Consider the following 112,117-nt stretch of genomic DNA (forward strand, 5'->3'; position numbering starts at 1 on the left):
CGCGGGGTATGGCAGGAACCGCAGTGGCCCAGGCCCTGGACCAGGTAGGCGCCGCGATTGAGCTGTTCGTCCTTGGCCGGGTCAGGCTTGAAGGGCTGCTTGTCGACGAACACCAGATTCCAGAACCACAGGCCCCAGCGCTGGTTGAAGGGGAACCCCATGTCGGCTTCCAGGTTGCCCTGGGCTACGGGTTCCACCCCGTGCATCAGGTAGGCGTAGAGGGCGCGCATGTCCTCTTCGGTCATCTTGGCGTAGGACGGATAGGGCATGGCCGGGTACAAATGACTGCCGTCAGGGGTTACGCCTTCGCGCATGGCGCGGTCGAATGCTTCGAAGCTGTAGCTGCCGATACCGGTGTCTTTATCCGGGGTGATGTTGCTGGAGTAGATGGTGCCCATGGGCGTCTTCAGCTCCAGGCCACCGGCCATGGTGGCCCCGCCCTTGGCGGTGTGGCAGGCAATGCAGTCGCCGAGCTGGGCCACGTACTGGCCACGCTGGATCAGTTCGGAATCTGGGGAGGAAGCGGCGGCTGCCGGGGTCGGCTCGCTGCCTTGAACGGAGTGTACGCAGAGCAACGCAGCGCCCAGAAGGCACAGGCGTGACAGAGAAAAAGCCATCAGGTTATTCCTTTAAAATCCGCCTGGGGTGGTCCCCTCGGCCGATATCCACAAAGGTTTTTATTGGTTATCCCGGCCTTCACGGTACAGGCCCGGGGCTCGATACCTTGTGGGTCCGAGCCTGATGTCCTTGTAGCGGATTTTTCTGAAAACCCTGTTGATATGGATCATGGCCCTATAGGCAATGTCCTGTATGGCCGACTCTGCGACACTTTTACCGGGTGGTTTCCACCCCTAGGCCGGCGGCCTGCCAATCGACGAAACCGTCGTCCAGGCGCCGCACCCTGAAACCCTTGGCGCGAAGCAAGGCCGCGGCATTGTGTGACAGCACGCAGTAGGGCCCGCGGCAGTAAGCCACCAACTCCTGGCCCGCGGGCAACTCGGCCAGACGCTGCTCCAACTCTTCCACCGGGATATTGATTGCCCCCGGCAAATGCCCAAGGGCGAACTCCTGCGGCGAGCGCACGTCCAGCAGGGTCATGCCGCCCTCCTGCAGGCGTTGGCGCAGCTCTTCCCGGGAGATGCCTTCCAGGCGCCCCGGCTGCTGCTCGCTGTCGGCCAGCAGCTCACGGATCTGCCCGTGGTTGTAATCGACGTATTGGCGCAAGCCCCCCAGAAGTGCGGCCAACGGCCCCTGGCTGAGGCTGTAGAGCACTCGCTTGCCGTCGCGCCGGGTCTGCACGAAACCGCCCCGGCGCAGCTGTTGCAAATGTTGCGAGGTGTTGGCCACCGAGAGTCCGGAGGCTTCCACCAGGCGCTCCACCGGCTGCTCGCCACGAGCAATGTGCTCCAGCAGGATCAGGCGGTGGTGATGGCCGAGAATACGTGCCAGCTCGGCCATGTCCGCCAGAGGCTGTTGAGGGGAAATCGAATCGGTCATTGACAGCTCCTGCTGCTTTATTGATCATTCAATCACTTAATTGAATGAAACATTATCACACCCATAGCCGAGGCTGAAGTGCAGCCATCCATACCCAGGAGTCTTTATGCATGAGTTCATGGCGTTGATTTTACCGGCACTGCTGATCGGTGTCGGCGCTACCTTGGTCCTTGATTTGTGGACGCTGTTTCTGGCGCGAGTGTTGAACATTCCTGGCCCCAACTGGGCCATGGTCGGACGCTGGATCGGGCATTTTCCTCGTGGGAAGTTTGTGCACCAAAGCATCGCCCAGGCCGATGCAGTACCCGGGGAGCGGGCACTGGGCTGGCTGGCTCACTACCTGATCGGCGTCGTCTTTGCTGCCCTGTTGCTGCTGATCTGCGGCCTGGAGTGGGCGCGGCAACCGACCCTGGCACCGGCCCTGATCATCGGCGTATTGACGGTGGCTGCGCCGTTCCTGCTGATGCAACCGGGCATGGGCGCCGGGATCGCGGCGAGCAAGATGCCCAAACCGAATGTGGCCCGGCTGCGCAGCCTGATCGCGCATTCGGTGTTCGGGCTGGGGTTGTATGGCGCGGGGATGTTCTGGGCGTGGGTGTTGGGGCAGACTGCGTGATCGGCGCCTCAAGCAGTGCCCACTAGACCCGATTCTCGACTCGCAAGCCGGGAACCCGTTCAAACTCCCGCAGATGCGCAGCCTGGACGTTACACCGCAGGCAAGAAAAAAGGCACTCAAAGCCAGGATGACGACTCGAAGTCAGGGCGGACTTCAAATACGGAACTGGATAACCATGCTCGAACACCTCGACCTTAACGCGCTGATCGCCGCCTACGGCTATTGGGTGATCTTCATCGGCTGCCTGCTGGAAGGCGAAACCGTGTTGATTCTCGGCGGCATGGCGGCGCATCAGGGTAGCCTGCAATGGCCGCAAGTGATCGGCTGGGCCACCCTGGGGGGCATCCTCGGCGATCAGTTGCTGTTCTGGACCGGGCGCTATGGCGGGGCGCGCCTGCTGCCCAAGCTCAAGCGCCATCAGGCGGCCATCGAACGGGTCCAGGGCCTGATCCAGCGTTACCCCTCGACTTCGGTGTTCGCCGTGCGTTTTCTCTACGGCATGCGCCTGGTCGGCCCGATGGTGATCGGCGCCAGTGGCCTGGCACCCTGGCGTTTCGCCCTGCTCAATGTGCTGGGCGCGGCGGTCTGGGCCATCTTGTTCGTCAGCGCCGGTTACTGGGCCGGCGAAGCCTTGCAGCATTTTCTTGGCGACCTGAAACCCTATCGCCTGCCGATCTTCCTCGGGGTGATAGCGCTGGTGGTCCTTGCGGCACTGGTGCGGCATTTGCGTAATAGGCACAAGGCCCAGCAGCACTGAGACAAGGGCTTTGGCACATCGGGAATTTTCATACTGACCCGGCGACTTTATTTCGTTTGTCCAGGCCCCCCGGCCCCGGCTTAGATAACGGCTTGTTTCCGGCACCCAGAGCCCGCATCCATGAGCCACGAGAACATCAGCCGTTCGATCTCCACCGTCCACCCGATCCGCCTCAGCCACGGACGCAACGCCGAGGTCTGGGACATCGATGGCAAGCGCTACATCGACTTTGTCGGCGGTATCGGCGTGCTCAACCTCGGGCACTGCCACCCACGCATAGTCTCAGCCATCCAGCAGCAGGCCACCCGGCTCACCCACTACGCCTTCAATGCCGCGCCTCACGGGCCCTACATCGAGTTCATGCAGCGCCTGGCAAACTTCATCCCGGTGAGTTACCCGGTCAGCGGCATGCTCACCAACAGCGGCGCCGAGGCCGCGGAAAACGCCCTGAAGATCGTGCGCGGAGCTACCGGGCGCAGCGCGGTGATCGCCTTTGACGGAGGCTTCCATGGGCGCACCCTGGCCACCCTCAACCTCAACGGCAAGGTGGCGCCCTACAAGCAGAAGGTCGGTGTACTACCCGGGCCTGTGTACCACCTGCCCTACCCCAGCGCCGACAACGACGTCAGTTGCGAAGAAGCGCTGAAAGCATTGCGTCGGCTGTTCAGCGTGGAGATCGATGTACAGGAAGTGGCCTGCTTCATCCTTGAGCCGGTGCAGGGCGAAGGCGGCTTCCTGGCCCTGGACGCCCCGTTCGCCCGGGCCTTGCGCAGCTTCTGCGATGAACATGGCATTTTGCTGATCGCCGACGAGATCCAGTCCGGCTTCGGCCGCACCGGGCAGCGTTTTGCCTTCTCGCGCCTGGGCATCGAGCCGGACCTGATCCTGCTGGGCAAGAGCATTGGCGGCGGGGTTCCACTGGGCGCCGTGGTGGGTCGCAAAGCATTGCTGGACGTGCTGCCCAAGGGCGGCCTGGGGGGCACCTACTCGGGCAACCCGATTGCCTGCGCGGCGGCGATCGCGACCCTGGATGAAATGACCGACGAGCACCTGCAGGCCTGGGGCGAGCGCCAGGAGCGGGCGATCGTGCAACGCTATGAGCATTGGAAAAGCAGTGGGCTCTGCCCCTTCCTGGGCCGTCTGACGGGGGTGGGAGCCATGCGCGGCATCGAGTTGGTCAATGCCCGGGGCGAACCGGCGCCAGAGCAACTGAGCACGCTGCTAGGCAGCGCCCGGGATGCGGGCCTGCTGCTGATGCCCAGCGGCAAGTCGCGGCACATCATTCGCCTGCTGGCGCCCTTGACCACCGAGCCTGAAATCTTCGAGGAGGGCCTGGATATTCTCCAGGAATGCCTGGCGCGCCTGTGATTCCCGGCGCGCCTCAGGGCGAGGCTAGAACAGGTAGCCCATGTAGGTGGCAATGCCGCCACCGGCCTGTGGTCCGACGTTCATGCCAGCCATGACCACTGCGCCCTTGGCCGAACGCAGCAGCTGCTCGTTGACCTTGATCGAAGCCATCATGGTCGCCGGGTTGCTTCCCAAAACGACGGCCAGGGCCAGTAGCTTGGGGTCCAGGCCGAACAGCAGGGCCGTGGCCGAACCGCCCACCACCAGTCCGCCACCGACCTCGGTATAGAAGCAAGGCCCGGTGATGTCGTCCTCGGTCAGGTCCCGGCTGCGAAGGGCATCGCTGACAAAGACCTTGCCGGTGCTGGGAAAAGCCTCCGCCGCACCGGCACCACTGACGCTCTTGCCCTTGACCTGGATATTGACCTTGCCGAAACGCGGCAGGCGCCCACCAAAGCCGGCGCCCACCCCCAGGCCGCCGTAGCGATAGCTGACGTCCTTGCCCTGAGGCGAACGCAGGGTGATCGAACCACCACCGCCGGCCACGAGGGCTACGGTCAGGCCGCCGCCGCTGGCGGTCTGGTACAGCCATTTACTTTCGTTGACCGGAATCGGAATGCTGAGGTTCATGGGGTCAAAGTCCTTTTGCTCGTTGTGTGGCTCGTCCGCGCTGGCTGATGACACCCACCAGGCCGGCCAGGGTAAATACCAGACCGATCAGGCCGAGCACACCCGGGGTGGCCCAGAGTGCTGCCGGGTCGTCGATGATTGCGCTGTTGGCCGGCCGCTCGGGCTGGTAATACACCCGCACCGGCTGGTCCTTCTGGTAGCCGAAGATAAAGCCACCCTGGGGGTAGGAAATCTTCTCACCGGTACTGCTGGTGAAGGCGATCTCGGGGTGCGACCCCCCGGCATTCAAATCGCTGACGATACCGTCGGCGGTCTGGGCGCTGGCGAGGAACTCGCGGCGATCAAGGGTGAGATTGACGGCGATGACCAACAGGCCGATGCCGATCAGGGCAAACAGCAGACCCTGGAGGATCTTGCCAAAGCGTGACGGGGTGGAGTTAGCCATGGGCTGTCTCGATATTCGTCCGTGAAAGAGGGAGGCCACGATAACAAGAAACCTGCCTCCAGAAAAACCACTGCCGCGGCGCAAGCGCATTCCGGCAACGGCGTTCAGGCGCCCTGGAAAGCGGCCTGAGCGCCTGTCGCCAGCGCTTGCAAACCGAATTTCCGACGGGCATTGCCCTGGAGGAATTTGTCCGCAAATACCGGCGGAAGTTCCAGGCCCCGGACCTGCTCCCGGCGTTTTTTTTTCAACACACCAGGAGGAACTGGCCGGCGAGCAGCACGTTGCCCTGGCCACAAATCCGTGGCCAATGCCTGAACGCCGCGAACAGCCGTACGAGTTTCGAAGAGCTCCCTTGGCCGGTTGCGTTCAGGCTCCGAGGGCTGCCAGTTTCCGAGGCAGGCTTGTATCCTCCAGGTCGCCCACGGTCGAGCCGGCACGCCGCTGCGACAACGATGCCCACTGGGCCGAAGCACTCAACTACATGGGTCGGCCCCGAGCACAGTCGGGGCGCGATCTGCCCGTACTTGCCCATTGGAGAGTTCACCATGCTGATCCGCGACGCACACGCCGCTGAAAGCGAAGCACTGCGGCAGTTTCTCGGCGATAACGGCTGGGGCCATCGGGTGGGCAGCAGCGAATACTTCGCCCAGTTGCTGGCAAACTCCCAGCGCACGGCGGTCGCCCTTCTGCAGGGGCAGATCGTCGGCTTCGCCCGAGGCATCAGCGACGGTCTGTCCAACGGTTACCTGTCCATGGTGGTCGTTGCCGAGCAGCACCAGCGGCGCGGTATCGGCCGCGCCCTGGTGCATTGGGTGATGGGCGACAACCCCGAGATCACCTGGGTCCTGCGGGCCGGGCGCCCCGGGGCAGCGGAATTTTTCAGCTCGCTGGGCTTCGAACCCTCGATCATCACTCTGGAACGCACGCGCCATCGCGCATAATCACTCCCCCGCCTCCAGCGCATCCAAGGAAGCCCCATGTCCGAACAGCACGACTCCAACGCCGACTGGCCCCCCGCCGGCTGCCCGCCCCTGGCCTGGCCGGACCTGCCTGACCAGGCTGCACGGCTGAACTGGTACCTGGCCGCGATTGGCGCCTACGGCGCGCTATGGGAAGGGCACGTCAACGAACCGGAATTGACGCCTGTCAGCGAGGACGCCCTGCAGGCGCTGGAGCAACGCCTGGGCTGCCCGTTGCCTCGATCGCTGCGCGACTACCATCGGCAATTGGGGGTGCTGTCCCTGGCGGAGGTCCTGTGCAGCGTCGGGCCCGGGCACACGCCGATCCAGCCGTTGCTGGAGGCTTATCCCGGTATCGTCGAGATCGGCGATGTCGATCTGGTACTGGCAGGCAAGCTGGTGGCCTTCGGCGACTACCTGGGCAATGGCAACCTGTTCTGCTTTCACCGCGAATCCGGCGCGGTCTACTACTTCGATCACGACACAGGCGCGGCGCTGACACGCTTTTTCGACTCCCCCGAGGAGTACCTGGATGCGCTGATGCTGCTCGGCCTGGCGGAGGTGTATGACGACGATGATGCTGCCGAAGCATTGATCAGCCAGCGCTACGGCGAGGACCTGGTACGCAAGTGGCGCTATTGAGCCCTGCACCTCATTTGCCGGCACCTGCGCGCTGCCGGGCGCAGTAGCCGTCACCATCGGGTTGGGACTGCAAGTCGGTGCAACCGCCCCCCATGAACGCGGCCAGCGCGGCAAAGGGCAGCAGAACAATCACCTGCGCAATGTCTCGGGCCTGGGCATGCGGGTCCTCGACCTTGCGCAGAAAGCCCTGATCGTGGGCCGCTGTCTCGGTTTGCAGCGTGGCCCAGAGGGTATAGCGAAAAGCGTCAGCTCCAGGCCCCTGGCCGCCGACACGCTGACAGGCGTCCAGCGCCTGGACGGCGTAGACATCCCCCACCTGACGTGGCACTCCCGTCGGGCGGGCCTGACGGGCATTGAAGTCATCGATCAGGGTGGTGAGTTGCAACTGGTCCGCCTGCTGGGCCACCAGGCAATCGCTCTCGGCAGGAAACTCTCGACTGGTACGGGCCAGGGTATTCAGCCAGTTCCGGTAGTTGGTGTAGAAACCGAACTGGCTGCCGTCCGGCAGTTCCTGCCGATACAGCTTGAGGGCCCCGACAAAGTGCTTGCCGGTGTCGGTCAGCCGCTGCACCTGCTCGCGGCTCAGTGGCTGATTGAGGGTGTAGCCATACACCTGCGGCCCCTCGACTGCCGGCCCGACCGGAGCCGTAGTGCAAGCTCCCAGCGATGACAGGATGATCGTCAGGCTTAAAACGCTGCACAGCATCCGTTGCATGACATGCCTCAGGGCGGGTGGACGGCTCGTTGACCAGGCGCGAGATTACGCCATTTCCCAACCGCTGTTTCGGCCGGACCTGCCAAACCCTTAACCCTGCCCAGCCATGGGCCTACTGCCGCGAGGCTGGTGACAGACTGGTGCAGATGCGCCGCTATCGCGACGGCCCCCATGCCCGGCTTGACGTGCCCGAAGCAGCGCTCCATTGTCCCCGGCCCGCCCCTCGAACAAGGATGCTCCATGCTTCAGCGCGTCATGCTCTGCACCCTCTTGACGGTTATCGCCCTGCCCGCGTTCGCCGCGCCAGCCAAAGTCGAACGCCGGTGCGGCTGGTTCGAGAATCCGACGCCAGCCAACGCCACCCTGACCGACCGCGATGGCGTCTGGGAGATCGCCAGCCAGGGCGGCTATCAGGCCGAGGGCGAGTGGCCCACTTTCAACGACCAGCAATGGGTGCGCACCAACAATCACTACGGCTACGGCTGCGCTTGTGTCAGCGCCAGCGCGGATCCCCGGACTCATCGCCTCGACCAATTGCACAAGGCCAAGGCCCGCCCGCTGTCAGCCTGTCGCAACGATCCCAGCCTGTACGAACCCTTGCGCGAGGAAGCCGGAGTTCCGGTATTGCCCATGGATTCACCACGCTTCAAGGGTCAGGGCTTCAGCCTGCAATACCCCAAAGGTTGGAAGCTTGGCCAGGCGCAGAACTGCCTCACCCTGGACCACCCGAAAAAACGCCCCCAGGAGGAGTACACCCTGCACCTGTGCCTGCAGCAGGGCAGCCTGGAACAGGCCGCCGAAGGTTTGTTTTTCTATCAGGAAAGCGGCGTGTGGATGCGCAGCGCCGGAAGGGATGAACCCAGCCCGGTGCAAGAGATTTCAGGCCCCGGCTGGAAAGGCCTGCTGGCCTATCAGACCTGCGGCATCAGCGATGGGGACACCGGCTTTCACGCCTATGGCGGCACCTGCCTGATGGCGCTGATCGACAGCGGCCAGCGTCAGGTGGTGGCTGACAGCGTCGGGTTCTTTCAGGACTTCGCCACCCTGAGGGCGATTCTGTACTCGATCCGCTTCGACCCAGCGCCGACAACGCCACCCCACTAGCCCTGTGACTCGGCCCGATACAGGGTTTGCAGGTGGGACAGGCGCAAGCCGCAGTGCTCCAGGTTGCGCCGGCTTTGCGAGTTCACCAGAGCGGTGGCTGCCACGCTCCGGGCCCCCAAAGCAGCAGCCTGCTGCAAGCGATGGGCGATCAGGGCCCGGTGATAACCCAGGCCCCGCGCGGCCCGGGTGGTAAAGGCGGTGCCCAGGTACGCCACGCCGTTGTCGGCGATGAACAGCGCCGCGCCGGCCACCGCAACGCCCTGCTCCCGCAACAGGTACAAATGCCCGCGCCCATCGTTGAGCAAGCCACCAAAGGCCGCCTGGGTGGCCGGCCGAGCGGCCGCGGGGGTATTGAAGCCTTCGCGGTGCAGCGTGCAGAACACTTCCAGCGTCGAGGCGGTCACCGGCTCGATATCCAGCACTGAAGGCGGCGCCACAATCTCGCCCACAGGAGCGAACAGCTGCCCATGAGTCCAGCCCTTCAGGCGCTGCAACGGCAGCCCTTGCAGCTCCAGGGTGGGCACAACCTTGGCTGACTCGGCGATCAAGGCGATCGCCGGGGCGTAAGCCACGCAGCTCTGCAGCAGATCGACCAGGCGCCGGGCATCCTGCGCCCTGTCGCCATGTACCCGGTTCATCATCGGGCTGGGGTTGCCGCCGACGACGAAGGCACCACAACCCGGCTCACCATACAGGCAGGCCCGATAAGGGTTGCCCGGCAGGCTCGCCAGCCCCTGGACCCGGGCCCGCAGGTATTGGGTTTCGGCATATTCAAGCGCCAGCGCGCGGCTCAGGTGCATATCAGCGGTTACCCACCGGGGTTTCACTGACCCAGGGCACCCGCACCTGCTCGGCGATGCTCGTGGCCTGCTGCTGCAACACCTCCAGTTGGGTCCGGCGGCCGAACAAGCCAGTGAAATGCAGCAGCAAGCGCCCGGCAAACCCCAGGCCATCGCCGCGTTTGCGCGGGATCAAGTGCAGGTGCGCATGGGGAATGTGCTGGTTGGTGGCGCGGCCGTCATTGACCAGCAGGTGGGTGCCTTCGACGCCGTAGCCGGCACGCCGTTGCGCCGCCAGCAGGCCATCGAAGACCTGGTACAGGTGCTGGCGGATGAAACCGGGCAATTGCTCGAGCTTCTCTACGTGCTGCTGGGGGATCAGCAGCAGGTGCCCTTCACCCAGCGGATGCACGTCCATGAAGGCCATGCAGTGCTCATCGCGGTACACCAGTGCGGCGGGCAAGGTGCCGGCGGCAATCTGGCAGAAAATGCAATTCATCCCTGAATCCTCAAGTGGCAAGGCGCGCCCGGGCGGGCGCCGCCAATGTAACCCACCTGCATCCTGTAAAGCGCGCTCCTTGTGCCCGGCTTGGGTTCAGCCCAGCGCCAGGTAGGCGCCGGCATCGACCTCGATCATCACCGGTTGGCGGGTGTCCTTGAGGGTGTGCAACAGGTCTTGCAGCTGCGCGGGGGAGTCGGCGCGGTGGTGCGCCACATGGAAGCTTCGGGCCATGGCCTGAAAGTCCGGGGTGAGGATGTCCACCCCCAGCGGCACGATATCCCGCGCCTGCATGTAGTCGCGGATCTCGCCGTAGCACTGGTTGTTCCACACCAGCAGGATCACGCCGATCTGTGCTTCCTTGGCCGCGATCAGCTCGCCGCTGGCGAACTGCAAGCCACCGTCCCCCACCAGCGCCACCACTGGCCGCTCGGGGCGCGCCAGCTTGGCGCCCATGGCCGCCGGCAAGCCGTAGCCCAGGGTGCCGTAACCACTGCCGGCGTTGAACCAGCTGGCCGGAGCCGGGGCCTGGTAGCCACAGGCGCCCTGGTACACCGGCTGGGTCGAGTCGCCCACCAGGATCGGTGCATCCAGATTGTCCCGCAGCAGGTCCAGCAGGCCCTGCAAGCCTTGCTGCTTGGGCGTCCAGCCGGCGCGCTCGGCCTGGTTCACCCGTTGCACGCTGTCCAGTGCCCAGCGCCCGCGGGAATTGGCAGGCGCCACCTTGCCCAGCAGTGCCTGCAAACCTTCCAGGGCATCCCCCACCAGGCCGACATGGGCCCGCTGCACGCCCATGACCTGCATCGGGTCGATGTCCAGGCGAATCAGCGAACCCTTGAAGCGCAGCGGCCCGAGGCCAAAGAAGTCGTAGTCGGTTTCCCCAAGCTCGGTGCCCACGGCGAGCACCACATCCGCTTCGTCGATCAATGCCCGGCCATGGGCCGAGGACTGCACGCCATCGAGCAACAGCGGGTGGCCGCAAGGCAGCAGGCCGCGGGCGTTGGTGGTCAGGGCCACCGGCGCCTGCAGGCGCTCGGCCAATTGCCGCAGGACCTCGGCGCAACCCCGGGCTCCACCGCCGGCCAGGATCAATGGGCGGTGGGCACTGTTGAGCAAGGCCAGCGCCGCCTCGATCGAAGCCCCGGCCGGCGCCGGCGCGCCAGGCAGGCTGCGGGGCATCAGGTTGAGGTTATCGGCGGGCATCTCCAGCACGTCCAGGGGAATCTCGATGTGCACCGGCCGCGGCCGTGCACACTTGAATACGGCAAAGGCCCGCGCCAGCAGTTCCGGCAACTCCGAAGGCGCTTGCAGGGTGTGGCTGAAGGCGCAGACCCCGGCCACCATTGCTCGCTGGTCCGGCAGTTCGTGCAGGTGGCCGTGGCCCAGGCGCAGGTGCTCGCGACGGTTGACGGTAGAGATCACCAGCATCGGCACCGAATCGGCATAGGCCTGGCCCATGGCCGTGAGGATATTGGTCATGCCAGGGCCAGTGATGATGAAGCACACCCCAGGCTTGCCGCTGGCCCGGGCGTAGCCGTCGGCCATGAACCCGGCCCCCTGTTCGTGCCGCGGGCTGACATGCCGCAGGCGGCTGCCGTGCAGGCCGCGATAGAGCTCGACGGTGTGCACGCCGGGAATCCCGAATACCGTGTCCACGCCATAACCTTCCAGCAAACGAACCAGGGACTGCGCACAGGTGGTCATCGACTACTTCCTCTTGTTCTTATGTGCGGGCGACACCCTGCGCCCGGCTGATGTCGAGGGACATTAGTCGCTGCACCCAAGGGGCAACAATCGAAAAAAATCGCGGCGATTGCTCAATAAAATTCACGCTTTGCCGTTGCGACGGGGTTCCGGGTGCAAGCGGGTGATGCCCTGCAGCTGGGACTTGACCCACTCGCTGAACGCCAGCACCACCGGCCGCTCGGACTTGAGCAGGTCGGCCACCAGGTAGTAGCCGCGATTGGACTCGATCTCGGTGCCGAAGGGCTGCACCAGTTGGCCCCGGGCCAGGGCTTCGCCGCTGATCAGGTTGTCGCCCATGGCAATGCCCTGGCCGGCGATGCAGGCCGACTGTACGAAGTGCGCGTCGGCAAACACGATGCCCCGGCGCACGTCGACATTCGGCGCCCCGGCGGCCGCCAGCCAGACCCGCCAGTCGGAGTAGTCGATCATGTGCAGGAGCAAGGCGTGATCCAGGCCATCAAGGGTTTTCAGGCCACCCATGGCATTCACCAGGCTCGGGCTGCACACCGGGAAATAGCGCAGGGAGACGATCTTCTGCACGTGCTGGTTGGGCCAGTCGCCCATGCCATAGGCCACGAACAGATCGACGCTGCTGTCGCTGGTGTCCCCCGGAGTGCGGGGCGACACCAACTGCAGTTCAACCTGAGGATACAGCGCCTGGAATTCGGCGATATGGGTGCACAGCCAATAGGTGGCGAACCCCGGCGGGCTGCTGATGCACAGCCGGCCGCTGACCTGCTGGCCATCGGAGCGCTGGCCGGCCTCGAGGATATTGGCCAGCAGCAGGTGGATGTCCCGGGCATAGCGCTCCCCCTGGTAGGTGATGCGAATGCTGCGGCCCTGGCGCTCGGTCAGGGCAAACCCCAGGGTCTGCTCCAGGCTCTTGATCTGGTGGCTGATGGCGCTGGGCGTCAGGTTCAGCTCATTGGCGGCCTCGGCGACACTGCCCAGGCGGGCCACCGCGTCCAGAGCGCGCAACGCGGTCATGGAGGGATAACGCATACCGATCATGCCTCGACTACAAAAAAACGAGTGGCAGCACCATAGCTGCAATCGGCGTCCGGCAATAGCCTTGCTCGTCGCCGAAAAAAAAGCCAATTACTGAAAAAAATTACCGTGTCCCACTAAAAATGCTCGATTGACCCGCCGCCGTCGATGGCTAATTCTCAAGCCCTACCCTGTGCCGGGTACTGCCCGGCCATCGCACAATAACAAGAGGGTCGACCCTTGCAATCGCAGCCCAACTCCGTCAATCCCGTGGTGGCGATCGATGATCTGCACAAGAGCTACGCCGATCACCACGTGCTCAAGGGCATCGCCCTGCGCGCCAATGAAGGCGAAGTGGTGTCGTTGATCGGCTCCAGCGGCTCGGGCAAAAGCACCCTGCTGCGCTGCATCAACCTGCTGGAGATTCCCTGCAGCGGCAGCCTGCGCATCAATGGCGAAGAAGTGCGCATCAGGACCGACCGTGCCGGCAACCCGCAGGTCGCCGACCCGGCCCAGGTGGCGCGCCTGCGCACCCAGTTGAGCATGGTGTTCCAGAGCTTCAACCTGTGGCCTCACCGCACCGTCCTGGAAAACGTCATCGAAGCGCCGGTGTATGTCCTCGGTGAAGACCGCAAGGACGCCATCGCCCATGCCGAGCACCTGCTGGAAAAGGTCGGCCTGGCCAACAAGCGCGACGCTTTCCCTTCCTTTCTCTCCGGCGGCCAGCAACAGCGGGTGGCCATCGCCCGGGCCCTGGCCATGCGCCCCCAGGTGCTGTTGATGGACGAACCGACCTCGGCCCTGGACCCGGAACTGGTGGGCGAGGTGCTCAAGGTCATCCAGGGCATCGCCGAGGAAGGCCGTACCATGATCCTGGTGACCCACGAAATGGCCTTTGCCCGGGATGTGTCGAGCAAGGTGATGTTCCTTCACCAGGGGCTGGTGGAAGAAGAAGGGCCCCCCCAGCAAGTGTTCCTCAACCCGGTCAGCGAGCGCTGCCGGCAATTCGTCATGGCTCAGGAAAACCGCGTCTGACGTTTCGCTTCAATCCTTGAAAACAACAACTTCGATAAAGGGTAAAGCCATGAAAAACCTGCTCAAGGTGCTCGCCACCGGTTGCCTGTTCAGTGCACTGGCCAGCCACGCCGTGGCCGCCGACAAGATCGTCTTCGGCATCGCCCTGGAACCCTACCCGCCGTTCTCGATGAAAAGCGGCAACGGCGACTGGAGCGGCTTCGAACCGGAGCTGATCAAGGCTCTGTGCGACCGCATGCAGGCCCAGTGCCCACTCAAGGAAGTGGCCTGGGACGGCCTGATCCCGGCCCTGCAATCGAGCCAGATCGACGCCATCCTCAACTCCCTGAGCATCACCGACGAACGGGAAAAGGTCATCGATTTCTCTGCGCCCTACTACCAGACCCCGGCCATGTGGGTCGCCGACCAGAGCCTGGAGCTGGTCACCACCCCCGAAGGCCTCAAGGGCAAGCTGATCGGCGTACAGGGTTCGACCTCCAACGCGACCTTCGCCAAGACCTACTACGGCAAGACCTCGACCCTGCGCTACTACACCACCCAGGACGACATGATCGCCGACCTGCAGAGCGGGCGGATCGACGTGATGCTGGCCGACGCCCTGACCATCGAGCCGATCCTCAAGACCGCGGCCGGTGCCGGCCTGGCGGACAAGGGCCTGGCGCCCAAGGACCCGCTGTTCGGTTCCGGCATCGGGGTCGGCCTGCGCAAGGGTGACAGCGCCCTGCAGCAGCGGATCAACACCGCCCTGGCCTCGCTCAAGGCCGATGGCACCTACGACAAGATCCGCAGCCGCTACTTCAGCGTCGACATTTCTGCCAACTAAGCCGTCCGGCCGGCCCGTTTGCGCGGGCCGCCGGCGTTGACTGGATACGTCATGATTTCTCTGTCCGACCTTTCCCAACTGTTCGTCGCCGACGGCTGGCTCGGCGCCCTGGCCCAGGGCGCGCTGGTGTCCCTGCAGATTTCCGCCGGGGCCTTTGTGCTCGGCCTGGGCATCGGCCTGCTGGTGGCGATGATCAAGCTCAAGGGCCCGCGCTGGCTGGTAAAGCTGGCCAACGCCTACACCACCCTGTACCGGGCCATGCCCGAGCTGCTGCTGATTCTGCTGCTCTACTACGCCGGCACCGACCTGCTGAACATGGCCATGGCCGCCATGGACCGGCCGAGCGTCACGGTCAACGGTTTCATCGCCGCGGTGCTGGTGCTGGGCATCGTCCAGGGCGCCTATTCGGCGGAGATCATCCGGGGCGCGATCCAGGCCATTCCCTACGGCCAGATCGAAGCGGCCCGGGCCTACGGCATCGAACGCTGGCTGCTGGTGCGGCGCATCCTGCTGCCGAGCATGCTGCCCTATGCCATGGCCGGGCTATCGAACCTGTGGCTGGTATTGGTCAAGGACAGCGCGCTGATCAGCATCGTCGGCTACAGCGAACTGCTCTCGGTGGGCAAGCAGGCAGCCGGTTCCACCAAGCACTACCTGGTGTTCTACCTGGCGGTCGCGGCCTTCTATTTCGTCATCACCCTGGTGTCCGGCAGCGTGTTCCGCGTGCTCGAACGACGCACCAACCGCTGGCTGCCCCAGCACTAGGAGGCTCGGATGGACTTTTCCTGGATCAACGGTTTTTCCAGCGAGCTGCTGCGCGGCCTGGGCATCACCCTCAAGCTCCTGCTGCTGAGCGGAATCTGCGGCTTTGCCCTGGCAGTAGTGGTGGGCCTGGGCCGGGTGTCGCGCAACCCTCTGATTCGTGCGCCGATGCAGTTCTACATCAGTGTGTTTCGCGGCACGCCGCTGCTGGTGCAGATCTACATCCTCTATTACGGGGTCGGCAGCCTGTTCGCCGCCTACCCGCCGATTCGCGGCAGCTTTCTCTGGCCCTACCTGCGCGAAGGTTTCTGGTATGTGGCCTTGGCCCTGACCCTGAGTGTCGGCGCCTACGTCGGCGAAGTGCTGCGTGGCGGCCTGCGGGCCGTGCCCCGAGGCGAGCTGGAAGCCGCCCGCGCCTATGGCATGGGCCACTGGCTGACCCTGCGCCGGGTGTGGCTGCCCCGGGCCCTGGAACTGGTGCGCCCGACCCTGGTGGGGGAATGCGTGCTGCTGCTCAAGGCCACTGCACTGGCGTCCACCGTGGCGGTCACCGACCTGCTGGGCGCGGCCAACCTGGTACGGGCCCAGACCCTGAAAGTCTACGAGCCGCTGCTGGCCGTGGCACTGATCTACATCGTCCTGGCCTTTGTCATCGAACATCTGTGCGCACGCCTGGGCAAGGTCCCCCAGCGTCAGGCCTGAACCCATTCATTGCGCGGGCAGCGAGGCCCGTGAGGAGAACAACATGCGTTACTCACCTTTCGTACAGCGCATCAGCGGCGAATCCGTCAGCGCCTGGGACATCCACTACGCGGCCATCGAGGCCCGTGGGCGCGGAGAAGACGTGATCGTGCTCAGCGTCGGTGACCCGGACTTCGCCACCGACGAGCGCATCAGCGCCGCCGCCAGTGCCGCCCTGGAGCAAGGCGACACCCACTACACCCACGTCCTCGGCCGCCCGGCCCTGCGTGAGGCCATCGCCGCCAAGCAGCGCCGCCTGCTGGGCATCGAGGTCAGCGCCGACAACGTGGCGCTGGTGGCGGGTGCGCAGAACGGCTTGTTCGCCACATCGCTGTGCCTGTTCAGCAGCGGCGACGAAGTGCTGGTGCCAGAACCCATGTACCTGACCTACGAGGCCTGCATCCACGCCTCGGGGGCGCAGATCGCCTGCGTCCAGCAGCCGGCGGCCAATGGCTTTCGCCTGACCGCCGCGGCCCTGGAAGCGGCGCTCACCGACAAGACTCGCGGCATTGCCCTGGCCACCCCGTGCAACCCCACCGGCAACGTCTACAGCCGTGAGGAGCTGGAAGCCGTGGCCGAAGTGGCGCGCAAGCATGACCTGTGGGTGATCTCCGACGAGGTCTACGGGCAACTGACCTACGACCGCGAACACCTGAGCATCGCTTCGCTGCCGGGCATGGCCGAGCGCACGGTAATCCTCAACAGCCTGTCGAAAACCCATGCCATGACCGGTTGGCGCGTGGGCTGGGTGATCGCCCCGCCGGCCCTGGTCGGGCATCTGGACAACCTCTTGCTGTGCATGCTCTACGGCCTGCCGGGGTTTATCCAGGAAGCCGCGCTCAAGGCCCTGGAGCTCGATGAAGAAGTGATCGGCAGCGCCCGCGAGGTCTATCGCCGGCGCCGCGACCTGGTGGTGGCGGGCCTCAAGCAGGTGCAACTGCTGGACTGCCGCGAGCCGGAAGCCGGGATGTTCATGCTGGTGGACGTACGCCGCACCGGCCTGTCGAGCATGGATTTCGCCTGGCAGCTGTTCCGCGCCACCGGGGTCTCGGTGCTCGACGCCCAGGCTTTCGGCGCCAGTGCCGAGGGCTTCGTGCGGATCTCCTTCACCGTCGCCGACGAGGTGCTCAAGGACGCCTGCCAGCGCATTGCCGGCTTTGTCGAAACCCTGGGCGCACAACGCTGAATGCATGACCCGGGCCGCCCAGCGGCCCTGGTACCTCCGACAAGAACACTGCTGCGCCTTACTTTTTTGCCCACCTTTGAAGGGCCCCCTGCTTGAGAGGTTGACCCCGTGACCGCTTCCGACCAATTCAACTCCACCCATAGCGCCGTCGATCAATACGCTGAACTGGTGCTGCACAACGGCCGGATGTACACCCTCGATCCGGCCCAGCCCTGGGCCGACGCCGTGGCCATCCGCCAGGGCAAGCTGATCGCGGTGGGCAGCCTCGCTTCCCTGGCCTCGCTGATCGGGCCCAATACCCGCCAGCACGATCTGGACGGGGCCTTCTGCATGCCCGGCCTGCATGACATGCACACCCACCCGGACCTGGCCCTGGCCCCGCGCTACGCCGACGACCTGGACGTGGGCATCGAAGACCCGACCCCGGAGCAACTGGCAGCAGCGATCCACGCCTATGCCGACAGCCATCCCGGCGACGGCTGGATCTACGGCCAGTACTGGGTGCGCTACACCTTCCGCGAAGCCGGGCTGACCCCGGGCCGCGAATGGCTCGACAGCGTCATGCCGGACCGCCCGGTGGCCCTGCTGGACCGCATGTGGGGGACCATGATGGTCAACTCCAAGGCCCTGGAACTGGCCGGCATCGACCGCCACACCAGCGACCCGCGCAACGGCTACCTGGAGCGCGACGAGCTGACCGGCGAACCCAATGGCTTGTTGATCGACGGGGCCTACGCCCTGATCCATGCCGCCATGCCGCCGACTCCGGTGTCGGTGCTGCGCCGTGCCTATCGCGATGGCGTGCACTTCCAGACCTCTCGCGGGGTCACCGCCACCAAGTACGTGCACGTCTGCGAAAACCGCCTGCAGGCCCTCAAGGAACTGGACGATGCCGGCGAGCTGACCCTGCGGGTGGAAGCAGCCATCAGTTGGCAGGACGACATCTTCCCGGTGCGCCGGCGCTGGGAACTGCTCAGTGGCGAGCGGCATTTCTATCGCAGCGCGCGCCTGAGTGCCAACGCGGTGAAGTTCCACTTCGATGGCACCGTGGAGCCCAAGTCTTCCTACCTGCTGACCCCCTGGCCGGAAGAGTCGAGCTGGCGCGGCAAGCTCAACCTTACCCCGGAACACATCACCGACATGGTGGTGGACATGGACAAGCGCGGCCTGCGGGTGATCGCCCACTGCACCGGCGACGGCGCCTCCGACGTGTTCCTCGATGCCGTGGCCGAGGCCCGGCGGCGCAACGGCAATAGTGGCATCCGTCACCAATGTGCCCACAGCACCCTGCTGCACCCGGGCAACCTCAAGCGTTTCCAGGCCCTGGACGTGATCGCCGAGTTCTCTCCGGCGGCCTGGTACCCGACACCGTTCGCCAGCGGCGCGCGCTCCGGCTACGGCCAGGAACGCCTCAAGCGCATCTATGACTTCAAGGGCGTGCTGGCAGCCGGTGGCATCGCGGTGTTCGGCACCGACTGGCCGGTGGCGTCCATCGATCCATGGCTGGCCCTGGAAACCATGGTCACCCGGCAGAACCCGTGGAACCAGGAACCCGACACCTTCGGTGACCCCATCAGCCTGGAACAGGCCCTGCAAGTAGCGACCCTCAACGGCGCCCACGCCATGGGCCTGGAACACCTGACCGGCAGCCTGGAGGCCGGCAAGTCGGCGGACCTGATCGTCCTCGACCGCGACCTGTTCGCCCAGGGCGCACGCAACTACATCCACCACACCCAGGTGCAACTGACCTTCGTCGAGGGGCAACTGGTCTACGACCGCCAGGGCACCTTCAGCGACACCCCGCTGCAAGCGGTGTGGGAAGGCCTGCCACCGGTGATCGAGGGCAAGGAATAATGAACAGCACCCCGAGCATCCCGGTAACCGTGGTTGCAGGCTTTCTCGGCGCCGGCAAGACCACCCTGCTCAACCGCATGGTGCAACGCGCCGACAGCGGCCGGCTGGCGGTGATCGTCAACGATTTCGGCGAGCTGAACATCGATGCGGCGATCATCGCCGAGGTCACCGACGCGGTGTACAGCCTGCAGAACGGCTGCATCTGCTGCACCGTGCAGGAGGACCTGCTGGCGCAACTGGTGAGCCTGTCCAAGCTGCGCCCGGCCCTGGAGCGAATTGTCATCGAGTGCAGCGGCGTCTCCGACCCGCAGCGCATCGTGCAGACCATCGGCTACCCGCAACTGCGCAACCGCCTGCACCTGGACGCGGTGATCACCCTGGTGGATGCCAGCGGCTACCAGGACCTGGAAGGGGAAATGGCCCGCCTGTCCCGAGCCCAGGTGGCCTGCGCCGACTGGGTGCTGCTGAACAAGGCCGACCTGGTGAGCGCCGAGCAATTGCAGAGCATCCGCGCCAGCCTCGGCAATCGCGCCCCGGTATTCGACACGGTGCAGGCCGAGCTGCCCCCCGAGCTGCTGCTGGCGCCGCCGGTGCGCTCCACCGAAGTGCTGTTCAAGGCCCTGCCCCAGGCCCACGACCAGTTGTTCGAAAGCTGGGTGTGGAAAAGCTCGCGACCGCTGCAGCCCAAGGCTTTGCGGGACTGGCTGGCGCGCCTGCCAACCGACCTGCTGCGCCTCAAGGGCCTGGTGCGCCTTGAAGGCAATGAACAACCTTATTGGTTGCAGCATGTGGGCAACCGCAGCCAGTTCACCCTGGCCGCCGATCAGCCCACCGAGCATGCCGCGCAATTGGTATTCATCGCCCGCCGAGGCAGCGATCTGCGCCAGGAACTGGAGGCTGGGGTCAGCGATACACAAGTGCTTTGAACGACAGGGAATCTGTGGCGCGAAGGCCGGTCTGAAAGAGGCGCGGCTGCCGGGCCGTCGCTTGGTCCGTGACAATAGGGCCCGGGTCCAATAGATTAGGCGCCCCCGAAAATCCCCCTGGGCCTTTCGCGCCTCAAACCTGTTAAACCAAGTAGTGGATGTTCAATGCCTGATTCCAACACCGAAGAATCCGTAGTCGCCCTGTCCAACAAGGCCGAATACGAAAACGCCATTCATCTTTCACAACACGTGTCCCAGGCCAAGACCATCAGCGAGATGGTGCTCGACGCCTTCCACACCTCGAAAGAAAGTGACCAGATTCGCGAACTGCGCGCAGCGATTCGCCAGGCCCACGACCGCTTTGACGACGACACCGCCTATGAACTCATGGGCCAGCTCAAGCAGCTCAAAGACGCCGAGGCCGCCGACCTCGCCGCCCTGGAAGACCTGAGCAAGAAATTCCCCATCAGCCGGATTCTCTCCAGCTACAAGGACGATCCGGACTTCCAGGAGCTGGTCTACGGCCTGGCCCTGAAGGTGCTGAACCAGACCCACCAGGCCATCAGCAACCCCAGCGGCGGCAAGAGCAAGGCGCGTCCGAAGAAGGAAATGGAAGTGTTCGCCATCAGCAAGGACGGCGTCAGCGTCACCCTGCCGATGCGCCCGCGCTCCAAGGCCAACGTCGACCGTGAAGCCTTCGAATTCCTCGGCTTCAGCTTTGTCGGCGAAGGCGACGAGGCGGAACTGGAAAGCGAGATGTTCCTCGACAAGGATGGCAACGAACAGCAGGCCACCCGCAAGAACATCGTCACCGCGATCCAGCAGCAGACCGCGTTCGAAGGCTACAGCGCGCAACAACAGCTGTAACCCGCCGCTGCAGGAGCGAGCTTGCTCGCGAAGCGCCAGCACAGCCTTCTGCAGACCTGAAAAGCCCCGTATTCCAGCGTGAAGACGGGGCTTTTTTTTCTTCAGCGATCCCCGTACTCAAGGATGGGGTACATCGCACACAACGCCTCGGTCTCCAGCCGGAAGCGCTCCTGCTGCGCGGGCTCCAGAACGTATGGCTGCTCGCCCCGCGGCTCCAGCTGATCCAGTATCCGGCACACCAGGTCGACGATCTGCCGACAGCCCTGGGGGTCCACATAGCGCTGTGCGATGGAGCCCGTGCCGATACACAAGCCATTGGCGGCAAATGACGATCGAGTCTCCCCCGGTGCCCGTTTTTTGCTGACGATGATTCCGCACTTTTCCAATGCCGATTCGGCGAGGGAGCCGCTGATGCCCTTAGGCAAGCGCAACAGGATCGTGTGGTTTTCCGTCCCGCCGCCCATTACCTCGTAGTCCCGCGCCATGAACGCGCAGGCCATTTCATCCGCCGTGGCACGAATCCGCCCCATGTAGGCATCGAACTGTGCAGACATGGCATAGCCCAGCGCGGCCGCCTTGGCGGCGATCATGTTGACTGCAGGCGCCCCCTGCATCCCGGGGAAAACTGCCTGGTCGAGCACCCGACGAAAGCTCGACCTCAGGCCGGGCACCTTGGTGTCCGCGTCCCGCCCGGAAAGAATCAGGCCGCCGCGTGGCCCGGCGAGCTGTTTGTGGGTGCAAGTGGTGGTGACGTGCGCCACATCGATCGGGCTCGGATGACGCCCCGTGGCAACCAGGCCGGCGATATGGGAGATGTCGGCAAGGACGATGGCCCCGGCTTCATCGGCAATGTCGCGAAAACGCTGGAAGTCCACTACCCGCGAATAAGCCGTTGCCCCACAGATGATGATGCGCGGGCGGTGGGCCATCGCCAGCTGACGTACCTCCTGGTAGTCGATGGTGCCCTGGGCCGTGGTGCCGTAGTGGATCGCCTTGTAGTGGGCACCGGTAAAAGCGAGGGAGCTGCCGTGGGTCAGGTCGCCGCCATGATCCAGGGCCATCCCGAGCAGGGTGTCCCCCGGCTCAAGCAGCGCGGACAACACCTGGTAGTTGGCGTTCGAGGCCGAGTGCGATTGCACCGCGGCGTACTGCGCGGCAAACAGCTCCCGTGCCCTGCGGATCGCCAGGGATTCCACCAGATCGACGTTTTCGCACCCGGCGTGATGGCGTTTGCCCGCAACCCCCTGCGCCGTCACGTTGACCAGCGCCGAGGCCGAGGCGGCAAGGCTTCTGGGAGTGGCTGCACAGGAGGATGAAACCAGGGAAAGCGTGCGTTGTTGCCGGCTTACTTCAGCGTCCAGGATCCTGGCCAGCTCGGCGTCTTCTGTTCGCAGGTCCGTCAAGCCACATCGCAGCAAGTCGGCCTGGTTCCTCAGTGGTTCGGTATCGGCTGCCATAAATCTGTGCCCCTTCCTTGAGTGCTGCGCGCCACGAACGAGGGCGTGCTTCCTGGGTTTTACGTTCGTTGGTTTGAATCGGGCTGATCCGGGCCCTGGGTCAAGACTGTATAAGGCGTAACAGAATTAATCAAAAAATTAAACATCTTCAAAGTTAAATGCTTCTTTTTTGAGGTGAAAAGACATCGGCGCAACCTTGCCGGTGCAAGCCTCAGGGCGAGAGTGATAATGCCCAACCCCTGGGGCTTTATTGTCATGGCTGACGCATGCAACACTTGTCCGTTGCGGCCCTGTGCAAACCGGCCCCTCTCAGCGACTTGATCGCCCACAGTCCCCGTAGCGAAGTATCCCAGGACGGATACAGGCTGGCTAAAGGAGCACTAGCGAATTACCAGACAACACACAAGCAACTGACAGGCTTCTGCCACAGTGATCCCGCTATTGGCACCAGGCAATCGATGTCATGCGCGATGTGAACGCTAAAAAATTCGATGCATTACGACTATAAGGAAATGGTGAGGCATTTGATGCACAGAAGAGAAAGAACAGAGTATTTAAAAAGCAATATCAAATACCTGATTAAAAGTCGCGGAGAGACACAACTGTCTTTATGCAACGCCAGTGGCCTGACCAGAACAACCATATACAACATCCTGGAAGGCAAGGTCAGCAACGTCCAGCAGTCCACCATTCGAAAAATCTCCGACTTCTTCGGTATTTCCTATGAGGAAATAGAAACCGTCGACTTTGAAGAGAAGGAGATCATCGAAAGCAGCATTTCCCCGCAAGGGAACATGAACCCGGCTGCTGTTCCGATCCTCAAGGAAAGCCAGTTGATGGCCAACATGGATAAACGTATTGGCGAACTCGCCACTTGTTTCCCATTGACCTACTACTTCGGTACATCCTCTAACTTGATAGCCGTGCGCCTGGAAAACGATATCAAGGGCATGTATGAGGTCGGCGACCTGCTGATCGTGCAAAAGGGGACGATCACCGATGAAAAGGAAAAACTGGCTTACGACAAACAGACCAGGAAACTGCTGATCATGAACGAGGTCGTCTTCGACCCAGATCGTATATCTGTCGTCGGCGATATCATTGAGGAACGCTTCAATGACTGCCTATGAAGGTGATATCGAGAACAGCAAGTACAAGCTTCTGGGGTTTGAGAACAATAAAAACCTGGCCGTGATCATGATCATCGACACCGGCAAGGTCATAAAAATAAAGCTGAGCGAAGTAGTGAACAGCGAAATAATGGATAACTTAAACAAAATGGAAGTTAAAAACCTGTATAAAAAGTTCTACTCCCAAGGAGGAACACTTACTGCATACGACTTGAACGACCGCAATGAAAACTCATGGATGATCTACATCATCCTCAACCTGCTGCTCTTTACCTTTTATATTTTCACCAGCATCGCTGCAACAAAGCCGATCTACCTTGAATCCCTCGACATCATTATTACCCCCGGCACCTTTCTGTACCCTCTGACATTCCTGATCGTTGACCTGCTGAACGAGAACTTCGGACTCAGGCTCGCCAGAAGAGCCATTCTGTTTGCATTTGCAAGCAACGCCATGATCATCATCCTGCTCTACGCGTCCACTTTTCTCCCCGGACTGCCAGGCTGGAAACTCGATACACCTTATAACGACGTTATTATCCAGGTGTCGTCTGTACTCGTAGCGTCTTCCGTTTCCTTCCTTGTTTCTGAAAACATAAACTCATATTTGCTGTGCAAGATAAAGGAACTCACAAATTCTAGATTCCTATTTCTGCGGATATTCCTCAGCACCTTGTTTGCGGTCATCATCGACAGCTTCGTGTTTTGCTACATCGCATTCTATGGATCCATGCAAAACAACGACATCCTGAACATGATTTATGTTCAGATCGCAATCAAGGTCTGTTTTGCATTCTTCAATATATTGCCCGCCTATGGCGCACGATCACTGTTCAAGAGATACATAACGGATAGCCAGGCAAAATGATCGATCGCTGTTTGTAGAGCGACGCCGGAGCTCAACACCTATCTGCCAGGCAGGTTCAGTGTTGGGCTCCAAGGGCAGCAAGCGGCTCAAATCCTCACTTCAGACCCATCTTGCTCTTCAGGCTATCCATGACTTGCGTCTTGTTCTCCAGATAAGCGTTCAAGCCTTTTGCCCGCAGATTGCAGGCGTCGCAGTTGGCGCAGCCACTGCCCATGATGCCGTTGTAGCAAGTCAGGGTTTGCTCGCGAACCAGCTCCAGTTGATTGTGGTAGTCCGCCAGAGCCCAGGTTTCTGCCTTGTTCAGCCACATCAGTGGAGTCTCGAGGCGCAACTTGTACTCCATGCCCAGTTCAAGGGCCTTGTTCAATGCCTTTACAAATTCATCGCGGCAATCGGGGTAACCCGAGAAATCGGTCTCGCACACTCCGGTAATCACGGTCTCCGCTTTTACCTGATAGGCGTAGATAGAGGCCAGGGTAAGGAACAGGATATTTCTTCCGGGTACAAAGGTGCTGGGCAAGCTCTCGCCTGAACTGTTCACCGTGGGCACCGGAATGTTGTCCCGAGTGAGGCTGCTGATCGCCAGTTCGTTGAGCAACGAAGCGTCCAGCACTTTGTGCACGGTCGCCCCCAACTGCTTGGATAGCCGCTGCGCGGTCTCGATTTCCGCGTGGTGCCGCTGGCCATAGTCGAACGTAATGCAGTGCACTTCGTCATAGAGCGGCAAGGCGTGGATCAGACAGGTTGTCGAATCCTGTCCGCCGCTGAACACGATAACCGCTGTTTTCTTCATCATTCTGCTTCCTGCATGAGTTGGGTCATTTGAATAGTTGGGCAGCCCACGCAAGGGCTCTCAATAAAATACCCCGCGCGTCTCTCGAAGGCGGGGCTTTTCCGTGTTCGGGTGCGCGGCTCACGCCGAGCGTGCACTGCCGGCCATGCGCCGCAGAATATGCCCCTGGCCCTTGATGCAGTGCAGGATCAGCGCCGCCACATGGCCGACGATCAGCACCAGCAGGGTCCAGCCCAGGAGGCTGTGGAAATTGTTGCCCAGCTCGGTCATCCACTGGATCTTTGGCCCGTCGAAGCCGTTCATTACCGGCAGACCGAAGGCGGAAAAGGCGCGACCCGAGCCGTACTGACGCAACAGGCCGAGAAACGGAATGGCAAACATTCCGGCATACAGCAGCCCATGCCCCAGGGTTGCTGCAAGGTTGAGGCTCGGCGGCCGGCGATGACGGTTCAACAGGCTCCAGACCACACGCACCAGCAGCAGGGCCATCAACAGCAGGCCGACTTGCTTGTGGGTCGGCCAGAGGAACTTGTCCAGGGCCGAATCGGCCAGCAGGTAATGCGCACTGGTGGTGCTGTAGATCCAGGCAAAGGCCAGGGCCATGGCCCAGTGCAGTCCGCGACTGATGACGCCATAGCGCGCCTTCGAGTCGTACAGTTCAATACGGTTTTCCATTGCATCCACTCAGGTTCTATCCACGAACGGCGCATTTTACCCGGCCAGGCCAGGCCTTCGGGCCGAAAAACTTTAAATGATGTGACCATCAACCCAGCGCAATGAAAAAAGCCCCGCGCTTCTTGCGAAGGCGGGGCTTTTCCTGTGGCCTGGACAGCTTAGTGTGCGTAGGTCAGCAGGAGCTCGGTCGGGGCCTTGAAATCCACCGACATCATCACGCTCAGCGCGGTGATGGTGAAGATCGAGAACACGAAGAGCTTGCGCGCCCACACGGTGTCATCCACTGCCTTGTAGCCGGTCCAGGCCATGTACAACCAGTACATGCCCATGGCCGCCGCTACCGCCAGGTAGCTCATGCCGGCGTAACCGCTGAAGGTCAGCATCAGGGTCGCCACCAGGAATGCCAGGATGTAGAGCAGGATGTGCTTCTTGGCCACGCGGATGCCACGCTTCACTGGCAGCACCGGAATCGATGCGGCCAGGTAATCGTTGAAGCGGAAGATCGCGATAGCGTAGGAATGCGGCATCTGCCACAGGCTGAACATCACCAGCAGGGTCAGCGCAGCCATGTCGAAGCTGTTGCTGACCGCGACATAGCCGATCACTGGCGGCATGGCCCCGGACAGACTGCCCACCAGCGTGCCGTGAACCGACTTGCGCTTGAGGTACAGGCTGTAGAAGCCGACGTAGATGACAAAGCCGATTACCGCGAACAACGCGGCCAACGGGTTGGCCACGTAGTACAGCAGGGCGACGCCGGCGACACCGAGGATAGAGGCGTAGACCAGTGCCACTTCCAGGGAAATCAGGCCCTGGACCAGCACGCGGTTCTTGGTGCGCTCCATCTTCAGGTCGATGTCACGGTCGATGCAGTTGTTGAACACGCAACCGGACGCTACCACCAGCGAGGTGCCGATCATGGCGGCCAGGAAAATGGCCAGATCGACATGCCCTTTCGAGGCCAGGAAGAACCCGCCTGCCACAGAAAGCACGTTACCGAAAATGATCCCCGGTTTGGTGATTTGGATAAAGTGCTTGAGCGACATCGGGTTTACCTCACTTCGCCATCATGACGGTGTGGATGCTGAACATGATCCACAACGACAGACCAACCAGCAGAACAATGACCAACGCGGCGAAGATGAACGCCACCACGTTGTTGCGCTGTGCTTCGGAACGGTCCAGGTGCAGGAAGTACACCAGGTGCACCAGCACCTGGATGACTGCGAACGCCAGGACGATCCACAGGGTCACGTCTTTGGGCAGCGATGGGTACATCACCAGGCCGAACGGGATCAGTGTCAGGATGACCGACAGGATGAAGCCGATGGCGTAGGACTTGACGCTGCCGTGACCGGCTTCGTCGTGGGAGTGTGTGTTGGCCATTTACATAGTCCCCATCAGGTAAACAACGGTGAATACGCAGATCCACACCACGTCCAGGAAGTGCCAGAACAGGCTCAGGCAGCTCAGACGGGTCTTGTTGGTCGCCGTCAGGCCGTTTTTCTGCACCTGGTACATCATGATCGCCATCCAGATCAGACCGCTGGTCACGTGCAGACCGTGGGTACCGACCAGGGTGAAGAACCCGGACAGGAAGCCGGAACGGCTAGGGCCATAGCCTTCGGAGATCAGCAGGTGGAACTCGTTGATCTCCATGCCGATGAAGCCCAGGCCAAACAGGAAGGTCATGGCCAGCCAGCCCAGTACCTGCTTCTTGTTGCCCCGGAAGAACGCCAGCATGGCGAAGCCGTAGGTGATCGAACTGAACAGCAGCAGGGCGGTTTCACCCAGTACGTATGGCAGTTCGAAGATGTCGTGGCCCGACGGGCCACCCGCTACGTTGTTAACCAGTACCGCGTATACCGCGAAGATCGACGCAAACAGAATGCAGTCGGTCATCAGGTAGAGCCAGAAACCGAATACGGTCATCTCGCCCGAGTCGTGGTGATGGTCATCGTGCCCATGGTCATCGACATGGGCGTGTCCAGCATTGGTCACTAAGTTCGACATGGATTAAGCCTGTTCCAACGAGGTTTCAACACGGGTAGCCGGGATCTTGTTCTCCGATACCAGACGCTTGTGCTGTTCGGCTTCGATGCGCTCGATCGTTTCGACCGGCACCATGTAGCCTTGATCATCACGGGCAGCGTGGATCGCGAAATAGATCACGGTGCCGGCCAGGCTTGCGATGGCCAGCCACCAGATGTGCCAGATCATGGCGAAACCGAACACGGTCAGCAGAGCACCCATGACCAGACCGGTAGCGGTGTTGTTGGGCATGTGGATCGGCTGGTAGCGGCCAGGCTGCGCGTAGGCAGTGCCGTTTTCCTTGGCTTCGGTGAACGGATCGATGCCTTCGGCTTTCGGCAGTACCGCGAAGTTGTAGAACGGAGGTGGCGACGAGGTCGACCATTCCAGGGTGTGGGCGTTCCAAGGGTCGCCGGATACACACATGTTCTGCTTGCGGTCACGCACGCTGACGTACAGCTGGATCAGCTGGCAGGCGATACCCACGGCGATCATCACCGCACCTACCATGGCGACGTACAGGTACGGCACCCACTCAGGGTTGGTGGTGGCGTTCAGACGACGGGTCATGCCCATGAAGCCCAGTGCATAGAGCGGCATGAACGCGACGAAGAAGCCGGAGATCCAGAACCAGAACGCAGCCTTGCCCCAACCTTCATGCAGCTTGAAGCCGAAGGCTTTCGGGAAGTAGAAGCTGAAGCCGGCGATGTAGCCGAATACCGCGCCGCCGATGATCACGTTGTGGAAGTGAGCGATCACGAACAGGCTGTTGTGCAGAACGAAGTCGGCACCCGGAATGGCCAGCAGTACGCCAGTCATGCCGCCGATGGCGAAGGTCACCATGAAGCCCAGGGTCCACAGAACCTGGCTGGTGATGCGCAGACGGCCGTGGTAGATGGTGAACAGCCAGTTGAACAGCTTCACCCCCGTCGGAATCGAGATCAGCATCGTCGCCAGGCCGAAGAAGGCGTTGACGCTGGCCCCCGAACCCATGGTGAAGAAGTGGTGCAGCCAAACCATGAAGCCCAGTACCGAGATCGCGCCGGAAGCGTAGATCATCGAATGGTGGCCGAACAGGCGCTTGCCGGAGAAGGTCGAGATCACTTCGGAGAAGATACCGAACGCCGGCAGGATCAGGATGTACACCTCGGGGTGACCCCAGGCCCAGAACAGGTTCACGTACATCATTGGATTGCCACCAAGTTCATTGGTGAAAATGTGGAAATCCATGTAACGGTCAAGCGTCAGCAGTGCCAGGGTAGCGGTGAGGATCGGGAACGAAGCCACGATCAGCACGTTGGCCCAGGTGCAGGTCCAGGTGAAGATCGGCATGTCCATCATCTTCATGCCCGGGGTACGCATTTTCAGCACGGTGGCCAGGAAGTTGACCCCCGTCAGCGTTGTCCCCAGCCCTGATAGCTGTAGCGCCCAGATGTAGTAGTCCACACCCACGCCCGGACTGTATTGCAGGCCCGACAGCGGCGGATAGGCAACCCAGCCGGTCTTGGCGAATTCGCCAACGCCCAGGGACAGGTTGATCAGCACCACGCCCGATACCAGCAGCCAGAAGCTCAGGGAGTTGAGGAACGGATAGGCCACGTCACGCGCGCCGATCTGCAGCGGCACGACAAGGTTCATCAGGCCGGTGAAGAATGGCATCGCCATGAAGATGATCATGATCACACCGTGAGCGGTGAAGATCTGGTCATAGTGTTCAGGTGGCAGGTAGCCAGGCGAACCCTCGGTGGCCATGGCCAGCTGGGTACGCATCATGATGGCGTCGGCAAAACCACGCAGCAGCATGACCATGGCGACGATGATGTACATCACACCGATTTTCTTGTGGTCGACGGACGTCAGCCACTCGGTCCACAGATAGGTCCACTTCTTGAAGTAGGTGATTGCCGCGAACAGCGCCACGCCACCGAGCAGAATCATGGCAACGGTGACCATGACAATCGGCTCGTGGAACGGAATCGCTTCCAGACTTAATTTACCAAACATCGTTTACTCCTCTGCCCCGGCAGCTGAATGCGAACTCACGTCCATCCCTTCCGTTGCGGCCACTTCCTTTTCTTTCTTCTCGTGCTTGAGCGGCTTACCCGGTTTCATGCCTTCATACTTGTCGATGACGGTCTGGAACAGGTTTGGCGCGTAGGCGGAGTAGAGCTCTACAGGATTGTTCTGGCTTGGCTTGGAAAGAGCTTCGTATTCAGCGGTGTCCAGCTGTTTAGGTGCCTTCTTGACTTCGTTTACCCAGGCGTCGAAATCTTCCTGACTGGTAGCGATTGCTTTGAACTTCATGCCGGTGAAACCCGCGCCGCTGTAGTTGGCGGAGATACCTTCAAGTTCGGTGTTCTGGTTGGCAATCAGGTGCAGCTTGGTGGTCATGCCCGCCATCGCGTAGATCTGGCCGCCCAGGCCCGGGATGAAGAACGAGTTCATCACGGTGTCGGAGGTCACGCGGAAGTTCACCGGGGTATGGGCCGGGAAAACGATCTTGTTGACGGTGGCGATCCCTTGGTCGGGATAGATGAACAGCCACTTCCAGTCCATGGCGACCACTTCGATGGTCACTGGCTTGACGTCGGAATCCAGCGGACGGTACGGGTCCAGGGCGTGGGTCGACTTGTAGGTGACATAACCCAGGGCAATGATGATGAGCACCGGAACCAGCCACACCGCGATCTCGATCTTGGTGGAGTGGGACCACTTCGGCGCGTAGGTCGCGTCCTTGTTGGAGGCGCGGTATTTCCAGGCGAAGGCGAAGGTCATGATGATGACCGGCACAACCACCAGCAGCATCAGGATGGTTGCCGTGATGATCAGGTTTCGTTCATCCAGACCGACCTGACCCTTGGGATCGAGCAAGGTCCACTTGCAGCCTCCCAGCATTAACATGCCGAGCAGCGGCAATAAGCCTAGTAATCTGGGGTACCTGTTTTTACTCATCTCACGACCTCTAAAGCAGCTTGCGCAATGCAGTTGGGTTTTGATCGCCAACACTTCACCCTGCCAAGGGTTGGCATTTTTCTTCAATTGAATAAGGGCCTGCCCGTTGCGTTAAGCGCTCAACGACACATCCCGGGCTAGCAGTGGTTCTTATTCGATCTCGTGGTCAAAGGCCTTGTTACAGACCAATTCCATTTGGTGCGGAAGTTTGGAAGGCGCCGACACCCGCAGTCGCATGGAGCGCTCTATCCGCCCCTCGACCGTCCTCGTGTGCTCAGGGTTGAGCAGCGTCGGAAATTCAGTGCGGGCGATTGTAGATATGTCGCGTTTTATAAACCATGTCTTATCCCGAAATAATTTTTATCCCATGGCGCAACAATCCCTCATGATTGTTGCGAAGGATCGCAATCATAGCGATTTTCATTTGCAACAAAAAGCCCCAAAAAGGACCTGAAACACCCCCCTTCCAGGACTCTCGATCCCCCCTGAGGGCCGCCTTCCATCAGGCTTCACCCCTTGTAAAACGGGCGCTGTGAAGATTTGTATCGATAGCAGGCTATGGTTCTCGGCCGACAGGCTCGCGTACACAAACTGACAGGCTCTCATTGAACCAGCGCGCCAGAATGCAGTCTGTTGCAGCGACTCAACCGCCCCTCTGCGACCGCGGCACTGTGACAACATGTCGCACTTTTGCCGCACCTGCGCTTGCCGCAAATCACGGACTTTTCAGGTGCCGAATGAACGGCACAAAAAAGCCCCGGCCCTCCCATGGGGAGCCGGGGCTTTTACGGGCGAATCAGTAGGTTTTCTTGCGATTGCGCACCACACCCAGAGGCACCAGGATCACCGTCAGCACGAACGCCACCAGCGCCCACTGGGCCAGGGACAGACCCAGGATCGGCGGGTACGGCGTGGAGCAGAAACCGTCCACCTGAAAGCCCAGGGGGAAGATCTTGGCCAACGGCAGGCTGTCGACAATCGGCTGCAGTACATCGATGCCACAGCTCACCGAGGGGTAGAACTGGGTGTACACATGGTGCCCCGCCACGCCCGCGCCGGCGAGGGCGCAGATGACGACCAGGGTTTCCATGACCGTGACCCCACGTCGCGAACTCATGGCCGCGCCGATGAAGGCAAACAGTGCAATCAGCAGCAAGGCATAACGCTGCAGGATGCACAGCGGGCACGGCGCCTCGCCCAGCACCACCTGCATGTACAGGGCTCCGCCGATCAGTGCCAGGCAGATAATCCCCAGCAGCACCAGGAAACGCCGCTCGCGTCCCAAACCCAGTCTGTCGTCACTCATCCCTATTCCTTTTTCTGTTGTGTTCAGCCTGCCCCCGAGACCCGAGGCGGCAGACCGAGATTGTCTTCGATGAACCCGTCGATCGCGTGCAGGCCAATGCTCGCAGAGGCACACCCGGCTGCCGGGAAGTCTACACGTTGAACATGACCTTTGAATGCAGGGACGTACAGCGCCACTGCAACGCGGCTTCGGGCGCTTTGCCAGTTGCGGACAATAGCGACAAGCAGGTTAAGAGTGGATTAACCGCCATACCAAATACGCCGAGAATAAAGGCGGTTTCGGGAAAATCAGCGAATACCGGAGCAACATGAAACGAAGGGGAGAGAGAAAAGGCCGGCGCCCGAGGGGAGCCGGCCGGGGTGGTTATTCCAGGGCCGCTGCCGGACCGAAGAACTCATAGCGGCTCTGCTGCTCGGGAATGCCCAGGGCCTGCAGGTGGCGCTTGATCGCGGCCATGAAGCCCTTGGGCCCGAGGAAGTAGGCGTCCAGGTCGCGTTGCTCCGGCAGCCACTCGGCCAGTTGCTCGCGGGTCAGCATGCCCAGCTTGTCCGCCGCCGGGCTGACACCGTCATCCTCGGCGTAGCAATAGAAGCGCTTGAGCTGTGGATACCGTTGGGCCAGTTCATCGACCCAGTTGCGAAAGGCATGCACCTGGCCATTGCGGGCGCAGTGGATGAAATGCACCGGACGCTCGGTGGCCAGCGCCGCCTCCAGCATCGGCAGGGTTGGAGTGATGCCCACCCCGCCGCTGATCAGTACCAGCGGTTTGTCGCTGGCCGCCAGGGTGAACTCCCCCGCAGGAGGGAACAGCATGACGCTGGTGCCCACCGGGCATTGGTCATGCAGGTAGTTGGAGGCCACGCCGCCGGTTTCGCGCTTGACGCTGATGCGGTACTGGCCCTGGTTGGAAAGTGCCGAGAGGGAGTAGTTACGACGGATTTCCTCGCCCCCTATAAAGAGCTGCAAACCGATGTACTGCCCCGGTTCAGCGGCGAGGATCGGCCCCTGGTCCAGCGGTTCGAAATAAAAGGAGGTGATTTCCGCGCTTTCTTCCACCTTCTGCACCAGCCGGAACTCACGGGCACCGCGCCAGCCGCCGGGCGCCTGGGCTTTCTCGTCGTAGATCGCCGCCTCGGCGCCGATCAGGATATCCGCCAGCTGGTTATAGGCGGCGGCCCAGGCATCGATCACTTCCTGGGTGGCGATCTCGCTGCCCAGCACTTCGGAAATGGCCCGCAGCAGGCAACTGCCGACGATGGGGTAGTGTTCCGGAAGGATCTGCAAGGCGACGTGCTTGTTGATGATCTTGGCCACCAGGTCCCCCAACTGGTCCAGTTGGTCGATGTGCCGGGCATACATCAGAACACCATTGGCCAAGGCCCGGGGCTGATCGCCGCTGGCCTGATGCGCCTGGTTGAACAGTGGCCGCACTTGCGGGTACTCGGAGAGCATCATCCGGTAGAAGTGGGTAATCAGGGCTTCGCCGCCGCTTTCGAGCAGGGGCACAGTGGCTTTGATAATGGCACGATCTTGAACGCTTAGCATAAGGACAACTCCTGGACTTTATGACTGCTTGCAGGTTTCCTATGCCTAATCAGTTTTCGTGCCAAAAATAAATACGTTAAATATCAACAATTTAAAATAAATATAGTCATAAAGACACTCTGTCTTTTATAGTCATTAAGACACCACGGAGTCATTATGACTGCAAAATCTCTGCTCACCGCCCTGCTTCCCCTGGTCACCGACCTGTCCCGCGAGCTGCCCGAAGGCGAGCGCTATCGCCGCCTGCTGGAAGCTCTGCGCGCCCTGCTGCCCTGCGATGCCACCGCACTGCTGCGTCTGGATGGCGAGTGGCTGGTGCCCCTGGCGGTCAACGGCTTGAGCACCGACACCCTGGGCCGCCGTTTCAAGGTCAGCGAGCATCCGCGCTTCGCCGCCCTGCTCGGCAGCCCGGGCCCGACCCGCTTTGCCAGCGACAGCGACTTGCCCGACCCCTACGACGGGCTGGTGGAAGGGCTCGATGATCACCTGGAAGTGCATGACTGCATGGGCTGCCCGCTGTTCGTCGACGAGCGCCCCTGGGGCCTGCTGACCCTCGATGCCCTGGACCCGCAGCGCTTCGAACCCATCGAGCTGGATGCCCTGCAAGCCTTCGCCAGCCTCGCCGCCGCAACGGTCAGCGCCGCCCAGCGCATCGAACGCCTGGCCCAGCGCGCCGAAAACGAGCACCAGCGGGCCGAGGTCTATCGCCAGGCCAGTGGGCAGAACCGCGAGATGATCGGCCAGAGCAAGGCCCACAAACGCTTGCTGGAGGAAATCAAGCTGGTGGGCGGCAGCGACCTGACGGTGCTGATCACCGGAGAAACCGGCGTCGGCAAGGAACTGGTCGCCCAGGCTATCCACGCGGCTTCGCCCCGGGCCGAGCAGCCGATCATAAGCCTCAACTGCGCGGCCCTGCCCGACACCCTGGTGGAGAGCGAGCTGTTCGGCCACGTGCGCGGCGCCTTCACCGGGGCCACCCAGGATCGCCGGGGAAAATTCGAACTGGCCAATGGCGGCACGCTGTTTCTCGATGAAGTGGGCGAGTTGTCGCTGACAGTACAGGCCAAACTGCTGCGGGTGCTGCAAAGCGGCCAACTGCAACGCCTGGGGTCGGACCAGGAGCATCGGGTCGACGTGCGCCTGATTGCCGCCACCAACCGCGATCTGGCGGAAGAAGTGCGCAACGGCCGCTATCGTGCCGACTTCTACCACCGTCTCAGCGTCTACCCCCTACGGGTGCCGGCACTGCGCGAGCGCGGCCGCGATGTGCTGCTGCTCAGTGGCTACTTCCTGGAACAGAACCGCTCGCGCATGGGCCTGGGCAGCCTGCGCCTGAGCGCTGAGGCGCAACAGGCGCTGCTGGCCTACCACTGGCCGGGCAACGTTCGCGAGCTGGAGCACTTGATCGGGCGCAGCGCTCTGAAAGCGCTGGGCAACCACCCCGAGCGACCGAAGATCCTCAGCCTGGATGCCGGCGATCTGGACCTGCCCCGGGCCAGCGAAAGAACCAGCGCCCCCGTCGAGCCTGCTGGTGCAACCCAGGCCATGCCTGCCGTAGCCGGCGACCTGCGCCAGGCCACCGACCACTACCAGCGCCAACTGATCAGCAGTTGCCTGGAGCGGCACCAGCACAACTGGGCCAGCGCCGCCCGTGAGCTAGGCTTGGACAGGGCCAACCTGAGCCGCCTGGCCAAGCGCCTGGGCCTGCGGTAAACGCCAGCGCCGACAAAGCGCCCCGCCCCTCTGCAGGAGCCGGCTTGCCGGCCAGGGTCGCGCCGCCGACGGAAAGCGGGAACACCGCTAAAGCCAGCCCTGAACACGTCGATAACCCGTTATCAATGGTTGTCCGTGGCCCGTGCCACGAGCCAATTTTCTCCAGAGAAGGTTTTTATGTCCTCCAACAAAGCCCGCGCAGATTCGCTATCGCTTCTGCTGTTTACCTTGCGCAGCGGCAAGCTGATGGCAATCAACCTGCTTAAAGTCAGTGAGATCATTCCCTGCCCGCCGCTGACCAAGCTGCCCGAATCCCACCCCCACGTGAAAGGCATCGCCACCCTGCGGGGCAACTCGCTGTCGGTGATCGACCTCAGCCGGGCCATCGGCGAGCGGCCCCTGGCCGACCCCGACAGCGGCTGCCTGATCGTCACTGACGTCAGCCGCTCCAAACAGGGCCTGCACGTGCAGGCCGTGAGCAAGATCGTGCATTGCCTGACCACCGATATCCGTCCACCGCCCTTCGGTTCCGGCGGCCTCAAGTCCTACATCACCGGGGTGACCCAAGTGGACGGCACCCTGGTGCAGGTACTGGATATCGAGAAAGTGATCCATGGCATCGCCCCGGCCCAGATCGAGATGGCGCCCACCGAGCTGAGCATGGAAGACGCCGAAGCCCTGGGCAACGCGCGGATCCTGGTGGTGGACGACAGCCAGGTGGCACTGCAGCAATCGGTACACACCTTGCGCAACCTCGGCCTGCAATGCCACACCGCCCGCAGCGCCAAGGAAGCCATCGACTGCCTGCTGGAACTGCAAGGCACGGCCAACGAGATCAACCTGATCGTCTCGGACATCGAGATGTCGGAGATGGACGGCTACGCCCTGACCCGCACCCTGCGGGAAACCCCGGACTTCGCCCATCTCTACGTGCTGCTGCACACCTCCCTGGACAGCGCCATGAACAGCGAGAAAGCCCGTGTGGCCGGTGCCAACGCCGTGCTCACCAAGTTTTCCTCGCCAGAACTGACCCGCTGCCTGATCGACGCAGCCAAGACCATTGCCACCCAGGGCGCCTGAAGCATGAGCCAGATCCACTGTTTGTTGATGCGCCGCGATCTCACTGCCCCTTTGGCAGCGCCGCAGTGGCCTGCCGGCATCACTGTGCACAACTACAGCCCCGAGCATGCGCAGGCTGTGCATCAGTTGATGCATCTGGGCTACCAGGACGGTGGCGGCGACGTCCCGGTGCTGGACAGCTGGCGCCAGGCCTTCGAGAGCGATGCCGAATACGACCCCGAACTGTGCCTGGTGGCCCGGGATGCCGAAGGTGTGATCGGCGTCGCCCAGTGCTGGACCAGCGCCTACATCAAGGACCTGGTGGTACACCCCCGAGCGCGCGGCCAGGGCCTGGGGCGCGCCTTGCTGCAGCAAGCCTTCATCCTGTTCGCCGAACGCCGGGAAGGCTGCGTCGATCTGCGGGTACTGGAAGGCAACCTGGGGGCCCGGCGCCTCTACGAAAGCGTCGGCATGTACATCGTGCGTCACGAAACCCTCGACTGATCCGCCGGTCACTATCCTGTAGCTGCCGCCGAAGGCTGCGAACGGCCGGATCAGCCCCGGCGATCCCAAAGCCCCTGCGCCCCAAGGAGCCGCCCCCATGAACGCCAAGACTCTGTGCCTGCTCTGCCTGGCCACCCTCACCGGCCAGGCCAGCGCCTCCAGCGACGATGCCTGGGCCGCCCTGGAGCAGGCCATCCGAATCAGCTGTACCCAGGCCAGCGGCCTGCAAAACCCCAAACCCGTGGGAACCATCGCGCAATTTCCCGACCAGGTCGGCGTCAGCGCCCTGTTGCTGCAAGGCCGCTACCCGCAGAAACACATGCGCGCCCAATCGGGCATCGAACTGTGCCTGTACAACAGGCAGACCGGCCAGGCTGCGGTCAGCGAGTGGGACTCGATCCGGCCGGCCCTCAAGGCCCGGTGAATGGCGCATAACTTGCTTCGGCATAGCCCCGGGTAGCGTCCATGACGGTTTTCCCACCTGACCCCTGCTGATCCACAAGGCGCTTCGTGCAATGAACACTCAGTTTTCCTGCGTCGGCTGCGGCAAATGCTGCAACGATCACCACGTGCCCCTGACCCTGCTGGAAGCCCGCGACTGGGCGGCCGACGGCGGCCAGGTGATCATTCTGGTGGAAGCCTTCCTCGGCAATGGCCTGGGGCTGCCGATGCAGCAGCGCGAGCACGCCGAACGCCGTTCCTGCCGGGTCCGCAGTGGCGCCACCGAAGCCTATGTGGCGATCACCTTCGCCGCCTACAACGTCGGCCCCTGCCGGAATCTTGACGAAGACCAGCTGTGCCGCATCTACCAGCGCCGGCCACTGGTGTGCCGCATCTACCCCATGGAAATCAATCCGCACATTCCCCTCAACCCGCAGGCCAAGGAATGCCCGCCGGAATCCTGGGAACAGGGCCCGCAACTGATTCTGGGGAATGAACTGGTGGATCAGGAGCTGGCCGAGCTGATCCGCCGCTCGCGCCAGGCCGACCGTGACGACATCCACACCAAGGAAGCCATTTGCGCCTTGCTGGGCATTCGCACCACAGCGCTCAAGGGCGACGGTTTCACCGCTTACCTGCCGGACATGGGCGCCCTGGCTAACGCCATCGACCAGGTCCAGGCTGCACCACCCGGAGCACCGGGCCAGCCCTGGCGCTTTCACCTGTCCGGAGACGATATCGCCGGTCAGGTCCAGGCCGCCGGTGCCCAGGTGGTCAGTGAAACGCCTCTGGACTACGCCTTCATTTCCCTGCGCGCCGCCTGAGCCGCGGACAATGGCGGGTCGGCGAACAGCCCTAGCCGCGCTTGTGCCAGAACTCCAGGGCCAGTTGCCGCAAGTCCCCCGCCAGCCCGGCCACGTCGCCTGAGTTGACGTGGCTGAGCTGGCCGGCACTGACGGTCGCCTCACAGGCATTGCGAATGCCGATGATGTTGCGGTTGATGTCCTCGCTGACTGCGCTCTGCTCTTCCACCGCTGCGGCAATCTGCAAGCTCATCTCGGTAATCTGGTTGACCCGCTGGCTGATGCCGTCCAGGGCCACCGCCGCGCGCTTGGCCTGGTCGACACTGCTCTCCAGGTGCTGGCTGCTGTGCTGCATGGCCTCCACCGCATTGCGCGCGCCCATTTGCAGGGTGCTGATCATGCGCTGGATCTCGTTGGTGGAATCCTGGGTACGCTGGGCCAGCCCGCGCACTTCATCGGCGACCACGGCAAAACCCCGGCCCTGCTCCCCGGCCCGCGCCGCCTCGATTGCCGCATTCAGGGCCAGCAGGTTGGTCTGCTCGGCGATGCTGCGGATCACCTCCAGCACCCCGGAAATGTCGGTGCTATGGCTTTCCAGTTGATGGATGACCTCGGTGGCCCGCTCCAGCTCGCTGGCCAGGCGCAGCACCGCACTGCGGCTTTCGCCCACCAGCAGGTGGCCCTCACGGGTTTCGCTTTCCGCCTGGTCTGCCGCCACCGAGGCCTGCTGGGCATGGGTGGCGACCTCGGCGACGCTGGCCGCCATCTGGTGAATGGCCGCCGCCACCTGATCGGTTTCCGCCTGCTGTTCCAGGGTGCTGTTGTGGCTGCTGTGCAGATGCTCCACCAGTTCCGCGGCATGCCCCTCCAGGCGCTGGGACGCATCGCCGATGCGCCCCACTACCGCGCCCACCTGGGCTTCGAGCATCTGCAGGGCGAACTCGATGCGCCCAAACTCGTCGGTACGGCCGGTGTAGATGCCCTGGCTCAAGGGGTTGTCACCGATCTGCCGGGCGCGCTCGGCCAATCGATCCAGTGGCCGCGCTTGCACGCCGACCGCCGTCAGGCTCAGGCACCACCCCATGGCCATCACGGCCCCCTGGACCATCCAGGATTCGGGCAGCAGCCACACTGAAACGCCGTAGCTGCCGATGAAGCCGGCGCTGATGGAGGCCCAGAGACGCAACCGCAGGCTGATCACCGGCAACAGGCTCCACCACGAGGGGCCGGCACCGTTGAGCTGGGCATAGGCCCGCTCCGCCGCCTCGATCTGACGGACGCTGGGTTTGGTGCGCACCGACTGGTATTCCACCGCCTGGCCATCGCGGGTCACGGGCGTGACATAAGCACTGACCCAATAGTGATCGCCGTTCTTGCAACGGTTCTTCACCATGCCCATCCACGAACGGCCGCGCTTGAGGGTGCGCCACATGTGGGCGAAGGCCGCGGAGGGCATGTCCGGGTGGCGCAACAGGTTATGCGGCGAGCCCAGCAACTCCTCACGGCTGTAGCCACTGATCTTGATGAAATCAGGGTTGGCGTAGGTGATCGCGCTAGTCAGATCAGTGGTCGAAAGGATATTCGCATCAGGGGCAAAGTCCACGTTTCGCCCAGTAACCGGAAGGTTGATCTTCATGGATAGCGCGCTCGTATGTGTTGGGTGGAGTCGGCAGGGCTGCTGACTCTAAGCGCACTGATGCCACAAATACTGATCCAGCTCAGGTTTAAAGCAATTAGCCATCATTGCGATTAAAAAAGCGCAAATCGGGATTTTTTCTGCGAATGTCGGCGATATCAGCGTTTGCCCATGGAGCGACGAGTGCCGGGAGGCGCTGCGCCGGGGGTCTTGGTGTGTCCGTTGCTGGCACCATTTTTGTACCAGGGCTGCTGGGCATTCTTGGCAGGAGCAAACTCGGAAGGCTTGAAGGGAAACTTGAACGCCGGGATCGCCGCTGTGCTCGGGGTGTCGGTAGCGGTTGCTTCAGCGGCCGGGTCGACGTTCAGGGCGTCATCCGCAGCGGGTTGTGCAGGGGAAGTCATGGAAACTCCAGGAGAGAAAGGAAATCCGCGCCGGGGTGCAGGCCGCAGTGGGCGCCAGTATACCTGTGCGCCAGCCATCTTTGATCGGGGCCCACCGGGAGTTTTCTGACAGCGCTGACAGCTGGCCGTCACGGTGCTGACCGGGTTGTCGGGCTATAACTGTGCCCAGATCATGGCCATCCTTCCGACATCATTGCCCGGCGCTCTCTCCCCATGCCCATTGCCAAGAAAACAGTCGTGACCGCAGCGGTACTCGTGGTGCTCATCGCCGGCCTCGCGTGGTTCCTGAACAAGCCCGCCACCGCCAGGCTGGCCGCGCCCACGGCCATTCCGGTACGGGTGGTCAGCGTGCACCAGCAGGATGTACCGCGTTACACCAGCGGCATCGGCACGGTGCTGTCGCTGCACAGCGTGGTGATTCGCCCACAGGTGGATGGCATCCTGACCCGGCTGCTGGTCAAGGAGGGGCAACTGGTCAAGACCGGCGACCTGCTGGCGACCATCGATGATCGTTCGATACGCGCCAACCTCGATCAGGCCCGGGCCCAGCTGGCGCAGAACCAGGCCCAGTTGCAGGTGGCCCAGATCAACCTCAAGCGCTACAAGCTGCTGTCGGTGGATGACGGCATCTCGAAGCAGACCTATGACCAGCAAGTGGCCCTGGTCAATCAGCTCAACGCCACGGCCCAGGGTAACCAGGCTGCCATTGATGCCGCTCAAGTACAGCTTTCCTACACTCAGATCCGCTCTCCCGTCAGCGGCCGGGTGGGGATTCGTACCGTTGATGAAGGCAACTTCCTGCGCATGAGCGATACCCAGGGCCTGTTCTCGGTAACCCAGATCGACCCGATTGCCGTGGAGTTTTCCCTGCCCCAGCAAATGCTGCCAACCCTGCAGCAACTGATCCGCGCCCAGGACCCGGCGGCGGTCAAGGCCTTCCTCGGCGCTGACAGCAACAGCGCCGGGGCCCTGCTGGGCAACGGCCACCTGACCCTGATCGACAATCAGATCAACGCCGGGACCGGCACCATCCGCGCCAAGGCGGAGTTCAGCAACGCCCAGCAGCAGCTGTGGCCCGGGCAACTGGTGACGGTGAAAATCCAGACCGCCCTGGACCAGAACGCCCTCACCGTACCGCCGACAGTGGTCCAGCGCGGCCTGGACCAGCACTTCGTGTACCGGGTCAAGGGCCAGCAGGTGGAAGTCGTGCCGGTGCAGGTGGTGTATCAGGACAGCGGGTTGAACATCATCTCCGGGGTCCAGGCTGGCGATGTGCTGGTCAGTGACGGCCAGTCGCGGCTCAAGCCCGGCTCCCAGGTCCAGGTACTGAGCGATCCACCCCAGGTGGTACAGGCGACGGAGCCCCAGCCATGAAGGGCCATGGCTCGGTGTCCGCCTGGTGCGTCGACCATCCGGTTGCCACCGTCCTGCTGACCTTCGCCCTGGTACTGTTGGGCGCCATTGCCTTCCCGCGCCTGCCGGTGGCTCCGCTGCCAGAGGCCGAGTTCCCGACCATCCAGGTGTCCGCCGCCCTGCCCGGTGCCAGCCCGGACACCATGGCCTCTTCCGTGGCCACGCCCCTGGAGGTGCAATTCAGCGCCATTCCCGGCATGACCCAGATGACCTCCAGCAGCGCCCTGGGCTCGTCCTTGCTGACCCTGCAATTCACCTTGAACAAAAGCATCGACACCGCCGCCCAGGAAGTGCAGGCGGCGATCAACACCGCCGCTGGCAAGTTGCCCAAGGACATGCCCACCCTGCCCACCTGGAAGAAGGTCAACCCGGCGGACAGCCCGGTGCTGATCCTCAGCATCAGTTCGACGCAGATGCCCGGCACCGAGCTCAGTGACTACGCGGAAACCCTGCTGGCCCGACAGATCAGCCAGATCGACGGGGTCGGCCAGATCAACATCACCGGCCAGCAGCGCCCGGCGATCCGGGTCCAGGCTTCGGCGGACAAACTGGCGGCCATCGGCCTGACCCTGGCCGACATCCGCCTGGCGATCCAGCAGACCAGCCTCAACCTGGCCAAGGGTGCACTGTACGGCGAGTCGAGCATCTCCACCCTGTCCACCAACGACCAGTTGTTCCACCCCGAGGAATACGGCCAGTTGATCGTTTCCTACAAGGACGGTGCCCCCGTGCACCTGCAGGATGTGGCGCGGGTAGTCAACGGTTCGGAAGATGCCTACGTCCAGGCCTGGTCCGGCGACCAACCGGGGGTCAACCTGGTGATCTCGCGCCAGCCCGGCGCCAATATCGTCGAGACCGTGGACCGCATCCAGGCTGCCCTGCCAGGCCTGGAGGCCATGCTCCCGGCCTCGGTGCAGGTCAAGGTGCTGGTGGACCGGACCCAGACCATCCGCGCCTCATTGCACGAAGTGGAGATCACCCTGCTGATCGCCGTGCTGCTGGTGGTGGCAGTGATGGCGCTGTTCCTGCGCCAGTGGTCCGCGACCCTGATCGTCTCCGCGGTGCTGGGCGTATCCCTGACCGCCAGTTTCGCCTTGATGTACGTGCTGGGCTTCAGCCTGAACAACCTGACCCTGGTGGCCATTGTCGTGGCCGTGGGCTTTGTGGTGGATGACGCCATCGTCGTGGTGGAGAACATCCACCGCCACCTGGAAGCCGGCGACGGCATGCGCGAGGCGGCAATCAAGGGCGCCGGCGAGATCGGCTTCACCGTGGTCTCCATCAGCTTCTCCCTGGTGGCGGCGTTCATTCCCCTGCTGTTCATGGGCGGCGTGGTGGGCCGGCTGTTCAAGGAGTTCGCCCTGACCGCCACTTCCACCATCATGATTTCGGTGGTGGTCTCGCTGACCCTGGCCCCCACCCTGGCGGCCCTGTTCATGCGCGCGCCGGTGCACCCGGCCCATGCCAAGCCGGGCTTCGGCGAGCGCCTGCTGGCGGTCTACGAGCGCGGCCTGCGCAAGGCTCTGGCCCACCAGAAACTGATGCTGGGGATCTTCGGCCTGACCCTGAGCATGGCCATTGCCGGCTATATCCTGATCCCCAAGGGCTTCTTCCCCGTGCAGGACACCGGCTTCGTGCTCGGTACTACCGAGGCTGCGGCGGACATTTCCTACCCGGACATGGTGAAAAAGCACCAGGCGCTGGCCGAGATCGTCGCCGCCGACCCGGCAGTGCAGGCCTTCTCCCACTCCGTGGGGGTCTCGGGCAGCAACCAGACCATCGCCAACGGCCGCTTCTGGATTTCCCTCAAGAACCGTGGCGACCGGGACGTGTCTGCCAGTGCCTTCATCGACCGCATCCGCCCGCAACTGATGAAGGTGCCCGGCATTGTCCTGTACCTGCGGGCCGGCCAGGACATCAACCTCAGCTCTGGTCCCAGCCGCGCCCAGTACCAGTACGTACTGAAAAGCAACGACGGCCCGACCCTGAGCACCTGGACCCAGCGCCTGACGGAAAAGCTGCGCAGCAACCCGGCCTTCCGCGACATCTCCAACGACCTGCAACTGGGCGGCAGCATCACCCACATCCATATCGATCGCACGGCTGCCGCGCGTTTCGGCCTGACCGCCAGCGATGTCGACGAGGCACTGTACGACGCCTTCGGCCAGCGCCAGATCAACGAGTTCCAGACCGAGATCAACCAGTACAACGTGATCCTTGAACTCGACACCCAGCAACGGGGCAAGGCCGAGAGCCTCAACTACTTCTACCTGCGCTCGCCGCTGACCGGAGAAATGGTCCCGCTCTCTGCCCTGGCGCGCTTCGATGCGCCCACCATCGGCCCGCTGTCGATTGCCCACGACGGCATGTTCCCGGCGGCCAACCTGTCCTTCAACCTGGCCCCCGGCGTGGCCCTGGGCGATGCGGTCATCCTGCTCAACCAGGCCAAGAGCGAGATCGGCATGCCAACGGCCATCAGCGGCAATTTCCAGGGCGCGGCCCAGGCCTTCCAGAGCTCGCTGGCCAGCCAGCCGTACCTGATCCTGGCGGCGCTGGTGGCGGTGTACATCATTCTCGGGGTGCTGTACGAAAGCTTCGTGCATCCCTTGACCATCATTTCCACCCTGCCCTCGGCCGGGCTGGGCGCCTTGCTGATGCTCTGGCTGTGCGGCCAGGACTTTTCCATCATGGCGCTGATCGGCCTGGTGCTGCTGATCGGCATCGTCAAGAAGAACGGCATCCTGATGATCGACTTTGCCCTGGAAGCCCAGCGCCACGGCGGCCTGCCTCCCGAGGAGGCGATCTACCAGGCCTGCATCACCCGCTTCCGGCCGATCATCATGACCACCCTGGCCGCCCTGCTCGGTGCCCTGCCGCTGATGCTCGGCTACGGCGCTGGCGCCGAACTGCGCCAGCCCCTGGGGATTGCCGTGGTGGGCGGCCTGCTGGTCAGCCAGGCCCTGACGCTGTTCACCACGCCGGTCATATACTTGTGGCTTGAGCGGCTGTTCCACCGGCCCCAGCCGGCCCTGTTGCCGGCCACCACTACCTGAGGCGGGTCATGCGCGTTCTGATTATCGAAGACGAAGAAAAAACGGCCGATTACCTGCACCGCGGGTTGACCGAGCAAGGCTACACCGTCGACCTGGCCCGGGACGGCGTCGAAGGCCTGCACATGGCTCTGGAGGGCGACTATGCCGTGATAGTGCTGGATGTGATGCTGCCCGGCCTGGATGGCTTTGGCGTATTGCGAGCACTGCGTGCGCGCAAGCAGACCCCGGTGATCATGCTCACCGCCCGCGAACGCGTGGAAGACCGCATCAAGGGCCTGCGCGATGGCGCCGACGACTACCTGGGCAAGCCCTTCTCCTTCCTTGAACTGGTGGCCCGCCTGCAGGCCCTGACCCGTCGCAGCGGTGGGCATGAGCCGGTGCAGATCAGCATCGCCGACCTGTGGATCGACCTGATCAGCCGCAAGGCCAGCCGTGCCGGCAGCCGCCTGGACCTGACCGCCAAGGAGTTTTCCCTGCTCAGCGTACTGGCCCGGCGCCAGGGCGAGATCCTGTCCAAGACCGCCATCGCTGAAATGGTCTGGGACATCAATTTCGACAGCGACGCGAATGTCGTCGAAGTGGCGATCAAGCGCCTGCGGGCCAAACTCGACGGCCCCTTCGAACAGAAACTGCTGCACACCATCCGTGGCATGGGCTATGTGCTGGAGAGCCGCGGTGCCGAGTAACTCCATCGCCCTGCGCCTGAGCGGGCTGTTCACTCTGGTGGCGCTGCTGATCTTCCTGCTGATTGGCGGGGCCCTCTACCAGCAGGTGGACAAGGGCCTGGGGCTGCTCCCGGAAGCCGAACTGGATGCGCGCTACAGCGTGCTGGAGTCGGCCCTGACCCGCTACGGCAACCCCGAGCACTGGGCCAAGATCAACGCCAAGCTCAAGCTGCTGAGCGAGGAAGACAAGCGCATCCGCTTCTGGGCCATCAGCGGCGACCCCGGCTATGAATACGGCAGCCCCGACGCGCAGATCCGCGAATTCGCCCAAGGCCCCCTGGGCATGCGTGACCTGAACCTGAACGATCACCCCTATCCGCTGAAAGTCCTGGTCAGCCAGTTGCCGGCCAAGGAACAGCGCCCGGCCCTGCGCTTTCTGATCGCCATCGACACCGACACCTTCCACCAGACCCAGCATCAGTTGCTGATGGCCCTGATCGGCCTGGCCATTGTCGGCGTGCTGCTGGCCTCGGCCCTGGGCTACTGGGTGGCGCGGATCGGCCTCAAGCCGCTGATCAAGCTCTCCCAGGAAGCCCAGCGCCTGGCACCGCCACGACTGTCCGGGCGCCTGCAATTGTCGCCACTGCCGCCGGAACTGAAGCAGTTCGTCAATTCCTTCAACTCCACGTTGGAACGGGTCGAACACGCCTACTCGCGCCTGGAGTCGTTCAACGCCGATGTGGCCCACGAACTGCGCTCGCCCCTGACCAACCTGATCGGCCAGACCCAGGTCGCCCTGACCCGGGGGCGCTCGGCGGAGCATTACTTCGAGGTACTGCAATCGAACCTCGAAGAGCTGGAGCGGCTGCGTTCGATCATCAACGACATGCTGTTCCTGGCCAGTGCCGACCAGGGCAGCAAGGCCACCAAGCTCACCACCAGTTCCCTGGCGGCGGAAGTGGCAACGACCCTGGACTACCTGGACTTCATCCTCGAAGACGCCCAGGTCAGGGTCGAGGTCCAGGGCGATGCCCAGGTGCGGATCGAGGTTGCCCACCTGCGCCGGGCCCTGATCAACCTGCTGAGCAACGCGGTGCAGCACACCGCAGCCGGGGAAGTGATCCAGGTGCGGATCGAGATCCAGGAACACCAGGTGGCGATCGCCGTCAGCAACCCGGGGCAGGACATTGCCAGTGAACACCTGCCACGGCTGTTCGAGCGCTTCTACCGGGTGGATGCCTCGCGCAGCAACAGCGGTGCCAATCACGGCCTGGGGCTGGCCATCGTCAAGGCCATCGCCCTGATGCATGGCGGTGATGTGTTCGTGCGCAGTGACCGGGGCATCAATACCTTCGGCCTGTACCTGCCTCTCTGACTCGGGATTCTCGGATTCTCGGATTCTCGGATTCTGTAGGAGCCGGCTTGCCGGCGAAGGCGTCAACACATCCGGCGCAAGGCGATAGGGCGCGTTCGCTGGCAAGCCAGCTCCTACTATTGTTTTTTTTGTAACAGTCCTTATCCTGTTCGGCTCTTTTTCCAACAGCCACGTGGTTATATTTTTGTCGCACCGAATTGAACTTGCTCTGCAAGAAGGTCTTCAGAAATGTCCAACAGTATGGGTATCGCCAGCGCGTTCGTTTTGTCTTCCCTGTTCGTGGCACCAATGGCCATGGCCGAAGAATCCCAGGGATTCGTGGCAAGAAATGCCGCACGCGCCGCCGCTTTCGAACAAGCCCAGATCGCCCAGGCAGCCCAGCAGCAAAACACTCAGCAAGCCCAGAAGATCACTGCCGAGCAAAGCAAGAGCGACACTCAGAAAGACAGTTGATCCTAGCTTCCGACTTGTTTCCCTCGACAACTTCTCTGCTTTCAACCCGGGAGTAAGTTGTCTTAAAGCCGCTGAGTTCAGCGGCTTTTTTTTGCCGTATAGAAACCCTCGGCACACTCGTCATACCCAGAACAAGAAACACCCGAATTCACAATAAGAAGCCATTGTCGTTCACCAAAGGAGCTAAACGTTGTTCAAGACCTCACTGAAGATCAGCCCCCTGTTCATTGCAATCGCCGCAACGATCCCGACACTCGGGCAAGCCGCCGAAGAAACCAAGACCGAGGGTTTTGTCGAGGGTTCGAGCCTCAAGCTCAACGCCCGCAACTACTACATGAACCGCAACCGCCTGCAGCAGAACAAAGACAACATCGAATGGGGCCAGGGTTTTCTCGGCGTCTTCGAGTCGGGCTACACCCAGGGCACCGTGGGTTTCGGCCTTGATGCCAACGCCATGCTCGGCCTCAAGCTGGACGGTGGTGGCGGCACCACCAAGTCAAGCATCCTGCCTATCAGCGACGATGGCCGGCACAAGGCGCCCGGCTCGTTCTCCACCGCCGGCGCCACCTTGAAAATGCGGGCCTTCGATACCGAGCTCAAGGCTGGCGACCTGTTCCTCAACAACCCGGTGATCGCCGGCGGCATGAGCCGCATGCTGCCCCAGACCTTCCGCGGCGTGAGCCTGACCAACCACAGCTTCGACGGCTGGTTGATCGAGGGCGGCCAGGCCAGCTTCACCAAGCCGTACAACCAGAGTGGACACAAACGCATCGGTACTTCCTACGGCAGCCTGCGCGAGGGCGACGAGAGCCTGCACCTGAACTGGGCCGGCGTGGCCTGGAGCGGCGTGCCAGGGCTGACCAGCAGCCTCTACGCGTCCGAACTCAAGGACATCTGGAACCAGTACTACTACGACCTGGACTACACCTACGCGGTCAACGAACTGGTCAGCCTCAACCCGGGCCTGCACTTCTATCACACTCAGGACACCGGCCAGGCGCTGCTGGGCAACATCGACAACAACACCTACAGCCTGCACTTCACCGTCGGCGTGGGTAACCACAGCGTCACCGCGGCCTATCAGCGGGTCAACGGCAACACACCGTTCGACTACATCGCCCAGGGCGACAGCATCTACCTGGACAACTCCCAGCAGTATTCGGACTTCAACGGCCCCAACGAGCGTTCGTGGAAGCTCAAGTACGCCTATGACTTTGCCGGTCTCGGCCTGCCGGGCCTGACTTCGGCGCTCTCCTACTCGCGCGGCGAGCTGGACCTGACCAAGGTCGATCCGGCCAGCCGCGGCTATGCCAGCTGGTACAGCGCCGACGGCAAGAACGCCAAGCACTGGGAGCGCGACCTGGACCTCAAGTACGTGGTGCAGGGCGGCAGCGCCAAGGACCTCGCCGTACGCCTGCAGTGGGCCACCAACCGTGGCGGCAACGGCTACGGCGCGCTGGACAACGACACCGACGAATACCGGGTGATCGTCGACTACCCGATCAACGTCTTCTAAGCCACCCAAACAAAAAGACCAGCATGTTTTGCTGGTCTTTTTTTTATCGGAGATTTATACAAGCGCGCAGGCGTGACCGATTTCTGTAGCCCACGTCCACACTAGACTCAAAACTGTCGACGCAGCAGAAATCAAAATCATGAACGTGAGTAGTGCGACACCCCGCACAGGGAAGATCGCGTCAAATACCGAGCGCCTGCTGATCCTTTCCAGCTCGCTGATCGTTGTTGCCATTCTCGGCATCGTCACCTACCTGTTGATCCGCGAACACGCCGCTGCCGAACAGGCTGCCACACGTGCCGCCAACAACATCGTGCAACTGATCGACGCCGATGTATTGCGCAACGTCGAGCTCTACGACCTGTCTCTCAAGGGACTGATCAGTGCCGCGCAACGTGACGATCTGAAGGATGTTTCGGCGTCCATACGTCACCTGGCGCTGTTCGACCGGGCCACCGCAGCGCCCTACAAGGGCGACATCCTGCTGCTGGACAGGCACGGCGACGTGCTGGCCGACTCGGCCTCGGTCGTGCCGCGCACGGGCAACTACGCCGATCGCGAGTACTTTCGATCGCACATCGACAATCCGGACCCGAGGATGATGATCAGCCCGCCGTTCCGCGCGCGCACCGCCGATCACGACTGGCGGATCAGCTTCAGCCGCCGGCTCAGCGACGAGCATGGCCAGTTCATCGGGGTGGCCGAAGCGGCCATGCGCCTGAGCTACTTCAACGAGCTGTTCAGAAATCTGGATATCGGTCGCAACGGTACGATCAACCTGGTGAGCCGCGACGGCGTTCTGCTGGCCCAGCAACCGCCGCTGGCAGACGACCTGATAGGCAAGAACTTCAGCAGCCGCCCCAACTTCGTCCGCATTCTGCGTGAAGGCAACGGCAGCTTCAGCAGCGTCTCCAGCGTTGATCAGAAGCAGCGGCTGTACACCTTTTCCCAGGTCGGCGATCTGCCCCTGATCGTGATTGTCGCGCTGTCCATCGACGAGGTCTTCGGAGCCTGGCAACGCACCGCGGTGCTGATCAGCGGTGCCACTGGCGCCCTCTGCATCGCCCTGTTCTGGCTGACCTGGCAGTTGTGCCGCGAACTGCGGCGCCGGCAGAGCGCCGAGCAGGAACTGGCGCGCCTGGCAGCCGTCGATGCCCTCACCGGCCTGGCCAATCGCCGTACCCTGGACCAGGTGCTGGGCAACGAATGGTCGCGGGCCCGGCGCGCCAACCTGCCGTTGTCGCTATTGATGGTCGATGTCGATCACTTCAAATCCTTCAACGACCGCTTCGGCCATCCGCTGGGGGACCAGGCCTTGCGTGCGGTGGCACAGAGCATTGGCGCCTGCGTCGGGCGCCCCTCGGACCTGGCGGCGCGCTATGGCGGCGAGGAGTTTGCGGTCATCCTGCCAGGAACCGACAGTGCCGGCGCCGCCGTACTCGCCGAGAAGATCCGCACCAGCATCGCCGCCTTGCCGGCCATCAGCGAACACGCCGCGCCGCTGACCGTGAGCATTGGCATCAACACCTGGTCGGGTAACGCCGATATCGGTCTTGAACAATGGGTGAGCGACGCCGACAAGGCGCTGTATCAGGCCAAGTACAGCGGGCGCAACCGGGTTGTTTCCAACATGTCCCAGGGCGGCTCCAAGCGCGGCGCTTGAAACCGCAGGCATAAAAAAAGGCCATCCGGGGGGATGGCCTTCAAAAACAAAAGGAAAGAGAGAGTGACTTACACGGCCGCAACCGGACGCATGTAAGAGATCGGTGCAGTGCTGGCATCTTCGAAGGTCACGACTTCCCAGGCATCTTTCTGCTCAATCAACTTGCGCAGTAGCTGGTTGTTCAGTGCATGGCCCGACTTGAAGCCTTTGAACTCACCTATCAGGCTGTTGCCCAGCAGGTAGAGGTCGCCAATTGCATCCAGGATCTTGTGCTTGACGAATTCGTCTTCGTAGCGAAGACCGTCTTCATTCAGTACGCCATCCGAATCGACCACAATTGCGTTTTCCACGCTGCCGCCGAGTGCGAGGTTGTGCTTGCGCAGGTACTCGATATCACTCATGAAACCAAAGGTACGGGCGCGGCTGACTTCTTTTACAAACGAAGTACTGGAGAAGTCCACGCTTGCACTCTGGGTGCGGTCACGGAAAACCGGGTGATCGAAATCGATCTCGAAGCTCACTTTAAAACCATCGAAAGGCACGAAAGTGGCGCGCTTGTCGCCGTCTTCCACGGTCACTTCACGAAGGATGCGGATGAACTTTTTAGCTGCGTCCTGTTCTTCGAGGCCAGCAGATTGAATCAGGAATACGAAGGGTCCGGCACTGCCATCCATGATCGGGACTTCAGACGCGGAGAGCTCGACGTAGGCGTTATCGATGCCCAGGCCAGCCATGGCCGAGAGCAAGTGCTCCACCGTGTCCACTTTGACGTCACCGTTGACCAGAGTGGTCGACATCGTGGTTTCGCCAACATTTTCCGCGCGAGCAGGAATCTGCACCACAGGGTCCAGGTCGGCACGACAAAACACAATGCCGGTGTCGACAGGCGCAGGCTTGAGGGTCAGGTATACCTTCTCCCCGGAATGCAGGCCTACACCTGTGGCACGGATAATATTCTTCAGGGTGCGTTGTTTAATCATGGCTTGGGCCGCTTCAGCGCAAATTGCGAACTGGTATCAACAAAGGCTGGCGATAATAGCAGACCATGCCTTTGCTGAACACCAATCACCCTAATACCCCTGATGCATTCCATCAATCGGCCTGACGACGCAGGAATGCCGGGATGTCCAGGTAGTCCAGATCATCTTGCGGATTCAGCTTCGCCGCGGTCGCCGCGTTCGACTGCGCCTGATTGCGCATGACGGTCGGACGGTCCAGGTCACGGTAGTTCACCGACGGCAGTTCCTGGCGAGCAGGGGCTGGCGCTTGCGACTGGGCGGACATGGAAGTCTGGACGGTGTTGTCGATGACCTTCACAGGCTTCTCGATTTTTGCGCCCAGGCCGGTGGCCACTACGGTTACATGCAGCTCGTCACGCATGTCCGGATCGATAACGGTACCGACCTTGACCATGGCGTGTTCGGAAGCGAAGGCCTCGATGATGCTACCCACGTCGGAGTACTCGCCCAGGGACAAGTCAGGACCGGCGGTGATGTTCACCAGGATGCCGCGTGCGCCTTCCAGGTTCACGTCTTCCAGCAGCGGGTTGCGGATCGCCGCTTCAGTGGCTTCACGTGCACGGTTCGGACCGCTGGCGCAGCCAGTGCCCATCATCGCCATGCCCATTTCGCTCATCACGGTACGTACGTCGGCGAAGTCGACGTTGATCATGCCCGGACGCTTGATGATGTCGGAAATACCGCGAACGGCACCGGCCAACACGTCGTCCGCCTTGGCGAAAGCCGACAGCAGGCTGGCGTCCTTGCCGAGGATGGTCAGCAGTTTCTCGTTGGGGATGGTGATCAACGAGTCGACGCTTTCGCTCAGCGCGCGGATGCCCTCATCGGCGATCTGCATGCGCTTGCGGCCTTCGAACGGGAACGGACGGGTCACCACCGCAACGGTGAGGATGCCCATTTCCTTGGCCACTTCAGCAATGATCGGCGCCGCACCGGTACCGGTACCGCCGCCCATGCCGGTGGTGATGAACACCATGTTGGTGCCCGCCAGTACTTCAGCGATACGCTCACGGTCTTCCAGGGCGGCTTGACGGCCGACTTCCGGATTGGCACCCGCACCCAGGCCCTTGGTCACGCCGGTACCCAGTTGCAGGATGGTCCGCGCGCCGATGTTTTTCAGCGCTTGAGCATCAGTGTTGGCGCAGATGAACTCGACGCCTTCGATGTTGCTCTTGACCATGTGATTGACCGCGTTGCCGCCGCCACCGCCAACACCGATAACCTTGATTACCGGACTTTGCGGGATGTTGTCTACGAGTTCGAACATTTTCCCTCTCCTTTCATTTCTCTAGTTTTTCGCCTACTGCCTACTGCTTTGAAACGGTGTTGCGGTAAATCTTTAGAAGTTGCCCTGCACCCAGCTCTTGATGCGATCGAGCAGTGCCGCCTTGGGCTCGTCGCTGCTGTAGCTGTCGCGGCTGCCGATGCCGGAGAACGAGATGCCGTCGGACTGTTTCTGCAGCCCGTACAGCAGCAAGCCGACACCGGTGGAATAGATCGGGTTGCGCACCACGTCGGACAGGCCCTTGACACTGTGGGGCACGCCCAGGCGAACCGGCATGTGGAAAATTTCCTCGGCCAGTTCCACCGCGCCTTCCATCTTCGAAGTGCCGCCAGTGAGCACGATGCCCGCCGGGATCAGGTCTTCGTAGCCACTGCGGCGCAGTTCGGCCTGGATCAGGGTGAACAGTTCGTCGTAACGCGGTTCGACCACCTCGGCCAGGGCCTGGCGCGAGAGTTCGCGCGGTGGGCGGTCGCCAACGCTTGGCACCTTGATGGTTTCGCCGGCACCGGCCAGCTTGGCCAGAGCGCAGGCGTAACGGATCTTGATTTCCTCGGCGTACTGGGTCGGGGTACGCAGGGCCATGGCGATGTCGTTGGTCACCTGGTCGCCGGCAATCGGAATCACCGCGGTGTGGCGGATCGCGCCTTCGGTGAAGATCGCCATGTCGGTGGTGCCGCCGCCGATGTCCACCAGGCACACGCCCAGCTCTTTCTCGTCGTCGGTAAGCACCGAGTAGGCCGAAGCCAGCTGCTCGAGGATGATGTCGTCGATTTCCAGGCCGCAGCGGCGCACGCATTTTTCGATATTCTGCGCGGCATTCACTGCACAGGTGACCACGTGCACCTTGGCTTCCAGGCGTACGCCGGACATGCCCAGGGGTTCACGCACGCCTTCCTGGTTGTCGATCACGTAATCCTGCGGCAGGGTGTGCAGAACCCGCTGGTCAGCCGGGATCGCCACGGCCTGGGCAGCGTCGAGGACCCGCTCCAGGTCCGCCGAGCTGACTTCACGGTCGCGAATCGCCACGATGCCGTGGGAGTTCAGGCTGCGGATGTGATTGCCCGCCACACCGACGAACGCCGAGTGGATACGGCAGCCCGCCATCAGTTGCGCCTCTTCCACCGCCCGCTGGATCGACTGCACGGTGGATTCGATGTTCACCACCACGCCCTTCTTCAGGCCGCGGGAAGGATGGGTGCCGATGCCGACGATTTCCAGCGAGCCATCGGCCGCGACTTCGCCCACCAGCGCCACAACCTTGGAGGTACCGATATCCAGGCCGACGATCATTTTGCCGCTTTGCACATTTGCCATGGTCCTGCCTCTTCTTAATTCTTCGCGACGGCAGGTTGCGCCGTCGTGGGTGCCGCCGGATCGCGCCAGCCGACGGCCAGGCCGTTGGCGTAGCGCAGATCGATGCGCGCGATGTTCGTGATCTGTTCTTTCAGCGTTTTTTCATAAATGGCAATGAAGCGGCGCATCTTCTCCACCAGGTGATCGCGGCCCAGGAGCAGTTCGATACCCGGGCCGGCACTGCCGGCGCCGGTGGTCAGGAACCAGCTGCCGCGCTCACGCAGCTCCAGACGGGCGATCGAAAAGCCCAGCGGCCGCAGCATCTGGCTCAACACCTGATACTGCTGCATCACTTGCTGCTGGGCCCGCTGCGGCCCGAACAACTGCGGCAAGTGCTCATAGTTCGCCAGTTCACGCGGGGTGAAGGCCTGGCCCTGGTTGTTCAACAGCGCCTCGTCGCCCCAGCGGGCCACCGGCAGCTGTTCTTCCAGGCGAATCACCACTTGGTCCGGCCACACCCGACGTACCTCGGCGTGGGCGATCCAGGGCATCTGCTCCAGCTCGGTGCGCATGCTCGCCAGGTCGATGGTGAAGAAGCTCGCCGCGACATAAGGCGCGATCCGCTGCTGCACCGCCTGCTGGCTGATGTAGCTCAAGTCCCCCTGCACCGCGATCTTGGTGATCGGGCGGTCGGCGTACGGCAGCAGGCGCTGGGCCCCTTCATAGGTGCCAAACCCCAGAGCCACCAGCAGCACCGGCCAGAACAGGCTTTTCAGAAAGCCGAAGTTGGCTTTCGGCAGGCGCGCCGACATCGGCTCTTTGGCCACCATTCGGCTGGCACCCCGCGGCACCGGCTTGCGGCCGGGTGCGGGTTGCTGATGACGAAGCGACGCGCCTTGCATGGACTTAACCTCTCGCCTCAAGACTGGCTGCCAGGATGGCCAATACCAGTTGCTGGAAATCCAGGCCGGCCGCGCGGGCCGCCATCGGAACCAGACTGTGATCGGTCATGCCCGGAGCGGTATTCACTTCCAGGAACCAGAACTGCCCCTGGGCGTCCTGCATCACGTCGGCACGTGCCCAACCGGCGATACCGAGCGCCTCACAGGCTTTCGCCGTGAGTTCCATGAGTTCCTGTTCCTTGGAGCTGTCGAGCCCGCACGGGATCCGGTACTGGGTATCGGAAGCCAGGTACTTGGCGTCGTAGTCGTAAAATGTGTGGGGAGTGCCCAGGGCGATGGGTGGCAGCACCTGGTCACGCAGGGTCGCGATGGTGAACTCCGGACCCTGGATCCATTGCTCGACCAACACTTGCGAATCGTAGGTACTGGCCGCCTTCCATGCGTCGATCAATTCGGACGCGGAAGTCACCTTGGCCATACCGATACTGGAGCCTTCATGAGCCGGTTTGACGATCAAAGGCAGGCCCAGTTCCGCCACCGCGGAAATACAATCGGCCTCGGAGCTCAATACGGCGTGGCGCGGCGTCGGAATGCCCAGGCTGTGCCAAACCTGCTTGGTACGCAGTTTGTCCATGGCCAGGGCCGAAGCAAGGATGCCGCTGCCGGTGTAAGGAATCCCCAGGCACTCCAGCAGCCCTTGCATGCTGCCGTCTTCACCGCCACGACCGTGGAGAATGATGAAGGCACGATCGATCTTCTCGCTCAAGAGACGTTGCAGCAGATCATCGCCGACGTCGATGCCGAAGGCGTTCACACCGCCGCTCTGCAGCGCTTCAAGCACGGCCTTGCCGGACTTGAGCGACACTTCGCGCTCGGCGCTCTTGCCACCGTAAAGAACGGCGACGCGACCGAAATCGCTCGGTTTCACGGTAGAGAACAGGTTGGCGTAGGCAGCGGTCATTTCGCCCCCTTGCCAGCGGCTACAGCACCGGCGAACAGCGGGCTGCCGAGCAGTTTTGGCGCCAGGCCACCGATGTCACCGGCACCCTGACACAGCAGGATGTCACCGGCGCGCAACAACGGCTTGACCAGCGGTGCCAGGTCGACCCCACGCTCGATGTAGATCGGGTCCAGTTGGCCACGCTGACGGATGCTGTGGCACAACTGACGGCTGTCGGCGCCCGGGATCGGCTCTTCGCCGGCCGGGTAGACCTCCATCAGCAGCAATACGTTGGCATCGGCCAGTACCTGCACGAAGTCGTCGTACAGGTCGCGGGTACGGCTGAAACGGTGCGGCTGGTAGACCATCACCAGGCGGCGTTCCGGCCAGCCACCGCGCACGGCCTTGATCACCGCAGCGACTTCGGTCGGGTGGTGACCGTAGTCGTCCACCAGCATCACGTTGCCCCCTTCCACTGGCAGTTCGCCATAGACCTGGAAGCGTCGGCCCACACCCTGGAAGCCCGACAGGCCCTGGACAATGGCTTCATCGCTGATGCCTTCGTCGGTGGCGATGCAGATGGTCGCCAGGGAGTTCAGCACGTTGTGGTTGCCCGGCATGTTCACCGACACGTCCAGCGGCTCGCGGTCGCGACGCAGTACGGTGAAGAAGGTCTGCATGCCTTGCTGGCGTACATTGATGGCGCGCACGTCGGCTTCTTCGCTGAAGCCGTAGGTCACGGTCGGACGCTTGACCTGCGGCAGGATCTCGCGCACCACCGGATCGTCCAGGCACATCACTGCCAGCCCGTAGAACGGCAGGTTGTGCAGGAAGTCGACAAAGGTTTTCTTCAGTTTGTTGAAGTCACCGTCGTAGGTCGCCATATGGTCGGCGTCGATGTTGGTGACCACAGCCACCAGCGGTTGCAGGTGCAGGAAGCTGGCATCGCTTTCGTCGGCTTCGGCAATCAGGTAACGGCTGGTGCCCAGTTGTGCATTGGTGCCCGCTGCATTCAGCCGCCCGCCGATGACGAACGTCGGGTCCAGGCCGCCAGCGGCGAATACCGAGGCCAGCAGGCTGGTGGTGGTGGTCTTGCCGTGGGTGCCGGCCACGGCCACGCCGTGACGGTAGCGCATCAGTTCGGCGAGCATTTCCGCCCGCGGCACCACTGGAATACGCCGTTCCAGAGCGGTGGCGACTTCCGGGTTGGAGGTGTTCACGGCGCTGGAAACCACCAGCACATCGGCATTGGCAGCGTTCTCGGCGCGGTGGCCGATGAAAATCTGTGCGCCAAAGGACTCCAGGCGCTCGGTAACCGGCGATGCCTTGAGGTCGGAACCGGACACCTGGTAGCCCAGGTTCAGCAGCACTTCAGCAATCCCGCACATGCCCACGCCGCCGATACCGACGAAGTGGATGCGGCGGATGCGGCGCATTTCCGGCTGCGGCATGGCTTTCTGATTCTCAACCATGGGCCACCTCCAGGCAGATATTCACTACGTCGTGGGTGGCGCCGGGCTTGGCCAGGCGGCGGGCGGCCTGGGCCATGTTGTCGAGTCGTTCTGGTTGCATCAAAACCTCTGTCAGGCGAGCGGCAAGGTCCGCAGCACCAGTCGTTCTTTGCGGCATCAGGAAGGCAGCACCTTCACGAGCCAAATATTCGGCATTGCGGGTCTGGTGGTCGTCGATCGCGTGGGGCAAAGGCACCAGCATCGAGGGCAGACCGGCGGCAGCCAGTTCGCTGACGGTCAACGCGCCTGCGCGACAGACCACCAGGTCGGCCCAGCCATAGGCTTGGGCCATGTCTTTGATAAAGGGCTGCACCTGCGCCTCGACGCCGGCGGCGCGATAGCGCTCTGCAGTGACTTCATCGTGGTTTTTGCCGGCCTGGTGGAACACCTCCGGGCGCAGCTCGGGGGCGACCTGTGCCAAGGCTTCCGGCAACAGCTTGTTCAACGGCTCTGCGCCCAGGCTTCCGCCCAGGATCAGCAAACGCGCCTTGCGTCCGGCCAGGGCCTCGCGCGGTGTTTCGAGGAACAGTTCGGTGCGTACCGGGTTGCCCGTGGTGCGCCGGCTTTGCGAGGCACCGAAGGTGTCCGGGAAAGCTTCGCAGACTCGGGCAGCCAACGGCACCAGCAGCCGATTGGCGGTACCGGCCACGGCGTTCTGTTCGTGAACGATGACCGGCACCCCGGACAACTTCGCGGCAACTCCACCAGGGCCGGTCACATAACCGCCAAAACCCAGGACACAAACCGGCTTCAACTGGCGAATGACCCGCCGCGCCTGGAGCACGGCCTTGATCAACACAAACGGCGCCTTGAGCAGGGACAGCTTGCCCTTGCCCCGCAAACCGCTGACGTTGATCAGGTGCAACGGCAGCCCGGCCGCAGGCACCAGATCGTTTTCGATGCCGCGCGGGGTGCCCAGCCAGTGCACGGTGTAGCCACGGGCCTGGAACTCGCGGGCGCAGGCCAGTGCCGGGAACACGTGGCCTCCGGTGCCGCCGGCCATGATCAGGACATTAGCGCCCATGGCTCGGCTCCTCGGCGAAGTCACTTTCACTGAACTCCATCTCTTCACTGCCCAGGTGGGTCCTGCTCTCCCATTCGATACGCAGCAACAACCCCAGACAGGCGCAGCAGATCACCAGCGAGCTGCCGCCATAACTGAGGAAAGGCAAGGTCAGGCCCTTGGTCGGCAACAGGCCGACGTTCACCCCGATGTTGATCAGGAATTGGCCAATCCACAGGAACGACAGTCCGTAGGCGACATAGGCGGCAAAGAACTGCTTGGCCTTTTCCGCCCACAGGCCGATGTACATGCCGCGGATACAGACAAAGACGAACAGCGCCACCGTGCACAGCGAACCGACGGCGCCCAGCTCTTCAGCCAGTACCGAGAACACGAAGTCTGTGTGAGCCTCCGGCAGGTAGAACTGTTTCTGCACGCTGTTGCCCAGGCCGACGCCCAGCCACTCGCCGCGACCAAAGGCGATCAACGCCTGGGACAGCTGGTAGCCGGCACCGAACTGGTCGGCCCAGGGGTCGGCGAAGTTGGTCAGACGTGCCATACGATAGGGTTGCATCTGGATCAGCAGCACCACCGCGGCAACCGCCAGCACCACCATCAGGGAAAACCGGAACAGCCCGACCCCTCCCAGGAACAGCATGGCCGCAGCGGCGCCCATCATTACGACAGTGGCGCCGAAGTCCGGCTCCATCAGCAGCAGGCCAGCCATGGGCAGCAGCACGATGAACGGCTTGAAGAAGCCCATCCAGCTCTCGCGCACTTCTTTCTGGCGCCGCACCAGGTAACCGGCGAGGTAGATCACCACGAACACCTTGGCGATCTCGGAAGGCTGGACGTTGAAAAAGCTGAAGCCGATCCAGCGCATCGAACCGTTCACTTCCCGGCCGATCCCCGGAATGATCACCATCACCAGCAGGCCAAAGGCACCGATCAGCATCAACCAGCCCAGACGCTGCCAGGTGGCGATCGGGATCATCATGGTGACGATGCAGGCCCCCAGGCCCAGCAGGATGTAGATCAGGTGGCGAATCATGTAGTACAGGGCGCTGCCCGACTGCGCCGCCGCCACTTCAGTGGAGGCCGAGGCAATCATGACCAGGCCCAGGCCGAGCAGGGTCAGGCAACCGGCGAGCATCGGGAAATCGAGGTCGATGCCCCGACCGGTGATGATCGGCGATGGATAGGGCTTGATGATGTTTCTCAGGTTCATGCCAGTTCCTCCACAACGCGGACGAACTGGTGGCCACGGTCTTCGTAGTTCTTGAACATGTCGAAACTGGCGCAGGCCGGCGACAGCAGCACCACATCACCGGGCTGGGCAGTGGCGCGGCATTGCTCCACGGCTTCCTGCAGCGAGCCGACACGAATCAGCGGCACGGCGTCACCGATGGCTTCGCCGATCTGATCGGAGTCGCGCCCCATCAGGATCACCGCGCGGCAGTTGGCCGCCACCGGGCCGCGCAGATCCTTGAAGTCGGCGCCCTTGCCGTCACCACCGGCGATCAGCACGATCTTGCCTTCGATGTCGGCGCCAAGGCCTTCGATGGCCGCCAGGGCGGCGCCCACGTTGGTGGCCTTGGAGTCGTTGTAGTACGCCACGCCATCCAGGTCGCGAACCCACTGGCAGCGATGCTCGAGGCCGGCGAAAGTGCGCAGCGCCGCGAGCATGGCGTCGAACGGCAAGCCCACTGCATGGCCCAGGGCCAAGGCTGCCAGGGCGTTGGACTGGTTATGGGCGCCGCGGATCTTCAGCTCGCGCACGGGCATCAGGTTCTGGAACTCGAAGGCCAGGTACTTCTCGCCGTCCTCTTCGCGCAGGCCGAAGGCCTTGAAATCAGGCTTGCTCAGGCCGAAGGTCCAGCATGGCAGGCCTTCACCGATCAATGGCCGGGTCAGAGCGTCCTGGCGGTTGAAGACCACCTGCCGGGCGCCACGGAAGATCCGGTGCTTGGCCAGGTGATAGGCCGGCAGGCCGCTGTAACGGTCCATGTGGTCTTCGCTGATGTTGAGCACGGTGGCCACTTCAGCGCCCAACTGGTCGGTGGTCTCCAGCTGGAAGCTGGACAGTTCCATCACGTACAGCTCGACGTCATCGCTGAGCAGGTCCAGGGCCGGGGTCCCGAGGTTGCCGCCGACCGCCACGCGCTTGCCCGCCGCCGCTGCCATCTCGCCCACCAGGGTGGTCACGGTGCTCTTGGCGTTGGAACCACTGATTGCCACGATCGGTGCCTTTGCGTTACGCGCGAACAGCTCGATATCACCGGACAATTTCACCCCACGGGCAGCAGCAGCCTGCAGGGCCGGGGTCGCCAGGGCCAGGCCGGGGCTCACGTAGAGTTCGTCGGCACGGCACAGGAAGTCCACGTCCAGCTCGCCACAACGCACCTCCACCTGCGGGTAGTCACGCCGCAGCGTGGCCAGCTCAGGTGGATTTTCCCGCGTATCGGCCACCGCAAAGGCAACGCCCCGGCTCGCCAGGAAGCGAACCAGGGACATGCCGCTCTTGCCGAGGCCGACAACGATGCGGAAGTGGTCAGAAGCGATCAGAGACACTCGTTCTACCTCAGCTTCAGGGTGGCAAGGCCGATCAGCACCAGAATCACGGTGATGATCCAGAAACGGACGATCACGCGCGGCTCGGGCCAGCCCTTGAGTTCAAAATGGTGGTGAATCGGCGCCATGCGAAACACACGGCGGCCGGTCAACTTGAAGGAGGCAACCTGGATCACCACGGACAGGGTTTCCATCACGAACACGCCGCCCATGATGAACAGAACGATTTCCTGACGGACGATGACCGCGATAGTGCCCAGGGCCGCGCCCAGCGCCAGGGCGCCAACATCACCCATGAACACCTGCGCCGGGTAAGTGTTGAACCACAAGAAGCCCAGGCCCGCGCCAATCAGCGCACCACAGAAGACAATCAGCTCTCCCGCCCCCGGTACATAAGGAATCAGCAGGTATTCGGCGAACTTCACGTTACCCGACAGGTAGCAGAAGATCCCCAGCGCACCGCCCACCATCACCGTCGGCATGATCGCCAGGCCATCGAGGCCATCGGTCAGGTTGACCGCGTTGCTCGAACCGACGATGACGAAATAGGTCAGGACCACGAAGCCGATGCCAAGGGGAATGCTCACGTCCTTGAGCATCGGAATCAGCAGAGTGGTTTCCACCGGACTCTGGGCAGTCATATAAAGGAAGATCGCCGCGCCCAGGCCGAACACCGATTGCCAGAAATACTTCCAGCGGCTGGGCAGGCCACGGGAATTCTTCTCGATCACCTTGCGATAGTCGTCGACCCAGCCGATGGCGCCAAAGGCCAGGGTCACCAGCAGCACGACCCACACATAGTGGTTGCGCAGGTCGGCCCACAGCAGGGTGCTGATACCGATGGCCGAGAGAATCAGCGCGCCGCCCATGGTCGGTGTGCCCGATTTGGACAGGTGAGATTGCGGACCATCGTTACGCACGGACTGGCCGATCTGGCGGTTCTGCAGAGTACGGATCATCCACGGACCCAGGCACAGCGCCAAAGACAGCGCAGTCAGTACCCCGAGGATCCCGCGCAGGGTCAGGTACTGAAAGACCGCGAAGCCTTTGTAGAACTGTTGCAGGTACTCCGCTAGCAGCAGCAGCATCAATGTTTCTCCGTACTGGAGCCGCACAAAGCCGCGACGATGTTTTCCATCACCGCGCTGCGCGATCCTTTGATCAAAATGGTGGTATTTGGGTCTTGCTCGACGCCCAGGGCGGCAATCAGGTCAGCCTGGCTGGCGAAGTGGCGCGCGTGCTCGCCGAAGGCGGCAACGGCATGAGCCATCATCGGGCCTACGGCGTAGAGGGCCGAAACCTTGCCAGCGGCATATGCACCTACTTCGCGGTGCCCCTGCTCCGCCCACTCGCCCAACTCGCCGATATCTCCGAGCACCAGGACGGTGCGGCCGGAAAAGCCGGCGAGTATATCAACGGCGGCGCACATTGAGGTGGGGTTTGCGTTGTAAGTGTCATCAATGACCCGCATGCCGTTCTTGGCCAGTTGGGCGACGGTACGCCCCTTGACCGGCTGCACCGCATTCAGGCCGGTGACGATGCCGAACAGCGAGACGCCCATGGCGTGGGCCGCGGCTGCCGCAGCCAGGGCATTGGCAACGTTATGGGTGCCCAGCAGGTTCAATTGCACCGCCTCCACACCCTTGGGGCTGTGCAACTTGAAGGATGGGCAGCCACGGGCATCGCGACCGATATCGGAGGCAAAGAAATCGGCAGAGCTGTCAGTCAGGGCGAAGCTCAGCACCTGACGGCCGGCAGCACGGGCCTTCCAGATAGGGAACGCCTTGTCGTCCAGGTTGAGCACGGCGATCCCGGCGCTATCGAGGCCTTCCAGGATTTCCCCCTTGGCCTCGACAATCTTCTCCGGCCCGCCAAACTCACCGACATGAGCGGTGCCGGCGTTGTTGATGATCGCTACGTGGGGGCGAGTCATGGCCACGGTGTAGGCAATCTCGCCGATGCGCGAAGCGCCCAGCTCTATCACTGCGGCTGTGTGTTCCGGGGCCAGTTCCAACAGGGTCAGGGGCGCACCCAGGTCATTGTTCAGGTTGCCCCGAGTGGCGTGTACCGGACCACGGGTGCGCAGGATGCTGGCGAGCATTTCCTTGACCGTGGTCTTGCCGCTGGAGCCGGTTACCGCAGCGACCGGGCGGCTGAACGCGGCGCGATTGAGCGCACCCAACTGCCCCAGCGCCAGGCGAGTGTCCTTGACCAGCAGTTGCGGCAGCGTGCTGTCGGGAACCTCACGTTCAACCAACGCCGCCACGGCGCCCTTGGCCGCCACTTCATTCAAGTAATCGTGGCCGTCAAAGCGTGGGCCGGTCAGAGCAATAAACAGTTGGCCGGCCTGAATCGCCCGGCTATCGATACTGACGCCGCTAAAACGAGCATCGCCCGCGATCAGGCGGGCGTCCAATGGAGCCGAGACTTCACTGAGTTGCAGGGCTTTAAGCATGGCCCACCTCCCACGCGGTCAAGGCTTTGTCCGCCTCGGCGAGATCAGAAAAATCATGTCGCTGGCCGTTGATTTCCTGGTAATCCTCATGGCCTTTACCGGCCAGCACCACCACGTCATCGGCCGACGCGGAAGCGATCAGGCGAGCAATGGCCAACCCGCGACCGGCTACGAATTCCACCTTTTCTGCCGCGCTGAAACCGGCACGAATATCGTCGAAGATTTGGGCCGGGTCTTCGCTGCGCGGGTTGTCATCAGTCACCAGCACGCCGTCGGCCAGACGCTCGACCACCTCAGCCATCAACGGACGCTTGCCACGGTCCCGGTCGCCGCCACAACCGAACAGGCACAGCAGGCGGCCCTTGGCATGCGGACGCAGGGCCAGCAAGACTTTTTCCAGGGCATCCGGGGTGTGGGCGTAATCCACCACCACCAGCGGCTGAGTACCGCCACCCAGGCGCTGCATGCGTCCGGCGGGGCCTTCAAGCTTGGGCAGGACCGCAAGAATTTCGTCCAGCGCGTATTCAAGACCCATCAACGCACCTACCGCAGCCAGCACGTTGCTCAGGTTGAAGCGCCCGAGCAGGCAACTGCGCAGGTGGTGCTCACCCTGCGGGGTCACCAGGGTCGCGCGCACGCCATCATCGTCAAAACGCGCTTCGCGGCAGTACAGGTAAGCAGCGGCGTCTTCGAGGCTGTAAGTGATCAGTCGTGACTCATGTTTGTCCGCCGCTAGTTGCCGGCCAAAATCGTCGTCGAGGTTGATCACCCGGCAACGCAGGTCGTTCCAGGCAAAGAGCTTGGCCTTGGCTGCGCCATAGGCTTCCATGGTCCCGTGGTAATCCAGATGGTCACGGGACAGGTTGGTCAGCACCGCCACATCGAAAGCCAGTGCCGCCACGCGCCCCTGATCCAGGCCATGGGACGAGACCTCCATGGCCACCGCCTTGGCTCCTGCATTCTTCAGGTCCGCCAGGGTGGCCTGCACGGCAATCGGGTTCGGCGTGGTGTGCATCCCGCTTTGCAGCGCGCCATGAAACCCGGTCCCCAGGGTACCCACCAGGCCACAACGCTGGCCGAGCAGATCCAGGGCCTGAGCCACCAGTTGGGTAACGCTGGTCTTGCCGTTGGTGCCGGTCACGCCCACCAGGTTCAACTGGCGGCTCGGGTCACCATAGAAGCGCCCGGCTATGTCCGACAGCTGCGCCGCCAGGCCCTTGACCGGAATCAGCGGTACATCGGTCAGCGGCAACACAGTTGCCCCTTCCACTTCATAAGCCACCGCGGCAGCGCCGCGCTGCAGGGCATCGGCAATGTGCGCACGCCCATCGAACTTGGCGCCGGGCACCGCAAGAAACAGGTCCCCGGCCCGCACGTTACGGCTGTCCAGGGTCAACTCACGAATCAGCAGGTCGCGACCGGCGTGGGCGAAAATCTTGTTCAGGCTAAGAGACATCAGCCGCGCCCTCCATTGGCTCGTACAGGGGTGCCGGATGCGGCGTTGGCCTGCTGCGTGGTCGGCAGGTTGTCCGGGGTGATGTTCATCAAGCGCAGGGTGCCGGACATCACTTTGCTGAACACCGGCGCCGATACCAGGCCACCGAAGTAACCGGCTTTGCTCGGTTCGTCGATCACCACCACGATGGCGTAGCGTGGATCACTCATCGGACCGAAGCCGGCGAACAGCGAGCGGTAGGAGTTCTCGGCGTAGCCCTTGGTACCCACCGAAGTCTTGCGCGCAGTACCACTCTTGCCAGCCACGTGATAGGCCGGAACCTGGGCACGGAATACTCCGCGCGGGGCCTCGATCACTTGCTGCAGCATGCCCTGCATGGTCTTGGCGACATTTTCCGGAATCACCTGGGTGGTCTGCGGAGTCTTGTCGGACTTGATCAGTGTCAGCGGCGCAATACGGCCGTTGTTGGCCAATGCGGAAAAGGCGTGCACCAGCTGGATCGCGGTCACCGACAGGCCGTAGCCATAGGACAGGGTCGCGGTTTCCGCCTTGCGCCATTCGCGGTAGTTCGGCAGGTTGCCGACCCGTTCACCAGGGAAGCCGAGCCCCGTGTCCTGGCCCAGACCGATTTTCTGTGCCAGGCGGAAAATGGTTTCGCCGCCGATATCGAAGGCCACCTTACTCATGCCGACGTTACTGGAGTTGATCAGGATGCCGGTCAGGTCGAGTACCGGACCTTCGGTCTTGGAAACGTCACGGATGGTGTATTTGCCCAACTGCAGGGTGCCCGGGTAGACCTCGACGGTATCGCTGGGCTTCCAGCGTCCGGTTTCCAGTGCGGCACTCATGGAGATCGCTTTCATGGTCGAGCCAGGCTCGAACACGTCGATCATCGCGCGGTTGCGCATCATCGCCGGCTGCAGGTTGCGCCGGTTGTTCGGGTTGTAGGTCGGCTGGTTGACCATGGCCAGGATCTCGCCGGTCTTCACGTCCATGATCACCAGGCTGCCAGCCTTGGCACCGTTCTCGACGATGGCGTTGCGCAGCTCGCGGTTGGCCAGGTATTGCAGGCGCAGGTCAATCGACAACGCCAAGGGCTTGCCGGCCTTGGCGTTCTTGGTGACCTGGACGTCCTTGATCAGCCTGCCGCGCCGGTCCTTGATCACCTGGCGCTTGCCCGGAACCCCTGCGAGCCATTCGTCGTAGGCCAGTTCCACCCCTTCGCGACCGCGGTCGTCGATATCGGTGAAACCCACCATGTGCGCGGTTACTTCGCCGGCTGGATAGAAGCGTCGGAACTCCTCGATGCCATAGACACCGGGGACCTTCAGATCCAATACGGACTGGCCCTGTTCAGGCGTCAGGCCTCGGACCAGATAGATGAACTCTTTATTGGCCTGGGCTTCAAGCCGCTCGGCCAGGGCTTTCGGGTCTTGGCCAAGTGCCATGGCCAGCGCCGGCCAGCGATCCTTGGCCAGCTGCATTTCCTTGGCATTGGCCCAGAGGGTGGTCACGGGCGTACTGACGGCCAGCGGCTCGCCATTGCGATCGGTGATCAGACCGCGGTGCGCGGGAATCGGAATGTGCCGGACACTGCGTGCATCGCCCTGCCCCTTGAGGAAGTCACGGTCGACCACTTGCAGGTCGATGATGCGCCAGGCAATCGCCGACACCATGACCGCCAGCAAACCCAGCACTACACGGAAACGCCATGGATAGAGCGCGCCTTCGAGCTTCATGGCGCCACCATGCGGACTTCGGCCGCGCCGGGAATGTGCATTTTCAACTGTTCGGTGGCCAGCACTTCAATGCGGCTGTGAGCAGTCCAGGTGCTTTGCTCAAGAATAAGACGGCCCCATTCGGCCTGGGCTTTGTCACGCACGCTCAACTCGCCGTACAGCGTATTGAGCAACTGACGGTTCCAGTGGGCGCTGTAGGACACCGCAATCGCGGAAACCAGAACGCCGACGAATAGCAGGAACATGAAAAAGCTTCCGCCCGGAAGTGGCTTGGCGAAAAGCTTGCTCACCGAAGCTTCTCCGCGACGCGCATGACGGCACTGCGGGCACGCGGGTTGGCCTTGAGCTCTGCCTCGGAGGCGAACTGCGCTTTGCCGTGGATCTTGATTTTCGGCACAAAGGCTTCGAAACGTACCGGCAGATTGCGCGGCAGATTGTCCGATTCGCCCTTGACCAGACGACGCATGAACAATTTGACGATGCGGTCTTCCAGGGAGTGGAAGCTGATCACCACCAGGCGACCACCCACTTCCAGGGACTCCAGTGCAGCTTCAAGGCCAGCCTCGAGATCACCCAGTTCATTGTTGACGTGAATGCGCAGCCCCTGGAAAGCACGGGTAGCCGGGTTCTTGCCCTTCTCCCAAGCCGGGTTGGCGACTTTCAACACTTCAGCCAGATCGGCGGTACGCTCGAACGGCTGGATCTCGCGGCGCTCGACCACGGCTCGCGCCATGCGACCGGAGAAACGCTCCTCGCCGTACTCCTTGAATACCCGGGCAATTTCCTCTACCGGAGCGGTGGCGATGAACTGCGCAGCACTGATGCCGCGAGTCGGGTCCATGCGCATATCCAGCGGGCCGTCATTGAGAAAACTGAAGCCGCGTTCAGGGTCGTCCAGCTGCGGCGAAGACACCCCCAGATCCAGCAGGACACCGCTGACCTTGCCCGCCAGGCCGCGTTCGGCAACTTCCGAACCGAGCTCGGCGAAACTGCGCTGTACAACGACAAAGCGGCCGTCTTCGGCCGCTAGCGCTTGCCCGGTGGCAATCGCCTGGGGATCCTTGTCGAATCCGAGGAGGCGCCCCTGGGGCCCGAGCTTGCTGAGAATCAGCCGGCTATGCCCGCCACGCCCGAAGGTGCCATCCAGATAGCAGCCATCAGGACGTACGGCGAGAGCCTCGACGGCTTCGTCAAGCAGTACGGTGATGTGGTTAAAGCCGCTATCAATAGTCACAGGATCAAATCACGCAGTTCATCAGGCATGGCGCCCGGTTGTTGAATAGCTGCCAGGTCCGCTGCGGAAACAGCATTCCAGGCATCCTCGTCCCACAATTGGAACTTGTTCAGTTGGCCCACCAGCATTGCGCGCTTATCCAACTTGGCATATTCACGCAGGCGCGGAGGCACCAGAAAACGACCACTGCCATCGAGTTCAAGGTCGACGGCGTTACCAATCAGCAAACGCTGCAAACGACGGTTCTCTTCACGAAGAGAAGGCAGTGCGCGCAGTTTGGTTTCAATCAGCTCCCACTCATCGAGGGGGTAAACACACAAACAGGGATCAACGGCATCGATGGTGACGATTAACTGCCCGGAACTTCGCGAAACGAGCTCGTCACGATACCGGCTCGGCATGGCGAGACGGCCTTTTGCATCGAGACTGATAGCGTTAGCTCCGCGAAACACGTCAGCGTTTCTCCAAATTTTAGCGTTTTGCGCTCAAAAAACCCACTTCATGCCACTTTCCGCCACTTGCGCACACTATAGGAATGCGCCCACACCACCGTCAAGGCGCGCGGCGACGGAAAAGCCTTATAGAACGGAGATTTAGGAGACTTAAAGGAGAGGTAACGGGAATTCGAAGGGTGTTTCAGAGCATCAACTTCCGACAGCTCAATAAGCTGCAGCGCGAAGTTAAAGTAATTTATTAAGAGTAAGATTTTTTCGGTATTACAAAAACGCTTCTGCTATTGATTCAAGCAGGGAGGGAAAAGGTGGAGAGTCGATCTGTAAGCCGGGTTCTGTCGAGGACAGTCATTCCTCTACGATGGCCATCACTGGACATCTTTAGCAACCTACCCGGTTCCAGCGCGGGCCACGCCTTGGAACCCTATTTGGTCTTGCTCCGAGTGGGGTTTACCTAGCCACGAACTGTTACCAGACGTGCGGTGCGCTCTTACCGCACCTTTTCACCCTTACCGGCACCGAAGTGCTTAGGCGGTTATTTTCTGTGGCACTTTCCGTAGGCTCACGCCCCCCAGGCATTACCTGGCACTCCGCCCTATGGAGCCCGGACTTTCCTCCCCCCTCTAATTTTCATAGAGGGCAGCGACTGTCCAATCGACTCTCCGCCGCGCAGGTTAACGGCAGAGCGAACGAAGAACAAGCGCTAAAAGCCTTTGGCCACCCTGCTACGCAATTTATTGTTCTTTCTGTTTATCCAGGGCCACCTGATACAACACATTCTTGCGCTCGCCAGTGATTTCCGCAGCCAAAGCAGCAGCCCGCTTCAGCGGCATTTCCTTGAGCAACAGGTCGAGGATACGCATCGACTCACTACTGATCGCCTCATCACTTTCCGGTGCTGTCCACCCCGCGACCAGCACCACGCACTCCCCACGCTGCTGATTGCTGTCGGACTCGACGAACTGGCGCAGCTCGGAAAGTGGCAGCCCCTTCAGGGTCTCGAAGGTCTTGGTCAATTCACGCGCCAGCAATGCCGGCCGCTCACCACCGAATACCGACTCCATATCCTGCAGGCATTCAAGTATGCGATGCGGCGCCTCATAGAAAATCAGCGTACGCGGCTCTTCCCTGACCGCTTCCAGGCGCGCCCTGCGCCCGACCGCCTTGGCCGGCAGAAAGCCTTCGAAGATGAACCGGTCTGAAGGCAAGCCCGCCGCCGACAACGCCGCGATCAGAGCACAGGCCCCCGGTACTGGAACCACGTTGATACCCGCCGCCCGCGCCTGGCGCACCAGGTGGTAGCCGGGATCGGAAATCAGCGGCGTGCCCGCATCGGAGATCAAGGCGACATTATCCCCAGCCAGCAGACGAGTAATGAAGCGACTGCCCTCATCACGCTCGTTGTGCTCATGGCAGGCAGCCAGGGGCGTGGAAATACCAAAGTGCTGCATCAGGCGCTGGGAATGCCGGGTATCTTCAGCAGCGATCAACGACACCTCGCGCAACAGCTTCAAGGCCCGGGCGCTGATATCGTCCAGGTTGCCGATGGGCGTCGCCACCACATAAAGCGAGCCAGCAGCGGAATTCAAAGGACCTGGAGCAGTCAAAGCGCACACCTCTTGATCGGCAAAAGCGCCATTGTAGCGCGTTGAAGCATTCTCAATACGCCTTGCGATCAGACGGTATGGCGCTGCGCTGCGACCTTTCAGGCAGCCAAGCAACATTTGCTTGAGCTAAATCGACGGTTTATCGCCAGTAACATCGCACCCCAGCCAGCGCTTGGGTACAATTCCACGCTCATTTGATCGAGTATCAGGAACACTTACATGATCGCTTGCCTGCGGCTGTTTCTTGCCCTCTGCCTGGCTACCCTTCTGGTGGCTTGCGCCAGCTCGCCCTCTTCCAGCCTTGGCGAACTTCCACGGACACCGGATGCCAGTATCGAGCAACTGCTCGAACAGGCCGCCACCAGCAAAACTCCGGAAAAAGCAGCCCTGCTGCGCCTGAGCGCCGCCGACCTGGCGTATCGTCAAGGCAATGCCGGACGCGCCGGACAAATCCTGCAGCAAGTGCCGCTGGATCAACTCAAGCCTGCCCAGCAAATCTTCGCCAGCACCCTGTCCGCAGAGCTGGCCCTGGTGCGCAACCAGCCAAAGGCTGCCCTCACCGCACTGAGCCATCCAAGCCTGCAACACCTGAGCGAACTGCCGGCAGCTCAACAGATTCGCACCGGCAGCGTTCATGCTCGCGCACTGGAAGCCGACGGCCAGACATTGGCCGCCGCCAAAGAGCGCATCGTTATCGCGCCCTTGCTCAAGGATGATGCAGCAGCCAAAAACCACGAAGCCATCTGGGCACTGATTGCCGCCCTGCCGACCGATCAGTTGCAGCCTGCCGGCAATGACGACCTGGCCGGCTGGATGAGCCTGGCCCTGGCAGTCAAGAGCGCCGGCACCCTGGAACAGCAGCAGGCAGCCATCGATACCTGGCGCGCCCAGAATCCAAAGCACCCGGCTGCCATTCAACTGCCCCAACCCCTGATCAAGCTCAAGGAACTGGCCAGCCAGCCGGTATCGAAAATTGCCTTGCTGCTGCCACAGGACGGCCCCCTCGCATCGGTTTCCAAAGCACTGCGCGAAGGTTTCATGGCTGCTCACTACCAGGCTCAGCAAGCCGGACAGAATCCACCCAGCATCGAGTTCTATGACAGCTCGCGCCTAAGCTCGCTGGATGACTTCTACCGCAAGGCTCAGGCCGCTGGCGTGCAACTGGTCGTCGGCCCACTGGAAAAGCCCCTGGTCAAGCAACTTGCCGCTCGCCCGCAACTGCCGATCACCACCCTGGCCCTGAACTACAGCGAAGGCGAACAAGGCCCGGCGCAGTTGTTCCAGTTCGGCCTGGCAGCCGAAGACGAAGCCCGCGAGGTTTCCCGTCGCGCCCGCGCCGATGGCCTGCACCGCGCCGCCGCTCTGGTTCCGAAAGGCGAGTGGGGCGATCGCGTGCTCAAGGCATTCCGTCAGGATTGGGAAGCCAACGGTGGTAGCGTAATCGGTATCGAACGCGTCGATCAGCCCGTCGCCCTGGCACAGCAGATTGCCGACCTGTTCCAGTTGCGCCAGAGCGAAGGCCGCGCCAAGAGCCTGCAGAGCACCGTAGGCACCCAGGTAGCCGCACAGCCATCACGTCGCCAGGATATCGAGTTCATTTTCCTCGCCTCCACTCCGCAACAGGCGCAGCAAATCAAGCCGACCTTGAACTTCCAATACGCTGGTGATGTACCGGTCTACGCCACCTCCAATGTGTTCAGCGCCAGCGGCGACCAGAACCAGTACAACGACATGAACGGTGTGATGTTCTGCGAAACCCCATGGCTGCTGGATGCCAACGGCCCGCTGCGCCGCCAGGTCACCGCACAATGGCCGCAAGCCGGCGGCAGCCTAGGGCGCCTGTATGCCATGGGCGTCGACGCCTATCGATTGGCGCCACGCCTGGGCCAACTCAAGGCCCTGCCAGACAGCCGGATAGAAGGTGAATCCGGCAGCCTGGGCATGGCTGCCGGGCAACGCATCGAGCGTCAGCTGCCATGGGCCAAGTTCGTCGGGGGCCAGGTGACCCGCCTGCCCGACACGCCGCGCTAATGCTCCAAGGATCAAACCAGCACAGCGGACGAGATGCCGAAAGCCAAGCGCTTCGGCATCTCCAACAGCACGGACTGCGCCTGCTGGCGCAGAACTGGTTGTGTAAACGCGGCGAGCTTGATCTGGTCATGCTTGACGGCGATACAGTAGTATTCGTCGAAGTCCGCTACAGAAAACACACGCAATGGGGTGGCGCACTGGGCAGTATCGATGGGCGCAAGCGTCAAAAACTGATCCTTGCCGCGCAGCTTTTCCTGCAAAGCGAATCACGCTGGTCCAGCCATCCTTGCCGTTTCGACGTGGTCGCCATTGACGGCGCCTCGGGTGCAGAAGCCCGCTTGAACTGGCTACGCAATGCCTTCGACAGCTGAAAGAAGCCCTCAGGCCGCACCCATTTTCACTCAACTTTTTTGCTCTTTGCTTTGCGGGCTGCACATTTACGTGCCACCAAGCCGCGCCACTTAAGGTCACACAGATGGACATGCAATCCCGAATTCGCCAGCTTTTTCAGGCCAGCATCGACACCAAGCAACAGGCGATGGACGTACTTGCACCGCACATCGAGCAAGCCAGCCAGGTCATGGTCAACGCCCTGCTCAACGAGGGCAAGATGCTCTCTTGCGGCAACGGCGGCTCCGCCGGCGATGCCCAGCATTTCTCCTCCGAACTGCTCAACCGCTTCGAGCGCGAACGCCCGAGCCTGCCGGCCATTGCCCTGACTACCGACAGCTCTACCATTACCTCGATCGCCAACGACTACAGCTACAACGAAGTCTTCTCCAAGCAGATCCGCGCCCTGGGCCAGCCCGGTGACGTATTGCTGGCGATTTCCACCAGCGGCAACTCCGCAAACATTATTCAAGCGATCCAGGCCGCACATGATCGCGAAATGATTGTCGTAGCATTGACCGGTCGTGACGGCGGCGGCATGGCTTCCCTGCTGCTGCCTGAAGATGTCGAGATCCGCGTACCGGCCACCGTCACTGCACGCATTCAAGAAGTCCACCTGCTGGCGATCCATTGCCTCTGCGATCTGATCGACAGCCAATTGTTCGGGAGTGAAGAATGACCCCTAATCGCCTTGGCCTCCTGGCCTTGACCTTGTGCCTGAGCATCACTGGTTGCAGCTCGGTGATTACCGCCACCCGCGACAAACCCATCGATGATGACCGCGGCACCCGCACCTTTGGCAGCAAGATCGACGACTCGCTGATCGAGACCAAAGTCGCCGTCAACGTCGCCAAAGCCAGCCCAGACCTGGAAAACAACTCGCACATCGTTGTCACCAGCTTCAACGGCATCGTCCTGCTGGCCGGACAAACACCCCGCCCGGACCTCAAGGCCATGGCCGAACAGGCCGCCAGCGAAGTGCAGCGCGTCAAGAAGGTGCACAACGAACTGCAGGTACTGCCACCTTCCGGCTTCCTGGCCCGCCAGAACGATGGCTGGCTGACCACCAAGATCAAGACCCAGATGCTCACCGACGCCAGCGTGCCCGCCTCGCGAATCAAGGTGGTAACCGAGAACGGCATCGTCTACCTGCTGGGCTTGCTGACCCAACAGGAGGCCACCCAGGCCACCAACCTGGTTCAAGGCGTGTCCGGTGTGCAGAAGATCGTCAAACTGTTCGAATACATCGACTGACACACAACCGCGAGATACAAAAAAGGCGATCCGGATGGATCGCCTTTTTTATTACTTGACCACTTTCAAGCTGGGTCGGCCACTGGGGCGCGGCGGCTCACTGTCCGGTGGCGGCAGGTCGTCATCCGGCTCGAGATCATCCTCTTCATCCAGAGGCGACTCCAGATCGAAGACCATGCCCTGGCCATTCTCACGGGCATAGATCCCCAGGATCGCCGCAACCGGCACATGCAGGCTGTGCGGCACACCACCGAAGCGCCCTTCGAAGGTCACTACGTCGTTATCCATATGCAGATGACGCACGGCACTGGGAGAAATGTTCAGGACGATCTGCCCATCACTGGCAAAGCCCTGGGGCACCTGCACTGCCGGATAGTCGGAATTGACCAGCATGTGCGGGGTGCAATCGTTGTCCACAATCCACTCATAGAGCGCGCGGACCAGATAAGGTCGACTGGAGTTCATAGCGGCTCCTTAAGCCTCAGCGCATATCGCGTTCGACACCAGACAGACTCGCCTGGAAAGCCTCACGCGCAAATTGGCGTTCCATATAATCAAGCAACGGCTTGGCCTGCCGCGGCAGTTCGATACCCAGGACCGGCAATCTCCAGAGTATGGGCAGTAGGCAGCAGTCCACCAGACTTTGTTCCTCACTGAGGAAAAATGGCTTGTCGGCAAACAAAGGAGAAACACCCGTCAGGCTTTCACGCAATTCCTTGCGCGCCTGCACTCGAGCAGCCTCCTTGGTCCGCGGATCAAGAATCAGATCCACTTGCCCGCACCAGTCACGCTGGATCCGGTGTATCAGCAGACGGCTGTTGGCTCGCGCCACAGGATAAACCGGCAGCAGTGGCGGATGCGGATAACGCTCATCCAGGTACTCCATCACCACTGTCGACTCCCACAACGCCAGGTCGCGATCGACCAGCGTTGGCAAGCTCCCATAAGGGTTCACTTCGATCAGCTTCGGCGGCTGACGCCCCGCCTCCACACTGATGATCTCGGCGCTGACACCCTTCTCTGCGAGCACAATGCGCACCCGGTGGGAATAGTGGTCGGCGGGGTCGGAGTAACAGGCCAACCGATTGGTCACGCCCATGGCGATCCTCCTCGCTTGTTGAAATTATCGGAAGCAGAAAAAACGAGCGCGCCCTCAGGGCGCCTCTGGTAACCCCCGAATGATACAGGGTTGTTACAGTTTCAGAGACGCCCTTGGGCGCGCACGTTCAACAACTGATGCTTAAAACGCTATCAATGCACATCCTTCCAGTATTCGCGCTTGAGCAGATAGGCGAACACGAAGAAGAAGGCCAGGTACAGCAGTACGTAGGTACCGATGCGCTGGTGCTGCAGCTTGACCGGGTTGGCCGAGTAAGCCAGGAAGGTCACCAGGTTCTTGACCTTCTCGTCGAACTGAGCCTCGTTGAGAGTCCCGGTGTTCTCCTTGATGGTCAGCTGGTCACAGGCTTCATGAGTCAGCGGCGTGCCGGTCAGCGGATCGTATTGCTTCTTGCCGTCTTCGACGATCTGCACCTGCTTGCAACCGATCACCTGGCGACCCTGCAGGCCAACCAGAACGTTAGGCATGCCCACGTTCGGGAAAACCTTGTTATTCACACCCCAAGGGCGCGCCGGGTCCTCATAGAAGGACTTGAGGTAGCCATAGAGCCAGTCGGTACCCCGCACACGGGCCACCAGGGTCAGATCCGGTGGCGCAGCGCCAAACCAGGTCTTGGCATCTGCCGGCTGCATGCCGATGTTCATGTGGTCACCGATCTTGGCGCCGGTGAAGACCAGCTTGCTCAACATCAGATCGTGAGGGATACCCAGATCGTCGGCAACCCGCTCATAACGCTGGAACTTGGCGCTGTGACAGCCCATGCAGTAGTTGGCAAAGGTACGCGCGCCGTCTTGCAGGGCAGCTTTATCGGCCAGGTCGATATCGACCTTCTCCAACTCAGGGCCGCCGTGCTCGGCCGCGAAAGACAATACAGGCATAGCAGCAAGAATCAGTACAGCAAATAGCTTTTTCATCAGCCAGTCACCCTTTCCGGAACCGGTTTGGTCTTCTCGAGCCTGGTGTAGAACGGCATCAGAATGAAGTAGGCGAAGTACAGGAAGGTACATACCTGCGACAGCAGCGTACGGCCCGGAGTCGGTGCCAATACACCCAGCACACCCAGGATCACGAACGAGATGCAGAACACCAGCAGCCAGATCTTGCTCAGCCAGCCTTTGTAGCGCATGGACTTGACCGGGCTACGGTCGAGCCAAGGCAGCACGAACAGCACGGCAATGGCAGCCCCCATGGCAATGACGCCCATGAGCTTGTCCGGCACCGCACGCAGGATCGCGTAGAACGGGGTGAAGTACCAAACCGGAGCAATGTGCTCAGGCGTCTTGAACGGGTTGGCCTGTTCGAAGTTCGGCTTCTCGAGGAAGTAGCCACCCATTTCCGGGAAGAAGAACACGATCGAGCAGAAGATGAAGAGGAACACCACTACGCCGACGATATCCTTCACGGTGTAGTAAGGGTGGAAAGGAATACCATCCAGCGGGATGCCGTTCTCATCCTTGTTCTTCTTGATGTCTACGCCATCCGGGTTGTTCGAACCCACTTCGTGCAGTGCCAGGATGTGCAGCACCACCAGACCGAGGATCACGATCGGCAGGGCAACAACGTGCAAGGCGAAGAAGCGGTTCAGGGTGATACCGGAAATCAGGTAGTCACCGCGGATCCACTGAGTCAGGTCGTCGCCGATGACCGGGATCGCACCGAACAGCGAGATGATCACCTGGGCGCCCCAGTAGGACATCTGGCCCCACGGCAGCAGGTAGCCCATGAAGGCCTCGGCCATCAGTGCCAGGTAGATCAGCATGCCGAACAGCCACACCAGCTCACGGGGCTTCTGGTAGGAACCGTAGAGCAGGCCACGGAACATGTGCAGATAGACCACGATGAAGAACGCCGAAGCGCCGGTGGAGTGGAGCAGACGCAGGATCGCGCCGTACTCGACGTCGCGCATGATGTATTCAACGGAAGCGAAGGCCTCTTCCGCCGAAGGGGTGTAGCTCATGGTCAGCCAGACACCGGTTACGATCTGGTTGACCAGAACCAGCAGCGCCAGGGAGCCAAAGAAATAGAAGAAGTTGAAGTTCTTCGGAGCGTAATACTTGCTGAGATGGTCTTCCCACATCTTGGTCGCGGGGAAGCGCGCATCAACCCAATCCATGAACTTGCTCATCACGCTTTCTCCGTGTCGACGCCAATGACGATGATGTCATCCGACTCATAGGAATGCGGGGGTACTGGCAGGTTCAAAGGCGCAGGTTGCGACTTGTAGACGCGACCAGCCAGATCGTAGTGGGAACCGTGGCAAGGGCAGAAATAGCCACCTACCCAGTCCTTGCCCAGATCCGCGGGCGCCACTTCAGGACGGAAGGTCGGAGAACAGCCCAGGTGGGTGCAGATACCGATCAGCAGCAGAATCTCTGGCTTGATCGAACGCACTTCCGGGTCGACGTAGGTTGGTTGTACTGAGTTCTTGGAGTCAGGGTCAGACAACTGGCCCTCGATCTTTTTAAGATTCCCCAGGATTTCCTCGGTACGGCGGACGATGAATACCGGCTGACCACGCCATTCAGCAATCATCTGCTGACCTGGGTCGATCTTGCTGATATTCACCTTCACCGGTGCACCTGCGGCTTTCGCCTTGGCACTGGGAAACCATGACCCCACGAACGGGACCGCAGCCCCCACCGCTCCAGCAGCACCCACCACGGATGTGGCTGCTACTAGGAAGCGACGCCGGCCTGCATTCACGCCGTCATTGCTCATTCAGTCCTCTCCCATCAGCTTTGTGGCCTGTTAAATCAGGCATCTACTAAGTAAAAATCTGAACTTATAAAAATTTTGCCGAATGGTAATGAAAAGCCCCTATTCTGACAAGGTAATTACCAAGCCGAGCCGGCCCGAAGCCTTGCAGTATAGGGCCTCCGCGGATGTGGCAAGTTGTCACAGAGCAAATTCTAGACAATAAAAAACGCCCAGCTCCGCGAGGAGACTGGGCGTTTTTGAACGCAGTTGCGAATTAACGCTTGGAGTATTGCGGACGCTTACGCGCTTTACGCAGACCCACTTTCTTACGTTCAACTTCACGTGCGTCACGGGTTACGAAACCAGCTTTACGCAGCGCGCTGCGCAGAGTTTCGTCGTAATCCATCAGAGCGCGAGTGATACCGTGGCGGATTGCGCCAGCTTGACCACTTACACCGCCGCCGATAACGGTGACGTAGATATCGAACTTCTCAACGGTCTCGGTCAGCTCCAGCGGTTGACGAACTACCATGCGGGCAGTTTCGCGACCGAAGAAGTTATCCAGGGAGCGGTTGTTGATCGAGATGTTGCCAGTGCCCGGACGCAGGAAAACGCGTGCGGTTGCAGTCTTGCGACGGCCAGTGCCGTAATTTTGAGTCGCCGACATAATGAACTATTCCGTTAAATCTTCAGTTCTTGGGGCTGCTGAGCAGTATGAGGGTGTGCAGCGCCCGCATAGACTTTCAGCTTACGGTACATGTCGCGACCCAGCGGGTTCTTAGGCAGCATGCCTTTTACCGCGGTCTCGATCACGCGCTCAGGGGCTTTGGCGATCAGCTTTTCGAAGTTGATCGACTTGATGCCGCCCGGGAAACCGGAGTGGGAGTAGTACATTTTGTCAGTGGTTTTAGCGCCAGTAACACGTACCTGCTCGGCATTGATCACGACGATGTAGTCGCCGGTGTCAACGTGAGGAGTGTACTCAGGCTTGTGCTTGCCACGCAGACGGCTCGCGATTTCGGTGGCCAGACGACCCAGGGTCTGACCAGCAGCGTCGACGACGAACCAGTCGCGCTTTACTGTTTCCGGTTTAGCAGTAAAAGTTTTCATTCTTTATAGCCTCAGGGGCCGCCCAGCAAAATAGACGGCGGATCTTACTGAATAGTGCTTACTTTGACAAGGTCAAAGGCAGCCGGACACAGACGCTATCGGGGGCTCGGGTCAGCGCGTCTGATATACGGCAAGATTCTTCGGCAGGCGGCGCATCACTTCCACTGCAGAAAGAGCTGCCGAATTATGCAGATTGCGAAAAAAATTTCAACCTGCTTTTATGATTGTTTTGCCAAGGGAGCACCCGATGGACTACCGCCAGCTGGGCCGAACCGATCTGAATGTGAGTGCAATTTGCCTGGGCACCATGACCTGGGGCGAGCAGAACACCGAGGCTGAAGCCTTCGCTCAGATCGAGCGGGCCAAGAACGCCGGAATCAACTTCATCGACACTGCCGAGATGTACCCGGTGCCGCCAAAGGCCGAAACCTACGCCACCACCGAGCGCTATATCGGCAACTGGTTCAAGCAGCGTGGCGACCGCGCCGACTGGGTCCTGGCCAGCAAGATCGCAGGTCCGGGCAACACCATCGACTACATTCGCGACAAACAGCTCAAGCACAACCGCAAGCATATTGTCGAAGCCGTGGATGCCAGCCTCAAGCGCCTGCAGACCGACTGGATCGACCTGTACCAACTGCACTGGCCCGAGCGCAGCACCAACTTCTTCGGCCAACTGGGCTACAAGCACCAGGCCGATGAAGACTTCACTCCGCTGGAAGAAACCCTCGAAGCCCTGGACGAGCAGGTCAAGGCCGGCAAGATCCGCCATATCGGCCTGTCCAACGAAACGCCATGGGGCACCATGAAGTTCCTTGCCCTGGCCGAGAGCCGTGGCTGGCCGCGGGCGGTTTCGATCCAGAACCCCTACAACCTGCTCAACCGCAGCTTCGAAGTAGGCCTGGCGGAAATTGCCATTCGTGAACAATGCGGCCTGCTGGCCTACTCTCCCCTGGCCTTTGGCTACCTGTCCGGCAAGTACGAAGGCGGCGCGCGGCCAGCCAAGGCACGGCTGAGCCTCTACAGCCGCTTCAGCCGCTACTTCAACCCTCAGTCGGAAGCAGCCTGCAGCCGCTACGTGGCGCTGGCCCGCGAGCACGGCCTGGATCCGGCACAAATGGCCCTGGCCTTCGTCACTCAACAGCCGTTCGTGACCAGCAACATCATCGGCGCCACCACTCTGGAACAGCTGGACAGCAACATCGCCAGCGCCGCCTTGAAGTTGTCGGAGGAGGTCCTCGCCGGGATCGAGGCAATCCACAAGGATCACCCCAACCCCGCGCCTTAATAGGCCCACAGTTGCTGGCTTGCCAGCGAATGGATACGTCGCATAACCCGCTTCGCACCCTTCGCCGGCGGCCCGCTCCCTATAGTGAGCGGGCAATGATCTCCTTCATGATCTCGTTGGTCCCGGCATAAATGCGCTGCACCCGGGCATCGGCCCAGGCCCGGGCCACCGGGTACTCCCACATGAAGCCGTAGCCGCCGTGCAACTGCACGCATTCATCAAGCACCTTGCACTGCAGGTCAGTCCCCCAGTACTTGGCCATGGCCGCCGTCGGCACATCGAGCTTGCCCTGCAAGTGCAGCTCCAGGCAGCGATCGACAAATACCCGGCCGATCTGAATTTCCGTGGCCATTTCCGCCAGCTTGAAACGGCTGTTCTGGAAATCGGCAATTGCCTTGCCAAAGGCTTTGCGTTCGCGGGTGTATTCCAGGGTCCACTGCAACGCCGCCTCGGCACTGGCCAGGCCACCAATGGCCACGGTCAGGCGCTCCTGGGGCAACTCCTGCATCAAATAGGCAAAACCTGCCCCAGCCTGCCCCAGCAGATTCTCCTTGGGTACTCGCACATCCTGGAAGAACAGCTCGGAGGTGTCCTGAGCCTTCATTCCCACTTTCTCCAGGCGCTTGCCCTTGGAGAACCCGGGAGTATCGGCCTCAACCAGAAACAGGCTGGTGCCCTTGGCTCCGGCCTTGGGATCGGTCTTGGCCACGACTATCACCAGGTCCGCCAGGTAGCCGTTGGTAATAAAGGTCTTGGAACCATTGATCACGTATTCGTCGCCGTCGAGCACTGCCGTGGTCTTCACCCCTTGCAGGTCGGAGCCCGCCCCCGGCTCGGTCATGGCAATGGCCGTGACCATTTCCCCCGAGACCAGCCGGGGCAGGTACTTGTGCTTCAGCGATTCACTGCCGTAATGCAGGATGTAGGGCGCGACAATGTCCGAATGCAGGGAAAAACCAATGCCCGTCAGCCCCAGCCGGCCAATCTCCTCGATCACCACCGCGCTGTAGAGAAAGTCCGCCCCCAGGCCGCCGTACTCCTCGGGAATGTGCGAACACAGCATTCCGGCCTCCCCCGCCTTGCTCCACAACTGACGGTCGATATAGCCCTGTTTTTCCCATTCTCCATGGAAGGGCACTGCCTCTTTCTCAAGGAATGTACGCACGCTGTCACGGAAGAGTTCGTGCTCGGAGCTGAACAAGGTTCTAGGGATCATGCAGGCACCTGTGATGGTTATTGATCATGGGTTGGCTGCCAGAGCCTAAGGCTAGCCACCTGCACGGGACACTGGACACATCCGACAAAAAATAAGACGATCCAGCCGTCTGGTGACCACTTTCCCCTATAAGAACAATTGAATTATGTCTAACCAAACCTCCACGCCCTTGCGGCGCGTCAGCATCCTGGCTATCGACCGGGTTTTCGCTTCCACCCTCATGCAAGCCAAGGATTTCTTCCATCTGGCCAGCCTGCGCTACGGCAAACAACTGGGCCAAGGCCTGACCCCGGCGTTCGAAACCCGCCTGGTCAGCCCCGACGGTCAACCCGTATGCAGTTTCAGCGACGTGATCATGCCGGTGGACGGCCCGCTGGAAGACACCGATATCATCATCCTCCCGGCGTTCTGGGACGACTTCGACACCCTGTGCCAGCGTTACCCGCAGATCTTGCCCTGGCTGCGCGCCCAGCACGCTCGCGGCGCGGTGCTCTGCGGCGAAGCCACCGGGGTGTTCTGGCTGGCGGAAGCCGGCTTGCTCGATGGCAAGGAAGCCACTACCTACTGGCGCTTCTTCAGCGCCTTCAATGAGCGCTTCCCCAAGGTCCAGCTCAATCAGGACAAGCACCTGACCGACGCCGACAACCTCTACTGCGCGGGCGGTACCACCTCGGCCTGCGACCTGTACATCTACCTGATCGAACGCTTCTGCGGTGCCAACGTGGCCCAGGCCGTGGCCCGGGACATTCTCTATGAAGTACAGCGCAGCTACGCCCCAGGGCGCATCGGCTTCGGCGGCCAGAAGCTGCATCAGGACGTGATCATCCTGCAGATCCAGCACTGGCTCGAAGAGCACTTCGCCGACAAGTTCCGCTTCGAGGACGTGGCCCGCGAGCACGGCATGAGCATTCGCAACTTCATGCGCCGCTTCCAGACCGCCACCGGCGACAAGCCCCTGCATTACCTGCAGCGCCTGCGCATCGAAACCGCCAAGGGCCTGCTCTCGGGAACGCGCAAGAGCATCAAGACCATCAGCTACGAAGTCGGCTACGACGACGCCAGTTTCTTCGCCCGACTGTTCCGCCAGCACACCGAACTTTCACCCAACCAGTACCGCCAACAGTTCCAGCAACAGGCGGCATAAAAAAAGGGCCTGCAATGCAGGCCCTTTTTCATCTGGCAACGCTTATGGCTTGTGCGCCCGCGACAGGAACTCGTGGGACTGCATCTCCAGCAGACGGCTAAGGGTGCGCTGGAACTCGAACGTCAGGCGGCCACCGGTGTAGAGGTCCTTGAGTTCGACCTCGGCGGAAATGATCAGCTTGACGTTGCGGTCGTAGAACTCGTCGACCATGTTGATAAAGCGCCGGGCGATGTCGTCGGTGGTGACGCTCATCTGCTCCACGCCACTGAGCAACACGGCATGGAAGATCTTGCCCAGCTCGATGTAGTCGTTCTGGCTGCGCGGGCCGTCGCACAGTTCCCGGAAGTCGAACCAGGCCACATCATCGCAGGTACGCAATGCGCGGATCTCGCGGTTCTCGATGATCAACACATCGTTTTCCACCGCCTGGGTGCACTCCGGCGTCAACGCCCGGAAGCTCTTGCGCAAGCTTTCCTGTGCTTCTTCGTTCAATGGATAGTGGAACAGCTCCGCCTGCTCCAGGTGACGCAGGCGGTAGTCGACACCGCTGTCGACGTTGACGATCTCGGTGTTCTGCTTGATCAGGGCAATCGCCGGCAGGAAGCGCGCGCGCTGCAAGCCATCCTTGTACAAGCCGTCGGGGACGATGTTCGAAGTGGCGACCAGGGTCACGCCATTCTTGAACAGCTCCTCCATGAGGGTGCCAAGAATCATCGCGTCAGTAATGTCAGACACGAAGAATTCGTCGAAGCAGATCACCCGCGCCTCTTGCGAGAAACGCTTGGCGATGATGGTCAACGGGTTCTTCTCACCGCCCAGGGTCTTCATTTCTTCGTGTACGCGCTTCATGAAACGGTGAAAGTGCGTGCGTACCTTCTCCTTGAACGGCAAGGCTTCGAAGAAGGTGTCCACCAGATAGGTCTTACCGCGCCCCACTCCGCCCCAGAAATACAGACCCTTGACCGGCGTCTGGTCCTTCTTGCCAAAAAGCTTGCCGAGCAGGCCCGGCTTGTTTTGCTCGGCCGCGATCAGATCGTCATACAGGCGCTGCAGATGACGCACAGCCGTTTCCTGTGCCGCATCATGAAAGAAATCCGGGCGTTTCAGATCTGCTTGGTATCGTTCTAGGGGCGTCATAATTCGTTAGCAAGGCAACAAAAACGGGCCGTCACTTTAGCGACGGCCCTGGGGAATGGCAATCAGCCCTTGGTCGGGAAGATGCCGATTAGTCCTGCGCCGGGGTCAGAGCGATGCGCAGTGCATCTACAGCCGCGTCACGGGCGCTGGCATCGGCAAAGTCCGGGCTATCCGCCACACAGGCGCCGTCCAGCCAGATACCGAATGCATTGCCCTCGGTCCGCAGATCCAGCTCCTGGCCCGATTGCAGTTGCTTGGTGACAGCACCTGCAGCCTTGCCATCAGCGAAATTGCGCGACAGCAGCAGTTGCTCGCCATCGGCCGACAGCAAACGGAAACGGAAGCTGCCGTCATCCTCTCGAAAGCTGATGAAACGCGCGGCCTTGGCGGCTTTTTTCTTGGTGGTGGCTGCCACCTGTACCTGGGCGGCGAAAGAGCGCAGGCCCACGGCTTCGCGCAGTTCGTTGAGGAACGGCGTGGCCACGGCACGGGCCTTGACGGCGCCGGCACGCAAGATGTCTTCCAGGTCCGAAGGGCGTGCGATCAGTTGGTGATAACGCTCGCGGGCTTCGCCCAGTTCGGCATCCAGCAATTGGAACAGGCGGTTCTTGGCTTCGCCCCAACCCAGGCCGTGAAGCAGCTCGCTGCGGAACTCGGCGGCTTGCGCAGGGGTGGAGAACGCCTGGTACAGGGTGAACAAATGAGAGTTGTCCGGATCCTTGGCCTCGCCTGGCGCCTTGGAGTCGGTGACGATCCGCGAGATCGCGTCCTTCATGTCCTTGGCGCTGGTGAACAGCGGGATGGTGTTGTCGTAACTCTTGGACATCTTGCGGCCATCGAGGCCTGGCAAGGTGGCAACGCTTTCCTCGATCAGCGCCTCGGGCATGGTGAAGAACTCCTTGCCCTGGCCGAACAGGTGGTTGAAACGCTGGCCAATGTCCCGGGCCATTTCCACGTGCTGGATCTGGTCGCGGCCCACCGGCACCTTGTGCGCGTTGAACATCAGGATGTCCGCCGCCATCAGTACCGGGTAGCTGTACAAGCCCATGGTGATGCCGGCGTCCGGGTCTTCACCGGCCTCGACATTCTTGTCCACCGAAGCCTTATAGGCATGGGCACGGTTGAGCAGCCCCTTGGCCGCCACGCAGGTCAACAGCCAGGTCAGCTCGGGGATCTCAGGGATGTCCGACTGGCGATAGAAAGTCACGCGTTCCACATCCAGGCCACCGGCCAACCAGGTGGCGGCGATTTCCTGGCGCGAACGCTGGATACGCAGCGGGTCATCGCACTTGATCAGTGCGTGGTAGTCGGCCAGAAAGTAGAAGGAATCGGCATTGCTGTCGCGGCTGGCGACGATCGCCGGGCGGATCGCACCGGCATAGTTGCCCAGGTGCGGAGTGCCGGTGGTGGTGATGCCGGTGAGGATACGCGTACGAGTAGTCATGGGTAATCGCTTATCAGACTGCTATCAATTCGAAAGTCGCGGCAGCACCAGATCTTTCAGATCGGTGAGCTTGCCATGAAAAAAGTGCCCGCATTCTGCCACTTTCAGCAGCTCATGGGGGCGAACAAGCGCGTCGGACCAGTCGTAGACCGCCTGAGGGTCGATGACCTCATCGGTTTCCGGCTGGATCAGGGTCAACGGGCAGTTCTGCGGCAGCAGGTCGCTATCACGCAGGCGGGTGACTGCCGGCGCCACCATGAACAAGTGCTTGAGCTGCGTGCCCTGGCCTTCCAGACGCCCGCCAAGGCTGGCCGCGACAAAACCGCCAAAGGAGAACCCGAACAGGGTCAAGGGCAGTTGCGGATGCTGGGCCTGCAACCACTGGGCTGCCGCCTGGGCATCGTCGACTTCACCGCTGCCCATGTCGTGGCTGCCTTCACTGGCGCCCACGCCACGGTAGTTGAAGCGCAGAGTGCTCAGGCCGGCATCCCGCGCAGTGCGCTGCAGGGTGGATACCACCTTATTGAGCATGGTGCCGCCCTGCACCGGATTGGGGTGGCAGATCAGCGCCATCCCACGTGCATCGGGCACCTGCAGATACAGGGCTTCCAGTTGGCCCACCGGGCCGGCAATCACTACAGGGGTTTCACGCATAAGCAAGGAAGGAACTCCGTGACCTCGAAGGGGGTCGACTCGTCTAGCAAATGGTCTGTGCCAATCTATTGCGAGTGAATCGCGGTATACAGCGCAGGTTCGAGCCGTTAACGTAAAGCAAAGCCGTTTATAGAGGAAGGACTCGTGGAACACTCGCTCTTAGTTTGGTTGTTGCCGACTCTTGCCCTGGTCGCGGGTGTCGCCATTGGATTCCTGGTCGCTCGCCTGCTGCCCAATGCCGCGCCTAACCGCACGCAGCGTCAGTTGGATGATATTCAGGAACGTTTCGACAATTATCAGAATGAAGTGGTCACTCACTTCAACAGCACCGCGACCCTGGTCAAGAAACTGACCCAGAGTTACCAGGAAGTGCAGGATCACCTCGCCGAGGGCGCCAATCGCCTGGCCTTGGACGAACTGACCCGCCAGCGCCTGCTGGCCGCCTTGCACTCGGAGTCGGTGCAGGCTCCACGTGAGCGCCTGACCCCTCCACGGGACCAGGAACCACCACGGGACTACGCGCCGAAGACGCCGAATGCCCCAGGCATGCTCGACGAACAATATGGCCTGAAGAAGTAATACGCCTCAGCCATTAAAAAAGCCCGCCCGATCTGTATCGGGCGGGCTTTTTTATGCCTGGGGTTCAGCCAGTCCGGTCAGGGATACTGCTGGTATTGCTGACCTTGCTGCTGATAGGGCTGCTGGTACTGCTGGTTCGGTTGCTGGTACTGCTGGCCCGGAATCGCCTTGAGGTTGACCTCGACCCGACGGTTCTGCGCACGGCCGTTGACATCGGCGTTGCTGGCGATCGGGTTGTCCGGACCGGCGCCACGAGCGGACAGGTTGGAACCGCTGACCCCCTGGGACGTCAGGTAGGTCGCTACGCTCTGGGCGCGACGCTGGGACAGATCCATGTTGTGCTGACGGCTGCCGGTGCTGTCGGTGTAGCCGACGATCTCGATCTGGTTCTGGTTGAACTCACGCAGGGAGTTGGCCAGGTTGTTCAGGGGCTGGTAGAAGCTGGGCGCGATATTCGCCGAGTCAGTGGCGAAGGTGATATTGCCCGGCATGATCAGCTTGATCTGATCGCCCTGGCGCTGCACTTCGACCCCGGTGTTAGCCATGCTGGCGCGCAGTTTTTTCTCCTGCTGGTCAGCGTAGTAGCCATAACCTGCCGCGGAAGCACCGACCACTGCAGCACCGATCAGGGCCCCCTTGCCGCGGTTGTTGTGGTCGATGGCAGCACCAGCCAACGCACCGGCCAAGGCTCCCAGCCCACCGTACTTGGCGGTTTTACTCATGCCAGACGAGCCGCCGTCGGCCTGCCCCTGGTTGTCATAGGGGTTAGGCGAAGCGCAGCCGGACAACAAGGCCACAGCAGTAGCGACAACAATCAAACGACGTGAGGTGAACATGGAAAGCTCCTACATTTTGCATTCTGTGGTGCAGCGGACGTTGGCAATAGACCTTTGCCGGCGTTGGAACACGCAGAACGGCAAAAATTCCGTGAACCAACGGGCAAATAGTCAGGCTCGCACGAACGGGTTCTGACGCATCTCATCTCCCAGCCGGGTGTCTGGGCCGTGCCCGGCAACCACTGTGGCGTCTTCGTCGAGGGTATAGAGACGCTGCTTGATCGAACGCACCAGCGTGGCCTGGTCGCCACCCCACAAATCCGTGCGCCCGACCCCGCGCTTGAACAGCGTGTCGCCGGCAATCAGAAGCTTAGCCTCGGAAAACCAAAAGCTCATGGAACCTGGGGTATGCCCTGGAGTGTGCAAGGCCACACCGCAACCGCAGGCCAGCTCTTCGTCATCACCCAACCAGCGATCCGGGGACGGCACAGGGGTGTAGGGCACGCCGAACATGCTGCACTGCATCTCAAGGTTGTCCCAGAGAAACTGGTCGTCCTTGTGCAAGTGCAGGGTGGCGCCGGTCTTTTCCTTCATCTGCCCGGAGGCCAGGAAGTGATCCAGATGGGCATGGGTATGGATGATGCTCACCACCTTCAGGCCCAGTGCGTCCAGGCGCGCCATGATCAGGTCGGGGTTGCCGCCCGGATCGACGACTATGGCTTTCTTGGTCAGCGGGTCGCCAATGATGGTGCAGTTGCACTGCAGCGGGCCGACGGGGAAGGTTTCGCGGATGAGGCTGGGCTTGGCGGCGTCCATGGGAAGGCTCCAGAAAAATCGATGGGCCATTCTGTCACAGCTCGCCGCCACTGCTTACTCAGAACGCCAGTTGCAACGTCTCCTCGCCTTCCAGTGCCAACAGGAACTGCTTGGCCTCAAGACCGCCGGCGAAACCGGTGAGGCTGCCCGAGGCGCCGATCACCCGGTGGCAGGGGGCGACGATCGAGATCGGATTACGCCCATTGGCCGCCCCTACCGCACGCACTGCAGTGGGATTGCCGATCTGTCGGGCGATCTGGCTGTAACTGCGGGTCTCGCCGAATGGAATGGTCAGCAGGGCTTGCCAGACCTGGCGCTGGAACTCGGTGCCGACAAAGTCCAGCTCAAGCTCGAAACGCTCGCGGGTACCGGCAAAGTATTCGCGCAACTGGCGCTCGGTCTCCAGCAACAGCGGATGCTCCGCGGCTTCCTGCAGTGGGCCCAGGCGCACCCGGTTCTGCCGCTCGTGCTCCCACAGAATCGCCGCCAGCTTCGCTCCCCGGGCGACCAGGGTCAGTTGGCCAACCGGGGACGCCATTTTCTTGAATACGCAGGACATCGCAGCTCTCCTTCAATCCACCAGGGAAATCAGGCCGGCAACCCTGGGGTTCGCCGCCTTCATCTCAGTACGCCTGCACTGTAGAACGAGATTTCAGCGCAAGAACCTCGTTTCTTGCGCTGGAACTCGAAGGCGGATCATTCTGGGCGCTGCCAGGCGGCGAGGCTAGTCGTCTTCGTCCACCAGGTAGCAATTGTCGCTGCTGCTAAGCCGGCCATGGGGGTCGACGATAAAGGCCCCCCGCCCCTGACCACACTCCAGCAAGTGCACCGGCGACAGCTCGCGCTGGCGGTCGATCTGGGCGTTGAAACGCACGATATAGGCACCCAGAGAAATCGATACACACAGGATCAGCATCAGACACAGCACCAGCTGGTCGGTGTAGCCGGCGCCGCTATCGTCAGACGATGCCCGCGACATGCTCGGCCTCCGCCCGTTGCAGGTCATGCCCCAGCAGGAACAAGCTCAAGGGGCCGCCGTCCCCAAGGCGCACCATGGGTGCCCCGGACGGCAGGACGCAAGCCATCAGGCCGAGAAGAATCAACACCAGCAGGATGCCTTTGAGCACTGAAGACAGGTTCATGGCTGTGCCGCGCTCTGCAGTTAAGAAGAGCCTGAGCTTAGAGAGCGCTGGGTTAACAGCGGGTAAACATCAATGGAAAAGCCTCGGCTTCCGCTATCCTTCGGCCCATCGAGTGCCAAGGGTCCAAGGGGACGTTTCCGTGCATATTCACCTGCTGCTGGTCGAGGACAACCTCGACCTGGCCAATACCGTCATCGAGTACCTGGAAATCGGCGGCATCGTCTGCGACCACGCCAGCAACGGCCAGACCGGCCTTAACCTGGCCCTGAGCCAGCATTACGACGTGATCCTCCTGGACATCATGCTTCCGCGGCTGGACGGCCAGCAGCTGTGCGAACAACTGCGCCAGAACGGCAGCCAGACCCCCATCCTCATGCTCACCTCGCTGGATGCCCTGTCGGACAAGCTCGCCAGCTTTGCCGCCGGTGCCGACGATTATCTGGTCAAGCCCTTCGAACTGGCCGAGCTGGTGGCCAGGATCCGTGCCCTGAGCCTGCGCCGCAGCGGCCAGGCCAGCCGCCTGCAGGTGGCCGACCTGGTAATGGAGCTGACCACCCGCAAGGTCAGCCGCGCCGGCCAGGAACTGCACCTGTCGCCCATCTGCTGGACCCTGCTGGAATGCCTGATGCGCGCCAGCCCCGAGCCTGTCACCCGGGAACGCCTGGAGGCGACGATCTGGGGCGACGAGCCGCCCGACAGCAACACCCTCAAGGTGCATATGCACCGGCTGCGCAAGACTGTGGACAAGTCCTTCGACCAGCCACTGATCCACACCCTTCCCGGTATTGGCATACAGCTGAGGTCACATGCGTAACGGCCTGAGTTTGAAATGGGTGATCAGCGGCAGCTTCCTGCTGCTGATCGCCGTGGTACTGCTGATCTACAGTCTGCTGCTGCCGGAATACAGCGTCCGCGGCCTGCTCTACACCGCCAGCGCGATGATGGAGGAAGAAGCCCAGTACTTCGCCAGGCACTACAACAAGGACCCCACGACCCCGCCGCCGCACAACTATTTCTATACCAGCGTCATCGGCAAGGAGGCGCTGCCCGAGAAGGTCCGCCAATTGCTGGACACGCCCCCGAGCCTGTCCTTCGGTGCAGTCCAGGTCTTTGGCGATCTGGATTCCGATGACGACGATGAAGGCCGGGCGATCCTTGCCCAACCCCTGGCGGACGGCAAGACCCTGTACATGTACGACGTCGACCATGACCAGGAAGAAGGCGGCGAAGTCGAGACGCCACTGTCCGACGCCTACCTGGACCGTGAACTGCACGGGGTGATTTTCATCAGCCTGGCGGTGTTCATACCGGCGCTGATCATCATTGCCCTGCTGGTCTGGTGGCTGGTGCGGCCCCTGGGCCGCCTGTCCCAGTGGTCCAGTACCCTCAAGGACCCCGACACGGTGGCCGGCGAACGGCCCAATTTCAGCTTCAAGGAATTCAATATGCTGGCCGACGCCCTGGCCCAGAGCATGCAACAGGTCCAGGCTGCCAGCCTGCGTGAAGGTCGGCTGCTACGCTACACCAGCCATGAACTGCGTACCCCACTGGCAGTGCTCAAGGCCAATATCGAGCTGCTGACCCTGCAATCCGGCGGCGCCCTGCCGCCGCCCCTGCAACGTATCGAACGCTCGGTGCTGAACATGCAGCGCATCGCCGAGACCTTGCTGTGGATGAGCCGCGAGCTGCCCGAAGCCCTGCCCGAGGAGCCCATCGACATGAGCGGGCTGGTCAACGAGCTGATCCAGGAGCAGCGCTATCTGATCGGTACACGGGATATCGAACTGACCCTGGACATCAGCACCACGCCCTGCCGCCTGCCCCTGACAGCCTGCCGAATCGTGGTCGGCAATTTCCTGCGCAACGCCCTGCAATATGCCGATGACGGCACCATCGAGATCCACTTCGACTACCCGCGCCTGCGCATTCTCAACCGCATCCGCGAAGCCAAGCAGATCGAGCCTTCCAGCGACTACGGCTATGGCCTGGGCCTGGAACTGATGCGCCAGTTGTGTGCCCGCCTGGGCTGGCGCATCGACGTGCTGGTGGAGGAGCAACGCTTCAGCGTCACCCTGGACTTCGACGCCACCCCGACCGAGGAAGCCCCGCCCGCCGACCCCGGCGAGGAGAGTGCCTGAAGCCAAGCGAGGAAAAATGTGCTCGCAAGCGATGAAAAAACTGCCTTGGTCATGCCCTCCCTCCCGGCACTTGTGAGTATTGTTGCGGGACAAAAAAACACGCCGGGGGAGCCTTGCCGGTGCGTAACTTGCTTGCATCAAGCGCACTGCATGCGCGGTGATGCATGCAAGTCCCGGGTCACCCTGACCCGGCCGCCCTTCCCCCGTGCCCGGGCAAAGAACGAGGTTCGCTGTGGCTGCCTACAATCTGCGTCAACTGAAGTACTTCATCACCACCGTCGAGTGCGGCAGCGTCGCCGAGGCATCACGCAAGCTGTACATTGCCCAGCCGTCGATCTCCACCGCCATCAAGGGCCTGGAGGACAGCTTCGGCGTGCAATTGCTGATTCGTCACCATGCCCTCGGCGTCTCCCTGACCCCCAGCGGGGCACGTTTCTACCGCAAGGCCCAGGAGCTGCTGCGCATGGCCAAGGAGTTCGAGCAGAACGCCCTGGCAGACAACGACGTGGTCGCCGGACAGATCGACATCGGCTGCTTCGAAACCGTGGCACCGTTGTACCTGCCACAACTGATCGCCGGCTTCAGCGCGCTCTATCCCGGGGTGGAAATCCGCATCCGTGATGGCGAACAGCAGGAACTGGTACAGGGCCTGACCGGTGGCGCGTTCGATCTGGCGATCCTCTATGAGCATGACCTGGACGGCACCATCGAAACCGAGCCACTGATGCCGCCGCAACGGCCTTACGCCTTGCTGCCGGCCGGCCATCGCTATGCCAAGCAGCCCCTGGTATCGCTGCGCGACCTGTGCCTGGAGCCGATGATCCTGCTGGACGTGCAACCGAGCCGCACCTATTTCGTCAGCCTGTTCGAAGAATTGGGGCTGACGCCGCAGATTGCCTTCAGCTCACCGTCCATCGAGATGGTGCGCGGGATGGTCGGCCAGGGCTTCGGTTTCTCGATCCTGGTCACCCGCCCCCACTCGCCTTTTTCCTACGATGGCAAGCCGGTGGTGTGTGTCGACATTGTCGAGGACGTCACAGGTTCAGGCCTGGTGGCCGCCTGGCTCAAACGTGGCCAACTGACCAAGCCGGCGCGGTTGTTCGCCGACTACTGCAAGGAGCACCTGGCCCGCTAGCCCCGGCAGCCAGTGGCGCAGCGCCTACCCCAGCAACCCCAGCTCCTGGGCCCGGGCCACGGCCTGGGTCCGGCGCTCTACCCCCAGCTTGCTGTTGATATGGCTGGCATGGGTCTTCACCGTATGCAACGAGATGAACAGGCGCTCGCTGATTTCCTGGTTGGAGCAGCCCTGGGCGATCAACTGCAACACTGAAAGCTCCCGGGAGCTCAAGGACTCGTTATGGGCCACGATCTCCTGAGGTTCACGCGATGCTGCCGGCAACCGCTCCAGCAACGCCTGGGTCAGGGCTGTCGATACGCCCTGCTGCAACTGCTCACGCATCCAGCCGGGATGGCCATGGAGCAATGCCATGAACGGCTGCACCGCGCCTCCAACCCCGGCCTCCAGAGCCTGGGCCAGGTCCTGGCGGGCCTGCGGACCGCGACCGGCCGCCAGCAACAGTGCGGCTTTCTGGGTCAGGGCCATGACGCTCAGCAACTGCCGGCCGCTTTGCTGGCCATGCTCGACCAACCGATTCAAGCGCTGCTCCGCCCGGCTCAGGTCGCCCTTGATGCTTTCAAGCTGGGCTTGCTGCAATTCGATGTGCAACGGCAGTTGCGGGTGGAACTCCGGTGGCGCCGCCGCCTGTTCGCCGGTGTAGGTCTGGCCCAGGCGGGCCAGCCAGGCTTCGGCCAGATCGGTACGCCCCTGGGCCAGCCACAGCTCGCATTTCACCAGGGTGATCATTGCCAGGTAATAGATCGGTGGCACGTCCCAGATGTGCATCAAGCGCTCGGCTTCCGCCAGCTCGGCGAAGGCTCGGGAGAACTCGCCACCCAGGCCTTCCTGCTTGGCGATCACGCAGTGACCGATCAGCACGCTGATATCGCGACAGGCCCGGGCCTCCACCAGGCCGGCCTGCAAGCGCACCAGACCGGCCTCGGGCTGGGCACGCAGGGTCAGCAGATAACCGTCATACAGGGTCAGCCGGGCCCGCACCGCATACAACCGCTGGGCCGACAGGCCCTGCAAGCGCCGCAGCCCCTGGTGTACCTCCTCCTGCGCCCGCAGCACTTCGCCGCGGGCCTGCAGGACCCGGGCACGGTCGTAGTGGGCCAGGGCTTCGAACAACGGATTGCCGACCCGTTGCGCCAGCTCCAGGGATTCGCGATTGAGGCTGCGGGCCCGCCACAGATCGGCATCGGTAATGGCCAGGTTGGACAAGGTCGACAGGCACATCAGGCGCTGCCCATAACGTTTGGGCGGCAGGCTTTCCAGGGCCTCGCTGCAATAGGCCAGGGTGTTTTCCCGCTGGCCGCGGCCACGGGCGATGATTCCGCTCAGGGCCAGCCATTGCGCCAACATCGACTTCTGCGCCGTGGCCGAAGGGGCCGGCAGGAAACGACTCAGGTGATTGGCCAGTTCCTCCGCCGCATCCAGCTGGCAGGCCAGGCCCAGGGCCCAGCTGTAGAGCACGATCAGCCGCGGCGTGCTGATCAGCAGGCTGTCGGGCAGGTCCATCTTCCAGCGCAGCAGCATGCCGACGTTCTGTTCCGCCAGCAGTTGCTCTTCGGACAGGTTCTGCACCAGGTTGGCCGCCACGTCCAGGTGCCCGGCGCGCAGCGCTTGCTCCACCGCCTCGTCGAGCAGCCCCTGGGCGTTGAACCAGCGGCAGGCGCGCAGGTGCAGGCTGGCCGCTGGCACCAGGGCATTGGCCGTGGGCCGGGTGCGCAGCAGGTCGGAAAACAGGTGGTGATAACGATACCAATGGCCGTGTTCATCCAGGGGCACCAGGAATACCTGGTGGGCCTGGAGGAAACCCAGGATCTCGGCGCTGTCATGGGCTTCGCGCAGGGCATCGCACAGCTCGGCGCAAAACCGCTCCTGGGGCGCCGTGTCATACAGGAATGACTGCACTTCGGCGGGCAGGCAGTCGATGACCTCTTCCAGCAGGTAGTCGCGGATCAGTCCTTCCCCGCCATGCAGGCCCTGGGGTAGCGCGCCCCCGGCTCCCGCCTCGGACGCCGCCAGCAGCCAGAAACGCAGCCCGGCCACCCAGCCTTCGCTGCGCTGAATCAGGTTTTCCAGGGCTTCGCCGCGCAGCGAACTGCTGTGCCGGTCGAGCAGGCTCAGGGATTCGTCGTGGGTCAGGCGCAAATCCTGCTCGTGCAGCTCCAGCAGTTGCCGGGACAACCGCAGCCGCGCCAGGTGCCAGTCCGGGCGTTGGCGGCTGGTGACCAGCACCAGCAAGCCATCGGGCAGGTGATTGAGAAAAAACTGTAGGCAACGATCGAGGACCGGCCCCTGGGCCAGGTGATAGTCGTCCAGCACCAGCAATAACGGACTGGCACCGGTCAATTGCACCGCCAGCTCATCCAGCAGGCCGTCCAGCCACTCTTCAAAGGCGAAGGGCTGGTGACGCTGACGCATTTTCAACAGGCCCAGGGACTGCCGTCCCAATTGGGGAAAGTACTGCTGCAGACCGGCCAACAGACGCTCGAGGAAACGCCCGGGATCGCTGTCCCGGCGGCTCAACCCCAGCCACAGGCTCTGCCAGTTATCCGGCAGGCCCTGGCAAAACTCCACGGCCAGCGAGCTCTTGCCAAACCCGGCAGGCGCACAGACCAGCAGCAATCGCCCCTTCAACCCGGCGCCCAGACGCTCGCAAAGACGCGGCCGCTGCACGTATCCATCGGGCAGGGGGGGTCGATAAAAACGCCCCTCCAGAGCGGGGATCACCGCGCTGGCAGGCCGTTGCAGGGGGGACAGGTCAGTCATGGCCAACTCTTATTGATGTACGGTTGTCGGCGTAGCAGATGTCCGCAGACTAGCGGTAAAAGGCCACCTGTTGAAGATTTTTGCGACCATTCGGGCGAAAAAGACTATGAGCAAATTGGTCAGATAACTCTGAATGATTAAAAGATATTTCGTTTATTTATTGATTAAGTGGCTAATTAGCTTCGAGAAAGCTGCCTGTACCTGGATGGATTCCAAGGCCGGGCCCTCAGGCAAAAAAAAGCCCCGAACCAGGTCGGGGCTTTTTCCGAGGATGCGGCCTCTATTTGCAGCGGCTCAGCGAACCCCGTCCTGACGCAGGGCGGCTGGGGTGAAATCGCTGGTGGTGGCGGTGAAACCGAAGTCGTAGGCCTGTTTCTCTTCGTTCTTCATGCCCAGGGCCAGGTAGCGGCCGGACTGCAGGTCGTAGAGGGTTTCCAGGGCGTACCACGGCACTTGCTTGTCGTAGTAGTTCTCGGCGTGAGCCTCGGCCACGCGCCACAGTTGGCCACGACCGTCGTAGTGGTCGATCACCGCTGCCTGCCAGGTGTCTTCGTCGATGTAGAAGTCACGCTTGGCGTAGATATGGCGCTGGCCTTCCTTCAAGGTTGCCACCACATGCCAGACCCGGCGCAGCTCATAGCGAGCCAGGTCCTGGTTGATGTGGCCGGCCTTGATGATGTCGGCGTACTTCAGGGTCGGCGAGTCGAGCTTGTAGCTGTCGGAAGCGATGTACATCTCCTTCTTGCCTTCCAGCTTCCAGTCGTAGCGATCCGGCGCACCGTTGTACATGTCCAGGTTGTCGGAAGTACGCAGGCCGTCGGCAGCGGTACCCGGACCGTCATAGGACACTTGCGGGGCGCGGCGTACGCGGCGCTGGCCAGCGTTGTAGACCCAGGCCGAACGCGGCTCCTTCACTTGGTCGAGGGTTTCGTGCACCAGCAGCACGCCACCGGCCAGGCGCGCCGGCGCGGTCACTTTCTGCTTGAAGTAGAACAGGATGTTGCCCGGGTTTTTCGGATCGTAGTCCTTCATCTTGTCGCGGAACACGAACTGGTCCTGGAAGTACACCAGGCTGTAGGAGCCGTTGGCCTGTGGCGTGGCCTGGGTCACCAGGCGGGTCACACTGCCACCGCGATAGCGGGTGATGTGGTTCCAGATGACTTCCACGCCGCTTTTCGGGATCGGGAACGGAATCGCGGTTTCGAAGTTCTCCAGGCCGTTGCCGCCGGACACCAGGTTGGTGCTGGTGGCGTTGCGCTTGATCGCGGCGAACACGTCAGCCGGCACGGTGGCCCCGCGATGGGACGGGTAGACCGGCATCTTGAAGGTTTCCGGGTAGCGCTTGAACATCGCGTACTGCCCCGGCGCCAGCTTGTCCTTGTACTGCTCGACGTTCTGCGCGGTGATGGTGAACAGCGGCTGCTCGCTGCCGTAGGGGTTGGACAGGAAACCCTTGCTGTCCACGGTGCCAGCATTGGTCGCCAGTGGCTTCCAGGCCGGAATGGTGCCGGCGGCATTGCCGGCCATTTCCGCGCCCATCGGCGTCAGGCTGGTACCCAGCTTGGCGGCTTCATCGGCCGAGACCGCGGCCATGACCCCGGTGGCCAGCAGTGACAGTCCCAGCACACCGACGTGCAACAGACTCTTGGTGATTTTCATATTGTTGTTCTTCCTGAAAATGCAGTGTGCTTAGAAGTTCACGCCAACGCTCAAGGCGAGGAAGTCCCGGTCATCCACGGTGCTGTAGTCGCCACCGAAGAAGTTGGTGTAGGCCAGGCTCGCGGTGTAGGTGTTCTGGTACTCGGCATCCAGCCCCAGGCTGATGGCCTTGCGGCCTTCTTCGAAGTTGCCGCCAGGACCTGGCGAGTAACCCTTGACGTCATGGGACCAGGCCACGTTCGGCTTGAGGTTCACACCAGCGAACACATCCGGGTACTCCCAGATGGCACGGCCGCGGTAGCCCCAGGAGGTGGCGGTGGTGAAGCCATCGTTGTTGCAGTTGGCGCTCAGATTGCTGGCGTCTGCACCAGGACCTGCACCGGCAATGGTGGTGGAGTTAAGCGCACGACAGGTGTTTTGCCCGCCGGTGGCTGGCAAGGCGCCAGGACCAAACACCGGATCACGTCCATAGCGGACATCCGACTTGCTCTCAAGGCCTCCGACGTGGGTAACCCCCACCTCACCCACCAGCGTCAGACGGCTGGCGCCCATGACCTGATCGAAGAAGTGCGTGAAGGTGGTCTGGAACTGAGTGATTTCCTTGCGGCGATAGCCATTGAGGTCCTGCCCCGCTACACCTTCAAGCAGCGAGGCGTTGGTGTATGCCCCCTTCAGAGGTCGAACGGCGGAATAGAGAATATCGGTAGAGTTGAGTTGTACAGGCGCATTCGGCCGGTAGCTGATTTCACCGCTCCACGCCGTCCCCGTAGGCAGGGTGGTGGAGAAACTCAAGCCATACAGGCGAATGTCTTCTGGATACTCAACGAAGTACTTCGAATTACCGGCGATCCATACCGGCGCCAAAGTGCCGAAGCCAGGAGCAATGGCGTAAGCCGACTGTGGCGCAGCCGTGGCACTGAAAATCGGCGCCCGGCTGTGATAGTTCATGAAGTAGGCGCCGAACTCGGTGTCCAGCGGCTCGAAGTTGTAGTGGAACGCCGCACCGAACTGGCCGCTGTCACGGGCATCGCGGTCGCCACTGCGACGCACCAGCGTGCCTTCTTCGTTGACGTCGACGCCACGAGCCTGCATCGCGGCCAGGGCCGCGCGCCCCGGCGCCGTGGCGGCGATGGTCGAACGCTTGGCCAGCAGTCGCAGGTTGTCGTCACAGCCGTCGGAAATGTTGTCCGGCTGCGAGAAGAAGGTGCCGCAGTTATCGGTAACGGTCTGGTCCCATTCCAACTGGTAGAAGGCTTCGGCCGACAGGTTCTCGGTCAGGTTCTGGGAGATGTAGAACATGTTGACCGGGATCAGGCCTTCCTTGATCTCGGCGCCAGGACGGCGGAACGCCGACACATCGATGGGGTTGATCGAGTTGATACCGCCACCGATGAAGGTACTTTCGCCCCAGCTCACCACCTGCTTACCGAAACGCACGGAGCCCGGCTCATCGGCAATGGAATAGTTGTGATAGATGAAGGCATCGAGAATCTGCCCGCCGGAAGACTTGGCGCCCTCTTTACGGTTGTCGTTGCTGACGTTCTTGAAGTCCAGGTCTTCGTCCTGGAGCTTGAAGTCATACCAGTACTTGCCACGGACAAACACACCGGTATCGCCGTACTTCAATTCCAGGTCATGGATACCCTTGAAGATCTTCGAGAAGGTCTGGCCCTTGTTGAAGTTCAAGTGGCCGTCATCGGTGGTCTGGGACAGGCCCTTGCCGCCGTTGTTGACCCCGATCAGGTCCTTGTTGCGCCCGGCGGTCGACCAGCTGGCCCCCACCGACAGGGACGAATCGAAGCTGCCTTCGATTTCACCGATGTTGAAGCTGACGCCGAATGCCGGCCCGGCGAGCGTGGAGGCGAGACCGACGGCCAGGGGCAGTTTCGCCCGGCGCCAGAACTGGTTTGCTGATGTCATCGACGCTACTCCATGTGCATTATTGTTATGGCAGTACGCTTTTCTGAAAACGCTTCGAATACCGGTTGAATGAACACTTGTCCCGGCTCCGAAGTTGCGTGGCGCGAGCCCCCCGCAATGCTCCGTCGTTCAGAAAAATCCGTGAACGGACTATATCCAGCAGGGATTACTGCTTGATCCCTCTAAAGTGTGATTTGCAGCCACCCACCGCACTGGAACAGCCCTTTGCCATAACCTTTGAAAAACGGCGCGGCAAGAATGACTGAAAAATCCGTGAGTACAAGGCAAAGGCTTGCCGGGTGGGCATGCCGTGCCCGAGCGGGCACGGCCGGGGACGCTCAAAGCGTGGAGAGGAAGGTGCTGTTGCTGGCCTGCCACTCGCTGATGTCGACGCGGATGCGCTTCTTGTCGAGCTTGCCAACGCTGGTCTTGGGAATTTCAGTAACAAGGGCGATCTGACTGGGAATCGCCCACTTGCTCAGGTGGCCCAGCTCGACGAAGGGCTTGAGGTGTTCCTTGAGCTCGCGGGCGCCAATCTCATGGCCCTCGCGGATGACCAGCAGGGCGAATGGGCGTTCGCCCCACTGCGGATCGGCGATGCCCACCACTGCTACTTCACGTACCGCCACGTGGCGGCTGATGAGGTCCTCCAGGTCCAGGGAGGAGATCCACTCGCCACCGGTCTTGATCACGTCCTTGATCCGGTCGCGGATGTCGATCACCCCCATGCTGTCCAGGGTCGCCACGTCACCGGTATGCAGCCAGCCGCCTTCCCAGAGCTCGGCGCCTTTTTGCGGTTCGTTGAAATAACCTTCGCTCAGCCAGGGCGCCCGCAGCACCAGCTCGCCCTGGGCCTCGCCGTCCGCCGGGAGGAAGTTGCCTTCGGCATCGATGATTGCCGCTTCCACCAGCGGCCCCGGTACCCCGGCCTTGATGCGGTAGGTGGTGCGCTCGTCCTCGCTGCCCGCCATCAGTTCATCGTTCAGGTGTGCACAGGACACCAGCGGTCCGGTTTCCGACATGCCGTAGGCAGCCGTCAGCTGGATGCCCTTGGCCTTGGCCGCCTCGTACAGCGCGCGGTTCAGCGCACTGCCGCCGATGACGATCTTCCAGCCGCCGAAATCCGTACCCTGGGCCGCCTTGGCATTGAGCACCATCTGCAGGATGGTCGGCACGCAGTGAGAGAAGGTGACCTTCTCCCGGCGCCACAGCTCCACCAGGTACTCCGGGTCGTAGCGCCCGGGATAGACCTGCTTGAGCCCGAGCATGGTGGCCACGTACGGCAAGCCCCAGGCGTGCACGTGGAACATCGGGGTGATGGGCATGTACACATCGTTGGTGCCCAGCAGGCGCACGCTGTCGATGGCCCCCATGATGGTGGACACCCCCAGGGTGTGCAGCACCAGTTGGCGGTGGGTGAAGTACACGCCCTTGGGGTTGCCGGTGGTGCCGGTGGTGTAGAAGGTGGTGGCCACCGAGTTCTCGTCGAAATCCTCGAACGCGTACTGGGGGCTGGCCGCGGCGAGCAAGGTCTCGTACTCGCCCACCAGGTTCGGCAACTCGGCGGTTTTCTCCGGGGCATCGGTGAGCAGCAGGGTTTTCTCCACCGTGGTCAGGTGCCCGGCAATCGCCTGGTACAGGCCGACGAACTCGCTGTTGACCAGCACGAAGCGGTCCTCGGCATGGTTCATGGTGTAGAGAATCTGCTCCGGCGACAGACGCACGTTGATGGTGTGGATCACCGCACCGATCATCGGGATGGCAAACATGCACTCCAGGTAGCGATGGCTGTCCCAGTCCATGACCGCCACGGTGTCCCCCGCCTTGACCCCGGCCGCGGTCAGCACATTGGCCAGGCGCGCCACCCGCTCGATCAGGGTCGGATAGGTGTAGCGCAACTGGTCACGGTAGATGATCTCGCGGGTTTTTTCGTAGCGGGTGCCGGACATCAGCAAGCGCTTGATCAGAAGTGGGTATTGGTAGGCGCCTTCGGCGGGGGGAATAACGCGAGTCTGCAACATAAGAATCCCTTTTCTGACGGCTCGGTCGTGACTGGAGGATAACCACTCTAGAGCTCCTGCGCGCCCGCTAAATCAGCCAAAGGAATGATTTGCAGGGCCGTACAAATACTAGCTTCAGGCCAGTATTGTTACGGCCCTGCACGACCTCAGGCGCTTTGCCCCACTGCCGCTTCCGCGGGGGTGCGGGGAAAGGCCAGCGCCGCGGCAAACGTCAGCGCCGCGACCCCCGCCAGGACCAGGTACAGGCCGCTCAGGCCCTCACGCGGTTCCACCAGAGCAATCAGCGGAATCGCCGTGGCACTGGCACCGAACGACAGGCAGTAACGCAAGGCGAAGACTCGCGACTGCCACTGGGGCGCAACGAAGTTCGCGACCATAGCATCGTTCACCGTGACCTGGCCGAACACCACGAACATGAAGGCCGCACCCAGGACGATCACGCCCCAACCCTGGCTGTCGGCCATCGCCAGCAGCAACGGGGCCTGGAGCAGGGTCAAAATGATGAACGGCCACTTCAGGCTGAAGCGGTGCAATACCCGGCCGATCAACAACTGCGCCACTGCGCCGAAGGCATAGGCCAGGCTGACCACCACCCCCAGGGTCTGCGGCGAGGTGAACAATTCATGCAGGCGTTCCTGGAACAGCTTCGGGTAAGTCATGGTGGAGGCGTTGAAGACCACCCCGCCAGTGGCTGTGGCCAGGGCCAGCACGCCGAACACCAGGAACATGGAGATCTGCTGCCCGCCCTTGCCCTTGAGCGGCACATGGGCGCGTGCGGGGGCAGGCTCGTCACGCACCTGCAAGGCAAAGCCGACACCCAGAAGGATGGCCACGCTCCCCGGCAGGATGAACGCCGAGCGCCAGCCGAACTGCGCCACCAGCAAGCCGGTAATCAAGGCCGAGAAGGCCACGCCGAGGTTGCCCCACATACCGTTGATGCCGATCTCGCGCCCGCGATTCTGCGCATAGGCCACCAGCATCGCGGTGCCGACCGGATGATAGATAGCGGCGAATATTCCCATCAGGGTCAGCCCGATCACCAGCATGCTCGGGCTATTACTGAGCCCGGTGAGGATCGAGGCGCCACCGATGCCGAAGAAGAACAGCAGCATCATCTGCCGCCGACTCCAGTGATCCCCCAGCCAGCCGGCCGGTAGCGAACAGGCGCCAAAGGCGATGAAACCGCCCAGGGACAGACCGATCAGCCCGGCATAGTCCAGGCCAAAGGCCTGGGTCATGCCCAGCATGGCAGCGGGAAAGATCAGCATGAACATGTGATCGATGACATGGGCGGCGTTGACGTAGCGGATGACGTTTCGGGCTTGATTCATGGCGACACACCGGGGGTTGGTTGTTGTGCCGCCTATGCTAATTTGGCAATCCACCGTATTTCTGACAACAAAGTCATTGGACCGGACATGTTAATCGACCACTTCCACCATGGGCCGGTCAGCGCCTATCCCCGGGACTACCCCGACGCCGCGCATCAACCATTGCACCGCCATCGCGAGGCGCAGTTTCTCTACGCCGCCTGCGGCACCATGCGCCTGGTCACCGCCCAGGGCGCCTGGGTGATCCCACCGAGCCGGGCGGTGTGGATCCCGCCACTGGTGGAGCATGAAATCTTCATGGTCGGCGAGGTGCGCATGCGCTCTCTGTTCATCGACCCGGAGCTGTCAGCGCCCGCATTGCGCCAATGCTGCGTCCTGGCGGTCACACCGCTGCTGCGGGAGTTGATCCTGCGTGCCGTGCAAGGTCCGGAACAAGCGGAAAACCCCTTGATCCAGCAATTGATGCTGGAAGAAATCGCCGCCCTGGAAAACCTTCCGCTGCACATTCCCATGCCCCAGGACCGGCGCTTGCAAGCCATCTGCCGGACCCTGATACAGACCCCGGATCACCCCCACACCCTGGAAGACTGGGCACAGCAGGTCGGCGCCAGTTCACGAACCCTGGCGCGGCTGTTCCAGCAGCAGGTGCAGATGAATTTCAATGCCTGGCGCCAGCAGGTGCGCCTGATGGAAGCCCTGCCACGCCTGCTCGCCGGGGAAAGCGTGCACAGCGTGGCCGACTCGCTGGGATACGGCAGCGCCCGGGCCTTCAGCGCGATGTTCTGCCGTTTGCTCGGGGATACGCCACGGCATTACGTGGCGGCCCTGAATCAGCTCAGCGCAATCAATGCATCTCGGTGAAGGCCAGCTTCACGCCGATGGCGATCAGCACTGCGCCCATGGTGCGGTCGAACCAGTGGCCCATGCGGGCAAAGCCGGCACGAACCCGCTGCTGGCTGAAGAGCATGGCCACCAGGCAGAACCACACAGCGGTGGCCACCGCCAGATACACGCCATACCCGGCCTGGATCGCCAGCGGCGTATGCGGGTTGATCACCACGGTGAACAGCGAGAGAAAGAACAGCGTCGCCTTGGGGTTCAGGCCATTGGTGACAAAGCCTGAAGTGAAGGCCCCACGCGCAGTGCGGACCCCGGCTTCCTTGTGCAGGTCGTCGGCCGCCGGTTTGGCCGGCTGGGCACGCAGGGCCTTGTAGCCGATGTACAGCAGGTAGGCCGCAGCCAGCCACTTCAGTGCGTTGAACAGGACGATGGACTGGGAAACGATCAGGCCGATCCCCAGCAGCGAGTAACCCACGTGCAGGAAGATTGCGCAGCCCACGCCCAGCGCGGTCCAGGTGCCGGCTCGACGGCCGTGGGTCACGCTTTCACGCACCACCACGGCGAAGTCCGGGCCGGGGCTGGCCACTGCCAGAAGATGGATGAGGGCAACGGTCAAGAACTCGGTGAAGTACATGCAGGCTCCTGTGTATGTCTAATTATTTCATCTGTTAGGCTCGGCAGATTACGCCTTAGAACCCTCGTGCAAAAGGTACAGTTCATGACTAACAATCGCCGCGCCGTCTTCCTCGATCACAGCTCACTGGACCTCGGTGACCTGGACCTGGGTGCGCTGCATGACAGCTTCAGCCCTCTGCAAGTACATGCCCACACAGCGCCGGAACAGGTCGCCGAACGCCTGCAGGGAGCCCGGGTGGCCATCAGCAACAAGGTGGCACTGACAGCCGAAACCCTGGCCGCCTGCCCCGACCTGCAACTGATCCTGGTGGCCGCCACCGGCACCAACAATGTCGACCTGGCCGCAGCCCGCAAGCAGGGGATCACCGTCAGCAACTGCCAGGGCTACGGCACTCCCTCGGTGGCCCAGCACACCCTGATGCTGCTGCTCAACCTGGCCACCCGGGTCGCCGATTACCAGCAGGCCGTGGCTGCCGGGCGCTGGCAACAGGCCAGTCAGTTCTGCCTGCTGGACTACCCGATCATCGAACTGGCGGGCAAGACCCTGGGCCTGCTGGGCAATGGCGAACTGGGCAGCGCGGTGGCCCGCCTGGCCGAAGCCTTTGGCATGCGTGTGCTGCTGGGGCAGATTCCAGGCCGCCCGACCCGCCCGGACCGCCTGCCGCTGGAGGAACTGCTGCCGCAAGTGGACGCCCTGACCCTGCACTGCCCCCTCAACGAGCACACCCGCCACTTTATCGGTGCCCGGGAACTGGCCCTGCTCAAGCCCGGAGCCCTGGTGGTCAACACCGCCCGCGGCGGGCTGATCGATGAACAGGCCCTGGCCGATGCATTGCGCAATGGTCACCTGGGTGGTGCGGCCACCGATGTGCTCAGCGTCGAACCCCCGGTGGCTGGCAACCCCCTGCTGGCCGGCGACATTCCGCGCCTGATCGTCACTCCACACAACGCCTGGGGCAGCCGCGAGGCCCGCCAGCGAATCGTCGGTCAATTGACGCAAAACGCCCACGCCTTCTTCAGCGGCGCCCCGCTGCGGGTCGTGAGTTGATAAACTTCGCCACTTTTTTCGGGGGCGGATCATGGATACACGCAGTGAAGTACTGTTGCGTCAGGCTGAATTGTTTCAAGGCTCACTGCTGCTGGCCGGCCTGGCCGCCGACGATCTGCTGGGCCGCCTGCCCAATGCCCGGGGCTGGAGCTGGCACGCCGGCGACCAGGCAGCCCTGGAGGCGCGCTTTCCCGGCCGCAGTCACTTTGGCGTAGACGCACCGGTCGAATCCTTCGACAGCGCCGTGCTGTTCCTGCCCAAATCCAAGGACCTCACCGACTACCTGCTCAACGCCCTGGCCTCGCGCCTGGCCGGGCGCGAACTGTACCTGGTGGGCGAGAAGCGCAGCGGCGTGGAGAGTGCGGCCAAGCAACTCAACCCTTTCGGCAAACCGCGCAAGCTCGATAGCGCCCGGCACTGCCAGCTGTGGCAGGTCACGGTGGCCAATGCTCCCGAACCGCTCACCCTGCAGAGCCTGGCCCAGGAGTACGAACTGCCGCTGGCCGAAGGCCCGCTGAAAGTCATCAGCCTGCCGGGGGTGTTCAGCCATGGCCGGCTGGATCGCGGCACCGCGCTGCTGCTGGAGCACCTGGACCACCTGCCCGCCGGCCACCTGCTGGACTTCGGCTGCGGTGCCGGAGTGCTCGGGGCCACCGTGAAACGCCGCTACCCGGACAGCCGCGTGACCCTGCTGGATGTGGACGCCTTCGCCGCCGCCAGCAGCCGCCTGACCCTGGCGGCCAACGGCCTGGAAGCCGAGGTGCTGACCGGTGACGGAATCGACGCCGCGCCCATGGGGCTGAACGGCATCCTGACCAATCCGCCCTTCCACACCGGGGTCCATACCGACTACCAGGCAACGGAAAACCTGCTGCGAAAAGCAGCCAAACATCTGCAAAAAGGTGGAGAACTGCGAGTAGTTGCCAACAGCTTCCTGCGCTACCAGCCGCTGATCGAAGAGCACCTGGGGCCCTGTGCGATCAAGGCGGAAGGCCAGGGCTTTCGCATTTATCGGGCCAAGCGTGGCTGAAATCCTTTTTCGCAAACAAGGCTTGCCGAAAGGGTTTTGCCTAGGCAGAATCCGCTCCGTCCTAGGGGAGTAGTCTCCCACGAGCGCCACGCTCGTCCGGCATGCGTCAACATACTTGGTCAACAGACCATGGCGCATGCGACCCAAGAGTCCGCACAGACGGACCGCAGGGTTTGACAAGACCTATGACACGCACACCTTACCCGGGGCGGGAAGGCTGTACGTGTCATAGCCGTGTCGACCCGCCCCTTAGGAAAACCCTGATGATGCTGGATTCTCTCCTCGTTCCCACCGCAATCGTTGCCTTGGCCGAAATCGGCGACAAGACGCAACTGCTTGCCCTGATTCTTGCCGCGCGCTTTCGCAAACCCTGGCCGATCATCGCCGGCATCGTTGCCGCGACCCTGGCCAACCATGCAGCGGCCGGTGCGGTAGGCGCCTGGTTCGGCAGCTTCTTCTCGGACTCGACCCTGCACTGGATCCTCGCCGCCAGCTTCACCGCCACCGCGCTGTGGACCCTGGTTCCGGACAAGATGGACGACGACGAAGCCAATACCGCACGCAAGTTCGGCCCATTCCTGACCACCCTGATCGCCTTCTTCCTGGCAGAAATCGGTGACAAGACCCAGGTCGCCACCGTCATGCTGGCGGCGCAGTACCCGGATCTGTGGCTGGTGATCATCGGTACCACCCTGGGCATGCTGATTGCCAACGTACCGGTGGTCCTGGCAGGCAACTTCGCCGCAGACAAGCTGCCCCTGACCCTGATCCGTCGCCTGGCGGCGTCGGCCTTCTTCATCCTCGCCGTGGTGGCGGTGTACAAGGCCATGCAGATCAGCGGCTGGGTATAAACGAAATCGCCGGCAAGCTGGCCCCTACGCAACCCGTAGGAGCCGGCTTGCCGGCGATAGCGTCATCGACAATGACGCGAAGGGATCAGGACTTCTTGGCGGCCTGATACAGCGGCATCACCTTGGGAATCGCCGCCTGCAAGGAAGCGATACGGCTGGTGGAAGCCGGGTGAGTGCTCATGAACTCGGGCGGCGCGGAGCCACCGGCAGCCTGGCCCATCTTGTTCCACAGGCTGATGGCCGCATTCGGGTTGTAACCGGCACGGGCGGCCAGTTCCAGGCCGATCAGGTCCGCTTCGTTTTCATTCTCGCGGCTGTTGGGCAGGGTCATCAGCAGGTTCACCCCGTTGTCGCCCAGGGCTACGGTTTCCTGCGGAACGCCGAACAAGGTGGCGATCTGCTTGCCGGCACCGACCGCGTACTGCTTGGACATGGCTTCGCGACCGTGCTCGCGCAGGGCGTGGGCAATTTCATGGCCCATGACCGCGGCGATTTCATCGTCGGTGAGTTTGAGCTTCTCGATCAGCCCGGAGTAGAAAATGATCTTGCCGCCAGGACCGCAGTTGGCGTTGAGCTCGTCGCTCTTGATCAGGTTGACTTCCCATTTCCACTGCGCGCAGTCGGGGCGGAAAGTCGGCGCCTGGGCAATCAGGCGGTTGGCAATGACCTGCAGGCGCTTGGCGTTGGCGCTGGTCTTGTCCAGTACGCCCTGGCTGCTGGCTTCACCCAGAGTCTGCTGATAGGACTGGGCATAGGACTGGTTCACTTCAGCGCTGGAAACCATGCTGAACATGGATTGCTTGCGATCCACACCGACCACGCCACCGCTGGTGGTATTGACCGTTTCACAACCGCTGAGCAGTACTGCGGCACTCAATGCACATACGACCAATGACTTCTTCATCATGAAACCTCCCTGAAAACGTGGCGCGTATCCTAAGGGCGGAAATGTATCCGCGCCAGATGTAAAAACAGCAATCGGTCGCATTTCAGATACATATCTGCCTTGCAGGAGAAAATTCATTCCTCCCGCAAATCCCGCCCGGGTTACCCCCACAGCTTGCCAAGAACGACATCAAGCTCCCTGAAACAGTCATTTTTCCGTGTAAGGCTAATGGCCAGCGCTGCAGCGGCCGATACAGCTCGGCAGACCTAAATTCCTGCGCCCGGAGCCTCTATGAAGTTCAAGTCGATCCAGTTTTCCGTCGCCGCCCTGGCCGGCGCCATCGTTCTCAGCGTGGTTGCAGCCCTGGTGCTGTACGCCCTGTTCTCCGGGGCCAGGACCCAGCAGATGGTGCAAGACCGTACCCAGGCCCAGTTCGAACAGGTCATCGAACAACGCCTGAGCGGCCTGGCGCAGACCCAGGTCAGCCAGATCCAGCGCGAACTGGAAGCGCCCCTTCTGATCGCCGGCGGCCTGGTGCGGGTCAATGCGCTGATGGGCACCCAGGACTCGCAAGGCCATGCCGGGCTGAGCCTGAGCCGTGAACAACTGATTGCCCTGATCAAGGAAAACGTCACCCAGAACCCGAAGATCCTGGGTGCCTACATTGGCTGGGAACCCGGTGCCATCGACCATGACGACGCGGCCTACGTAGGCACCTCGGTGGTGGGTATCGATGCAGCAAACGGCCGCTTCCTGCCCTGGTGGTTCCGCAATGAAGACGGCAGCCTGGGCCTGGACAAACTGGCCGACGTCAATGATCGGACCCTGCTTTCCACCGGCGTGCGCGCCAGCGAGTACTACCTCTGCTCCCAGGACAGCCTAAAGCCTTGCGCCATCGACCCCGCTCCCTACAAGGTCGGCGACAAGGTGGTGATGCTGGCCTCCTTTATTCAGCCGATCCTGCTCAACGGCAAGTTCCAGGGCATCGTGGGTGCCGACCTGTCAGTGAACTTCATCCAGGACATGCTGGTGGGCGCCAACCAGAAGCTCTACGGTGGCGCCGGGCACATGGCCCTGATCGGCGGTAACGGTCGCCTGGTCGCCTATACCAAGGACTCGAGCAAGTTCGGTGAAAAAGTCAGCGACGTGCTCAGCAGTGATGCACTGACCAAGCTGTCCAGCCTCAAGCGCGGCGAAGTGACCTACGACGTCGACCAGGCCAACGGCACCATCAGCCTGTACCTGCCCTTCGGCATCGGCCAGACCGATGCGCACTGGACCCTGATGCTGCAACTGCCGCTGAGTGCGGTGATGGCCGACCTCGACAAACTGCAAGGTGACCTGGCCGAACAACGCAAGGCCGACACCTTCGGCATGGCCATGGTCGGGCTGGTGATTGCCGGCCTCGGCTTGCTGGTGATCTGGCTGGTGGGCCACGGCATTGCCCGGCCGCTACGGCAGATGGTGGCAATGCTCGACGACATCGCTCAGGGCGAAGGCGACCTGACCCGACGCCTGACCAGCGATCGCGCTGACGAGCTGGGCTCCATCGCCAAAGGCTTCAACACCTTTTTGGCCAAGCTGCAGGCGATGATCAGCCAAGTGGTGACCTCGGTTCAGAGCGTCAGCGATTCTTCGGAACACACCGCAGACATCGCCATTCGCACCAACCAGGGCGTGCACAAGCAAATGGTTGAAATCGATCAGGTAGCCACCGCGGTGCACGAAATGACCGCCACCGCCCAGGACGTCGCGCGCAATGCCACCCAGGCCGCGCAAGCCGCCAGCCACGCCGACCAGGCCGCGAGCCAGGGCATGCAGATCGTGCGCGACACCTCCAGCGCCATCGGCGCCCTGGCCGAGGAAATCGGCCGTGCGGTGGGCGTGGTGCAGACCCTGGCCAAGGACAGCGAGAACATCAACGCCATCCTCATCGCCATTCGCGGGATTGCCGAGCAGACCAACCTGCTGGCGCTTAACGCGGCAATCGAGGCGGCCCGAGCCGGCGAGCAAGGCAGGGGCTTTGCGGTGGTTGCCGACGAGGTGCGCAACCTGGCGCAGAAAACCCAGCAGGCCACCGAAGAAATCCAGTCGATGATCCAGCAACTGCAACAGGGCACCCGGGAAGTGGTACGGGTGATGGAGGACAGCCAGCACAAGACCGACCAGAGTGTGGAACACGCGGCCAAGGCGGCCCAGGCCCTGGAAACCATCACCCAGGCGGTGTCGGTGATCAACGACATGAACACCCAGATCGCCAGCGCCGCCGAGGAGCAGAGCGCGGTGGCCGAGGACATCAACCGCAATGTGATCAATATCGGCCAGGTGGCCAATGAAGTGGCGGGCGGCGCCGATGAGTCCAGTGCGGCCAGCGCCGGGCTGACCAAGCTCGCCGAACAGCAACGACGCCTGATCAACCAGTTCAAAGTCTAATCACGGACCTGTAGGAGCCGGCTTGCCGGCGAAAGCGATCCTGGCTTGGACAGCAAACCAGGGGGCCTCTTCGCTGGCAAGCCAGCTCCTGCAGCCAGCTCCTGCAGTTGATGCTTCAGGCGGGGGTCAGGCACTCGGGGCCGTTGAGCTTGGGGTCATTGACCAGGTTGGCCAGGACCCGCTCGCGCAGGGCTGCCGGCGGGCTGGCCAGCAAGGCTTGCAGGGCATGCAAGGGGGTCTCGGGATCGAGCCAGGCTTGCTGGCCGGCGGCATCGAGGATCAGCGGGCGACGCAGATTGGAAGCCGCCTGGGTTACCACTGCAGTGCTCAGCCAGACCTGCTCCTGCACCGGGTAGGCCTCCCATATCGCGGCAAAAAAGATCGACGAACCTTCCCCCGGCGTCAGCCAGTAGGGGCGCTTGCGGGTGCCGCCGCGCCATTCGTAGAAACCATTGGCCGGCAGCAGGCAGCGCCGCTCGCGAAAGGCCTGGCGAAACATCGGCTGCTCCGCCAGGGTTTCCGCCCGGGCATGGGCGGGCGTCCGGGAAAGGTCCGTGAGCCACGGCGGTGTCAGCCCCCAGCGGGCCCGGGCCAGGGTGCGATGGCCATTTTCCGCGCGCTGGATCAGCACCGAATCATTGGGCGAGATGTTCCACTGCGCCTTCTGGTCGGCGGGAAATCCCGGCAAGGCGGCAAACGCGGGGTTCCAGCGAAACAGGGCATAACGTCCACACATGGGGCAATACAACTCTCGGCAAATCGGCGCTCAGCCTAACAGACCAGCACCCCGGCAAAATTGTCCGGTTCATCAAAGGGCAACGGCAGGGCCGCATTGTACGCAGCGATCAGCTCTCGCGCCTGTTGCGCCTGGTGGTTTTCCACCGACAGCCCCAGCAGCCCGAACAGCGGCAGCTCCCCTGCCCCGCCCAACAGATCGCGCCCCTGCAGATGGGCCTCGATCCCCTCGCTGGCCAGCATGCACTGGAGCAACTCGCCTTCCAGCAGGTTTTCCGGCTCGTAGATGCGCTGCATAAGGGCCACTCCCCATTCAGTCGTTTTCACTGTGAACGTCGAGCATCCATTCCCGACCGTCGGTTTGCAGGGTGAATACAATGGGCCGGCAGCACACCGGGCAGTCTTCGATATAGGTCTGGTCGCCGCCAGACAGGTCCAGCACCGCCTCTGCCTGTTCGCCACAGTAAGGGCACTGATAATGGTCGGTTTCCAGCATCGCCGTCTCCAGAGTGACTTATGCGTATAATCGCCGGTCTATTTGCAGGGCTTTTTTTGTTTGAGCTGAATTTTCAGACCGTGCCCGGCTTTTTTCGATCCGAACCTTTTCTTACCCTAGCCGTTTCTAACAAGAGAGCATGATGGGCGAATTCGATGCCATCCGACCTTACCACGACAGCGAAGTACCAGCGGTGCTGGCCCGGCTGCTCGGTGACAAGGCGTTTCTAGATATCCTCACCCACTTTCGCTTCCCGCGTTTTGCCAAGACTTTCGGCTGGCTGCTCAAACCCCTGATCGCTCACCGCCTGCGCCGTGAGTTTGCCGGGGTCACTTCGGTGGCCACCCTGCAGGACAAGGTCGAATTCTACGTCGACCACACCATCGAGCGGGCCACCGACGGCGTGACCTACACCGGCGTCGAGCAGTTCAAGTCGGGCACCGCCTATGTGTTCCTGGCCAACCACCGCGACATCGTCATGGACCCGGCCTTCGTCAACTACGCGGTGTACCACGCCGGCCTGCCGACGCCACGCATCGCCATTGGCGACAACCTGCTGCAGAAGCCGTTTGTCAGCGACCTGATGCGCCTGAACAAGAGTTTCATCGTGCACCGTTCCATCAGCGGTCGCCGGGAAAAGCTCGCGGCCTACCAGCTGCTGTCGGCCTATATCAACCATTCGATCCGCAACGACGGCCAGTCGATCTGGATCGCCCAGGCCGAGGGCCGGGCCAAGGATGGCGACGATCGCACCGAGTCGGCGATCCTCAAGATGTTCCACATGAGCCGCAAGGACGAGCCGTTCGGCGAGGTCATCCAGTCGTTGAACCTGACACCGGTGTCCATCAGCTACGAATACGACCCCTGCGACCAGGCCAAGGCCCGCGAGCTGTACATCCGCGCCACCACCGGCACCTATACCAAGGCACCAGGCGAGGATGACGTGAGCATCGCCAAGGGCATCACCGGCTATAAAGGCCGGGTCCACGTGAACTTCGCCGCGCCCATCAGCGAATCCTTCGAGGACACCAAGCAACTGGCCATGGAAATGGACCGGCAGATCCTCGGCGGCTACCGCCTGTTCCCGGTGCACTACCTGGCCTATGCCCAGTGGAGCGATGCCGATCCACAACTGCAGGTGCCAACGGCCGCCGAGGTCTTCCCGGCCCAGGAGCTGGCCAAGGCCGAACAGGAATGGCAGCGCCGGCTGGATGCCTGCCCGGCAGAACACCGGCCGTACCTGGTACTGCAATACGCCAATCCGGTGCGCAACCAGTATCGGGTCAAGGCCGGTCTGGCGCTGTAACGGCCGGACTGGAAAGCACAACGGCGCCTGCGGGCGCCGTTGTCGTTTCTGCAACCTGGGGGTTGATCAGAACCGGGTGCTGATCCAGGACACCAGCAACGCCAGGCCAAGGCAGGCGAAGCCGAAGCGGTAGAAAAACCTATTGATGCGCAAGGTTGCGGGATCCAGCATCAGCAACGGCTGATCCACCGCCCGTCCCTCGCTCTGCACGGCCAGATTGGCCAGGGCCCGCAGTTCACGACGGCGGGTGGCGTG

Annotated in this window: 108 protein-coding genes, 1 other RNA gene, 3 pseudogenes and 1 riboswitch (2 of these 113 running past the window's edge); of the genes and pseudogenes, 45 read left to right on the forward strand and 67 right to left on the reverse strand. The window is 62.1% G+C overall.

Going from position 1 to position 112,117, the window contains the following annotated elements; all coding sequences use genetic code 11:
• Both AC1RMG_RS16355 and AC1RMG_RS16360 read right to left on the reverse strand, forming a co-directional pair.
• Window positions 1–617: the beginning of a c-type cytochrome gene (locus AC1RMG_RS16355; RefSeq protein WP_125062152.1), read on the reverse strand. It extends 1,432 nt beyond the left edge of the window; 617 of the gene's 2,049 nt are visible here — the first part of the coding sequence; its start codon is at window positions 615–617; its stop codon lies beyond the left edge, outside the window.
• A gap of 214 nt (window positions 618–831) precedes the next feature.
• Entirely contained in the window at window positions 832–1,497 is a 666-nt protein-coding gene (locus AC1RMG_RS16360) for an ArsR/SmtB family transcription factor (RefSeq protein ID WP_015636898.1), read from the reverse strand.
• A 106-nt stretch (window positions 1,498–1,603) separates the two neighbouring features.
• Between AC1RMG_RS16360 and AC1RMG_RS16365 the strand changes: the two genes are divergently transcribed.
• The 3 genes from AC1RMG_RS16365 to AC1RMG_RS16375 all read left to right on the forward strand — a co-directional run bounded on the left by AC1RMG_RS16365 (window position 1,604) and on the right by AC1RMG_RS16375 (window position 4,238).
• Complete coding sequence (locus tag AC1RMG_RS16365; RefSeq protein ID WP_368995000.1) at window positions 1,604–2,113, forward strand: DUF2938 domain-containing protein; 510 nt, start codon at window positions 1,604–1,606, stop codon at window positions 2,111–2,113.
• A 175-nt stretch (window positions 2,114–2,288) separates the two neighbouring features.
• Window positions 2,289–2,870 (forward strand): DedA family protein, encoded by a 582-nt coding sequence (locus AC1RMG_RS16370; RefSeq protein ID WP_011063258.1) that lies wholly within the window; start codon window positions 2,289–2,291, stop codon window positions 2,868–2,870.
• A 120-nt stretch (window positions 2,871–2,990) separates the two neighbouring features.
• Window positions 2,991–4,238, forward strand: a complete 1,248-nt coding sequence (locus AC1RMG_RS16375) for a 2-aminoadipate transaminase (protein WP_368994999.1) — start codon at window positions 2,991–2,993, stop codon at window positions 4,236–4,238.
• Between the two features lie 24 nt (window positions 4,239–4,262).
• On the opposite strand, the gene AC1RMG_RS16380 is transcribed toward AC1RMG_RS16375, so the two are convergent.
• Window positions 4,263–4,847, reverse strand: a complete 585-nt coding sequence (locus tag AC1RMG_RS16380; RefSeq protein ID WP_015636901.1) for a hypothetical protein — start codon at window positions 4,845–4,847, stop codon at window positions 4,263–4,265.
• A 4-nt stretch (window positions 4,848–4,851) separates the two neighbouring features.
• The gene (locus AC1RMG_RS16385) at window positions 4,852–5,292 is read right to left on the reverse strand and encodes a DUF3592 domain-containing protein (RefSeq protein ID WP_228102218.1); all 441 of its coding nucleotides are present in this window, start codon (window positions 5,290–5,292) and stop codon (window positions 4,852–4,854) included.
• 545 nt (window positions 5,293–5,837) lie between these two features.
• Here AC1RMG_RS16385 and AC1RMG_RS16390 point away from each other — a divergent pair.
• Window positions 5,838–6,233: a GNAT family N-acetyltransferase gene (locus AC1RMG_RS16390; RefSeq protein ID WP_011063263.1), complete on the forward strand. Its 396-nt coding sequence runs from the start codon at window positions 5,838–5,840 to the stop codon at window positions 6,231–6,233.
• Between the two features lie 36 nt (window positions 6,234–6,269).
• The gene (locus tag AC1RMG_RS16395; RefSeq protein WP_493169634.1) at window positions 6,270–6,893 is read left to right on the forward strand and encodes an SMI1/KNR4 family protein; all 624 of its coding nucleotides are present in this window, start codon (window positions 6,270–6,272) and stop codon (window positions 6,891–6,893) included.
• Window positions 6,894–6,903: 10 nt separating this feature from the next.
• On the opposite strand, the gene AC1RMG_RS16400 is transcribed toward AC1RMG_RS16395, so the two are convergent.
• Window positions 6,904–7,608: a hypothetical protein gene (locus AC1RMG_RS16400; RefSeq protein ID WP_493169636.1), complete on the reverse strand. Its 705-nt coding sequence runs from the start codon at window positions 7,606–7,608 to the stop codon at window positions 6,904–6,906.
• A gap of 240 nt (window positions 7,609–7,848) precedes the next feature.
• Between AC1RMG_RS16400 and AC1RMG_RS16405 the strand changes: the two genes are divergently transcribed.
• The gene (locus AC1RMG_RS16405; RefSeq protein ID WP_065365228.1) at window positions 7,849–8,712 is read left to right on the forward strand and encodes a DUF4087 domain-containing protein; all 864 of its coding nucleotides are present in this window, start codon (window positions 7,849–7,851) and stop codon (window positions 8,710–8,712) included.
• Here the strand turns inward: AC1RMG_RS16405 and AC1RMG_RS16410 are convergent.
• From AC1RMG_RS16410 to AC1RMG_RS16425, 4 genes are all read right to left on the reverse strand, one after another.
• A complete protein-coding gene (locus tag AC1RMG_RS16410) occupies window positions 8,709–9,512 on the reverse strand; it encodes a GNAT family N-acetyltransferase (RefSeq protein WP_210672166.1) in 804 nt (267 codons plus the stop codon). The two genes, AC1RMG_RS16405 and AC1RMG_RS16410, sit on opposite strands and share 4 nt — an antisense overlap.
• 1 nt (window position 9,513) lies before the next feature.
• The gene (locus AC1RMG_RS16415; protein WP_011063267.1) at window positions 9,514–9,990 is read right to left on the reverse strand and encodes an HIT family protein; all 477 of its coding nucleotides are present in this window, start codon (window positions 9,988–9,990) and stop codon (window positions 9,514–9,516) included.
• A 96-nt stretch (window positions 9,991–10,086) separates the two neighbouring features.
• Window positions 10,087–11,694, reverse strand: coding sequence for a 5-guanidino-2-oxopentanoate decarboxylase (locus AC1RMG_RS16420; protein WP_123472937.1), 1,608 nt, complete (start codon window positions 11,692–11,694; stop codon window positions 10,087–10,089).
• Between the two features lie 123 nt (window positions 11,695–11,817).
• On the reverse strand, window positions 11,818–12,738 hold the full coding sequence (locus AC1RMG_RS16425; protein WP_015636908.1) for a LysR substrate-binding domain-containing protein: 921 nt from the start codon (window positions 12,736–12,738) through the stop codon (window positions 11,818–11,820).
• 225 nt (window positions 12,739–12,963) lie between these two features.
• Between AC1RMG_RS16425 and AC1RMG_RS16430 the strand changes: the two genes are divergently transcribed.
• From AC1RMG_RS16430 to AC1RMG_RS16465, 8 genes are all read left to right on the forward strand, one after another.
• Complete coding sequence (locus AC1RMG_RS16430; RefSeq protein WP_011063270.1) at window positions 12,964–13,758, forward strand: ABC transporter ATP-binding protein; 795 nt, start codon at window positions 12,964–12,966, stop codon at window positions 13,756–13,758.
• A gap of 49 nt (window positions 13,759–13,807) precedes the next feature.
• Window positions 13,808–14,581 carry a transporter substrate-binding domain-containing protein gene (locus AC1RMG_RS16435; RefSeq protein WP_011063271.1) on the forward strand — a complete coding sequence of 258 codons (774 nt, stop codon included), beginning with the start codon at window positions 13,808–13,810 and terminating at the stop codon, window positions 14,579–14,581.
• 51 nt (window positions 14,582–14,632) lie between these two features.
• Window positions 14,633–15,346: an ABC transporter permease gene (locus AC1RMG_RS16440; RefSeq protein WP_015636909.1), complete on the forward strand. Its 714-nt coding sequence runs from the start codon at window positions 14,633–14,635 to the stop codon at window positions 15,344–15,346.
• Between the two features lie 9 nt (window positions 15,347–15,355).
• Entirely contained in the window at window positions 15,356–16,045 is a 690-nt protein-coding gene (locus tag AC1RMG_RS16445) for an ABC transporter permease (protein ID WP_011063273.1), read from the forward strand.
• Between the two features lie 43 nt (window positions 16,046–16,088).
• Window positions 16,089–17,270, forward strand: coding sequence for a pyridoxal phosphate-dependent aminotransferase (locus AC1RMG_RS16450; protein WP_011063274.1), 1,182 nt, complete (start codon window positions 16,089–16,091; stop codon window positions 17,268–17,270).
• A 108-nt stretch (window positions 17,271–17,378) separates the two neighbouring features.
• The gene (locus tag AC1RMG_RS16455) at window positions 17,379–19,124 is read left to right on the forward strand and encodes an amidohydrolase (protein ID WP_053159991.1); all 1,746 of its coding nucleotides are present in this window, start codon (window positions 17,379–17,381) and stop codon (window positions 19,122–19,124) included.
• Window positions 19,124–20,050, forward strand: coding sequence for a CobW family GTP-binding protein (locus AC1RMG_RS16460; RefSeq protein WP_368994006.1), 927 nt, complete (start codon window positions 19,124–19,126; stop codon window positions 20,048–20,050). The genes AC1RMG_RS16455 and AC1RMG_RS16460 overlap by 1 nt, the downstream gene beginning before the upstream one ends.
• A 165-nt stretch (window positions 20,051–20,215) precedes the next feature.
• Window positions 20,216–20,917: a hypothetical protein gene (locus tag AC1RMG_RS16465; protein WP_011063277.1), complete on the forward strand. Its 702-nt coding sequence runs from the start codon at window positions 20,216–20,218 to the stop codon at window positions 20,915–20,917.
• A 101-nt stretch (window positions 20,918–21,018) separates the two neighbouring features.
• Here AC1RMG_RS16465 and glyA read toward each other — a convergent pair whose 3' ends face one another.
• Window positions 21,019–22,374 (reverse strand): serine hydroxymethyltransferase, encoded by a 1,356-nt coding sequence (gene glyA, locus AC1RMG_RS16470; protein ID WP_493169641.1) that lies wholly within the window; start codon window positions 22,372–22,374, stop codon window positions 21,019–21,021.
• A 527-nt stretch (window positions 22,375–22,901) separates the two neighbouring features.
• Here glyA and AC1RMG_RS16475 point away from each other — a divergent pair.
• Both AC1RMG_RS16475 and AC1RMG_RS16480 read left to right on the forward strand, forming a co-directional pair.
• Window positions 22,902–23,504 carry a helix-turn-helix transcriptional regulator gene (locus tag AC1RMG_RS16475; RefSeq protein WP_041120706.1) on the forward strand — a complete coding sequence of 201 codons (603 nt, stop codon included), beginning with the start codon at window positions 22,902–22,904 and terminating at the stop codon, window positions 23,502–23,504.
• The gene (locus tag AC1RMG_RS16480) at window positions 23,491–24,372 is read left to right on the forward strand and encodes a queuosine precursor transporter (RefSeq protein ID WP_015636913.1); all 882 of its coding nucleotides are present in this window, start codon (window positions 23,491–23,493) and stop codon (window positions 24,370–24,372) included. Before AC1RMG_RS16475 ends, AC1RMG_RS16480 begins: the two co-directional genes overlap by 14 nt.
• Window positions 24,373–24,466: 94 nt before the next feature.
• Here the strand turns inward: AC1RMG_RS16480 and queC are convergent, their stop codons facing one another.
• The 9 genes from queC to hmpA all read right to left on the reverse strand — a co-directional run bounded on the left by queC (window position 24,467) and on the right by hmpA (window position 33,674).
• Entirely contained in the window at window positions 24,467–25,165 is a 699-nt protein-coding gene (gene queC, locus AC1RMG_RS16485) for a 7-cyano-7-deazaguanine synthase QueC (RefSeq protein ID WP_011063281.1), read from the reverse strand.
• A gap of 120 nt (window positions 25,166–25,285) precedes the next feature.
• A complete protein-coding gene (locus AC1RMG_RS16490) occupies window positions 25,286–25,840 on the reverse strand; it encodes a cytochrome b (protein ID WP_019093706.1) in 555 nt (184 codons plus the stop codon).
• Window positions 25,841–25,998: 158 nt separating this feature from the next.
• Entirely contained in the window at window positions 25,999–26,886 is an 888-nt protein-coding gene (gene cyoE / locus AC1RMG_RS16495) for a heme o synthase (protein ID WP_011063283.1), read from the reverse strand.
• 10 nt (window positions 26,887–26,896) lie between these two features.
• On the reverse strand, window positions 26,897–27,226 hold the full coding sequence (gene cyoD / locus AC1RMG_RS16500) for a cytochrome o ubiquinol oxidase subunit IV (RefSeq protein ID WP_011063284.1): 330 nt from the start codon (window positions 27,224–27,226) through the stop codon (window positions 26,897–26,899).
• Entirely contained in the window at window positions 27,227–27,853 is a 627-nt protein-coding gene (locus tag AC1RMG_RS16505) for a cytochrome o ubiquinol oxidase subunit III (protein ID WP_011063285.1), read from the reverse strand.
• A gap of 3 nt (window positions 27,854–27,856) precedes the next feature.
• Entirely contained in the window at window positions 27,857–29,875 is a 2,019-nt protein-coding gene (gene cyoB, locus AC1RMG_RS16510) for a cytochrome o ubiquinol oxidase subunit I (RefSeq protein WP_011063286.1), read from the reverse strand.
• A 3-nt stretch (window positions 29,876–29,878) separates the two neighbouring features.
• Entirely contained in the window at window positions 29,879–30,823 is a 945-nt protein-coding gene (cyoA, locus tag AC1RMG_RS16515) for a ubiquinol oxidase subunit II (RefSeq protein ID WP_011063287.1), read from the reverse strand.
• Between the two features lie 796 nt (window positions 30,824–31,619).
• Window positions 31,620–32,129: a disulfide bond formation protein B gene (locus tag AC1RMG_RS16520; protein WP_011063288.1), complete on the reverse strand. Its 510-nt coding sequence runs from the start codon at window positions 32,127–32,129 to the stop codon at window positions 31,620–31,622.
• Between the two features lie 363 nt (window positions 32,130–32,492).
• Window positions 32,493–33,674 (reverse strand): NO-inducible flavohemoprotein, encoded by a 1,182-nt coding sequence (hmpA, locus tag AC1RMG_RS16525; protein ID WP_019093704.1) that lies wholly within the window; start codon window positions 33,672–33,674, stop codon window positions 32,493–32,495.
• 156 nt (window positions 33,675–33,830) lie between these two features.
• Here hmpA and norR point away from each other — a divergent pair, with 156 nt between their 5' ends.
• The 5 genes from norR to AC1RMG_RS16550 all read left to right on the forward strand — a co-directional run bounded on the left by norR (window position 33,831) and on the right by AC1RMG_RS16550 (window position 38,215).
• Window positions 33,831–35,387: a nitric oxide reductase transcriptional regulator NorR gene (norR, locus tag AC1RMG_RS16530; protein WP_072450916.1), complete on the forward strand. Its 1,557-nt coding sequence runs from the start codon at window positions 33,831–33,833 to the stop codon at window positions 35,385–35,387.
• Between the two features lie 177 nt (window positions 35,388–35,564).
• Window positions 35,565–36,467 (forward strand): chemotaxis protein, encoded by a 903-nt coding sequence (locus AC1RMG_RS16535; protein ID WP_065365220.1) that lies wholly within the window; start codon window positions 35,565–35,567, stop codon window positions 36,465–36,467.
• Window positions 36,468–36,470: 3 nt separating this feature from the next.
• Entirely contained in the window at window positions 36,471–36,950 is a 480-nt protein-coding gene (locus AC1RMG_RS16540) for a GNAT family N-acetyltransferase (RefSeq protein WP_015636918.1), read from the forward strand.
• 97 nt (window positions 36,951–37,047) lie between these two features.
• Complete coding sequence (locus tag AC1RMG_RS16545) at window positions 37,048–37,374, forward strand: hypothetical protein (protein ID WP_123472942.1); 327 nt, start codon at window positions 37,048–37,050, stop codon at window positions 37,372–37,374.
• 91 nt (window positions 37,375–37,465) lie between these two features.
• Window positions 37,466–38,215, forward strand: coding sequence for a YkgJ family cysteine cluster protein (locus AC1RMG_RS16550; protein WP_011063294.1), 750 nt, complete (start codon window positions 37,466–37,468; stop codon window positions 38,213–38,215).
• A 31-nt stretch (window positions 38,216–38,246) separates the two neighbouring features.
• Here AC1RMG_RS16550 and AC1RMG_RS16555 read toward each other — a convergent pair.
• From AC1RMG_RS16555 to AC1RMG_RS16565, 3 genes and pseudogenes are all read right to left on the reverse strand, one after another.
• Window positions 38,247–39,236, reverse strand: a pseudogene (locus tag AC1RMG_RS16555) (methyl-accepting chemotaxis protein); the annotation flags it as partial.
• Between the two features lie 312 nt (window positions 39,237–39,548).
• A pseudogene (locus tag AC1RMG_RS16560) lies at window positions 39,549–39,830 on the reverse strand (PAS domain-containing protein); the annotation flags it as partial.
• A gap of 158 nt (window positions 39,831–39,988) precedes the next feature.
• The gene (locus AC1RMG_RS16565) at window positions 39,989–40,234 is read right to left on the reverse strand and encodes a hypothetical protein (RefSeq protein ID WP_123472943.1); all 246 of its coding nucleotides are present in this window, start codon (window positions 40,232–40,234) and stop codon (window positions 39,989–39,991) included.
• 213 nt (window positions 40,235–40,447) lie between these two features.
• Between AC1RMG_RS16565 and AC1RMG_RS16570 the strand changes: the two genes are divergently transcribed.
• The 7 genes from AC1RMG_RS16570 to AC1RMG_RS16600 all read left to right on the forward strand — a co-directional run bounded on the left by AC1RMG_RS16570 (window position 40,448) and on the right by AC1RMG_RS16600 (window position 50,372).
• Window positions 40,448–41,608 carry an efflux RND transporter periplasmic adaptor subunit gene (locus AC1RMG_RS16570; RefSeq protein ID WP_410036531.1) on the forward strand — a complete coding sequence of 387 codons (1,161 nt, stop codon included), beginning with the start codon at window positions 40,448–40,450 and terminating at the stop codon, window positions 41,606–41,608.
• Window positions 41,605–44,700, forward strand: a complete 3,096-nt coding sequence (locus tag AC1RMG_RS16575) for a multidrug efflux RND transporter permease subunit (protein WP_072450917.1) — start codon at window positions 41,605–41,607, stop codon at window positions 44,698–44,700. Before AC1RMG_RS16570 ends, AC1RMG_RS16575 begins: the two co-directional genes overlap by 4 nt.
• A gap of 8 nt (window positions 44,701–44,708) precedes the next feature.
• Window positions 44,709–45,386, forward strand: coding sequence for a heavy metal response regulator transcription factor (locus AC1RMG_RS16580; RefSeq protein ID WP_011063299.1), 678 nt, complete (start codon window positions 44,709–44,711; stop codon window positions 45,384–45,386).
• Window positions 45,376–46,740, forward strand: coding sequence for a heavy metal sensor histidine kinase (locus AC1RMG_RS16585; RefSeq protein WP_410036530.1), 1,365 nt, complete (start codon window positions 45,376–45,378; stop codon window positions 46,738–46,740). Before AC1RMG_RS16580 ends, AC1RMG_RS16585 begins: the two co-directional genes overlap by 11 nt.
• Before the next feature lie 228 nt (window positions 46,741–46,968).
• Window positions 46,969–47,193, forward strand: coding sequence for a hypothetical protein (locus AC1RMG_RS16590; RefSeq protein ID WP_011063301.1), 225 nt, complete (start codon window positions 46,969–46,971; stop codon window positions 47,191–47,193).
• A 190-nt stretch (window positions 47,194–47,383) separates the two neighbouring features.
• Window positions 47,384–48,709: an OprD family porin gene (locus AC1RMG_RS16595; protein WP_015636924.1), complete on the forward strand. Its 1,326-nt coding sequence runs from the start codon at window positions 47,384–47,386 to the stop codon at window positions 48,707–48,709.
• A gap of 139 nt (window positions 48,710–48,848) precedes the next feature.
• Window positions 48,849–50,372, forward strand: coding sequence for a sensor domain-containing diguanylate cyclase (locus tag AC1RMG_RS16600; protein ID WP_011063303.1), 1,524 nt, complete (start codon window positions 48,849–48,851; stop codon window positions 50,370–50,372).
• Window positions 50,373–50,440: 68 nt separating this feature from the next.
• Here AC1RMG_RS16600 and lpxC read toward each other — a convergent pair whose 3' ends face one another.
• The 18 genes from lpxC to rsmI form a co-directional block, all read right to left on the reverse strand.
• Window positions 50,441–51,352, reverse strand: a complete 912-nt coding sequence (gene lpxC / locus AC1RMG_RS16605) for a UDP-3-O-acyl-N-acetylglucosamine deacetylase (protein WP_011063304.1) — start codon at window positions 51,350–51,352, stop codon at window positions 50,441–50,443.
• A gap of 112 nt (window positions 51,353–51,464) precedes the next feature.
• Window positions 51,465–52,658, reverse strand: coding sequence for a cell division protein FtsZ (gene ftsZ, locus AC1RMG_RS16610; RefSeq protein ID WP_011063305.1), 1,194 nt, complete (start codon window positions 52,656–52,658; stop codon window positions 51,465–51,467).
• Window positions 52,659–52,730: 72 nt separating this feature from the next.
• Window positions 52,731–53,990, reverse strand: coding sequence for a cell division protein FtsA (gene ftsA / locus AC1RMG_RS16615; RefSeq protein WP_011063306.1), 1,260 nt, complete (start codon window positions 53,988–53,990; stop codon window positions 52,731–52,733).
• A 14-nt stretch (window positions 53,991–54,004) separates the two neighbouring features.
• Window positions 54,005–54,871 (reverse strand): cell division protein FtsQ/DivIB, encoded by an 867-nt coding sequence (locus AC1RMG_RS16620; protein ID WP_015636926.1) that lies wholly within the window; start codon window positions 54,869–54,871, stop codon window positions 54,005–54,007.
• 4 nt (window positions 54,872–54,875) lie between these two features.
• Complete coding sequence (locus AC1RMG_RS16625; RefSeq protein WP_011063308.1) at window positions 54,876–55,832, reverse strand: D-alanine--D-alanine ligase; 957 nt, start codon at window positions 55,830–55,832, stop codon at window positions 54,876–54,878.
• Window positions 55,829–57,283: a UDP-N-acetylmuramate--L-alanine ligase gene (gene murC / locus AC1RMG_RS16630; protein ID WP_011063309.1), complete on the reverse strand. Its 1,455-nt coding sequence runs from the start codon at window positions 57,281–57,283 to the stop codon at window positions 55,829–55,831. The genes AC1RMG_RS16625 and murC overlap by 4 nt, the downstream gene beginning before the upstream one ends.
• Window positions 57,276–58,346, reverse strand: coding sequence for an undecaprenyldiphospho-muramoylpentapeptide beta-N-acetylglucosaminyltransferase (gene murG / locus AC1RMG_RS16635; RefSeq protein ID WP_011063310.1), 1,071 nt, complete (start codon window positions 58,344–58,346; stop codon window positions 57,276–57,278). The genes murC and murG overlap by 8 nt, the downstream gene beginning before the upstream one ends.
• Window positions 58,336–59,553, reverse strand: coding sequence for a putative lipid II flippase FtsW (ftsW, locus tag AC1RMG_RS16640; protein WP_011063311.1), 1,218 nt, complete (start codon window positions 59,551–59,553; stop codon window positions 58,336–58,338). Before ftsW ends, murG begins: the two co-directional genes overlap by 11 nt.
• Window positions 59,550–60,896 carry a UDP-N-acetylmuramoyl-L-alanine--D-glutamate ligase gene (murD, locus tag AC1RMG_RS16645; RefSeq protein ID WP_019093698.1) on the reverse strand — a complete coding sequence of 449 codons (1,347 nt, stop codon included), beginning with the start codon at window positions 60,894–60,896 and terminating at the stop codon, window positions 59,550–59,552. The genes ftsW and murD overlap by 4 nt, the downstream gene beginning before the upstream one ends.
• Window positions 60,897–60,901: 5 nt before the next feature.
• Complete coding sequence (gene mraY / locus AC1RMG_RS16650) at window positions 60,902–61,984, reverse strand: phospho-N-acetylmuramoyl-pentapeptide-transferase (protein WP_011063313.1); 1,083 nt, start codon at window positions 61,982–61,984, stop codon at window positions 60,902–60,904.
• On the reverse strand, window positions 61,984–63,351 hold the full coding sequence (locus AC1RMG_RS16655) for a UDP-N-acetylmuramoyl-tripeptide--D-alanyl-D-alanine ligase (protein ID WP_015636930.1): 1,368 nt from the start codon (window positions 63,349–63,351) through the stop codon (window positions 61,984–61,986). Before AC1RMG_RS16655 ends, mraY begins: the two co-directional genes overlap by 1 nt.
• Entirely contained in the window at window positions 63,344–64,807 is a 1,464-nt protein-coding gene (locus AC1RMG_RS16660) for a UDP-N-acetylmuramoyl-L-alanyl-D-glutamate--2,6-diaminopimelate ligase (protein WP_410036528.1), read from the reverse strand. Before AC1RMG_RS16660 ends, AC1RMG_RS16655 begins: the two co-directional genes overlap by 8 nt.
• A complete protein-coding gene (locus AC1RMG_RS16665; protein ID WP_011063316.1) occupies window positions 64,807–66,546 on the reverse strand; it encodes a peptidoglycan D,D-transpeptidase FtsI family protein in 1,740 nt (579 codons plus the stop codon). The genes AC1RMG_RS16660 and AC1RMG_RS16665 overlap by 1 nt, the downstream gene beginning before the upstream one ends.
• A complete protein-coding gene (ftsL, locus tag AC1RMG_RS16670; RefSeq protein WP_011063317.1) occupies window positions 66,543–66,836 on the reverse strand; it encodes a cell division protein FtsL in 294 nt (97 codons plus the stop codon). The genes AC1RMG_RS16665 and ftsL overlap by 4 nt, the downstream gene beginning before the upstream one ends.
• The gene (gene rsmH / locus AC1RMG_RS16675) at window positions 66,833–67,780 is read right to left on the reverse strand and encodes a 16S rRNA (cytosine(1402)-N(4))-methyltransferase RsmH (protein ID WP_011063318.1); all 948 of its coding nucleotides are present in this window, start codon (window positions 67,778–67,780) and stop codon (window positions 66,833–66,835) included. Before rsmH ends, ftsL begins: the two co-directional genes overlap by 4 nt.
• The gene (mraZ, locus tag AC1RMG_RS16680) at window positions 67,777–68,232 is read right to left on the reverse strand and encodes a division/cell wall cluster transcriptional repressor MraZ (protein ID WP_011063319.1); all 456 of its coding nucleotides are present in this window, start codon (window positions 68,230–68,232) and stop codon (window positions 67,777–67,779) included. The genes rsmH and mraZ overlap by 4 nt, the downstream gene beginning before the upstream one ends.
• A gap of 308 nt (window positions 68,233–68,540) precedes the next feature.
• An RNA gene (gene rnpB, locus AC1RMG_RS16685) (RNase P RNA component class A) lies at window positions 68,541–68,894 on the reverse strand.
• A 72-nt stretch (window positions 68,895–68,966) separates the two neighbouring features.
• Window positions 68,967–69,839 (reverse strand): 16S rRNA (cytidine(1402)-2'-O)-methyltransferase, encoded by an 873-nt coding sequence (gene rsmI, locus AC1RMG_RS16690; protein ID WP_401402327.1) that lies wholly within the window; start codon window positions 69,837–69,839, stop codon window positions 68,967–68,969.
• A 219-nt stretch (window positions 69,840–70,058) separates the two neighbouring features.
• Here rsmI and AC1RMG_RS16695 point away from each other — a divergent pair, with 219 nt between their 5' ends.
• The 4 genes from AC1RMG_RS16695 to AC1RMG_RS16710 all read left to right on the forward strand — a co-directional run bounded on the left by AC1RMG_RS16695 (window position 70,059) and on the right by AC1RMG_RS16710 (window position 73,514).
• A complete protein-coding gene (locus AC1RMG_RS16695) occupies window positions 70,059–71,870 on the forward strand; it encodes a penicillin-binding protein activator (protein WP_011063321.1) in 1,812 nt (603 codons plus the stop codon).
• Window positions 71,870–72,241: a YraN family protein gene (locus tag AC1RMG_RS16700; RefSeq protein ID WP_493169647.1), complete on the forward strand. Its 372-nt coding sequence runs from the start codon at window positions 71,870–71,872 to the stop codon at window positions 72,239–72,241. The genes AC1RMG_RS16695 and AC1RMG_RS16700 overlap by 1 nt, the downstream gene beginning before the upstream one ends.
• Before the next feature lie 104 nt (window positions 72,242–72,345).
• Window positions 72,346–72,939 carry a phosphoheptose isomerase gene (locus AC1RMG_RS16705; protein ID WP_015636934.1) on the forward strand — a complete coding sequence of 198 codons (594 nt, stop codon included), beginning with the start codon at window positions 72,346–72,348 and terminating at the stop codon, window positions 72,937–72,939.
• On the forward strand, window positions 72,936–73,514 hold the full coding sequence (locus tag AC1RMG_RS16710) for a BON domain-containing protein (protein ID WP_011063324.1): 579 nt from the start codon (window positions 72,936–72,938) through the stop codon (window positions 73,512–73,514). The genes AC1RMG_RS16705 and AC1RMG_RS16710 overlap by 4 nt, the downstream gene beginning before the upstream one ends.
• 51 nt (window positions 73,515–73,565) lie before the next feature.
• On the opposite strand, the gene AC1RMG_RS16715 is transcribed toward AC1RMG_RS16710, so the two are convergent.
• From AC1RMG_RS16715 to rplM, 7 genes are all read right to left on the reverse strand, one after another.
• Window positions 73,566–73,979, reverse strand: coding sequence for a ClpXP protease specificity-enhancing factor (locus AC1RMG_RS16715; protein WP_011063325.1), 414 nt, complete (start codon window positions 73,977–73,979; stop codon window positions 73,566–73,568).
• 16 nt (window positions 73,980–73,995) lie between these two features.
• The gene (locus AC1RMG_RS16720) at window positions 73,996–74,613 is read right to left on the reverse strand and encodes a glutathione S-transferase N-terminal domain-containing protein (RefSeq protein ID WP_011063326.1); all 618 of its coding nucleotides are present in this window, start codon (window positions 74,611–74,613) and stop codon (window positions 73,996–73,998) included.
• 152 nt (window positions 74,614–74,765) lie between these two features.
• On the reverse strand, window positions 74,766–75,548 hold the full coding sequence (locus AC1RMG_RS16725; protein WP_011063327.1) for a cytochrome c1: 783 nt from the start codon (window positions 75,546–75,548) through the stop codon (window positions 74,766–74,768).
• A complete protein-coding gene (locus tag AC1RMG_RS16730; protein ID WP_011063328.1) occupies window positions 75,548–76,759 on the reverse strand; it encodes a cytochrome b in 1,212 nt (403 codons plus the stop codon). The genes AC1RMG_RS16725 and AC1RMG_RS16730 overlap by 1 nt, the downstream gene beginning before the upstream one ends.
• Window positions 76,759–77,352 (reverse strand): ubiquinol-cytochrome c reductase iron-sulfur subunit, encoded by a 594-nt coding sequence (gene petA / locus AC1RMG_RS16735; RefSeq protein WP_011063329.1) that lies wholly within the window; start codon window positions 77,350–77,352, stop codon window positions 76,759–76,761. Before petA ends, AC1RMG_RS16730 begins: the two co-directional genes overlap by 1 nt.
• Window positions 77,353–77,605: 253 nt before the next feature.
• Window positions 77,606–77,998 carry a 30S ribosomal protein S9 gene (gene rpsI / locus AC1RMG_RS16740; protein ID WP_003228056.1) on the reverse strand — a complete coding sequence of 131 codons (393 nt, stop codon included), beginning with the start codon at window positions 77,996–77,998 and terminating at the stop codon, window positions 77,606–77,608.
• Window positions 77,999–78,012: 14 nt separating this feature from the next.
• Window positions 78,013–78,441 carry a 50S ribosomal protein L13 gene (gene rplM / locus AC1RMG_RS16745; RefSeq protein ID WP_007928449.1) on the reverse strand — a complete coding sequence of 143 codons (429 nt, stop codon included), beginning with the start codon at window positions 78,439–78,441 and terminating at the stop codon, window positions 78,013–78,015.
• 247 nt (window positions 78,442–78,688) lie between these two features.
• On the opposite strand from rplM, the gene AC1RMG_RS16750 reads away from it, so the two are divergent.
• Window positions 78,689–79,729, forward strand: a complete 1,041-nt coding sequence (locus tag AC1RMG_RS16750) for an NADP(H)-dependent aldo-keto reductase (protein ID WP_053153710.1) — start codon at window positions 78,689–78,691, stop codon at window positions 79,727–79,729.
• Window positions 79,730–79,808: 79 nt separating this feature from the next.
• Here AC1RMG_RS16750 and AC1RMG_RS16755 read toward each other — a convergent pair whose 3' ends face one another.
• Window positions 79,809–80,945 (reverse strand): acyl-CoA dehydrogenase family protein, encoded by a 1,137-nt coding sequence (locus AC1RMG_RS16755; protein WP_011063331.1) that lies wholly within the window; start codon window positions 80,943–80,945, stop codon window positions 79,809–79,811.
• 244 nt (window positions 80,946–81,189) lie between these two features.
• Here AC1RMG_RS16755 and AC1RMG_RS16760 point away from each other — a divergent pair, with 244 nt between their 5' ends.
• Window positions 81,190–82,089, forward strand: a complete 900-nt coding sequence (locus tag AC1RMG_RS16760) for a GlxA family transcriptional regulator (protein ID WP_169892244.1) — start codon at window positions 81,190–81,192, stop codon at window positions 82,087–82,089.
• A 42-nt stretch (window positions 82,090–82,131) separates the two neighbouring features.
• Here the strand turns inward: AC1RMG_RS16760 and zapE are convergent, their stop codons facing one another.
• The 3 genes from zapE to AC1RMG_RS16775 form a co-directional block, all read right to left on the reverse strand.
• A complete protein-coding gene (zapE, locus tag AC1RMG_RS16765; protein WP_019093692.1) occupies window positions 82,132–83,226 on the reverse strand; it encodes a cell division protein ZapE in 1,095 nt (364 codons plus the stop codon).
• Window positions 83,227–83,314: 88 nt separating this feature from the next.
• Window positions 83,315–84,670, reverse strand: coding sequence for a tryptophan--tRNA ligase (locus AC1RMG_RS16770; protein WP_011063334.1), 1,356 nt, complete (start codon window positions 84,668–84,670; stop codon window positions 83,315–83,317).
• Between the two features lie 24 nt (window positions 84,671–84,694).
• On the reverse strand, window positions 84,695–85,324 hold the full coding sequence (locus AC1RMG_RS16775; RefSeq protein WP_011063335.1) for an alpha/beta hydrolase: 630 nt from the start codon (window positions 85,322–85,324) through the stop codon (window positions 84,695–84,697).
• A gap of 144 nt (window positions 85,325–85,468) precedes the next feature.
• Here AC1RMG_RS16775 and AC1RMG_RS16780 point away from each other — a divergent pair, with 144 nt between their 5' ends.
• On the forward strand, window positions 85,469–85,903 hold the full coding sequence (locus AC1RMG_RS16780; RefSeq protein WP_011063336.1) for a Z-ring associated ZapG family protein: 435 nt from the start codon (window positions 85,469–85,471) through the stop codon (window positions 85,901–85,903).
• 77 nt (window positions 85,904–85,980) lie between these two features.
• Here the strand turns inward: AC1RMG_RS16780 and AC1RMG_RS16785 are convergent, their stop codons facing one another.
• The 5 genes from AC1RMG_RS16785 to AC1RMG_RS16805 form a co-directional block, all read right to left on the reverse strand.
• Window positions 85,981–86,739: a YiaD family glycine zipper/OmpA-like lipoprotein gene (locus AC1RMG_RS16785; RefSeq protein WP_011063337.1), complete on the reverse strand. Its 759-nt coding sequence runs from the start codon at window positions 86,737–86,739 to the stop codon at window positions 85,981–85,983.
• Window positions 86,740–86,850: 111 nt separating this feature from the next.
• Entirely contained in the window at window positions 86,851–87,495 is a 645-nt protein-coding gene (locus tag AC1RMG_RS16790) for an MBL fold metallo-hydrolase (protein ID WP_015636939.1), read from the reverse strand.
• A gap of 58 nt (window positions 87,496–87,553) precedes the next feature.
• A complete protein-coding gene (locus AC1RMG_RS16795) occupies window positions 87,554–88,054 on the reverse strand; it encodes a methylated-DNA--[protein]-cysteine S-methyltransferase (RefSeq protein WP_011063355.1) in 501 nt (166 codons plus the stop codon).
• A 165-nt stretch (window positions 88,055–88,219) separates the two neighbouring features.
• Window positions 88,220–88,474 carry a hypothetical protein gene (locus AC1RMG_RS16800; protein ID WP_072450928.1) on the reverse strand — a complete coding sequence of 85 codons (255 nt, stop codon included), beginning with the start codon at window positions 88,472–88,474 and terminating at the stop codon, window positions 88,220–88,222.
• Window positions 88,455–88,637, reverse strand: coding sequence for a hypothetical protein (locus AC1RMG_RS16805; RefSeq protein ID WP_011063357.1), 183 nt, complete (start codon window positions 88,635–88,637; stop codon window positions 88,455–88,457). Before AC1RMG_RS16805 ends, AC1RMG_RS16800 begins: the two co-directional genes overlap by 20 nt.
• A 139-nt stretch (window positions 88,638–88,776) precedes the next feature.
• On the opposite strand from AC1RMG_RS16805, the gene AC1RMG_RS16810 reads away from it, so the two are divergent.
• The 3 genes from AC1RMG_RS16810 (at window position 88,777) to AC1RMG_RS16820 (ending at window position 91,910) form a co-directional block, all read left to right on the forward strand.
• Complete coding sequence (locus AC1RMG_RS16810) at window positions 88,777–89,451, forward strand: response regulator transcription factor (protein ID WP_011063358.1); 675 nt, start codon at window positions 88,777–88,779, stop codon at window positions 89,449–89,451.
• Window positions 89,444–90,775 (forward strand): sensor histidine kinase, encoded by a 1,332-nt coding sequence (locus AC1RMG_RS16815; protein WP_053160007.1) that lies wholly within the window; start codon window positions 89,444–89,446, stop codon window positions 90,773–90,775. Before AC1RMG_RS16810 ends, AC1RMG_RS16815 begins: the two co-directional genes overlap by 8 nt.
• Before the next feature lie 232 nt (window positions 90,776–91,007).
• On the forward strand, window positions 91,008–91,910 hold the full coding sequence (locus AC1RMG_RS16820; RefSeq protein WP_493169651.1) for a LysR substrate-binding domain-containing protein: 903 nt from the start codon (window positions 91,008–91,010) through the stop codon (window positions 91,908–91,910).
• Window positions 91,911–91,934: 24 nt separating this feature from the next.
• On the opposite strand, the gene AC1RMG_RS16825 is transcribed toward AC1RMG_RS16820, so the two are convergent.
• The 5 genes from AC1RMG_RS16825 to AC1RMG_RS16845 all read right to left on the reverse strand — a co-directional run bounded on the left by AC1RMG_RS16825 (window position 91,935) and on the right by AC1RMG_RS16845 (window position 101,601).
• A complete protein-coding gene (locus AC1RMG_RS16825) occupies window positions 91,935–94,670 on the reverse strand; it encodes a winged helix-turn-helix domain-containing protein (protein WP_065365209.1) in 2,736 nt (911 codons plus the stop codon).
• 294 nt (window positions 94,671–94,964) lie between these two features.
• Window positions 94,965–96,329: a DUF1329 domain-containing protein gene (locus AC1RMG_RS16830; protein ID WP_011063362.1), complete on the reverse strand. Its 1,365-nt coding sequence runs from the start codon at window positions 96,327–96,329 to the stop codon at window positions 94,965–94,967.
• Between the two features lie 30 nt (window positions 96,330–96,359).
• Window positions 96,360–98,249, reverse strand: a complete 1,890-nt coding sequence (locus tag AC1RMG_RS16835) for a DUF1302 domain-containing protein (RefSeq protein ID WP_125062170.1) — start codon at window positions 98,247–98,249, stop codon at window positions 96,360–96,362.
• Between the two features lie 338 nt (window positions 98,250–98,587).
• Window positions 98,588–100,270, reverse strand: a complete 1,683-nt coding sequence (locus AC1RMG_RS16840) for a fatty acid--CoA ligase (RefSeq protein ID WP_019093006.1) — start codon at window positions 100,268–100,270, stop codon at window positions 98,588–98,590.
• Window positions 100,271–100,416: 146 nt separating this feature from the next.
• The gene (locus AC1RMG_RS16845) at window positions 100,417–101,601 is read right to left on the reverse strand and encodes an MFS transporter (protein ID WP_410036522.1); all 1,185 of its coding nucleotides are present in this window, start codon (window positions 101,599–101,601) and stop codon (window positions 100,417–100,419) included.
• Between the two features lie 87 nt (window positions 101,602–101,688).
• Between AC1RMG_RS16845 and AC1RMG_RS16850 the strand changes: the two genes are divergently transcribed.
• Complete coding sequence (locus tag AC1RMG_RS16850; protein WP_041119820.1) at window positions 101,689–102,462, forward strand: AraC family transcriptional regulator; 774 nt, start codon at window positions 101,689–101,691, stop codon at window positions 102,460–102,462.
• On the opposite strand, the gene AC1RMG_RS16855 is transcribed toward AC1RMG_RS16850, so the two are convergent.
• Window positions 102,446–103,075 (reverse strand): LysE family translocator, encoded by a 630-nt coding sequence (locus tag AC1RMG_RS16855; RefSeq protein ID WP_011063367.1) that lies wholly within the window; start codon window positions 103,073–103,075, stop codon window positions 102,446–102,448. The two genes, AC1RMG_RS16850 and AC1RMG_RS16855, sit on opposite strands and share 17 nt — an antisense overlap.
• 84 nt (window positions 103,076–103,159) lie before the next feature.
• Here AC1RMG_RS16855 and AC1RMG_RS16860 point away from each other — a divergent pair, with 84 nt between their 5' ends.
• From AC1RMG_RS16860 to AC1RMG_RS16870, 3 genes are all read left to right on the forward strand, one after another.
• Window positions 103,160–104,125 (forward strand): 2-hydroxyacid dehydrogenase, encoded by a 966-nt coding sequence (locus AC1RMG_RS16860; RefSeq protein ID WP_283989149.1) that lies wholly within the window; start codon window positions 103,160–103,162, stop codon window positions 104,123–104,125.
• 31 nt (window positions 104,126–104,156) lie between these two features.
• The gene (locus AC1RMG_RS16865) at window positions 104,157–105,155 is read left to right on the forward strand and encodes a methyltransferase (protein ID WP_125062172.1); all 999 of its coding nucleotides are present in this window, start codon (window positions 104,157–104,159) and stop codon (window positions 105,153–105,155) included.
• A 51-nt stretch (window positions 105,156–105,206) separates the two neighbouring features.
• A riboswitch (yybP-ykoY riboswitch) is annotated at window positions 105,207–105,330 on the forward strand.
• A gap of 91 nt (window positions 105,331–105,421) precedes the next feature.
• Complete coding sequence (locus tag AC1RMG_RS16870; RefSeq protein WP_011063370.1) at window positions 105,422–106,006, forward strand: TMEM165/GDT1 family protein; 585 nt, start codon at window positions 105,422–105,424, stop codon at window positions 106,004–106,006.
• An 85-nt stretch (window positions 106,007–106,091) separates the two neighbouring features.
• On the opposite strand, the gene AC1RMG_RS16875 is transcribed toward AC1RMG_RS16870, so the two are convergent.
• Window positions 106,092–106,910: a M48 family metallopeptidase gene (locus AC1RMG_RS16875; RefSeq protein ID WP_011063371.1), complete on the reverse strand. Its 819-nt coding sequence runs from the start codon at window positions 106,908–106,910 to the stop codon at window positions 106,092–106,094.
• A gap of 1,362 nt (window positions 106,911–108,272) precedes the next feature.
• Here AC1RMG_RS16875 and AC1RMG_RS16880 point away from each other — a divergent pair.
• Together AC1RMG_RS16880 and AC1RMG_RS16885 are read left to right on the forward strand one after the other, a co-directional pair.
• A pseudogene (locus AC1RMG_RS16880) lies at window positions 108,273–108,470 on the forward strand (HAMP domain-containing protein); the annotation flags it as partial.
• A gap of 111 nt (window positions 108,471–108,581) precedes the next feature.
• The gene (locus AC1RMG_RS16885; protein WP_370059449.1) at window positions 108,582–109,325 is read left to right on the forward strand and encodes a methyl-accepting chemotaxis protein; all 744 of its coding nucleotides are present in this window, start codon (window positions 108,582–108,584) and stop codon (window positions 109,323–109,325) included.
• Window positions 109,326–109,440: 115 nt separating this feature from the next.
• Here the strand turns inward: AC1RMG_RS16885 and AC1RMG_RS16890 are convergent, their stop codons facing one another.
• Genes AC1RMG_RS16890 through AC1RMG_RS16900 form a run of 3 tightly spaced genes read right to left on the reverse strand, consistent with a single transcriptional unit; the run spans window position 109,441 to window position 110,556 of the window.
• Window positions 109,441–110,061, reverse strand: coding sequence for an SOS response-associated peptidase (locus tag AC1RMG_RS16890; RefSeq protein WP_493169656.1), 621 nt, complete (start codon window positions 110,059–110,061; stop codon window positions 109,441–109,443).
• Between the two features lie 35 nt (window positions 110,062–110,096).
• Window positions 110,097–110,357: a putative signal transducing protein gene (locus tag AC1RMG_RS16895; protein ID WP_011063374.1), complete on the reverse strand. Its 261-nt coding sequence runs from the start codon at window positions 110,355–110,357 to the stop codon at window positions 110,097–110,099.
• Window positions 110,358–110,373: 16 nt separating this feature from the next.
• Window positions 110,374–110,556: a CPXCG motif-containing cysteine-rich protein gene (locus AC1RMG_RS16900; protein ID WP_011063375.1), complete on the reverse strand. Its 183-nt coding sequence runs from the start codon at window positions 110,554–110,556 to the stop codon at window positions 110,374–110,376.
• Between the two features lie 139 nt (window positions 110,557–110,695).
• Between AC1RMG_RS16900 and AC1RMG_RS16905 the strand changes: the two genes are divergently transcribed.
• On the forward strand, window positions 110,696–111,862 hold the full coding sequence (locus tag AC1RMG_RS16905) for a 1-acyl-sn-glycerol-3-phosphate acyltransferase (RefSeq protein ID WP_015636954.1): 1,167 nt from the start codon (window positions 110,696–110,698) through the stop codon (window positions 111,860–111,862).
• Window positions 111,863–111,928: 66 nt separating this feature from the next.
• Here the strand turns inward: AC1RMG_RS16905 and AC1RMG_RS16910 are convergent, their stop codons facing one another.
• Window positions 111,929–112,117: the 3' portion of a hypothetical protein gene (locus AC1RMG_RS16910; RefSeq protein ID WP_015636955.1), read on the reverse strand. Its footprint extends 99 nt past the window's final position; the window shows 189 of its 288 coding nt (coding positions 100–288); the start codon falls outside the window, past its right edge; it ends in the stop codon at window positions 111,929–111,931.

The sequence above is a fragment of the Pseudomonas sp. GW822-FHT04H02 genome, from assembly GCF_058800645.1.

Bases quoted from the DNA above. Each gene is read 5' to 3' on its own strand.
- AC1RMG_RS16360 (WP_015636898.1), bottom strand. From the start codon at position 1,497: ATGACCGATTCGATTTCCCCTCAACAGCCTCTGGCGGACATGGCCGAG.
- AC1RMG_RS16365 (WP_368995000.1), top strand. From the start codon at position 1,604: ATGCATGAGTTCATGGCGTTGATTTTACCGGCACTGCTGATCGGTGTC.
- AC1RMG_RS16370 (WP_011063258.1), top strand. From the start codon at position 2,289: ATGCTCGAACACCTCGACCTTAACGCGCTGATCGCCGCCTACGGCTAT.
- AC1RMG_RS16375 (WP_368994999.1), top strand. From the start codon at position 2,991: ATGAGCCACGAGAACATCAGCCGTTCGATCTCCACCGTCCACCCGATC.
- AC1RMG_RS16380 (WP_015636901.1), bottom strand. From the start codon at position 4,847: ATGAACCTCAGCATTCCGATTCCGGTCAACGAAAGTAAATGGCTGTAC.
- AC1RMG_RS16385 (WP_228102218.1), bottom strand. From the start codon at position 5,292: ATGGCTAACTCCACCCCGTCACGCTTTGGCAAGATCCTCCAGGGTCTG.
- AC1RMG_RS16390 (WP_011063263.1), top strand. From the start codon at position 5,838: ATGCTGATCCGCGACGCACACGCCGCTGAAAGCGAAGCACTGCGGCAG.
- AC1RMG_RS16395 (WP_493169634.1), top strand. From the start codon at position 6,270: ATGTCCGAACAGCACGACTCCAACGCCGACTGGCCCCCCGCCGGCTGC.
- AC1RMG_RS16400 (WP_493169636.1), bottom strand. From the start codon at position 7,608: ATGCAACGGATGCTGTGCAGCGTTTTAAGCCTGACGATCATCCTGTCA.
- AC1RMG_RS16405 (WP_065365228.1), top strand. From the start codon at position 7,849: ATGCTTCAGCGCGTCATGCTCTGCACCCTCTTGACGGTTATCGCCCTG.
- AC1RMG_RS16410 (WP_210672166.1), bottom strand. From the start codon at position 9,512: ATGCACCTGAGCCGCGCGCTGGCGCTTGAATATGCCGAAACCCAATAC.
- AC1RMG_RS16415 (WP_011063267.1), bottom strand. From the start codon at position 9,990: ATGAATTGCATTTTCTGCCAGATTGCCGCCGGCACCTTGCCCGCCGCA.
- AC1RMG_RS16420 (WP_123472937.1), bottom strand. From the start codon at position 11,694: ATGACCACCTGTGCGCAGTCCCTGGTTCGTTTGCTGGAAGGTTATGGC.
- AC1RMG_RS16425 (WP_015636908.1), bottom strand. From the start codon at position 12,738: ATGCGTTATCCCTCCATGACCGCGTTGCGCGCTCTGGACGCGGTGGCC.
- AC1RMG_RS16435 (WP_011063271.1), top strand. From the start codon at position 13,808: ATGAAAAACCTGCTCAAGGTGCTCGCCACCGGTTGCCTGTTCAGTGCA.
- AC1RMG_RS16440 (WP_015636909.1), top strand. From the start codon at position 14,633: ATGATTTCTCTGTCCGACCTTTCCCAACTGTTCGTCGCCGACGGCTGG.
- AC1RMG_RS16445 (WP_011063273.1), top strand. From the start codon at position 15,356: ATGGACTTTTCCTGGATCAACGGTTTTTCCAGCGAGCTGCTGCGCGGC.
- AC1RMG_RS16450 (WP_011063274.1), top strand. From the start codon at position 16,089: ATGCGTTACTCACCTTTCGTACAGCGCATCAGCGGCGAATCCGTCAGC.
- AC1RMG_RS16460 (WP_368994006.1), top strand. From the start codon at position 19,124: ATGAACAGCACCCCGAGCATCCCGGTAACCGTGGTTGCAGGCTTTCTC.
- AC1RMG_RS16465 (WP_011063277.1), top strand. From the start codon at position 20,216: ATGCCTGATTCCAACACCGAAGAATCCGTAGTCGCCCTGTCCAACAAG.
- glyA (WP_493169641.1), bottom strand. From the start codon at position 22,374: ATGGCAGCCGATACCGAACCACTGAGGAACCAGGCCGACTTGCTGCGA.
- AC1RMG_RS16475 (WP_041120706.1), top strand. From the start codon at position 22,902: ATGCACAGAAGAGAAAGAACAGAGTATTTAAAAAGCAATATCAAATAC.
- AC1RMG_RS16480 (WP_015636913.1), top strand. From the start codon at position 23,491: ATGACTGCCTATGAAGGTGATATCGAGAACAGCAAGTACAAGCTTCTG.
- queC (WP_011063281.1), bottom strand. From the start codon at position 25,165: ATGAAGAAAACAGCGGTTATCGTGTTCAGCGGCGGACAGGATTCGACA.
- AC1RMG_RS16490 (WP_019093706.1), bottom strand. From the start codon at position 25,840: ATGGAAAACCGTATTGAACTGTACGACTCGAAGGCGCGCTATGGCGTC.
- cyoE (WP_011063283.1), bottom strand. From the start codon at position 26,886: ATGTCGCTCAAGCACTTTATCCAAATCACCAAACCGGGGATCATTTTC.
- cyoD (WP_011063284.1), bottom strand. From the start codon at position 27,226: ATGGCCAACACACACTCCCACGACGAAGCCGGTCACGGCAGCGTCAAG.
- AC1RMG_RS16505 (WP_011063285.1), bottom strand. From the start codon at position 27,853: ATGTCGAACTTAGTGACCAATGCTGGACACGCCCATGTCGATGACCAT.
- cyoB (WP_011063286.1), bottom strand. From the start codon at position 29,875: ATGTTTGGTAAATTAAGTCTGGAAGCGATTCCGTTCCACGAGCCGATT.
- cyoA (WP_011063287.1), bottom strand. From the start codon at position 30,823: ATGAGTAAAAACAGGTACCCCAGATTACTAGGCTTATTGCCGCTGCTC.
- AC1RMG_RS16520 (WP_011063288.1), bottom strand. From the start codon at position 32,129: ATGAGTGACGACAGACTGGGTTTGGGACGCGAGCGGCGTTTCCTGGTG.
- hmpA (WP_019093704.1), bottom strand. From the start codon at position 33,674: ATGCTAAGCGTTCAAGATCGTGCCATTATCAAAGCCACTGTGCCCCTG.
- norR (WP_072450916.1), top strand. From the start codon at position 33,831: ATGACTGCAAAATCTCTGCTCACCGCCCTGCTTCCCCTGGTCACCGAC.
- AC1RMG_RS16535 (WP_065365220.1), top strand. From the start codon at position 35,565: ATGTCCTCCAACAAAGCCCGCGCAGATTCGCTATCGCTTCTGCTGTTT.
- AC1RMG_RS16540 (WP_015636918.1), top strand. From the start codon at position 36,471: ATGAGCCAGATCCACTGTTTGTTGATGCGCCGCGATCTCACTGCCCCT.
- AC1RMG_RS16545 (WP_123472942.1), top strand. From the start codon at position 37,048: ATGAACGCCAAGACTCTGTGCCTGCTCTGCCTGGCCACCCTCACCGGC.
- AC1RMG_RS16550 (WP_011063294.1), top strand. From the start codon at position 37,466: ATGAACACTCAGTTTTCCTGCGTCGGCTGCGGCAAATGCTGCAACGAT.
- AC1RMG_RS16565 (WP_123472943.1), bottom strand. From the start codon at position 40,234: ATGACTTCCCCTGCACAACCCGCTGCGGATGACGCCCTGAACGTCGAC.
- AC1RMG_RS16570 (WP_410036531.1), top strand. From the start codon at position 40,448: ATGCCCATTGCCAAGAAAACAGTCGTGACCGCAGCGGTACTCGTGGTG.
- AC1RMG_RS16575 (WP_072450917.1), top strand. From the start codon at position 41,605: ATGAAGGGCCATGGCTCGGTGTCCGCCTGGTGCGTCGACCATCCGGTT.
- AC1RMG_RS16580 (WP_011063299.1), top strand. From the start codon at position 44,709: ATGCGCGTTCTGATTATCGAAGACGAAGAAAAAACGGCCGATTACCTG.
- AC1RMG_RS16590 (WP_011063301.1), top strand. From the start codon at position 46,969: ATGTCCAACAGTATGGGTATCGCCAGCGCGTTCGTTTTGTCTTCCCTG.
- AC1RMG_RS16600 (WP_011063303.1), top strand. From the start codon at position 48,849: ATGAACGTGAGTAGTGCGACACCCCGCACAGGGAAGATCGCGTCAAAT.
- lpxC (WP_011063304.1), bottom strand. From the start codon at position 51,352: ATGATTAAACAACGCACCCTGAAGAATATTATCCGTGCCACAGGTGTA.
- ftsZ (WP_011063305.1), bottom strand. From the start codon at position 52,658: ATGTTCGAACTCGTAGACAACATCCCGCAAAGTCCGGTAATCAAGGTT.
- ftsA (WP_011063306.1), bottom strand. From the start codon at position 53,990: ATGGCAAATGTGCAAAGCGGCAAAATGATCGTCGGCCTGGATATCGGT.
- AC1RMG_RS16620 (WP_015636926.1), bottom strand. From the start codon at position 54,871: ATGCAAGGCGCGTCGCTTCGTCATCAGCAACCCGCACCCGGCCGCAAG.
- AC1RMG_RS16625 (WP_011063308.1), bottom strand. From the start codon at position 55,832: ATGACCGCTGCCTACGCCAACCTGTTCTCTACCGTGAAACCGAGCGAT.
- murC (WP_011063309.1), bottom strand. From the start codon at position 57,283: ATGGTTGAGAATCAGAAAGCCATGCCGCAGCCGGAAATGCGCCGCATC.
- murG (WP_011063310.1), bottom strand. From the start codon at position 58,346: ATGGGCGCTAATGTCCTGATCATGGCCGGCGGCACCGGAGGCCACGTG.
- ftsW (WP_011063311.1), bottom strand. From the start codon at position 59,553: ATGAACCTGAGAAACATCATCAAGCCCTATCCATCGCCGATCATCACC.
- mraY (WP_011063313.1), bottom strand. From the start codon at position 61,984: ATGCTGCTGCTGCTAGCGGAGTACCTGCAACAGTTCTACAAAGGCTTC.
- AC1RMG_RS16655 (WP_015636930.1), bottom strand. From the start codon at position 63,351: ATGCTTAAAGCCCTGCAACTCAGTGAAGTCTCGGCTCCATTGGACGCC.
- AC1RMG_RS16660 (WP_410036528.1), bottom strand. From the start codon at position 64,807: ATGTCTCTTAGCCTGAACAAGATTTTCGCCCACGCCGGTCGCGACCTG.
- AC1RMG_RS16665 (WP_011063316.1), bottom strand. From the start codon at position 66,546: ATGAAGCTCGAAGGCGCGCTCTATCCATGGCGTTTCCGTGTAGTGCTG.
- AC1RMG_RS16695 (WP_011063321.1), top strand. From the start codon at position 70,059: ATGATCGCTTGCCTGCGGCTGTTTCTTGCCCTCTGCCTGGCTACCCTT.
- AC1RMG_RS16700 (WP_493169647.1), top strand. From the start codon at position 71,870: ATGCTCCAAGGATCAAACCAGCACAGCGGACGAGATGCCGAAAGCCAA.
- AC1RMG_RS16705 (WP_015636934.1), top strand. From the start codon at position 72,346: ATGGACATGCAATCCCGAATTCGCCAGCTTTTTCAGGCCAGCATCGAC.
- AC1RMG_RS16710 (WP_011063324.1), top strand. From the start codon at position 72,936: ATGACCCCTAATCGCCTTGGCCTCCTGGCCTTGACCTTGTGCCTGAGC.
- AC1RMG_RS16715 (WP_011063325.1), bottom strand. From the start codon at position 73,979: ATGAACTCCAGTCGACCTTATCTGGTCCGCGCGCTCTATGAGTGGATT.
- AC1RMG_RS16720 (WP_011063326.1), bottom strand. From the start codon at position 74,613: ATGGGCGTGACCAATCGGTTGGCCTGTTACTCCGACCCCGCCGACCAC.
- AC1RMG_RS16725 (WP_011063327.1), bottom strand. From the start codon at position 75,548: ATGAAAAAGCTATTTGCTGTACTGATTCTTGCTGCTATGCCTGTATTG.
- AC1RMG_RS16730 (WP_011063328.1), bottom strand. From the start codon at position 76,759: ATGAGCAAGTTCATGGATTGGGTTGATGCGCGCTTCCCCGCGACCAAG.
- petA (WP_011063329.1), bottom strand. From the start codon at position 77,352: ATGAGCAATGACGGCGTGAATGCAGGCCGGCGTCGCTTCCTAGTAGCA.
- rpsI (WP_003228056.1), bottom strand. From the start codon at position 77,998: ATGTCGGCGACTCAAAATTACGGCACTGGCCGTCGCAAGACTGCAACC.
- rplM (WP_007928449.1), bottom strand. From the start codon at position 78,441: ATGAAAACTTTTACTGCTAAACCGGAAACAGTAAAGCGCGACTGGTTC.
- AC1RMG_RS16750 (WP_053153710.1), top strand. From the start codon at position 78,689: ATGGACTACCGCCAGCTGGGCCGAACCGATCTGAATGTGAGTGCAATT.
- AC1RMG_RS16755 (WP_011063331.1), bottom strand. From the start codon at position 80,945: ATGATCCCTAGAACCTTGTTCAGCTCCGAGCACGAACTCTTCCGTGAC.
- zapE (WP_019093692.1), bottom strand. From the start codon at position 83,226: ATGACGCCCCTAGAACGATACCAAGCAGATCTGAAACGCCCGGATTTC.
- AC1RMG_RS16770 (WP_011063334.1), bottom strand. From the start codon at position 84,670: ATGACTACTCGTACGCGTATCCTCACCGGCATCACCACCACCGGCACT.
- AC1RMG_RS16775 (WP_011063335.1), bottom strand. From the start codon at position 85,324: ATGCGTGAAACCCCTGTAGTGATTGCCGGCCCGGTGGGCCAACTGGAA.
- AC1RMG_RS16785 (WP_011063337.1), bottom strand. From the start codon at position 86,739: ATGTTCACCTCACGTCGTTTGATTGTTGTCGCTACTGCTGTGGCCTTG.
- AC1RMG_RS16790 (WP_015636939.1), bottom strand. From the start codon at position 87,495: ATGGACGCCGCCAAGCCCAGCCTCATCCGCGAAACCTTCCCCGTCGGC.
- AC1RMG_RS16795 (WP_011063355.1), bottom strand. From the start codon at position 88,054: ATGTCCTGCGTATTCAAGAAAATGGCGTCCCCGGTTGGCCAACTGACC.
- AC1RMG_RS16800 (WP_072450928.1), bottom strand. From the start codon at position 88,474: ATGTCGCGGGCATCGTCTGACGATAGCGGCGCCGGCTACACCGACCAG.
- AC1RMG_RS16805 (WP_011063357.1), bottom strand. From the start codon at position 88,637: ATGAACCTGTCTTCAGTGCTCAAAGGCATCCTGCTGGTGTTGATTCTT.
- AC1RMG_RS16815 (WP_053160007.1), top strand. From the start codon at position 89,444: ATGCGTAACGGCCTGAGTTTGAAATGGGTGATCAGCGGCAGCTTCCTG.
- AC1RMG_RS16825 (WP_065365209.1), bottom strand. From the start codon at position 94,670: ATGACTGACCTGTCCCCCCTGCAACGGCCTGCCAGCGCGGTGATCCCC.
- AC1RMG_RS16830 (WP_011063362.1), bottom strand. From the start codon at position 96,329: ATGAAAATCACCAAGAGTCTGTTGCACGTCGGTGTGCTGGGACTGTCA.
- AC1RMG_RS16835 (WP_125062170.1), bottom strand. From the start codon at position 98,249: ATGACATCAGCAAACCAGTTCTGGCGCCGGGCGAAACTGCCCCTGGCC.
- AC1RMG_RS16840 (WP_019093006.1), bottom strand. From the start codon at position 100,270: ATGTTGCAGACTCGCGTTATTCCCCCCGCCGAAGGCGCCTACCAATAC.
- AC1RMG_RS16845 (WP_410036522.1), bottom strand. From the start codon at position 101,601: ATGAATCAAGCCCGAAACGTCATCCGCTACGTCAACGCCGCCCATGTC.
- AC1RMG_RS16850 (WP_041119820.1), top strand. From the start codon at position 101,689: ATGTTAATCGACCACTTCCACCATGGGCCGGTCAGCGCCTATCCCCGG.
- AC1RMG_RS16855 (WP_011063367.1), bottom strand. From the start codon at position 103,075: ATGTACTTCACCGAGTTCTTGACCGTTGCCCTCATCCATCTTCTGGCA.
- AC1RMG_RS16860 (WP_283989149.1), top strand. From the start codon at position 103,160: ATGACTAACAATCGCCGCGCCGTCTTCCTCGATCACAGCTCACTGGAC.
- AC1RMG_RS16865 (WP_125062172.1), top strand. From the start codon at position 104,157: ATGGATACACGCAGTGAAGTACTGTTGCGTCAGGCTGAATTGTTTCAA.
- AC1RMG_RS16870 (WP_011063370.1), top strand. From the start codon at position 105,422: ATGCTGGATTCTCTCCTCGTTCCCACCGCAATCGTTGCCTTGGCCGAA.
- AC1RMG_RS16875 (WP_011063371.1), bottom strand. From the start codon at position 106,910: ATGAAGAAGTCATTGGTCGTATGTGCATTGAGTGCCGCAGTACTGCTC.
- AC1RMG_RS16885 (WP_370059449.1), top strand. From the start codon at position 108,582: ATGGTTGAAATCGATCAGGTAGCCACCGCGGTGCACGAAATGACCGCC.
- AC1RMG_RS16890 (WP_493169656.1), bottom strand. From the start codon at position 110,061: ATGTGTGGACGTTATGCCCTGTTTCGCTGGAACCCCGCGTTTGCCGCC.
- AC1RMG_RS16895 (WP_011063374.1), bottom strand. From the start codon at position 110,357: ATGCAGCGCATCTACGAGCCGGAAAACCTGCTGGAAGGCGAGTTGCTC.
- AC1RMG_RS16900 (WP_011063375.1), bottom strand. From the start codon at position 110,556: ATGCTGGAAACCGACCATTATCAGTGCCCTTACTGTGGCGAACAGGCA.
- AC1RMG_RS16905 (WP_015636954.1), top strand. From the start codon at position 110,696: ATGATGGGCGAATTCGATGCCATCCGACCTTACCACGACAGCGAAGTA.